Origin of the sequence: Paludisphaera soli (assembly GCF_011064595.1) — a bacterium.
Classification (GTDB): domain Bacteria; phylum Planctomycetota; class Planctomycetia; order Isosphaerales; family Isosphaeraceae; genus Paludisphaera; species Paludisphaera soli.
The window spans coordinates 1-105,619 of sequence record NZ_JAALJI010000028.1 but is presented as its reverse complement, the minus strand read 5'-3'; the positions used below and the strand labels follow the sequence as shown (position 1 = coordinate 105,619).

The 105,619-nt window shown below is 70.0% G+C and carries 75 protein-coding genes and 1 pseudogene; 27 read left to right on the top strand and 49 right to left on the bottom strand.

Annotation, left to right across the window (positions count from 1 at the left end):
• Nucleotides 1-420: 420 nt before the first annotated feature.
• Complete coding sequence (gene recN, locus G6O68_RS26145; protein WP_240911515.1) at nucleotides 421-2,193, bottom strand: DNA repair protein RecN; 1,773 nt, start codon at nucleotides 2,191-2,193, stop codon at nucleotides 421-423.
• 346 nt (nucleotides 2,194-2,539) lie between these two features.
• Between recN and G6O68_RS26140 the strand changes: the two genes are divergently transcribed.
• Nucleotides 2,540-3,724 carry a carboxylate-amine ligase gene (locus G6O68_RS26140; RefSeq protein WP_165251687.1) on the top strand — a complete coding sequence of 395 codons (1,185 nt, stop codon included), beginning with the start codon at nucleotides 2,540-2,542 and terminating at the stop codon, nucleotides 3,722-3,724.
• Here G6O68_RS26140 and G6O68_RS26135 read toward each other — a convergent pair.
• From G6O68_RS26135 to metG, 3 genes are read right to left on the bottom strand one after another with little or no spacing between them, the layout of a single operon-like run.
• Nucleotides 3,705-4,463 carry an alpha/beta hydrolase gene (locus tag G6O68_RS26135; protein ID WP_165251685.1) on the bottom strand — a complete coding sequence of 253 codons (759 nt, stop codon included), beginning with the start codon at nucleotides 4,461-4,463 and terminating at the stop codon, nucleotides 3,705-3,707. The genes G6O68_RS26140 and G6O68_RS26135 overlap by 20 nt on opposite strands.
• Nucleotides 4,463-6,079, bottom strand: coding sequence for a class I SAM-dependent methyltransferase (locus G6O68_RS26130; protein WP_165251682.1), 1,617 nt, complete (start codon nucleotides 6,077-6,079; stop codon nucleotides 4,463-4,465). The genes G6O68_RS26135 and G6O68_RS26130 overlap by 1 nt, the downstream gene beginning before the upstream one ends.
• A gap of 40 nt (nucleotides 6,080-6,119) precedes the next feature.
• The gene (gene metG, locus G6O68_RS26125) at nucleotides 6,120-6,452 is read right to left on the bottom strand and encodes a methionine--tRNA ligase subunit beta (protein ID WP_165251680.1); all 333 of its coding nucleotides are present in this window, start codon (nucleotides 6,450-6,452) and stop codon (nucleotides 6,120-6,122) included.
• Between the two features lie 207 nt (nucleotides 6,453-6,659).
• On the opposite strand from metG, the gene G6O68_RS26120 reads away from it, so the two are divergent.
• On the top strand, nucleotides 6,660-8,375 hold the full coding sequence (locus G6O68_RS26120) for a hypothetical protein (protein ID WP_165251678.1): 1,716 nt from the start codon (nucleotides 6,660-6,662) through the stop codon (nucleotides 8,373-8,375).
• Between the two features lie 22 nt (nucleotides 8,376-8,397).
• Here G6O68_RS26120 and dnaB read toward each other — a convergent pair whose 3' ends face one another.
• The 7 genes from dnaB to G6O68_RS26085 all read right to left on the bottom strand — a co-directional run bounded on the left by dnaB (nucleotide 8,398) and on the right by G6O68_RS26085 (nucleotide 14,227).
• Nucleotides 8,398-9,837 carry a replicative DNA helicase gene (gene dnaB / locus G6O68_RS26115; protein WP_165251676.1) on the bottom strand — a complete coding sequence of 480 codons (1,440 nt, stop codon included), beginning with the start codon at nucleotides 9,835-9,837 and terminating at the stop codon, nucleotides 8,398-8,400.
• A 299-nt stretch (nucleotides 9,838-10,136) separates the two neighbouring features.
• A complete protein-coding gene (gene rplI / locus G6O68_RS26110) occupies nucleotides 10,137-10,751 on the bottom strand; it encodes a 50S ribosomal protein L9 (RefSeq protein ID WP_165251674.1) in 615 nt (204 codons plus the stop codon).
• Nucleotides 10,752-11,029: 278 nt separating this feature from the next.
• On the bottom strand, nucleotides 11,030-11,581 hold the full coding sequence (locus G6O68_RS26105; RefSeq protein WP_165251672.1) for a single-stranded DNA-binding protein: 552 nt from the start codon (nucleotides 11,579-11,581) through the stop codon (nucleotides 11,030-11,032).
• A 154-nt stretch (nucleotides 11,582-11,735) separates the two neighbouring features.
• Nucleotides 11,736-12,143, bottom strand: a complete 408-nt coding sequence (gene rpsF, locus G6O68_RS26100; protein ID WP_165251670.1) for a 30S ribosomal protein S6 — start codon at nucleotides 12,141-12,143, stop codon at nucleotides 11,736-11,738.
• Nucleotides 12,144-12,188: 45 nt separating this feature from the next.
• Nucleotides 12,189-12,767: an aminoacyl-tRNA hydrolase gene (gene pth / locus G6O68_RS26095; protein ID WP_240911514.1), complete on the bottom strand. Its 579-nt coding sequence runs from the start codon at nucleotides 12,765-12,767 to the stop codon at nucleotides 12,189-12,191.
• Between the two features lie 106 nt (nucleotides 12,768-12,873).
• Nucleotides 12,874-13,518, bottom strand: a complete 645-nt coding sequence (locus tag G6O68_RS26090; protein WP_165251668.1) for a 50S ribosomal protein L25 — start codon at nucleotides 13,516-13,518, stop codon at nucleotides 12,874-12,876.
• 196 nt (nucleotides 13,519-13,714) lie between these two features.
• On the bottom strand, nucleotides 13,715-14,227 hold the full coding sequence (locus G6O68_RS26085; RefSeq protein WP_165251666.1) for a tRNA (cytidine(34)-2'-O)-methyltransferase: 513 nt from the start codon (nucleotides 14,225-14,227) through the stop codon (nucleotides 13,715-13,717).
• Nucleotides 14,228-14,539: 312 nt separating this feature from the next.
• Between G6O68_RS26085 and G6O68_RS26080 the strand changes: the two genes are divergently transcribed.
• Nucleotides 14,540-15,769, top strand: a complete 1,230-nt coding sequence (locus tag G6O68_RS26080) for a glycosyltransferase family 4 protein (RefSeq protein WP_165251664.1) — start codon at nucleotides 14,540-14,542, stop codon at nucleotides 15,767-15,769.
• A 147-nt stretch (nucleotides 15,770-15,916) separates the two neighbouring features.
• On the opposite strand, the gene G6O68_RS26075 is transcribed toward G6O68_RS26080, so the two are convergent.
• From G6O68_RS26075 to G6O68_RS26030, 10 genes are all read right to left on the bottom strand, one after another.
• Entirely contained in the window at nucleotides 15,917-16,960 is a 1,044-nt protein-coding gene (locus tag G6O68_RS26075) for a DUF1559 domain-containing protein (RefSeq protein ID WP_165251662.1), read from the bottom strand.
• A gap of 92 nt (nucleotides 16,961-17,052) precedes the next feature.
• A complete protein-coding gene (locus tag G6O68_RS26070; RefSeq protein ID WP_165251660.1) occupies nucleotides 17,053-17,271 on the bottom strand; it encodes a hypothetical protein in 219 nt (72 codons plus the stop codon).
• Nucleotides 17,272-17,585: 314 nt separating this feature from the next.
• Complete coding sequence (locus G6O68_RS26065; protein WP_165251658.1) at nucleotides 17,586-18,635, bottom strand: DUF1559 domain-containing protein; 1,050 nt, start codon at nucleotides 18,633-18,635, stop codon at nucleotides 17,586-17,588.
• 83 nt (nucleotides 18,636-18,718) lie between these two features.
• The gene (locus G6O68_RS26060; protein WP_165251656.1) at nucleotides 18,719-18,943 is read right to left on the bottom strand and encodes a hypothetical protein; all 225 of its coding nucleotides are present in this window, start codon (nucleotides 18,941-18,943) and stop codon (nucleotides 18,719-18,721) included.
• 416 nt (nucleotides 18,944-19,359) lie between these two features.
• The gene (locus tag G6O68_RS26055) at nucleotides 19,360-20,391 is read right to left on the bottom strand and encodes a DUF1559 domain-containing protein (protein WP_165251654.1); all 1,032 of its coding nucleotides are present in this window, start codon (nucleotides 20,389-20,391) and stop codon (nucleotides 19,360-19,362) included.
• Nucleotides 20,392-20,461: 70 nt separating this feature from the next.
• On the bottom strand, nucleotides 20,462-20,659 hold the full coding sequence (locus tag G6O68_RS26050; RefSeq protein WP_165251652.1) for a hypothetical protein: 198 nt from the start codon (nucleotides 20,657-20,659) through the stop codon (nucleotides 20,462-20,464).
• Between the two features lie 314 nt (nucleotides 20,660-20,973).
• Nucleotides 20,974-24,405, bottom strand: coding sequence for an efflux RND transporter permease subunit (locus G6O68_RS26045; protein WP_165251650.1), 3,432 nt, complete (start codon nucleotides 24,403-24,405; stop codon nucleotides 20,974-20,976).
• Nucleotides 24,406-24,412: 7 nt separating this feature from the next.
• Entirely contained in the window at nucleotides 24,413-28,087 is a 3,675-nt protein-coding gene (locus G6O68_RS26040) for an efflux RND transporter permease subunit (RefSeq protein WP_165251648.1), read from the bottom strand.
• Nucleotides 28,088-28,138: 51 nt separating this feature from the next.
• A complete protein-coding gene (locus G6O68_RS26035) occupies nucleotides 28,139-29,464 on the bottom strand; it encodes an efflux RND transporter periplasmic adaptor subunit (protein WP_165251646.1) in 1,326 nt (441 codons plus the stop codon).
• Between the two features lie 26 nt (nucleotides 29,465-29,490).
• On the bottom strand, nucleotides 29,491-30,138 hold the full coding sequence (locus G6O68_RS26030) for a TetR/AcrR family transcriptional regulator (RefSeq protein ID WP_240911513.1): 648 nt from the start codon (nucleotides 30,136-30,138) through the stop codon (nucleotides 29,491-29,493).
• Nucleotides 30,139-30,472: 334 nt separating this feature from the next.
• Here G6O68_RS26030 and G6O68_RS26025 point away from each other — a divergent pair, with 334 nt between their 5' ends.
• The 9 genes from G6O68_RS26025 to G6O68_RS25985 all read left to right on the top strand — a co-directional run bounded on the left by G6O68_RS26025 (nucleotide 30,473) and on the right by G6O68_RS25985 (nucleotide 44,930).
• Nucleotides 30,473-33,322, top strand: a complete 2,850-nt coding sequence (locus tag G6O68_RS26025) for a PSD1 and planctomycete cytochrome C domain-containing protein (protein ID WP_165251642.1) — start codon at nucleotides 30,473-30,475, stop codon at nucleotides 33,320-33,322.
• Between the two features lie 30 nt (nucleotides 33,323-33,352).
• The gene (locus G6O68_RS26020; RefSeq protein WP_165251640.1) at nucleotides 33,353-34,822 is read left to right on the top strand and encodes a DUF1501 domain-containing protein; all 1,470 of its coding nucleotides are present in this window, start codon (nucleotides 33,353-33,355) and stop codon (nucleotides 34,820-34,822) included.
• Nucleotides 34,819-35,016: a hypothetical protein gene (locus tag G6O68_RS26015; RefSeq protein ID WP_165251638.1), complete on the top strand. Its 198-nt coding sequence runs from the start codon at nucleotides 34,819-34,821 to the stop codon at nucleotides 35,014-35,016. The genes G6O68_RS26020 and G6O68_RS26015 overlap by 4 nt, the downstream gene beginning before the upstream one ends.
• A 190-nt stretch (nucleotides 35,017-35,206) precedes the next feature.
• Nucleotides 35,207-37,804: a hypothetical protein gene (locus tag G6O68_RS26010; protein ID WP_165251636.1), complete on the top strand. Its 2,598-nt coding sequence runs from the start codon at nucleotides 35,207-35,209 to the stop codon at nucleotides 37,802-37,804.
• A 151-nt stretch (nucleotides 37,805-37,955) separates the two neighbouring features.
• The gene (locus G6O68_RS26005) at nucleotides 37,956-38,399 is read left to right on the top strand and encodes an ACT domain-containing protein (protein ID WP_165251634.1); all 444 of its coding nucleotides are present in this window, start codon (nucleotides 37,956-37,958) and stop codon (nucleotides 38,397-38,399) included.
• A 91-nt stretch (nucleotides 38,400-38,490) separates the two neighbouring features.
• The gene (gene rsgA, locus G6O68_RS26000) at nucleotides 38,491-39,663 is read left to right on the top strand and encodes a ribosome small subunit-dependent GTPase A (RefSeq protein ID WP_240911512.1); all 1,173 of its coding nucleotides are present in this window, start codon (nucleotides 38,491-38,493) and stop codon (nucleotides 39,661-39,663) included.
• A 422-nt stretch (nucleotides 39,664-40,085) separates the two neighbouring features.
• Complete coding sequence (locus G6O68_RS25995) at nucleotides 40,086-41,225, top strand: WD40 repeat domain-containing protein (RefSeq protein WP_165251629.1); 1,140 nt, start codon at nucleotides 40,086-40,088, stop codon at nucleotides 41,223-41,225.
• A 119-nt stretch (nucleotides 41,226-41,344) separates the two neighbouring features.
• Nucleotides 41,345-41,974: a sigma-70 family RNA polymerase sigma factor gene (locus G6O68_RS25990; protein ID WP_206108215.1), complete on the top strand. Its 630-nt coding sequence runs from the start codon at nucleotides 41,345-41,347 to the stop codon at nucleotides 41,972-41,974.
• On the top strand, nucleotides 41,964-44,930 hold the full coding sequence (locus G6O68_RS25985; protein ID WP_165251627.1) for a serine/threonine-protein kinase: 2,967 nt from the start codon (nucleotides 41,964-41,966) through the stop codon (nucleotides 44,928-44,930). Before G6O68_RS25990 ends, G6O68_RS25985 begins: the two co-directional genes overlap by 11 nt.
• Before the next feature lie 85 nt (nucleotides 44,931-45,015).
• Here G6O68_RS25985 and G6O68_RS25980 read toward each other — a convergent pair whose 3' ends face one another.
• Nucleotides 45,016-45,438 carry an Hsp20/alpha crystallin family protein gene (locus G6O68_RS25980; protein WP_165251624.1) on the bottom strand — a complete coding sequence of 141 codons (423 nt, stop codon included), beginning with the start codon at nucleotides 45,436-45,438 and terminating at the stop codon, nucleotides 45,016-45,018.
• 702 nt (nucleotides 45,439-46,140) lie between these two features.
• Here G6O68_RS25980 and G6O68_RS25975 point away from each other — a divergent pair.
• Nucleotides 46,141-47,307 carry a WD40 repeat domain-containing protein gene (locus G6O68_RS25975; RefSeq protein ID WP_165251622.1) on the top strand — a complete coding sequence of 389 codons (1,167 nt, stop codon included), beginning with the start codon at nucleotides 46,141-46,143 and terminating at the stop codon, nucleotides 47,305-47,307.
• A 70-nt stretch (nucleotides 47,308-47,377) separates the two neighbouring features.
• On the opposite strand, the gene G6O68_RS25970 is transcribed toward G6O68_RS25975, so the two are convergent.
• Nucleotides 47,378-48,847: a hypothetical protein gene (locus G6O68_RS25970; protein WP_165251620.1), complete on the bottom strand. Its 1,470-nt coding sequence runs from the start codon at nucleotides 48,845-48,847 to the stop codon at nucleotides 47,378-47,380.
• Nucleotides 48,848-49,218: 371 nt separating this feature from the next.
• Between G6O68_RS25970 and modA the strand changes: the two genes are divergently transcribed.
• The 3 genes from modA to G6O68_RS25955 are packed head-to-tail and all read left to right on the top strand — an operon-like array spanning nucleotide 49,219 to nucleotide 51,831.
• A complete protein-coding gene (gene modA / locus G6O68_RS25965; RefSeq protein WP_165251618.1) occupies nucleotides 49,219-50,010 on the top strand; it encodes a molybdate ABC transporter substrate-binding protein in 792 nt (263 codons plus the stop codon).
• 37 nt (nucleotides 50,011-50,047) lie between these two features.
• Nucleotides 50,048-50,722, top strand: a complete 675-nt coding sequence (gene modB / locus G6O68_RS25960; protein WP_165251697.1) for a molybdate ABC transporter permease subunit — start codon at nucleotides 50,048-50,050, stop codon at nucleotides 50,720-50,722.
• Entirely contained in the window at nucleotides 50,719-51,831 is a 1,113-nt protein-coding gene (locus G6O68_RS25955) for a molybdenum ABC transporter ATP-binding protein (RefSeq protein WP_165251616.1), read from the top strand. The genes modB and G6O68_RS25955 overlap by 4 nt, the downstream gene beginning before the upstream one ends.
• Nucleotides 51,832-51,859: 28 nt before the next feature.
• Here G6O68_RS25955 and G6O68_RS25950 read toward each other — a convergent pair whose 3' ends face one another.
• Entirely contained in the window at nucleotides 51,860-53,266 is a 1,407-nt protein-coding gene (locus tag G6O68_RS25950; protein ID WP_165251614.1) for a spinster family MFS transporter, read from the bottom strand.
• A 789-nt stretch (nucleotides 53,267-54,055) separates the two neighbouring features.
• Between G6O68_RS25950 and G6O68_RS25945 the strand changes: the two genes are divergently transcribed.
• The gene (locus G6O68_RS25945) at nucleotides 54,056-54,994 is read left to right on the top strand and encodes a site-specific tyrosine recombinase (RefSeq protein ID WP_240911510.1); all 939 of its coding nucleotides are present in this window, start codon (nucleotides 54,056-54,058) and stop codon (nucleotides 54,992-54,994) included.
• A 6-nt stretch (nucleotides 54,995-55,000) separates the two neighbouring features.
• On the opposite strand, the gene G6O68_RS25940 is transcribed toward G6O68_RS25945, so the two are convergent.
• From G6O68_RS25940 to G6O68_RS25925, 4 genes are all read right to left on the bottom strand, one after another.
• The gene (locus G6O68_RS25940) at nucleotides 55,001-57,580 is read right to left on the bottom strand and encodes a serine/threonine-protein kinase (RefSeq protein ID WP_165251612.1); all 2,580 of its coding nucleotides are present in this window, start codon (nucleotides 57,578-57,580) and stop codon (nucleotides 55,001-55,003) included.
• Between the two features lies 1 nt (nucleotide 57,581).
• Nucleotides 57,582-58,175, bottom strand: a complete 594-nt coding sequence (locus tag G6O68_RS25935) for an RNA polymerase sigma factor (protein ID WP_165251610.1) — start codon at nucleotides 58,173-58,175, stop codon at nucleotides 57,582-57,584.
• Between the two features lie 369 nt (nucleotides 58,176-58,544).
• A complete protein-coding gene (locus tag G6O68_RS25930; protein WP_165251608.1) occupies nucleotides 58,545-58,781 on the bottom strand; it encodes a hypothetical protein in 237 nt (78 codons plus the stop codon).
• Nucleotides 58,782-59,029: 248 nt separating this feature from the next.
• Nucleotides 59,030-59,638 (bottom strand): hypothetical protein, encoded by a 609-nt coding sequence (locus G6O68_RS25925; protein WP_165251606.1) that lies wholly within the window; start codon nucleotides 59,636-59,638, stop codon nucleotides 59,030-59,032.
• A gap of 390 nt (nucleotides 59,639-60,028) precedes the next feature.
• Between G6O68_RS25925 and G6O68_RS25920 the strand changes: the two genes are divergently transcribed.
• On the top strand, nucleotides 60,029-60,298 hold the full coding sequence (locus tag G6O68_RS25920) for a hypothetical protein (protein ID WP_165251604.1): 270 nt from the start codon (nucleotides 60,029-60,031) through the stop codon (nucleotides 60,296-60,298).
• Here the strand turns inward: G6O68_RS25920 and G6O68_RS25915 are convergent.
• The 4 genes from G6O68_RS25915 to G6O68_RS25900 all read right to left on the bottom strand — a co-directional run bounded on the left by G6O68_RS25915 (nucleotide 60,252) and on the right by G6O68_RS25900 (nucleotide 70,694).
• Entirely contained in the window at nucleotides 60,252-61,949 is a 1,698-nt protein-coding gene (locus G6O68_RS25915; protein ID WP_240911509.1) for a CRTAC1 family protein, read from the bottom strand. The two genes, G6O68_RS25920 and G6O68_RS25915, sit on opposite strands and share 47 nt — an antisense overlap.
• Nucleotides 61,950-61,969: 20 nt before the next feature.
• The gene (locus G6O68_RS25910; protein WP_165251602.1) at nucleotides 61,970-65,533 is read right to left on the bottom strand and encodes a WD40 repeat domain-containing serine/threonine protein kinase; all 3,564 of its coding nucleotides are present in this window, start codon (nucleotides 65,531-65,533) and stop codon (nucleotides 61,970-61,972) included.
• 199 nt (nucleotides 65,534-65,732) lie between these two features.
• On the bottom strand, nucleotides 65,733-68,930 hold the full coding sequence (locus G6O68_RS25905) for an efflux RND transporter permease subunit (protein WP_165251600.1): 3,198 nt from the start codon (nucleotides 68,928-68,930) through the stop codon (nucleotides 65,733-65,735).
• 93 nt (nucleotides 68,931-69,023) lie between these two features.
• Nucleotides 69,024-70,694 carry an efflux RND transporter periplasmic adaptor subunit gene (locus G6O68_RS25900; RefSeq protein WP_165251598.1) on the bottom strand — a complete coding sequence of 557 codons (1,671 nt, stop codon included), beginning with the start codon at nucleotides 70,692-70,694 and terminating at the stop codon, nucleotides 69,024-69,026.
• 469 nt (nucleotides 70,695-71,163) lie between these two features.
• Between G6O68_RS25900 and G6O68_RS25895 the strand changes: the two genes are divergently transcribed.
• The gene (locus G6O68_RS25895) at nucleotides 71,164-72,582 is read left to right on the top strand and encodes an MFS transporter (RefSeq protein ID WP_165251596.1); all 1,419 of its coding nucleotides are present in this window, start codon (nucleotides 71,164-71,166) and stop codon (nucleotides 72,580-72,582) included.
• Here the strand turns inward: G6O68_RS25895 and G6O68_RS25890 are convergent.
• The 4 genes from G6O68_RS25890 to G6O68_RS25875 form a co-directional block, all read right to left on the bottom strand.
• Complete coding sequence (locus tag G6O68_RS25890; protein WP_206108214.1) at nucleotides 72,521-73,336, bottom strand: CDP-alcohol phosphatidyltransferase family protein; 816 nt, start codon at nucleotides 73,334-73,336, stop codon at nucleotides 72,521-72,523. The two genes, G6O68_RS25895 and G6O68_RS25890, sit on opposite strands and share 62 nt — an antisense overlap.
• Before the next feature lie 20 nt (nucleotides 73,337-73,356).
• On the bottom strand, nucleotides 73,357-74,982 hold the full coding sequence (locus G6O68_RS25885; protein ID WP_165251594.1) for an amino acid permease: 1,626 nt from the start codon (nucleotides 74,980-74,982) through the stop codon (nucleotides 73,357-73,359).
• A gap of 98 nt (nucleotides 74,983-75,080) precedes the next feature.
• On the bottom strand, nucleotides 75,081-75,893 hold the full coding sequence (locus G6O68_RS25880; protein ID WP_165251592.1) for a methyltransferase domain-containing protein: 813 nt from the start codon (nucleotides 75,891-75,893) through the stop codon (nucleotides 75,081-75,083).
• 220 nt (nucleotides 75,894-76,113) lie between these two features.
• On the bottom strand, nucleotides 76,114-76,380 hold the full coding sequence (locus G6O68_RS25875; RefSeq protein WP_165251590.1) for a hypothetical protein: 267 nt from the start codon (nucleotides 76,378-76,380) through the stop codon (nucleotides 76,114-76,116).
• Nucleotides 76,381-76,752: 372 nt separating this feature from the next.
• Between G6O68_RS25875 and G6O68_RS33645 the strand changes: the two are divergent.
• Nucleotides 76,753-77,052: pseudogene (locus G6O68_RS33645) on the top strand (DUF417 family protein); the annotation flags it as partial.
• A gap of 10 nt (nucleotides 77,053-77,062) precedes the next feature.
• Here G6O68_RS33645 and G6O68_RS25865 read toward each other — a convergent pair.
• Nucleotides 77,063-78,022: an alpha/beta hydrolase gene (locus G6O68_RS25865; protein WP_165251588.1), complete on the bottom strand. Its 960-nt coding sequence runs from the start codon at nucleotides 78,020-78,022 to the stop codon at nucleotides 77,063-77,065.
• A gap of 95 nt (nucleotides 78,023-78,117) precedes the next feature.
• On the opposite strand from G6O68_RS25865, the gene G6O68_RS25860 reads away from it, so the two are divergent.
• Nucleotides 78,118-79,083 (top strand): AAA family ATPase, encoded by a 966-nt coding sequence (locus tag G6O68_RS25860; RefSeq protein WP_165251586.1) that lies wholly within the window; start codon nucleotides 78,118-78,120, stop codon nucleotides 79,081-79,083.
• Nucleotides 79,084-79,101: 18 nt separating this feature from the next.
• On the opposite strand, the gene G6O68_RS25855 is transcribed toward G6O68_RS25860, so the two are convergent.
• Nucleotides 79,102-80,670 (bottom strand): FHA domain-containing protein, encoded by a 1,569-nt coding sequence (locus tag G6O68_RS25855; RefSeq protein ID WP_165251584.1) that lies wholly within the window; start codon nucleotides 80,668-80,670, stop codon nucleotides 79,102-79,104.
• A gap of 456 nt (nucleotides 80,671-81,126) precedes the next feature.
• On the opposite strand from G6O68_RS25855, the gene G6O68_RS25850 reads away from it, so the two are divergent.
• On the top strand, nucleotides 81,127-82,977 hold the full coding sequence (locus G6O68_RS25850; protein WP_165251582.1) for a hypothetical protein: 1,851 nt from the start codon (nucleotides 81,127-81,129) through the stop codon (nucleotides 82,975-82,977).
• Here the strand turns inward: G6O68_RS25850 and G6O68_RS25845 are convergent.
• Entirely contained in the window at nucleotides 82,959-84,080 is a 1,122-nt protein-coding gene (locus tag G6O68_RS25845; RefSeq protein ID WP_165251580.1) for a hypothetical protein, read from the bottom strand. The two genes, G6O68_RS25850 and G6O68_RS25845, sit on opposite strands and share 19 nt — an antisense overlap.
• Before the next feature lie 145 nt (nucleotides 84,081-84,225).
• On the opposite strand from G6O68_RS25845, the gene ribF reads away from it, so the two are divergent.
• Nucleotides 84,226-85,176 carry a riboflavin biosynthesis protein RibF gene (gene ribF, locus G6O68_RS25840; protein ID WP_165251578.1) on the top strand — a complete coding sequence of 317 codons (951 nt, stop codon included), beginning with the start codon at nucleotides 84,226-84,228 and terminating at the stop codon, nucleotides 85,174-85,176.
• 15 nt (nucleotides 85,177-85,191) lie between these two features.
• On the opposite strand, the gene G6O68_RS25835 is transcribed toward ribF, so the two are convergent.
• The 3 genes from G6O68_RS25835 to G6O68_RS25825 all read right to left on the bottom strand — a co-directional run bounded on the left by G6O68_RS25835 (nucleotide 85,192) and on the right by G6O68_RS25825 (nucleotide 88,380).
• On the bottom strand, nucleotides 85,192-87,030 hold the full coding sequence (locus G6O68_RS25835; RefSeq protein ID WP_165251576.1) for a serine/threonine-protein kinase: 1,839 nt from the start codon (nucleotides 87,028-87,030) through the stop codon (nucleotides 85,192-85,194).
• On the bottom strand, nucleotides 87,024-87,635 hold the full coding sequence (locus G6O68_RS25830; protein WP_165251574.1) for an ECF-type sigma factor: 612 nt from the start codon (nucleotides 87,633-87,635) through the stop codon (nucleotides 87,024-87,026). Before G6O68_RS25830 ends, G6O68_RS25835 begins: the two co-directional genes overlap by 7 nt.
• 61 nt (nucleotides 87,636-87,696) lie before the next feature.
• Entirely contained in the window at nucleotides 87,697-88,380 is a 684-nt protein-coding gene (locus G6O68_RS25825; protein ID WP_165251572.1) for a 3-keto-disaccharide hydrolase, read from the bottom strand.
• A gap of 235 nt (nucleotides 88,381-88,615) precedes the next feature.
• Here G6O68_RS25825 and G6O68_RS25820 point away from each other — a divergent pair, with 235 nt between their 5' ends.
• The gene (locus G6O68_RS25820; protein WP_165251570.1) at nucleotides 88,616-89,614 is read left to right on the top strand and encodes a DUF1570 domain-containing protein; all 999 of its coding nucleotides are present in this window, start codon (nucleotides 88,616-88,618) and stop codon (nucleotides 89,612-89,614) included.
• A gap of 97 nt (nucleotides 89,615-89,711) precedes the next feature.
• Here G6O68_RS25820 and G6O68_RS25815 read toward each other — a convergent pair whose 3' ends face one another.
• Complete coding sequence (locus tag G6O68_RS25815; RefSeq protein ID WP_165251568.1) at nucleotides 89,712-90,911, bottom strand: HEAT repeat domain-containing protein; 1,200 nt, start codon at nucleotides 90,909-90,911, stop codon at nucleotides 89,712-89,714.
• Nucleotides 90,912-91,390: 479 nt separating this feature from the next.
• Here G6O68_RS25815 and G6O68_RS25810 point away from each other — a divergent pair, with 479 nt between their 5' ends.
• Complete coding sequence (locus G6O68_RS25810) at nucleotides 91,391-92,248, top strand: hypothetical protein (RefSeq protein ID WP_165251566.1); 858 nt, start codon at nucleotides 91,391-91,393, stop codon at nucleotides 92,246-92,248.
• 55 nt (nucleotides 92,249-92,303) lie between these two features.
• On the opposite strand, the gene G6O68_RS25805 is transcribed toward G6O68_RS25810, so the two are convergent.
• Nucleotides 92,304-92,507: a hypothetical protein gene (locus G6O68_RS25805; RefSeq protein ID WP_165251564.1), complete on the bottom strand. Its 204-nt coding sequence runs from the start codon at nucleotides 92,505-92,507 to the stop codon at nucleotides 92,304-92,306.
• An 82-nt stretch (nucleotides 92,508-92,589) separates the two neighbouring features.
• Nucleotides 92,590-95,121 (bottom strand): WD40 repeat domain-containing serine/threonine protein kinase, encoded by a 2,532-nt coding sequence (locus G6O68_RS25800; RefSeq protein ID WP_165251562.1) that lies wholly within the window; start codon nucleotides 95,119-95,121, stop codon nucleotides 92,590-92,592.
• A 208-nt stretch (nucleotides 95,122-95,329) separates the two neighbouring features.
• Here G6O68_RS25800 and clpX point away from each other — a divergent pair, with 208 nt between their 5' ends.
• A complete protein-coding gene (clpX, locus tag G6O68_RS25795; RefSeq protein ID WP_315852141.1) occupies nucleotides 95,330-96,613 on the top strand; it encodes an ATP-dependent Clp protease ATP-binding subunit ClpX in 1,284 nt (427 codons plus the stop codon).
• Nucleotides 96,614-96,623: 10 nt separating this feature from the next.
• The gene (locus G6O68_RS25790) at nucleotides 96,624-98,360 is read left to right on the top strand and encodes an amidase (protein ID WP_165251560.1); all 1,737 of its coding nucleotides are present in this window, start codon (nucleotides 96,624-96,626) and stop codon (nucleotides 98,358-98,360) included.
• A 56-nt stretch (nucleotides 98,361-98,416) separates the two neighbouring features.
• Here G6O68_RS25790 and G6O68_RS25785 read toward each other — a convergent pair whose 3' ends face one another.
• From G6O68_RS25785 to G6O68_RS32490, 4 genes are all read right to left on the bottom strand, one after another.
• Entirely contained in the window at nucleotides 98,417-100,987 is a 2,571-nt protein-coding gene (locus tag G6O68_RS25785) for a bifunctional YncE family protein/alkaline phosphatase family protein (RefSeq protein ID WP_240911507.1), read from the bottom strand.
• A gap of 233 nt (nucleotides 100,988-101,220) precedes the next feature.
• Nucleotides 101,221-102,543, bottom strand: coding sequence for a DUF1552 domain-containing protein (locus tag G6O68_RS25780; RefSeq protein WP_165251558.1), 1,323 nt, complete (start codon nucleotides 102,541-102,543; stop codon nucleotides 101,221-101,223).
• An 80-nt stretch (nucleotides 102,544-102,623) separates the two neighbouring features.
• The gene (locus G6O68_RS25775) at nucleotides 102,624-104,987 is read right to left on the bottom strand and encodes a DUF1592 domain-containing protein (protein ID WP_165251556.1); all 2,364 of its coding nucleotides are present in this window, start codon (nucleotides 104,985-104,987) and stop codon (nucleotides 102,624-102,626) included.
• Nucleotides 104,988-105,416: 429 nt separating this feature from the next.
• On the bottom strand, nucleotides 105,417-105,619 hold a 203-nt coding region (locus G6O68_RS32490; RefSeq protein WP_206108213.1), incomplete at its 5' end, for a hypothetical protein.

The following is a 105,619-nucleotide window of genomic DNA, read 5'->3' as shown; positions in this document are numbered from 1 at the left end:
AGGTCGGTCGAGTAGGCATTCATCCCGGGGGTCCTCCAGAGCTACCCAGGAATAACCGCGTCAACCGACACAATCAGCGGGAAACGGCTCTAACCCTTTTTCATGCGCCTTTCAGCTCTCCGTCTGCTGTCCTCCCAGAGTTCTGCTCCGGCGAGCCTGTCGACTCAGGTTGGAAGGGCGGGGCCAGGAAAGCCGCGAGTGGGCGATGCCCTGACGGACTGGCAGTGGTTCGGGAGTGCGTCGGAGGATGGCCTCGGAGGAAAGCGAGCGGCGGGAGCACGAGGCGGTGGTCGACCAAGGTGCGACACTGCACGACGACGAGTCGTCGCCTCGCCGCCGAGCGGAGTGGGCGGTTCCGCGAGGTGTAGCGGTTCCGGGCCGGAATCGAAGCCTTACGAATTCTTCCCCGCCCACTTCGCGTCAGGCTACGCCGACGGCCTCGCGGGCCTCGCGGAGCATCTCGCGGGCTTCGAGGCGGGTGCTCTCGGCGGCGGAGTCGCCGCGGAGCATGGCGGCGAGTTCGGCAACGCGCTCGGTCTCGGCGAGCGGGGCGATGGTGGTCCGGGTCCGGCCGCGATCGACCTGCTTGCGGATCACCCATTGCTTCCGAGCATAGCTGGCCATCTGCGGCAGGTGGGTGACGCAGACCACCTGATGGTGCTTGGCCAGGTCGGCGAGCGTCTTGCCCAGGGCCGAGCCAAGCCGGCCGCCGACGCCGGTGTCGATCTCGTCGAAGACCAGGGTCGGCACCCGGTCGACGGCCGCCAGGACCGCCTTGGCGGCGAGCGTCACGCGCGAAAGCTCGCCGCCCGAGGCGATCTTGCGGAGCGGCTGGGGAACCTCGCCGGGATTCGCCAGGAAGATCATCTCGACCCGGTCGGCCCCGGACTCGGGGGGCGACGGAGCGGTCGGATCGTCCCCCAGCGGACGCGGCTCGACCTCGACGGAGAGCTTCGCCCGGTCCATCCCCAGGCACTTCAACCGCGCCTGGATGGCCTTGCCGAAATCCTTGGCCGTCTTGCGACGCCCGTCCGTGAGCGCGGCGGCGGCTTTCTTGACGGCTCCCCAGGCCTCGGCGAGGGGCCGGTCGAACTCCTTCAGGTCGCTCTCGTCGCGCTCGATCGCGGCGAGCTTGGCCTCGATCTCGGCCTTGAGCGCGGCCAGGTCGTCGGGCTGGCAGTGGAAGTGGTTGGAGAGCTTCCGGTACTGGGCTAAGCGGGTCTCGACGTCTTCGAGCCGCTCGGGGTCCTCGTCCCAGCCCTGGCCCAGGTCGCGCAAGGTGTAGGCGACCTCGCGGGTCTCGTCGGCCAGGCGCTCCAGGGTGGCGGCGGCCTCGGCCAGTTCGGGGACCTCCTTCGCGAGCGGTTCGAGCGACCGCGCGACGCGGCAGAGGATCTCCTGGGCCGAGCGGTCGGCCTCGTACAGGAGCCGATGGCCGTCGACGGCGGCGGTGCGCAGGGCCTCGGCGTTGGCGAGGATGTGCGACTCCTGCACCAGCTCCTCGTGCTCGCCGGCCTTGGGATCGGCGGCGGCCAACTCGTCGCGCTCGAACGCGAGCAGGGTCCGCTCGCGCTGACGGGCCTGGGACGAGTCGAGGAGCGCCTGGCGGGCGCGTCGGAGCTGGTCGTGCCGGGTCCGGGCCTCGGTGTAGGCCATGTGGAGTTCCTCCAGGCCGCCGAAGGCGTCGAGGAGGTCCCGCTGGCGGTCGGGGTCGACCAGCGCACGGTTCTCGAACTGGCCGTGGACGTCGATCAGCCGCTCGCCCAGCTTCTGGAGAGTCGCGATCGTCACCGGCATGCCGTTGACCTGCGCGGCGCTCCGCCCCTGAGCCGAAACGCGGCGATTGATGATCAGCGTCCCATCTTCCAGCGCGGACCCGAGGACCTCCTCCAGGTCGGCGCGCAGGGTGGGGTCCTCGATCTCGAAGACGGCCCCGGCGCGGGCCTCGGGCTTGCCCGAGCGCACCAGCTCGGCCGACGCCTTGCCTCCGAGCACCAGGCCGAGCGCGGAGAGCAAGAGGCTCTTGCCCGCCCCGGTCTCGCCGCTCCAGACGCAGAAGCCGTCTTCCAGCTCGATCTGGACGTCTTCGATCGTCGCCAGGTTCTGAACCGAGAGTTCGCGCAGCACGTTCCGGGCCTCCAAGCCCCCCGCCGAATCCAGGGTCGGGGTGAAACCCTCTCGCTCGGACTTCATTGTGCCAATCGTCGTCGAACTATCCAGATGTCCTCGATGAAATTTTGGCCACTCCTTTTCCGGTGGCCCGGGTTGCGGAAAGCCGGCCGACCCGGCGTGGAGCCCGACGGGGCGTCGGCAGGCCGAGGCCGTCCAGACATAATCGAAGCTGACGAAGCGGTTTGCAACCACCCCGAAGGTGATCGAGCCCGAGATCGCCGTGCTGTTTCCGATTCGCAACACGGGAGCGGCCGGACGGACCTCTTGATTACGGATGATCCGGCATGCTGTATGCAGTGTGGCCGCTAAGAGGGCCTGCCGGCCATCGGCTCGGCGTCCTCGACGACATCCATCCGAGGACGCCGTAATGCCCGTCCAACCGTTCAAGGGAAGCGATTGGCCCACCCTGGGCGTCGAGCTGGAGATGCAGATCCTCGACCGCGATTCGCTGGACCTATCTCCCGTCGGCGACGACATCCTGGAGACGGTGCCGGCCGAGTTCGAGGAGTCCGTGAAGCCCGAGCTTTACCAGTGCTGCGTCGAGGTGAACACGGCGATTTGCCGCGACGTGGACGAGGTCGGCCGCGACCTGGCCGCCAAGCTCGCGCTGGTCTCCGAGCGGGCCGGTCGGTTCAACGCCCGGATGGCCTGGGGCGGCTCGCACCCCTTCGCCTACTGGATGGACCAGGACGTCTCGATCAGCGACCGTTATCACCAGCTGCTCGAGGACAACCAGGACACGATCCGCCGCCAGTTGACGTTCGGCCTGCACGTCCACGTCGGCGTGGCCGACGGCGACACGGCGGCGCGGGCCTGCACCCGGGTCGCGCACTACCTCCCGACGCTCCTGGCGCTCTCGGCCAACAGCCCGTACTGGTGCGGTCGCGATACCGGGCTGAGTTCCTATCGGTTGGACGTCATGGGCGTCTCGCCGACCGGTGGGCAGCCGCCGTTCCTGCGGGACTGGGATTCGTTCGTCCGGCTGGCCGAGCGGCTTGCCGAGGTGGGCTCGATCAAGACGACCAAGGAACTCTGGTGGGACGTCCGCCCCAGCGACCGCCACGGGACCGTCGAGGTGCGCATCTGCGACATGCCGACCGACCTGGCCTCGGTCCAGGGGCTCACGGCCCTGATCCAGTGCCTGATCCACAACATCGCAGAGGACACCGGGAAGCAGCCGGCCGAGCTGAACGAATTCGGGCGGCTGATGATCCGTCAAAACCGTTGGCGCGCCGCGAGGCACGGCATCGAGGCGATGCTCGTCGACCCGGAGACGGGCCGCAACGAGGTCGCCCGCGACGCCGTCCGACGCATGACCGACGTCCTGGCGCCGACGGCCGAGAGGCTCGGCTGCTCGCACTGGCTCGCACACGCCCGGGCGATGGCCGAACGCCCCGACGGCGCGACCCGTCAGCGCGAGGTCTTCGCCAGCACGGGCCGGCTGACGGACGTCGCCCGCTTCCTCGCCGGCGACGACGTCTCGGGCCCGGACCAGTCGGCTCGGGAACCAACCGCCGGGTCGGACGTCGAAGTCACGGCTTCGCAATCTTGAGATTCCGGGCGTGGAACCTGATCGCCTCCTGCACATGCTGATCCCAGTACGGCCAGTTGTGGGAACCGGGGAATTCCTCGTACTCGTGCGGCACGCGACGGTCTTCCAGGAACTTGTGGAAGTCGCGGTTGTGCTCGATGAGGAAGTCCTCGGTCCCGCAGTCGATCCGCATCGCCGGGATGCGGCCGTGGTCGATCCCTTCGAGGATCGCGAACGGGTCTTCCGGGCCTCCCTTCGGCTCCTTGCCGAAGATCCGCTCGAACTCGGGGCTCAGCTTCTTGTTCTCGGCCGGGTCGGTGCGGAGGAACGCCAGGGCGCCGGAGTGGGAGTTGACGCTGCAGAACGTCTCGTGATGCTTGAGACCGAGCTTCACGGCGCCGTAGCCCCCCATCGAGAGCCCGCCGACGGCCCGGCCCTCGCGCTCGGCCCTCACGGGGAAGGTGCGGTCGACGAGGCCGACGACGTCCTTCATCAGGTCGTCCTCGTAGGCGTAGCCCTCGACGGCGTTGGTGTACCAGCCCCGGCCGCCGTCCGGCATGACCACGACGATCGGCAGGTCCTGGACGTAGCGCTCGATGCTGGTGCGGCGGGCCCAGATCGTGTGGTCGTCGGAGAGGCCGTGGAGCAGATAGAAGGTCGACCAGGGGCGGGGGACCTCCGGGCCGTCCGGGAAGATGACGTTGAAGGCCGAGGCCTTCGCGAGCGAGCGGCTGAAGTACTGGATCGTGGCGAAGGCCATCACGAGTCCTCGGCGGCTGGGGGGCCTGGGTCGCGGTCGGTCGACTCGGGGATTCGATCCAGTGTCGGGCCGCGTCCGGGGGAAAGCAACGGGGCGAGACGCTCGATCTCGGTTTCAACGGCGTCGGCCGCCGTCGCGAGCGCGGCCCCGGCCCAGCCGAGGTCGTCTCGGAGCGCCTCCACGGCACGCGCCCGGAGAGCCGGGCGGTCCCCGCGCTCGAGGACGGCGCCCAGGTCGATCGCTCGGAGCAGGGCCTTGGTCACCGGCCGCTTCGCCTGCGCGGGGGTGAAAGCTGCGAGCAGACCTCGCGTGATCGGGTCGTCCCCCAGCGCGGCGAGCACGGCGGCCTCGACGGCCGAGCCGCAGGGGAGCAGGTAGCAGGTGTCGTCCAGGACCGTCGGCCGGCCGTCGATCGGGCCGAGCGCGCGGAACCGCGTCGGCCGGTGGAGCCCGGCGACCGCCGCCTTGTACGGGGCGAACGTGTACGGGCCGACGCCGAACATCGCGAACGGCGGCCGCCCCTCGTAGATCGACGACCGCCGCCGGGCGAGACGATCGGCGTGGTCGCTGAGGTAAGTCCAAAGCTTCGGAGCGGTCTCGGCGAGCCGGCGGGTGTCCTCGCCCAGACGATCCTGCGTGACGATCAGCGCGCGGCGGGGCCGCTCGGCCGCCGGCCGTTTCAGGTCGGCCCCCTTCACGAGCGGGTAGACGCGGTCGGCTTCGACGTCCACGACCTCGCCCAGGCCGTTGCGGAGCGGGCCGTGACCGTCGGCGGTCAGCTCCATGACCTCGGCGGCGTCGTGCTTCACTCCCTGTCGCCAGTCCGCGGCGCTCTCGCCAAGGGCGAACTCGTGGGCCGTCGCCGCATCGAGGTCGGTCGCATAGAGTCCCTGGATCGTCCCCATCGTCCGCGCCGGCAAGGCGGCCTCCGGGCCGGCGAACACCCGGACTCGGCCCGAGGCGTCGGGCGGCCCGCCCAGGGTGATCGTGAGGAATCCCGCGCCGACGGACGCCCCGAACCAGCGCTGGGCGTCGATCTCGACGAGTTCGGCCGTCACGGGCGGGCCGGCTCGATGCAGTTGCTGGAGGACGGCTCGCGCGACGCTCGTCTTGCACAGGAGCGCGATCGACGACGGCGGATCGGCCGACTCGGCGATCAGCTTGAGCCAGACGGCCTCGGCCAGGTCGTAGTTGGCGGCGCCCGTGCGGGCGTCGAGCCCGGCGAGCTTCTTGGGATTGCGCCGGGGCGGGAGGTTCGCGCTCTCCAGCTTCCCGAGCGCCGCGTTCGTGACCCAGGGCGGGTTGCCGATCACAAGGAGGGGACCGCCGCCCGACCAGGGGAGTCGGCCGAGGTCCAGCCGAAAGACGTCGGCCTGGAGGATGGTCGCGCGACCCTGGAGGGCGGCGCGGGCCTCGTCGCAGTACGCCTCCTGCAGCTCGACGCCGATCGCCTCGCGCGGGGGGCAGGGGGAGTCGAGCACCGCCTGCAGGAAGGCCCCGCGGCCGCACGTCGGCTCCAGGACCCGAGGCCAGCGCTCGCCGATCGGGCCGAGCCGCCGGACGAGCGCGGCGGCCAGGTCCGGGGGCGTCTGGAAGTCGCCGAGGTCTCGACGCAAGGGGGGGCGTGCCTCGACTCGGCGCCTCTCGAGGGATGGCTTACTTGATCTTGGCCCCGGGGATGCACTCGGCGTCGTCGACGGTCAGCAGGACGACCTTCTCGCCCGAGGTGGCCGCCAGCAGCATGCCGTTGGACGTCTCGCCGCGGAGCATCGCCGGCGCGAGATTGTTGACGATCACGATGTTCTTGCCGACGAGGCTCTCCGGCGTGTAATGCGCCCGGACGCCCGCCACGATCTGCTTCTGCTCGTCCCCCACGTCGACCTGCAGCAGCAGCAGCTTGTCGGCGTTGGGATGGGGACGGGCTTCCAGCACCTTGGCCACCCGGAGTTCGATCTTGGCGAAGTCGTCGTACGTGATGGGGTCGGCCACGGTCCTCGGTCTCTCGCAAAAAGGGTCGGTCGTCGCTGGAATCGGCCCCTGATTCTGACCCGGACCGCTCGGAAAGCCAAGATGAAAGGCGGAGGAAACCCCGAGCGGCGTCGATCGAGCCGGGATCGCCGTCGCCCCACCCTCGGACCGACGCCCGGTGGCCGGTAAGATGGCACGCGGACATTTCGGGCACGGAGCGTCAACACGATGTCGAGAACGTCCGGCAGATTGCGGCGGGTCGACTCCTGGATGCGGCGGCCGCTCGGCCGGTGGGGGCGGCTCACGCTCCTGGTCGCGATGCTGAGCGCGCCGTGGGTCCTGTTCTTCGACCCGATCGCGCCGTTCGCCGGGGCGCACATCCCGCGCGACCCGTTGGCGATCTCTCGGGTCTACAGCGACGACTTCGCCTTCGTGGCGGCCTCGCGCGACCTCTCGCGGACGATCGGGAACCTGTTCGTCCCGCACATCACTCACATCGTCCCGGCGTGGCGGGCGCTGACGTGGTTCCTGGTGACGTGCGCCGGGAGCCTGGAGCGTGTGCCCGAGGTGCTGGCGGTGGCGTCGTATGGGATCCTCGTCGCGACGATGGGGCTGGTCGGCCGATTCGTGGCGAGGGAGACGGCGAACGAAGTCGCCGGCGCGGCGGCGGCCGTGGCGACGGGGACCACGTCCCTGATGCTGGCGTCGGCGACCTGGTACTCGGCCGGCCAGCCGCTCTGGGCCTCGTTCGCGGCGGTCGCGGCGCTCTGGTACGCGCAGGACTGGCGGCGGTCGCGATCGCGGGCGGCGCTCGGGCTCTGCATGGCGTCGACGGCCTGCGCGGGCTGGTTCTGGACGATCGGGCACCTGGCCGGGCCGGTGTCGGCGCTTTACCTGTGGGTCGACGGCCGGCGGTGGTGCCGTTGGGCCGCGGCGGCGCCGATCGCGGCGACGACGCTGGCGGTGGGGCTCTCGCTGGGCCTGGGCGCGGGCCGGATGGACAGCCGGGTCGGCTTCCACGGCCGCACCGCCGCCGAGGCCGCCCGGCCCGTCGCCGGGCTTTTGCACACGATGCAGGCCATCCCGGAGAGCCTGGTGCTGGGCAACCTGGGGCTGGCGGCCGAGACCACGCCGGGGCAGGGGGCCTTGCTCACGACGGGCCTGGTCGCTCTGTGGGCGTCGCGACGCCTCCGCCGGGGGGGGCCGGCCGCTTGCAACCCGCTGGAGATCGCCGGCGGAGCGCTGATGGTCGGGAGCTACCTCGTCGAATGGACCATGCGCGGCTACCTGGATTACCAGTACCTGCGCACGATCAACGCTCACATGCTCGTGCCCTGGTATCACGTCGCGCCCCAGGTCGGGTGGGTGCTGTTCGTGGCGGGCTGGTGGTCGGGGCCGAGGACGGTCGATTCGACGCGGCGGCCGTCGAGGCCGCCGGTCCGCCTGAGCCGCGGCGCGGCGATGGGCGTGCTGGGGTTCTCGGCGGTTCTGGTCACGCTCAATCGGCCTCGCGTGGAAGGCCTCTGGATCGCGAGCACGCCGCCCATGACGGCCTCGGAGGCGGCGCGTTTCCCGATCCCCGAGCTGCAACGAATGCGGGCCAACGCGCTGATGCTCGATCGCGCCGGGCACCAGCGCCGGCACCTCCGGCGGCTCGACCTGGCGGAGAAGGCGGCACGGTCGATGGGGATCGGCCTCGACGCCGTCCACGTCGCGTTCGGCCGCGTCGATGCGCCGGAGCTGCCGGACGACTACGACGCGGCCGACCTGCTCGATCTCCCCGAGCGGGGGAAGGTCGTGGACCCGGCCCGCGTCCGCCAGGCGCTGGGTCGCTACCTGTTCCTGGAGCCGCCCCCCCGGCCCGCCTGGCTTGAACCGGGCGAGGCCTGGCCTCCCGCCTCGCCCCGGGATGGGGCCGAGGCGAGGGACGCCGGCGGGCGCTGATCCGACCGCAATCATCGATCGCTCAGAACGGCCGGCCCGCGTCGATTGGGGCCTCGATTTCCGCCAAGGGCTCGAACAAGGTGAGATTCTTGGTGAACCGCATCTTGGCGGTGTCGGTCCGCCCGGCCCGGTTCTTGGCGACGATGACCTCGGCGATGTTCGGCTGATCGTTCGGGTCGTAATAGTCGGGGCGATGGAGGAGCAGCACGAGGTCGGCGTCCTGTTCGATGGCACCCGACTCGCGGAGGTCGGCCATGCGCGGGCGACGGTCTTCCCGGTTCTCGACGGCGCGATTGAGCTGGGAGAGGGCGACCACCGGGACGTGCAACTCTCGGGCGAGCATCTTCAGCCGGCGGCTGATCTTGGCGATCTGCTCCTGGCGGCTGTCCCTCGACTCGTCGGAGTCGATGAGTTGGATGTAGTCGATCATGATCAGGCCGAGGCCCTGACGCATCTTCAACCGGCGGGCCGAGGCCATGATCTGCAGCATGTTGCGCGAGGGCGTGTCGTCGATGTGGATGGGCGCGGTGGCGATCTCGCCGTACGCCTTCCCCAGCTTGCTCATCTCGCGGTAGTCCATACCACGCCCGGTCCGGAGCTTGTTCGAGTCGACCCTGGCGTGGGCGCTGAGGAGCCGCTCGCCGAGTTCGAGGCGGCCCATCTCAAGGCTGACGATCAGGGTGGGGATCCGATATTGTATCGCCGCCGTGGCGCAAATATTCAGGGCGAAGGCCGTCTTGCCCATCGCTGGCCGGGCCGCCAGGATGATGAGCTGCTCGGGCTGGAAGCCTGTGGTGATGTCGTCAACGTCCACGAATCCGGTGCTGACGCCCGTGACGACGTGGGTGTCCTCGGTCCGCTTGGTGATGCGGTCCATCGCCTCGGACAGGACCCCTTGCAGCTCGTGGACCTGCCCCTTGATCTGATCCTCAGCGATCGCGAAGACCTTCTTCTCCGCGGCCTCCAGAAGTTGCTGTGAGGTGTAAAGGTTGGAGTAGCCGTCGCGGATGATCTCGGTCGCGCTCTGGATGAGCTGGCGGCTCACCGACTTCTGGCGGACGATCTCGGCATGGTACCGCGCGTTGGCGGCGTGGGGGACGCTGTTGGCGATCTCCGACAGCGCGTCGTCACCGCCGACCTGCGCGAGCTGGCCCCGGCGGTCCAGCTCGTCGGCGAGCGTCACGACGTCGATGGCCTTGCCTTCGTCGTACATCTCGCGGACGGCACGATAGACGAGCTGATGCGCGTCGCGGTAAAAGTCGTCCGGGGTGAGGAACGAGACGATGTCGTGGAGGATGTCGTTGTCGAGGAGGATGCCGCCGAGGACGCTCCGCTCGGCGTCGAGGTTCTGGGGCGGCAGGCGGTCGACGGACACGGCGGATTCCCCCCTGGAATACGACCCAGCGCCCCCATTGCTCTCCCTGCCGATGCCGTTGCTGTAGCCCGGGACGACGGATGCCATGGCCAGATCCACTCCTTGGAAGCCGAACGGGCGACCCCTAAAAGCCGGCGCGCGGGGCGTCGCTCGGGAACCAATCGCCTGAACGATTGTATCGGCGGGCGCGGAGGTCGGCATCGCCGAAAACCCGATTCCCGAGATGCCCCAGTTCGGATCGCGAGGGGACGCGGGGATATGCGGGCCGCGGGAGGGAGGTCAGGCCCGGGGCCGGGGATCGGCGTCGACGCCGACCGGGAATGAAAAAGGGGCGTCGGACGCAAGAATCGCGTCACGACGCCCCGGGATGGCACGAGGGGGAGGGGTCAGGAGGTCCCTTCCTCGGTGTGGGTGGGGACGACCCAGAGCTTGACCTCGGTGAAGATGTCCTGGCCGAGGTGGACCTTGATCGTGTAGAGCCCCAGGTCCTTGAGCGGGCCGTCGATCCGGATGTTCTCGGTGGTGATCGGGAAGCCTTCGCTCTTGATCGAGTCGGCGATCTGGTCGGCGTTGACCGAGCCGTAGAGGTGGCCTTCCTCGTTGGCGTTGGCCTCGATTGTGAGCGACCGCTGGGCGATCTGGGCGGCGAGGTTCAGGAGGTCGGCGCGACGGGCCTCCTCCAGCTCGCGGAGCCGCTCGCGGTGCTTCTCGACGACCCGCAGGTTGTGCGGGGTCGCGAACGTGGCGAAGCCCTGGGGGAGGAGGTAGTTGCGGGCGAAGCCGGGGCGGACCTTCACCAGCTCGCCGGGACGGCCGAGGAACGGGACCTCGTGGGTCAGGAGGACGCTCATGTAGCCGTTCTTGGCGCGGAGCGGGTGGTTCTTGCGGCGTTCCACGCCGGGCTGCCTGGGCGGGCCCGCCGTCGCGGCCTTCTTGGCACCGTCCCCTTTGGCCTTGCCCGAGGACTTAGGCTTCGAGGTCTTGGATTGAGTCTTCGCCATTGTCGATTGTCGCTTTCGATCCTGAAGGCACGCGCTGGGCTTGAGGAGCGTCGGCCGTCCTCCCCCATCCTCTCATCCGCAGAGCCGCGCCGAGCCGTTAACGAACCTCTGGGAACTCCGGGCGGGCCGCCCGAAGGGTCGCGCGGCGGGAGGCCCGGGCCATCCCCTCAACCGCGACGCGCAAGCAGTCGATTGAAACCGATCGGGACGAAAACTCCAAGCGGGACGTTTGTGCGCCACCCCGATTCGGCCCCGACGGCCGCCCGTCGGGCGTCCGCTCAGAACGGGATGTCGTCGTCGCCCTGGTCGGGTGCGACGGCCGCGCGGCCGCCGGCGTTGTTCGGGGCGTAGCCGCCGCGCGACGGCCCATTGTCGTAGCCGCCGCGATCCGCGACCGGTTCGGGACGCCCGCGGCGGGGCGGGGCCGACTCGCGGGCCGGCGGGGCGCCGGAAAACTCCTCGTCGCCGCCGACGCCGCCGCCCCCGCCGCCTTCGCGGCGGCTGTCGAGGAACTGCACGCGGTCGGCCTGGACGCGGATCTTGGAGCGCTTCTCGCCGGTCGTCTTGTCGTCCCACTGGTCCATCTTGAGGGCGCCTTCGACGAAGATCAGGCTCCCCTTGCGGAGGATCTGGCAGCAGGTCTCCGCCTGGCGGTCCCAGACCGTGACGTCGATGTACAGCACCTCTTCCCGACGGTCGCCGTCCCGGCCTTGCCAGGAGCGGTTGATCGCCATCCGCAACTCGCTCACGGCGGTCCCGTTGGGGATGCGTCGCAGTTCGGGGTCGAACGTGAGACGACCCATCAACTGCACGCGGTTCAAGTCCGGCATGGCCCCGCTCCTTTCCTGTCCGATTCCCGAGGCGCGAAAAGACCCTGGGATTAGGGTAGACGGTTGTTCCCTATATTGCAAGTCGATTCGCGCGTCGATGGATGCGGTCGCGACGAGGGCGCGGGTCGAGGCGGGTTTGCGGGGGGCGTCGACGTCAGTCGTCGCGGCGGCGGCGGCGGGGACGGTCGTCCATGTCGTCGCCGTGGCCGCTCTCCTCGTCGACGTTGGGGTTCGAGGTCATCGCCTGGTTGACGAGCTGTTCCTCGAGCTTCGGGTGGACCTTGAGGATCAGCTCCCGGAGGATCACGTCGCTCAGGTGGCAGTCGGAGACGATCTCCTTCAGCTTCGAACCGTCGGTCCGGAAGTAGGTCAGGAGGTAGGTCCCCTTCTTGTGACCCTCGACCGGGTAGGCGAGCCGGCGCTCGTCCCACTGGCGGCTGGCGACGATCTCGGAGTCGTACTTCGCGAGGATGTCGTGGACCTGCTTGACGGTGTCGTCCCAGGCGGCCGCGGCCTTGGTGCTGTCCAGAAGGAACATGCCTTCGTAGGTGTTGACGGGCAAGGGTCGAGTCTCCGTTGATTCCGCGTTCGGTGAAGTCGGGTTATGTTATGGGGTCGTGGATCCGTTGTAGCGGTTCATGGCCTCGTGGACGCCCTGGGTCGCCCACACGGCCACGGCTTGCGAGGCGAGGATCAGGGCGTCGTCCATCCGGGCCCGCTCCGCGCCGCGGAAGCGTCCCAGGACGTAGTCGACGGCCTGGCCTTCTCCGGCCTCGCCGATGCCGATCCGGAGCCGGGGGAACTCGTGGGTGCCGAGGTGGGCGGCGACGTCGCGGAGCCCCTTCTGGCCGCCGTCGGAGCCCCCCTTCCGCATCCGCAGCTTGCCGACCGGCAGGTTCAGGTCGTCGCACACCACCAGGACGTCGGACAGGTCGAGCTTGTGGAAGCGGACGGCCTGGCCGACGGATCGGCCGCTGAGGTTCATGAACGTGTCGGGCTTGAGCAGCAGGACCCGGCGGTAGTCGATCTCGACCTCGGCGACCAGGCCCTCGAACTTGCGCGTGAAGGCGGCGGCCCCGGCGCCGGCCGCGAGGCGGTCGACCAGGTCGAATCCGATGTTGTGCCGGGTGCCGTGGTACTTGGGGCCGGGATTCCCCAGCCCCACCACGAGTTTCAAGGTCGCCAAGGGGGCGGCTCCGGGCGGCGTGCGGGGGGACCTTCGGCCGTCGACGCGTCACCCCGGCTCCGTGTCGGGGCCGGGGACGCGTCGGGGAGTGGGCCCCGCGTCGCGGTCAGTCGGCCCCTTTTTCCTTGCGCTCGGGCTTGATCACTTCGGGCTGGATGGCGTCGGCGCCGGGCTCGGCCTCGGTCTCCTGGGCCGGCGCGACCACGTGGACGAGCAGGACGTCGGGGTCGGCCTCGGCCACCACGCCCGTAGGGAGCGTCAGCTCGCGGACGTGGATCCCCTCGCCCAGCTTCAGGGCGGAGACGTCGACCTTGATCGAGTCGGGGATCGCGCCGGCGGGGCACTTGACGGTCAGCGAGCGGACGACCGGCGTGAGCAGGCCGCCGTCGTTGACGCCCGCGGCGTCGCCCTTGTAGTCCAGCTCGACTTCGGTCTCGATCAGCTCTTCCTTGTCGACCCGGGCGAAGTCGATGTGGAGGATCTCCCGGCCCAGGTGGTCCCACTGGACGTCGCGGATCAGGACCGTCTCGGTCTGACCCCCGAGGTCGAGTTCGGCCAGGTGGCTGGCCCCGGCGATCATCGTCCGGGCTTCGATCGCGCCCAGGGTGATCGGCACCACGGCCTGCTTGTGCCCGTAGATCACGGCCGGGATGCGTCCGGCCGCCCGCAGCTTGCGGGACGCCCGGGTGCCCGTCCCCTTGTTCTTGGCGGGGTCGCGCGTCTCGACCCGTAACTTGATTGCTTCGGACATCGTCGCTCGCCTTGACCGGACCCGCGCTGGCGAGGTCCCGTAAAACCTGAAGACAGTTGGGCTTGCCTCGACGCATCCTGCGCCGACGAACCCCTGGGGAGGGTCGCCGCGAGCGGTCGCTCGTCGCACTTCGCCCGTCAAAATGCGGCCCTTGCGACCGCGCATCCGACCATTATGCGAACTGGCGCCGGATCGTTCAAGACGGCAGGCCGCCTCCGTGCGACGAATTCCGGGCCTCGACCTGGCGGACGGCCTCGTACAACCCCACGGCGGCGGCGTTGGCGAGGTTCAGGCTGCGGGCCTCGGGCCGCATGGGGATCCGCAGGGCGCGGTCGCCGGCCTCGGCGACCAGGCGGGCCGGGAGGCCGCGGCTCTCGGGGCCGAAGACCAGGGCGTCGCCGGGGCGGAACGTCGCCTCGGTGTAGGGGCGGGACGCCTTGGTGCTGAACCACCAGAGTCGGTCGCGGCCCAGGGCCTCGGCGACCTCGTCGAGGCCGTCGACGACCCGGAGTTCCAGGTGCTCCCAGTAGTCCAGCCCGGCGCGGCGGACGTAGCGGTCGTCGAGGCGGAAGCCCAGGGGGCGGACCAGCCAGAGCGTCGCCCCCACCGCGACGCAGGTCCGGCCGATCGCGCCGGTGTTGGCGGCGATCTCGGGCTGGGCCAGGACGAGGTGGAGGTTCCCCGCCGGCGCGGTCGGTCTGTCGGACATGGGATCTCCCGTTGCTCCCGGCTCGAGAGCGTGGCCGTGGCCCGCTAGGCCGCCCACGGCCCCGGCGGGGGTCGGAGTCAGCTGGCTTTCGCGAGGTCGGCGGGATAGGATGACTCGCCCCAAGGGAGCCGAGCCCAGCAGCTCATCTCTTCACGCAACAAATTCGGCGTCGGCGTCTTGCATCGTCCGAGAGGGGCCCTGGCCCATTCGAGGATGCACCGGGGCCCGACGGCCTCCACTCCCGTGCGACCATCCCCAACCTCGTCTATCGGAGCGGTTTCGGGGCGGCCGGGTTCCGAGGATGAAGCATACATGAGGATCTTTTACTGCGCGGGCCCGGGGGATCTGATCGGGACGTACCGGCATTATCTCAAGGGTGAGCCCGACCCCGGACAGGTTGCGGTCACCTATTCGTCGCAGTTCTTCGACGTCTGCCGCGAGTTCGGGCTACGGGCGAAGGTCGTCACGGTCCATCCCAGGGCCGCCGATTCGTTCGCGGCTGAGCGCGTCGAGATCGTGAACTGGCCGTCGCCCTGGATGCGGCGGCGCAAGTTTGGCTATTACCTGGGGAGCCTCGGGTATCACCTCCGGCTGATCGCGGCGATTCTCGCCTTCCGGGCGAAGGTGGTGGTCCACTTCGACTTCATCCACTGGTTCCTGCTGGCCCCGGTCGCCTGGCTCGGGGTGAAGGTCATACCGACGATCCATTGCCGATTGTGGACGGGCGACGCCCCGGCGGGGCGGGTTCACGGGCTCGTCATGCGACTCAACGGCTGGTACTTCCGGCGATGCGTCGTGGGGGTGATGTGCGTCTCCGACGAGATCGCCCGGCAAGTCCGTGAGATCGCCGGGGAGGAGCTGCCGATCGTGGTCTTCTTTCCGAGCTACCCTCCCGGGACGTTCGACGTCGCGCCCGAGGCCGATCCCCCGGGGGGCACGGAGAGGCGTCGGATCCTCTTCGTGGGGCGGGTCGAGGCCTCGAAGGGGGCGTTCGACCTGGTCGACGTGGCGGCGATGCTTCGCGACCGGGGCTGCGACGACCTGGTCTTCGACGTCTGCGGAGACGGCGGGGCGCTGGCGGAGATGAAGGCGATGGCGCGGGCGCGGGGGGTCGAGGATCGCTTCGTGTTCCGGGGGTACGTCGACCGCGACCGCCTGCCGTCGATCTTCCGCTCGAGCTTCGCCGTGATCGTCCCCACCCGGAGTGAGTTCGCGGAGGGGTTCAACAAGGTCGTCGCCGAGGGGGTTTTGGCGGGCAAGCCGGTGATGACCTCCCCGACCTGCCCCGCGATCGAGAGCCTCGGCGACGCCGTGCTGGTCGTCCCGGCGGATGATCCCCGGGGCTACGCCGACGCGATCCAGAGGCTCCGGGACGACCGCGGATTCTACGACGCGATCGTCCGGGCGGGCGACGCGCGTCGCGGGCCGTTCCACGACCCGGACGCAGGCTGGGCCCACGCATTTCGCACGCTGCTCCTCCGCGCGGTCCCCGCCCTTCGCGGGCAGAACCGAGGCGAGGCGGCCGGCCCGTTCCGGCCCTGAGCCGGCCTCGTAGGGGCGATGGATCGGGCCTCTCCGATGACGGGGCGGATCGGCCTGGCTACGGCGTGAGAAAAGACGCCAGACCGGCGGGTTGAGCCCCCGCCGGTCTGGCGTCGCGGCTATCGCGTCGAGCCGCCGGAAAAGGCCTCAGAGCTGGTCGGCGCTGATGATCTCGCCGCCGTTGCGGGTGGAGAGGGCCTGGTAGACGCCGATCTTCGAGCCCGGGGCGATATTGTACACCCGGTTCGAGGAGTCGTAGGTGACGCCGATCGGGTCCGAGGAGGTCCCGTCGATGGTCCAGGAGTCGATCGTATCCTTGAGGAAACGGACCGAGCCGTCGCAGAGCGCGACGTTCGCGCCGCCCGGGTGGAAGCTCGAGACGGACATGGCGACGTCGTCGCCGGTGGGGGACGTCCCGATGTTCTTCCGGTGCGAGTTGATCGAGTAGAAGGCGTGCGAGAGCGTGTCGGTGTAGTACGCCGAGTTCCAGCCGTGATACGTGTTGCGGGTCGCCGGGGCGACCAGGCCGTGGCCCACCTCGGTGAAGAGGATGGTGTTGCTGGTGCCGTCGGTGATGGAGCTGATCGTGACGGCGCTCTGGCCGTAGATCGTCCCGTTCATGATCGCCATCCGCTGGGCGTGGGTGGCCGCGTTGGTCAGGAGCCGGAGGCCCCACAAGCCCTGGTTGCCGCGGTAGCTGGTGTACGACTGCCTCCAGCTCCCGGGGGGGAGCGAGGTGTAGCCCAGCGAGGCCCGGAGGGCGTCGTCGATCGCCACGGGCTGGGAGACCGTGGCGTCGCTCGGGCACCAGAGGCTGCTGACGCCGATCCCCGCGAGGGTGATGTTCTCCAGGTTCAGCGACCGGAACGAGAAGTTCGCCACGTTGAAGGCGTTCGCCTGCTCCATGTACGGCGCCATCCGCACGAAGACGCTGTAGTTCTCACGGGTGGCCCGGGAGTAGAAGTCGATCGTGTTGTACTGACCGCCGGGGAAGCTCCCGTTGCTGCTCTCGTAGTTCGCGGCGGCCAGCCCGAGCTGCTTCAGATTGTTGGTGCACTGGGCGCGGCGGGCGGCCTCGCGGGCCGACTGCACGGCCGGAAGCAGCAGCGCGATCAGGACGGCGATGATGGCGATGACCACCAGCAGTTCGATCAGCGTGAATCCACGCCGGCGAGAGATAGTCCGATGCATGCAAATCCCTTCGAGAATGAGGGGGACGAAGAAACAGGGCGAGAGGAGGGGACGGAGGGGACGTCGAGACGCTTCGGGCCGAGAGCGGAGGCTCACCGGCCTTCCGCCGCGTCCGCCTCGGTGGCTCGACGCTTCTTGGCGCTCGGCGAGGTCTTCTTGGCCGCCGCGTCGGCGTCGGCGACTTCGCCCTTGCGCGCCGGGAGGTCGATGGTCCCTTCCTCGGGGTGGCTGCCGCAGCCCATCGGGACGAGGAATAAGGCGAGGATCAGGCCGCACGGGAGGACGCGGCGAGGCGAGGCATGCCCCTTCATGAGATCGGCGGACTCCGGGAGATCGAAGGATGGAAGCCGGCGAGCCGACTCGGCAGGGGGAAGAGGCGCCGGAGGAGAGAGGGGCGGGGGAGGGGAGGATTCGCCGTGAAGGCACCGCCAGAGTGCATGGTAACAGGTCTTCACGATATTGGCAGCGCGCGATGAGGAATTCTGGATCTCAGGGGATCGCGGCTCGCTTCTGCAGGTTACGGGCCGTCGTCACGGCCCTGGCCGGGGCGCAAGGGACCGCCCAGGAACTGGCGGGCGCGAGGTCCTGGGCGGCGTGGTTCGGGATCGAATTCGGGCGGACCGGGTCAGAAAGAGTCGGCCGAGACCACTTCGCCGCCGGCACGGGTCGTCAGCGCCTGGAAGACGCCGATCTTCGCGCCGGTGCCGATGTTGTAGGTGGAGTTGGCCCAGGTGACGCCCGGCGGGTCGCCTGTCGTGGGGTTGGGCTGCCAGGTGTCGATCGTATCCTTGATGAACCGGACGGAGCCGTCGAGCATCGACGCGTTGACGCCGCCGGAGTGGAAGCTGGAGAGGAAGATCGGCAGGTATTCCTCGAAGGCGTCGTTCGTGAACAGGCCCTTGACGGTCGACTTCTGGGCGTTGATCGGCCAGAAGCTGTCGAAGGTGTTGTCGGTGTAGTAGCCCGACGACCACCAGTGGTAATAGTCGCGGATGTTGTTGGCGAGCATCGAGTGGGCGTGCTCGCTGAACGCCATGGTGTTGCTGGTGCCGTCGGTCACGCCGGCGATGGTCACGTTGGAGTGGCCGTACATCACGCCCGACATGCTGGCCAGGCGGCCGGCGAAGTTGGTGTTGTTGGTGCGGATCGAGAGCGACCACATCCCGGAGTTGCAGGCGTAGCTGCTGTACTGCATCCGCCAGGAGCCCGGCGGCAGCGAGGCGCCGAAGTTGGTGCCGACCGGCGACGATTGCGAGACGACCGGGTCGCTGGGGCACCAGAGCGACGAGATGCCCTGGTTGATGACGGTGAGGTTCTCGACGTCCGACTGGCACAGGAGCATGTTGGCGGCGTCGTACACCCCCTTCTGCTCGATGAACGGCGCCAGGCGGAACCAGATGCTCAGGCTGTCGCGGGTGGTGCCGTCGCGCCACCGCCGGGTCGTCAGGTTGCTCGGCGGATAGCAGCCGTTGCTCGACTCGTAGTTGGCCGCGCCGAGGGCGAGCTGCTTCAGGTTGTTGATGCACTGGGCGCGGCGGGCGGCCTCGCGGGCCGACTGCACGGCGGGGAGCAGCAGGGCGATCAGGACGGCGATGATGGCGATGACCACCAGCAGCTCGATCAGCGTGAAGCCACGCTCGGCCGGCCGGCGTGGCGAGAGGGCGGCGGAAGGCATCCAGGATCTCCTGAATAAGGACCGGGAAAGCGGGCGGATCGCGGCTTCGAAGCGGGACGGGTCGGGGGGCGGTCGACTCGACGTCAGCGGCCGATGCCGAGGGCCTCGCGCGCGCTGACCGACTTCCCTCGGACCTTGACCGGCGGCTGGACCTGCCCCCCCTTGACGACGGGGGCCGACGGGTCGGTCTCGGGCCCCTTCGATTCGGGGGAGCCGATCGTGCCGACTTCGGAGGGCTGGCAGCCGGCGATCAGGATCGTCGCGGCCAGCACGAGGGCCGATCGAAGGAACGGGGAGCGGGGCGACATGGCGGACAACCTCCCACCGCGGGGTGAGTCTCGCAGGCGATGGTGCAAGTCGGACGAATTCGGAACGAAGGATTCATCGACCACCGCCCGACGTCGGGGGTGTGGCCGGTCCTTCAGCGGGCGGACGGCGCTTGGTCCACGGATCGAGGGCTCGCCGGCCCTGGGAGAGGGGAAGGGGCCGGTTCATCCTCGATCGGCAAGGTTCTCTTTTGCAAGAGGCCACATCCTACCATGGTCGCGAGGCCGGTTGTCAAGGGACGTGGCGGGGCGTCCGCAGATCCGTGGCGGCGAAGCGACTCGCGCGGCAGCGATCGCGACGCCCTTCCCGCACGCGCGAAAGAAAGCCTCCGCGGGCCGGGCGGAGGCCGACTCGCGGAGGCTCGCGGGTTGCGTCGGGGTCGGCCGGGTCGGCCGCGTCAGTAGGCGTCGGCCGAGATGACCTCGCCGCCGGCGCGGGTCGTCAGCGCCTGTAAGACGCCGACCTTCGAGCCGGGCGCGAGGACGGGGGGGGTGAAGGAGTTCGTGTAGGTCACCCCCAGCGGGACCGCCGTGGTCGGGTCCAGCGCCCAGGTGTCGATCGACTCCTTCAGGAACCGCACCGAGCCGTCGAGCATGGAGACGTTCGCCCCCCCGGGATGCAGGCTGGAGAGGTAGATGGCGGTTCGTTCCGTGAACGTGCCACTGGTGAGGACGCTCTGCGGGAGCCGCTTGTGGGCGTTGATCGGCCAGTAGCTGTGGAAGCTGTTGTCGGTGTAATAGCCCGACGACCACCAGTGATACTCGTCGCGGATGGTCTGCCGGAGGATCGAGTGGGCGCGCTCGCCGAAAGCGATCGTGTTGCTGGTGCCGTCGGTGATGCCGGCGACGGTCACGTTGGAATGGCTGTACATTGGGCCGGTCATGCAGGCCATGAGCGCCGCGAAGTTGTTGTTGGTGCGGATCCGCAGGTTCCACAGACCGGCGTTGGCCGCATAGCTGCTGTATTGCATCCGCCAACTGCCCGCCGGCGCTCCGGTCCAGTTGAGGGCCACCGACTGCGAGACCAGGGGATCGCTCGGGCACCAGAGCGACGTGATGCCCTGGCCGATTACGGTCAAGTTCTCCCAGTCGGACTGGCAGAGGAGCATGTTTGCGGCGTCGTACACCCCCTTCTGCTCGATGAACGGCGCCAGGCGGAACCAGATGCTCAGGCTGTCGAGGGTCGTCTGGGACCGCCAGCGGAAAGTCGTCAGGTTGCTGGGCGGGAAGCAGCCGTTGCTCGACTCATAGTTGGCCGCGCCTAGGGCGAGCTGCTTGAGATTGTTGGTGCACTGGGCGCGGCGGGCGGCCTCGCGGGCCGACTGCACGGCCGGCAGGAGCAGGGCGATCAACACGGCGATGATGGCGATGACTACCAGCAATTCGATCAGCGTGAAGCCGGAGCGGCGGTCGGGCCGGGTCGGGGGCATGCGGAACTCCTGGTGAGGACGTCGAGGAAGGATCCGGGGACGATGATGAGAACGTGGCGTCGAGGCCGGCTCATTTGCGGGACTCGCGGGTCACGGGCACGACGGCCCCCTTGCCCTTCCCCTTGGCCGGCACGTCGGGATCGGCGACGGCCGCGTCGTCCGGCGGAGCCTCCGGCCCGACCGTGCCCACTTCCTCGGGCTGGCAGCCGATCAGGACGAGGGCTGTCAGGCCGATCGCGAACCAGCGACTCTTCGAAGGACGAGGCATGGATCCGGCTCCAAAATGAGGACGTCGCCCGCGCGCAAGGACGGCGTCGCGAGGCTCGACCCTCGCGGCGTGGGGAACCCCCGAAGCGCGCGGAGGCGCCCTGGGTCGAGGTCTGTCGGGACGAGCGGGCGCTCGAGCCATCCGCGCGCCGGAGAGGAGAGGGGGGGGCGCGGACGGGACCAAGGGCTTGCGGGATCGATCCAGGGGCGTCGATCCCGGCAGGCCGTTATAGGCGATAGCATGGATCCGCGTCAAGCCGGCGAACCGAACGGATCCCGCGATTTCGGGCGAACGGATTCGTGCGTGAAAGGCCGTTAATGAGAGCGGACGAGATCCTCGTCGGACTCGGCGTCGGCGTGTTCGGCGTCGCCGTTCGAGCCGGGCCGATGGGCGAGGGCTCGCGAGGCGTCGCGGCGCTCGTCGGGGGGGCGGCGCTCGTCGCGGCGGTCGGCCAGGCGCTGGATGACGTAGTAGAAGACGGGCGTCAAGAAGATGCCGAACAGGGTGACGCCCAGCATCCCGCTGAAGACGGCCACGCCCAGGGTCTGGCGCATCTCGGCGCCGGCCCCGGCGGCGAGGATCAGGGGGACGACGCCGAGGATGAAGGCCAGCGAGGTCATGATGATCGGCCGCAGCCGGAGTTCGCAGGCCTCCAGGGTCGCCTCATACGCGGAGGAGCCGGCCTCGCGCCGGGCCTTGGCGAACTCGACGATGAGGATCGCGTTCTTGCACGCCAGGCCGACGAGGACGATGAATCCGACCTGCGTGAAGATGTTCACGTCCATGCGCCAGAGGTTGACGCCGATGGTCGAGCAGAGCAGGCACATCGGCACGACCAGGATGACGGCGAGCGGCAAGGCCCAGCTCTCGTACTGGGCCGCGAGGACGAGGAAGACGAGGACCACCGCCAGGGCGAAGGCGAACATGGCCGTGTTGCCGGTCTGGCGCTGGAGCAGGGCCAACTCGGTCCAGTCCGAGCGCATGGCCTGGGGAAGCTCCTCGTCCATGATCCTCTGCATCTCGTCGAGCGCCTGGCCCGAGCTGACGCCCGGAGCGGGGTAAAGGTTGATCGCGGCCGAGGGGTAGAGGTTGTAGCGCAGGTTCATGACCGGCCCGCTCACGTCTCGGGTGCGGACGAGCGACCCCAGCGGGACCATGCCGCCCTGCTCGTTGCGGACGCGGAGCCCGGCGAGGTCGCGCATCTCCTGGCGGAAGTCGGCGCGGCCCTGGACGTTGACCTGCCAGGTGCGGCCGAACCGGTTGAAATCGTTGACGTAGAGCGAGCCGAGGTAGACCTGCAGGGTGTTGAACAGCTCCGAGATGGAGACGCCCAGCAGCTTGGCCTTGTCGCGGTCCACGTCCAGGAAGAGCCAGGGAGTGTCGGCCCGGAAGCTGGTGAACAGCCCCTGCAGCATCGGCGAGGCGTCGCCCGCCGCGACCAGCCGCCGGGCGGTCGCCTCCAGCTCGGCGGGGCCGAGGTCGCCGCGGTCCTCGACGACGATCTTGAAGCCGCCGGCGGTCCCCAGGCCGTCGACCGGCGGCGCGTCGAAGACGTTGACCGTCCCCTCGTGCACCTGCTCCTGGAGCGCCTCCTGGAGGCGGGCCGCGATGACCGGGCCGGACAGCCCTTCGTGCGCCCGGTGGTGGAAGTCGTCGAGCATGACGTACATCGCGCCGAAGTTCGGGGCGTTGGCGTTCATCAGGATCGACTGGCCGGCGATGGCCAGGGTGTGCGTGACGCCGGGGAGCTTGAGCGCCAGGGCCTCGGCCTGCATCATGACCGCCCGGGTCCGCTCCAGCGAGGAGGAGTCCGGCAGCTGGACGTTCACCAGCAGGTAGCCCTTGTCCTGCGACGGGATGAACCCGGTCGGCGTCCGCGAGAACCCCCAGTAGGTGACGTAGAGCAGGCCGCCGTAGAGAAGCAGGACCAGGGCGCTGACCCTCAGGAGGCCCCCCACGATCCGCGTGTAGGAGCCGGTGGCGGCGTCGAAGAAGCGGTTGAACGCCGCGAAGGCCCAGCCCAGCAGGCGATTCAGCGGGAAGCCCAGCAGCAGCCCCGCCGCCGCGCCGGCGGCCCCTCCCAGGATCATGCCGAGGCGGTCGTGGGTCAGGATGGTCGAATCCCGGAGGGCGGCCGGCTGCGGGAACATCCCGGCCGCCGCCGGTCCCAGCCAGACGGCGCCGGCCCAGGCCCCGACCGCCAGGAACGTCCAGATCGGCAGCGCCTCGAACGCCCCCTTGCGGCGGGGCTTGAGCAGCAGGGCCGCCAGCGCGGGGCTCAGGGTCAGCGAGTTGAACGCCGAGATCAGCGTGGAGGTCGCGATGGTGAGGGCGAACTGGCGGAAGAACTGGCCGGTGATCCCCGAGATGAACGCGCAGGGGACGAACACCGCCGTCAGCACCAGCCCCACCGCCACCACCGGCGAGGAGACCTGCTCCATCGCCCGGATCGTGGCCTCCCGAGGCGCGAGGCCGTGCTCGATGTGGTGCTCGACGGCCTCGACGACGACGATGGCGTCGTCGACCACGATGCCGATCGCCAGCACCAGCCCGAACAGCGTCAGGTTGTTCAGGCTGAACCCCATCGCCGACATCACGGCGAACGTCCCCACCACGGCGACCGGCACGGCGATCAGGGGGATGAGGGCCGACCGCCAGTTCTGGAGGAACAGCAGGACGACGATCGCCACCAGGATCACGGCGTCGCGCAGGGTCTTGAAGACCTCGTTCACCGACTCGGTGATGAACGGGGTGGTGTCGTAGGCGATGGCGTAGTCGACGCCCTCGGGGAAGCGGTCCTTCAGCTCCTCCATCTTGGCGCGGACGGAGCGGGCGGTCTCCAGGGCGTTCGAGCCCGGGCGCTGGTAGACCGAGAGGGCGACGGTGGCCCGGCCGTCGAGCGTGCAGGCCTGGTCGTAGCCCTGCGCGCCCAGCTCGACCTCGGCCACGTCGGAGAGCCGGACCACGCCGCCGGCGGGGTCGGCCTTGAGGACCATGTCGGCGAACTGCTCGGTGTCGGTCAGCCGGCCGAGGGTGGTGATGGTGAACTGGAAGGCCTGGCCGGTGTCGACCGGGGGCTGGCCGAGCTGGCCGGCGGCGACCTGGATGTTCTGCTGCTCGATCGCCCGGACCACGTCGGACGCGCTCAGGTTGCGGAACGCCATCTTCTGGGGGTCGAGCCAGACCCGCATGCTGTAGTTGCGCTGGCCGAGGTAGGTGATGTCGCCGATGCCGTCGAGCCGGGCCAGCTCGTCGCGGAGCTGGATGGTGGCGTAGTTGCTCAGGTAGAGGTTGTCGCGGGAATCGTCGGGCGAGTAGACGTTGATGATCATCAGGATGCTCGGCGACTTCTTGGTCACCGAGACCCCGCGGCGCTTGACCAACTCGGGCAGGATCGGCTCGGCGAGGGCCTCGCGGTTCTGCACGAGGACCTGGGCCATGTTCAGGTCGACGCCCGGCTTGAACGTGACGGTCAGCGTGTAGTTGCCGTCGTTGGTGCACTGCGACGACATGTAGAGCATGTTCTCGACGCCGTTGACCTGCTGCTCGATCGGCGCGGCGACGGTGTCGGCGACGACCTGCGCGTTGGCCCCCGGGTAGTACGCCGAGACCTCGACCGTGGGGGGCGTGATGTCGGGATACTGCGCGACGGGGAGCGTCCAGAGCGTGACGCCGCCGGCGAGCGTGATCACGATCGAGAGCACCGAGGCGAAGATCGGTCGGTCGATGAAGAATCGGGAGAACACGGCGGCCTCACCTCTCGTCGGGGTGTTCGTTGCGGGCGGGCTTGGTGCGGGTCGCGACGGCGGCGCCGCGCTTCGCCAGCGTCCAGGCGGGACGCCAGAGGAAGCGGAGGGTCAGCAGGTCCAGCGTCGTCCGGCCGAGGAAGCGGACCCAGGGCGAGCGGAAGAAGCGCGATTCGCTCGCGGAGTCGATCACGTAGAAGAAGACCGGGGTCAGGACGACGCCGAACAAAGTGACGCCGAGCATGCCGCTGAACACGGCCACCCCCAGCGACTTCCGCATCTCGGCGCCCGCCCCGTGGGCGTAGAGCAGGGGGACGACGCCGAGGATGAACGCCAGCGACGTCATGATGATCGGCCGCAGCCGGAGCCGGCAGGCTTCCAGGGTGGCCTCGCGGATCGACCGGCCCCCCTCGGTGTGGATCAGCTTGGCGAACTGGACGATGAGGATCGCATTCTTGCTCGCCAGGCCCACCAGCACCACCAGGCCGACCTGGGTGAAGATGTTGATGTCGGCCGCGGCATTGTGCACGCCCAGCGAGGCGCTGTTGCGCACCCCGACCACCGCGCTGAGCATGCAGAGCGGGACCGACAGGATGACGGCCAGCGGCATCGACCAGCTCTCGAACTGGGCCGCGAGCACCAGGAAGACCATCGCGATCGAGAACCCGAACACGTAGAGCGCCGTGTTGCCCGCCTGTTGCTCCAGGAAGGCCAACTCGGTCCACTCGTAGCTCATGGCCTGGGGGAGTTCGCGGGCGGCGAGCTTCTCCATCGCGGCGATCGCCGTGCCCGAGCTGACGCCCGGCGCGGCGGCCCCGTTGATCGAGGCCGCGGGGTACATGTTGTATCGCGTGAGGATCAAGGGACCGTTGATCTCCTCGACCCGCGCCACGGCCCCGATCGGCACCATCGTCCCCCGGTCGTTGCGAACCTGGAGCCGGCTGATGTCTTCCTTCTGGTCGCGATACTTCGGCATGGCCTGGACGACCACCTGCCAGGTCCGGCCGAACAGGTTGAAGTCGTTGACGTAGAGCGAGCCGAGGTAGGCCTGGAGGGCCTGGAAGACGTCGCGGAGCGCCAGCCCTTTGACCAGGCAGGCGTCGCGGTCGACGTCGAGGAAGATCTGGGGGACGTTGGCCCGGAAGACCGAGGTGAGGCCGTCGATCGCCGGCGTTCGCGCCGCGGGCTCGCCGTCGAGCCAGGCGCGGAGCCTCGCGGCGAGGCCCTCCCTGGACGGCACTTCGGCCTCGGGCTTCTTCGCGGCCTCGGGGGGGATCGGCTCGCCGTTCACGTCGATCCCGGGGTTGGTCGGGCTGACGTTCGCGGCGGCCGCCAGGCGCTCGATCTCGCGCTGGAGCCGGATCGGGCCGAGGTCGCCCCGGTCCTCGACCATCAGCATCCAGCCCCCGGCGCGGCCGGCGCCCCGGATCGGCGGCGGGCCGAGGATCGCCACGTTGGCCTCCGGCACGGCCGTCGCCAGCCGCCCCCGGAGCTTGTTCATGATGACCTCGTAGTACAGCTCGTCGCTCGAACGCTTGCTGAACGGATCCAGGGTGATGAACATCGTCCCGAAATTCGACCCGAAGGCGCTGAGCAGGAGCGACTGGCCCGAGATCGCCACCGTCGCCGCCACCCCCGGCTCCTCGCGGACGATCGAGGCGATTTTGCGGAGGGTGGTGCGGGTCCGCTCCAGTGAGGCCGAGTCGGGGAGCTGGATGTTCGCCAGCATGTAGCCCATGTCCTGCGACGGGACGAAGCCGCGGGGCGTCTTCACGAACGTGTCGTACGTCAGGAACAGCAGCCCGGCGTAGACGGCGAAGACCAAGAGGAAGACCCGGAGCAGCCCGCCGACCAGCCGGGAATACAGGCAGGCCGTCGCCAGGAAGCCCCGATTGAACAGCGTGAAGAACCCGCCCAACACCCAGTTCAGCGGCCCGGCCAGCGTCCAGAGGGCCAGCCCGCCGAGGACGGCGCCGAGGCCGTGGGCCATCTGCTCGGGCGTCGCCCCGAGCCCGGCCAGGAGGTCGCGCGCCGAGTCGAAGACCGCGGCCCGGTTGACGGCCTCGGTCCCGGCCCGTTCGAGGTAGGGCTGGAGCCGGGGGCCGAGCGAGGTGTATCCGACCCAGGCCCCGATCCCGGCCAGGACGATCCGCGGGAGGGCCTGGTATTCCCCCTTCGCCCGGGGCTTGAGCAGCAGGGCCGCGAGCGCGGGGCTCAGGGTCAGCGAGTTGATCGTCGACAGGACCGTGGCCGAGGCGATGGTGAGGGCGAACTGACGGAAGAACTGGCCGGTGATCCCCGAGATGAACGCGCAGGGGACGAACACCGCCGTCAGCACCAGCCCCACCGCCACCACCGGCGAGGAGACTTCGGACATCGCCCGCAAGGTCGCCGCCCGAGGCGCGAGGCCGTGCTCGATGTGGTGCTCGACGGCCTCGACGACGACGATGGCGTCGTCGACCACGATGCCGATCGCCAGCACCAGCCCGAACAGCGTCAGGTTATTCAGGCTGAACCCCATCCCCAGCATGACCGCGAACGTGCCGACGATCCCCACCGGCACCGCCACCAGCGGGATCAGGGCCGACCGCCAGTTCTGGAGGAACAGCAGGACCACCAGGGCCACCAGGATCACCGAGTCCCTCAGGGTCTTGAAGACCTCCTGGATCGACTCGCGGATGTACGGGGTCGTGTCGTACCGGATCATGTAATCGAGGCCTTCGGGGAAGTCCTTCTTCAGCTCCTCGATCTTGGCGCGGACGACGTCGGCGGTCTCCAGCGCGTTGGAGTCGGGGAGCATGAAGATGGCCATGTTGGCCACTGGCTTGCCGTTGATCTCGCTGTCGATGTCGAGGCTGCGGGCGCCCAGCTCGATCTCGCCGAGGTCGCGGATGCGGACGATCCGGCCGTCGGCGGTCCGCTTGACGATCACGTCGGCGAACTGGTCGACGTCGTCGAGCCTCCCCAGCGTGTCGATCGTGAACTGGGTCCGCGAGCCGCCGGCGCCGGGCGACTGGCCGACCGAGCCGGCGGCCACCTGCGCGTTCTGCTCGCGGAGGGCGGCCGTTACGTCGCCCGGGTTCAGCTCACGGGCGGCCAGCTTGTCCGGGTCGAGCCAGATCCTCATGCTGTAGTTGCGCGTCCCCAGCACGCCGACGTCGCTGATCCCCGGCACCCGGGCTAGCTCCTCGCGGACGTGCATCAGCGCGTAGTTGCTCAGGTAGAGCTGGTCGTACCGGCCGTCGGGCGAGAAGAGGCCGATCGACAGCAGGATGTCGGGCGATCGCTTGCGGGTGGTCACGCCCGTGGCCTTGATGACGTCCGGCAGCATGGGGACCGCCAGGGCCACCCGGTTCTGCACCAGGACCTGCGCCAGGTTGAGGTCCACACCCTGCTTGAACGTGACCGTCAGCGTGTAGTTGCCGTCGTTGGTCGACTGCGACGACATGTACATCATGTCGTCGACGCCGTTGACCTTCTGCTCGATCGGCGAGGCGACCGTGTCGGAAACCACCTGTGCGTTGGCGCCCGGGTACTGGCAGGTCACCATCACGGTCGGGGGCGCGATCTGGGGGAACATCGCGACCGGCAGGCTGTACAGCGACAGAGCGCCGGCCAGCGTGATCACGATCGAGATGACCGAGGCGAAGATCGGCCGGTCGATGAAGAAGCGCGTGAACAAGGGGTTGCGTCTCGCCGGGGTCGGGGGGCTTCTCGCGTGACGGTCGGACGATCAGGGTGCCTTCGCGGGGGCGGCGGCTTGCGCCGGCGCCGCGGCCGGCGCGGGGGGCGAGGCCGCGGCGGGGGCCGCTTCCGGCTTCGAGGTCGAGGCCGCGTCGGAGTCGGGCTCGAAGGGGCCCGCCGCGACGGGCGCGTCCTTGCGGAGCTTCTGGAGGCCGCTGACGACCACCAGGTCATCGGGCCCGATCCCCTCCTCGACCTCGCGGTAGCCGTCGACGAGGACGCCGATCCGTCCCAGGGAGACGAGCGAGTGGGTGTACTTGGGGATGGGCGATCCGTCGCGGCCGACGAGGGGCTTGCCCGACTTGTCGGTGAAGAACTCGGGCTGGCCGTCCTTCATCGCCCGCTTCACGACGTAGACCTTCTTGGCGCCCTGGTCCGAGGTCAGCGATTCCTCGCGGACCAAGAGCGCGGGGTGGGGCTCGCCGATCGGCAGCTTGACGCGGACGAACAGGCCCGGCGTGAACAGTCCGTCCGGGTTGTCGAGCCGGGCGCGGAAGCGGAGCGTGCCGGTGTTCAGGTCGACGCGGTTGTCGGTGAAGTCGACGACCCCCTTGTGGCGGAAGTCGGGCTCGTCGGACAGGGCGATCTCGACGGGGACCTCGCGTTCGCTCTGGGCCTTGATCCCCCCCTCCTGAAGCAGGCGGCGGATCCGCAGCATGGCCGCCTCGTTGACGTCGAAGTAGACGTAGATCGGATCCTGGCTGACGATGGTGGTGAGCGCCGTCGTGTCGGACTCGACGAGGTTGCCCGGGTCGACCAGCCGACGGCCGAGCCGGCCGGAGATGGGGGACGACACCCGGGTGAACTGCAGGTCGAGCTGCGCGAGGTCGTGGGCGGCCTTGGCGGTGCCGATCGCCGCGACGGCCTCGGCGTGGTCGTAGGCGTAGCGGTCGTATTCCTCGCGGCTGATCGACATGCCCCGGTCGTACAGGACCTTGGCCCGCTGGAACTCGCTGTTCAGCCGCTTGGCCCGGGTCTCGGCCTGCTCCAGGGAGGCCTGGGCCCGGTCGAAGGCCGCCTGGAAGGGCCGATCGTCGATCTGGAAGAGGACCGCATCCTTCTCGACGTGCTGGCCGTCCTGGAAGTACACCTGGTTGAGGTAGCCGGAGACGCGCGACCGGATCTCGACCGACATCACGGCCTCGGTCCGGCCCGGGAAGGTCTCGAAGTCCCTCACCTCGCGCGAGATCGGCTTTTCGTAGAGGACGAGGTCCGGCGGACGCGCCGCCGGGGACGTCGAGGACGCGGCGTTCCCGCATCCCGAGACCACCCCGCACGCCAACACCGCCAGCCCGACCCAGATCCGACGATCCATACCGCTCGCTCCTGCTGTTGACTCATTCATCGCCCCGCCGCCTCCCCGCCCGCGGGCCCCTCGGCCGCGACTCCGACCGCCGCCGAGCCCGGGCCGGCCAGGAGGTCCGCGTCGCGGAGCCGGGCCCGTTCCCGCTCCGAGAGGATCCCCCGGAAGACGACGTCGAGGATGTCGCGCGCCTGCTCGGCGACGGGCTTCGCCGGGCCCGCGAAATAGTTGGTGAACATGGTGCCGTAGATCAGGTTGCCCACGACGTCGCTGATCTGCTGGGGGCTGATGTCCCTCAGCCTCCCCTCGGCGGTCAGCTCTCCGTAAAGCCGCCGCCACTGCTGGCCGTGGACCTGACGATGCTCGATGTAGGTGGGGCGGGTGCGGTCCTTGAACTGCGCCCGTTCCTGGATGAGAAGCTCGACGTACTCGGGATGCTCGGCGAAGAAGGTCAGGAACGCCAGGATGCCCCGGGCGATCCGCTCCAGGCCGTCCTCTATACCAGCGATATTCGCCTCGACCTGGGCCGAAAGCGTTCGCATCACCCGGTCGGCGGCGGCCAGGAACAGCTCCCGCTTGCTCGGGAAATAGCGGTAGATCGTCCCCTTGCCGACCCCCAGGCGGTCGGCGAGATCCTGGGTCATGGCGTCGGAAAAGCCTTGCTCCGCGAAGAGTTCCGTCGCCATGCGCAGGATCTCCTCGCGCCGGGCTTCGGGGCCTTTCGCCGACGTCCGACTTTTCACCTTGTCATCGGAAGCGGGGGGCATGGCGGGCTCGCCTCGTGAGTGGACTGACCGGTCAGTCCGTGAATTATCGGGAGCTGGAATGTAAAATCAACCTTTAACATTCGGGGTTGATTTCGAGGGGGGGCCGGTCCATGATGAGGTCGTAAGGCCCTGGGCGATGCGCGCATCCTGCCCGGCCCCACGCCCCCCCCGCCGCGAGCGGACGCCGCCCCCGCCGTCGACGACCGGTCGACTGGACCATCCACGCCTCCAGCCGAAGAAGCGGAACCGAGCCATGTGCAGACCCGACGACATCCGGGGACGGCTTCGACGACCCTTCGGATCGGCCGCCGTCGCCGCGGCGATCCTCGCGATCGCACCTCCCTCGGCCCTGGCCCAGGAACCGTCGGCGGAAAAGCCCTCGCCCGAGGCGGTCGCCTTCTTCGAGACCTCGGTCCGGCCGGTCCTGGTCGAGTCGTGCCAGAAGTGCCACGGGCCCGAGAAGCAGAAGGCCGACCTGCGGGTCGACAGCCGCGAGGCGCTCCTGAAGGGGGGCTCGCTCGGCCCGGCCGTCGTCCCCGGCGACCCCGGCGAGTCGACCCTCGTCCAGGCCCTGGCCCATGCCGAGGATCAGGATCTCAAGATGCCGCCCGACGGCAAGCTCGGCGACCCGGCGATCCAGGCCCTCACCCGATGGGTCGAGATGGGCGCCCCCTGGGGCGAGGCGCCGTCGGACCGGGCGTCGGCGGGCGACAAGGCCGAGGACCACTGGGCCTTCCGCCCCCTGCAGGCGACCCCCGTGCCCGAGGTCCGCGACGCCGCCTGGGTCAAGTCGACGATCGACGCCCGGATCCTCGCCAGGCTGGAAAAGGAAGGGATGACCCCTTCGCCGCCCGTCGACCGCCGGACGCTCCTCCGACGCGCCTCGCTCGACCTGCTGGGCGTGCCGCCGACGTTCGAGGAGATCGAGGATTTCGAGTCCGATCCCTCGCCCGACGCCTTCGCGACGGTCGTCGACCGGCTGCTGGCCTCGCCGATGTACGGCGAGCGTTGGGGACGGCACTGGCTGGACGTCGCCCGATACGCGGACACCAAGGGCTACGTCTTCCAGGAAGAACGCAAGTATCCGTACGCGTTCACCTATCGCGACTACGTGATCGACGCCTTCAACGCCGACAAGCCGTTCGATCGGTTCATCGTCGAGCAGCTCGCCGCCGACCAACTCCCGGCCGACGGCGACCCGAGCAAGCTGGCGGCGATGGGCTTCCTGACCGTCGGCCGCCGGTTCCTCCAGGACAAGAACGAGATCATCGACGACCGGATCGACCTGGTCGGCCGCGGCCTGATGGGGCTGACCATCGCCTGCGCCCGCTGCCACGACCACAAGTTCGACCCGATCCCGACCGACGACTACTACTCGCTGTACGGGGTCTTCGCCAGCTCGATCGAGCCCGCTGAGCTGCCCCGGCTGGACGGCGGCGACGCCGCCGACGCCGCCGAGTCGGCCGAGGTGCAGGAGCTGGAACGACGGCTGGCCGAGGCGCGCAAGGTCCGCGACGACTTCAAGGCCGCGCGACGCGCCGAGGTCGTCGGCGACCTGACCGCCCGGGGCTCGCTGTATCTGAAGGCCGCTTACGACATCGGCTTCGACCCTCGCGCCGGCGGCGCCGACGAGCGGGCCGCGAAGGACGGCCTGAAGTCGCTCCCGCTCCGGCTGGCCGCCCGGCTCTGGAAGCAGAAGCTCGACACGCCCGCGACCGACGCCGACCCCGTCCTCGCCCCCTGGCGACTCTTCCGGGCCCTCCCCAAGGACGAGTTCTCCGCCAGGGCTCCCGAGGTCCTCGCGAAGCTGGACGAGCGTGCGACGGCCGCCCCGGGGTCGATCCACCCCCTGGTCCTGGCCGCCCTCCGCGAGGCGAAGCCGACCGACATGGAGCAGCTCGTCGCCTGCTACGCGAAGCTGCTGGCCGGCCTGGAGGAGAAGCTCCACGCCGCGGGCGAGAAGAAGGCCGAGCCGCTCGCCGAGGCCGACTGGGAATCGCTCCGCCAGGCCTTCCACGCGACGGGCGGTCCTTTCGTCCCGGGCTCCGGCGACGAGCGGGGCCTGATCGACCGGGCGCAGCGGGCCGAGCTGCAGAAGCTGGAGGCGAAGGTCGCCGAGGTCGACAAGCAGTCCGCCGGCAAGATCCGGCGGGCCATGGTGATGAACGACGCGCCGAAGCCCACCGACCCGAACGTCTTCATCCGGGGCAATCCCGGACGGCCGGGCAAGCCGGTCCCTCGCCAGTTCCTCAAGGTCCTCAGCGGCCCCGACCGCAAGCCGTTCGAGCAGGGGAGCGGCCGCCTGGAGCTGGCCCGCGCGATCGTCGGCCAGGCCGCCCCGCTGACCGCCCGCGTGATCGTCAACCGCGTCTGGCGATGGCACTTCGGCGAGGGCCTGGTCGACAGCCCCAGCGACTTCGGCGTCAAGGCGGACGCCCCGTCGCACCCCGACCTGCTCGACGAGCTGGCCGCGGGCTTCCTCGCCGACGGCTGGTCGATCAAGGCCTTGCACCGCCGGATCATGCTCTCGAACACCTACCAGCAGGGGAGCTTCCTGCGGCCCGACTGCCTGGACAAGGACGCCCGCAATCGCCTGGTCTGGCGGTTCAACCGCCAGAGGCTCGACTTCGAATCGCTTCGCGACTCCATCCTGGCCGTCTCCGGCTCGCTCGATCCGTCGCGCGGGGGGCCTTCGGTGGCCTTCGACGGTTCGTCGAACCCGCCCCGACGCACGGTCTACGGTTTCATCGACCGCCAGAACATGGACGGCGTCTACCGCGCGTTCGACTTCGCCATCCCCGACGCCACCAACCCCCGACGGTTCGTCACGACGGTCCCCCAGCAGGCCTTGTTCCTGATGAACAGCCCGTTCGTGCAGGAGCAGGCGAAGCGGCTGGCCGCGAGCGTGGACTCGGCCGACCGCGCCGGGGCCGTCTCGGCGGTCTATGAGCGGGTGCTCGGCCGTCGCCCGGACGAGCGCGAGGCGGCGCTGGGGCTGGCCTTCGTCGACCGGCCGACGGTCGACGGGGAGCCGACGTCGCCCCCCCTCGCGCAACTCGCCCAGGTGCTCATGCTCACGAACGAATTCCTCTACATCGACTGATCCGGCCGACCGGGTCCGAGGGCTCCTCTCATGTCGCACGTCCCCAACCGGATCGAGGACAGGGTCTCCACCCGCCGCGAGATGCTCTGCCGCTCGGGCGTCGGCTTCGGGTCGCTGGCCCTCGGCGCGCTGCTCTCGGAGTCCGGCGGCCTGGGCCGGGCCGCCCGCGCCGCCGAGCCGATCAAGGGCGGGGTCGGCGTCAACCCGCTCCTCCCCCGGTCGGCCCCCGCGCCGGCGAAGGCCAAGCGAGTCGTCCACCTGTTCATGAACGGCGGGATGTCGCACGTCGACACGTTCGACCCCAAGCCGGCCCTCGCCAGGCACCACGGTAAGGAAGTCCCGAGCAACCTCCCGACCGAGCGCAAGACCGGCGCGGCCCTGGCCTCCCCCTACAAGTTCCGCAAGTACGGCGAGAGCGGCCTGGAGGTCAGCGAGATCTTCGAGCGCACCGCCCAGATGGCCGACGAGATGTGCGTGATCCGGTCGATGCACGCCGACGTCCCCAACCATGAGCCCTCGCTGATGCTCATGAACTGCGGCGAGGCGCGGCAGGCGCGGCCCAGCCTGGGGTCGTGGGTCCTCTACGGGCTGGGGACCGAGAACCAGAACCTCCCCGGGTTCCTCGTCATGTGCCCCGGGGGATTCCCGATCGCCGAGTCGCAGAACTGGCAATCCGCTTTCCTGCCCGGCGTCTACCAGGGGACCTACCTGGACAGCAACAACACCGACATCGAGAAGCTGATCGCCCACATCCGCAACCACGGCGTCGGCCCCCGGACCCAGCGAGCCCAACTCGACCTGCTCGCCGAGCTGAACCGCGAGCACCTGGACCGCCGCAAGCACGAGGCCGATCTGGAGGCGCGGATCCAGTCGTTCGAGCTGGCCTATCGGATGCAGTCGGAGGCGGCCGACGCGTTCGACGTCGACCGCGAGCCGCAGCACGTCCGGGATCTCTACGGCCCCGGCGTCCACGCCCGGCAACTGCTGGCGACCCGCCGGCTGCTGGAGCGCGGGGTCCGGTTCGTCCAGCTCTGGCACGGGGCGGGGCAGCCCTGGGACAACCACGACGACCTGGAGACCGGCCACCGAGAGCTGGCCAAGCAGTGCGACCAGGGCATCGCCGCCTTCCTGTTCGACCTCAAGCAGCGCGGGATGCTCGACGACACCCTGGTCGTTTGCAGCGGCGAATTCGGCCGCACGCCGACCGTCGAACTCCCCACGCCCGGCGCCAACGCCGGGAAGATGAACGGCCGCGACCACAACCATTACGGCTTCACCGCCTGGATGGCCGGCGGCGGCGTCAAGAAGGGCCACGTGTACGGAGCGACCGACGAATTCGGCTTCCAGGCGGTCGAGAACAAGGTCCACGTCCACGATCTGCACGCGACGATCCTCCACCTCCTCGGCTTCGACCACGAGAAGTTCACGTTCCACTACGCCGGCCGCGACTTCCGCCTGACCGACGTCCACGGCCGGGTGGTCCACGAAGTGATCGCATGAGCGGGAGACTCCTCAGCCCCGCCCGGCTCCAGGCGCTCGGCATGGTCGTGATCGGCGTCCTGGCAGGCTACGCCGTCGCCTCGGCCTGGAACCGCCTCGGGTCCGAGCCCGCACGGCCTGCGCCCCCGCCTGCCGACGCCCGCGACGCCGGCCCGGAAGCGACGTCGCGTCCGGGCCTCGCACCCTCCCGGTGATCGCCGGGGCGGTCTGTTGGCGCGGGGGCCGGGCGGCCATACCATGAGGGTTGATCCGGCCCCCGAGCGCGTTCGTCGGCGGAGGGTCGTGGGGCGTCCGTGGCCGCCACGCCCGTCCCTGGCCCGGGCCCCGGGCGCCCGGAACGCGGCGACGCGGCATCCATCCCGGCCACTTCACGAGGACCGCCCCGTGCGACGACCCCTGTTCGCTCCGCCCGCTCCCGCCGTCCGCCTGACCGCCGGCCTGCTGGCCTCGGCGCTCGTCGGATGCATCCTCCCCGCCGAGGCGCAGGCCCAGACGGCTCCGGCGTCGGCCCCGCCGACGACGTCGGCCTCGGCGTCGGCCCCGTCGAGCGAACCGGCGGCCGCGCGGCCCGCGACGGCCTACGCGGCCCGCGAGAAGCTGCTGATGTACGTCGAGTTCGACGGCCTGGACGCCCACGAGGAGTCCTGGCGCAAGACCGCCGCCTACCGCATGCTCAACGACACCCCGCTCGGCGGGATGCTCGAAGAGGTCGGCGTCGTGCTCTTCGAACGCGCCTCCACCTGGCTGCCGAACCGCAAGATCAACGGCGCCGACGCGGTCGCGATCGTCAAGCACCTCGCCCGCCACGGGGCCGCGCTGGCGTACCACGTGGATCCGTCCGCCCCGAAAGGCGTGCGCGGCGTGCTGGTGCTCCGGGGGATCACCTCCAAGGAGACGAAGTCGCAGTTCAGCCGGCTGGTGATCTCATTCATGGACCCGGCCTCGAAGCACAAGCTGGTGACGAAGGGGGGCGCGCAGGTCGTCGTCGTCCCTCCCCCCCAGTCCGACGACAAGAACCCCGACCAGGGCTGGGCCTGGTGGGCGGCCGGCGGCGACCTCGGCGTGGCCCTCTTCCAGCCCTCCGACGCCGACGCCGTGCTGGCGGTCCTGGAGGGGAAGACGCCGAGCCTGGTGGGATTCGAGCCGGTCGAGGCGCTCAAGAAGCCGGAGGGGGGGCTCGACCCGGTCCTCACCGCGTACATCGACCCCTCCATGAAGCCGGCCGGCGCGGAAGGGGGGCCGGGGATGATCCCGTTCGACGCGAGCGTCCAGCGGGTCGAATATCGTTGGGGATTCCAGGACGACGCCCTCGCGAGCGTCACCCGGATCGTGGCCCCGAAGCCTCGCAGCGGCGCGCTGTCGTTCCTGGACGAGCCCGCGTTCGAGGCCAAGAAGCTGCTGCCGATCCCGGACGGCGTGGAGTACTTCGCGTCGGCCTCGCTCAAGCCGGAGCAATGGGCGACGATGATCGCCGGCGCGATCGGCGAGGGGGAGGGCAAGGCGCGATACGACTCCATCGTCGAGAGCGTCCGGACCCGCAGCCGCATGGACTTCGAAAAGGACCTGCTCGGCAACATCGGCCCCCGGGTCGTCGCCTACCTGGCCCCCGGGGGCTCGGCCGCGACCGTCGACGACGCCCCGGCGCCGGGCCTCGGCGACCCGCTCGCCATGCTCAGCTCGATGGGGCCGCGGATGCCCAGGCCGGTCCTGGTCGCCGAGGTCGTCGACGAGGCCCGGTTCAGCCGGGCGCTCGACGCGGTGATGCTGGAAGTCAACAAGCAGATCAAGACGGTCGCCGCCGAGCAGATCGCCGAAGCCGTCAAGGCCGAGGCCGCGAACCCGGCCCCGGGGCCCGGCGGCCGGGGCGAGGAAGGGGGACCGGGAGCCGACCGCAAGGATCGCCGCCGCGACGAGCCCACCACGCCCGAGTTTCGACTGATCCCCGCTTCGGGGGGCGAGAGCGCTCGCACCTACATGTTCAACGTCCCCACGTCGTCGCCGATCAAGGGGCTGCCGGCGGGCTTCAAGCCGACCGTCCGGCTGGAAGGGGGCTTCCTGGCGATCTCGACCTCCCCCGAGGCCGCCCGCCTGGCCGTGGAGTCGCTTCGACGTAAGCCCTGGACGCCCGCCGAGGACCTCGCCCGGGCCGTGTCCAGGACTCCGGACGACGCGGTGCTGATGCTCTACGGCGACTTCCGCGAGTCGACCTCCGCCGTGCTCGCCAGCCTGCCGGGCACCCTGCAGACCGGAATCAACACCGCCATCGCGGCCAGCGAACGGCTGATGACGCCCGCCGATCCCGCCGCCACCCAGGCCCAGCGCGGGCCGGGCTCCATGCCGGGCGTACTCAGCGGTACGGGCGGGCCGGGCGGTCCGGGCGGGCCGGCGGGCTCGTCCTCGGCGGGGATGTCCTCCTCCCGCGGTGCCTCCTACGGCTCCATGAGGGGCTCGGGCGCGATGGCCGGCATCGCCCCCGGCGCGGGCGCGATGGCCGGCATGCAGCCGGGTGGCCCCGGTGGCCCGGGGGGGCCCGGCACGCCGGGCGCGCCTCGCACGGGCGGCGACGCCTCGATGATCCAGATCCGGGTCGATCCCGCGAAACTCCCCAAGTCGGACGAGCTGCGGGCTCTGATGTTCCCCTCGACCACGACGGTGGCCGTCGACGACCAGGCGATCCGGATCGAGACGCGCGGAGCCTTCCCGGACGCGACGGCCCTCCTGGGCGCCAAGGGGGTCCTTCCGGCCCTGCTGGCCCCGGGCATCGCCGCGGCCCGCCTGGCCGCCAAGAACGCCGCGGCCGCGCCCGACGCGGGCGGCCAGCCCCAGCCCGGCGGCCCTCCGGGGATGATGCAGCCGGGCTTCGGCCCCGGCGGGCCGGGTTCGCCGGGGGCCCCGGGGTCGCCGGGAGCCCCGGGCGGCCCTGGCGCGAGGGCTCCGGGCGCGGACCCGGAGAAGGGCGGCCGAGCCGGCCGCGATCGATGATCCCGAACTTCCCGTTCGCCTCGGTCGTCTAGGCGTCGAGATCAATCGGCCCGCCCCCGCCGCGCCGACCGGGGGCGGGCCTCCGCCCGGTCGGTCGGCGCCCCGATCCCGCCGTCGTCCCGAATCCTCTCCCGAATCGGAGGACGTCCCCATGGAACTCGTCAACGAAGTCACCGCCCATCTCGAGAACAAGCCCGGCCGGCTCGCCAAGATCTGCTCCGCGCTGGCGGAGGAGAAGGTCGACCTGCTGGCCGTGAGCGTCATGGAGACGGCCGGGCCCAGCGTCCTGCGATTCGTCGCCTCGGACCTCGAGGCCACCAAGCGCGTGCTGACCTCGCTGGGGACCGAGTACACGGTCGCCGAGGTCCTGGCCCTCCAGGTCGAGAACCGCACCGGCGCGCTCTCCGGCGTGCTGGAGAAGCTCGCCCAGGAGCACATCAACATCGACTACGCTTACGTCTCGAGCGCGTCGAGCCAGGGCAAGGCGATGGGGATCCTGCACACGACCAACCCCAAGAAGGCCCAGCAGATCCTGCGCGACCAGGCCGCCGCCTCCGAGAAGTCCGGCGGCCGCCGGCCGCTGCACACGCGCTGAGCCCGGGGCCCGCGCCGCGACGCCCCCGATGAATCGAATTGCGGGCGTCCCGGCGCGTCGCCCTCCTCAACTTTCCTTGCGAAGGCCCGACGTGGCGAACAAGAAGAAGAAGATCCGGATCGCGCTGAACAAGAACCGGCAGAAGCGGACGAGGTCGAACGACTTCACCCGGGCGTTCGGCGACCAGACGCCCGCCGCGGCCGAATCGGTCTCCGGCGAGCGGGTCCGGCCCAAGGGCGAGATGTCGCGGCATCGGACCATCATGGCCGACGCCGCCGAGGCCACGGCTTCCGACGCGTCGAGCGGGCCGCCGGACGAATCGTCCAGCCGCCGGGCCGTGGACCAGGCGGCCTGGACCGCGGGCCGCGTCCTCCGCGTCCACGGCCTGGTCAGCGTGGTGGAGACCGAGGACGGCCGAACGTTCCCCTGCCACGTCCGCCGGCTCCTCAAGAGCATGGCGATCGACGGCCGCAACGTCGTGGCCGTGGGGGACCGCGTCTGGTTCCGGCCCCCCGAGAAGGGGGGCGACGAGGGCTTCATCGAGCGCGTCGAGGCCCGGCAAGGCGTGATGACGCGAGGCTACCGAGGTCGTCGCCACGTCCTGGCCGCCAACGTCGACGCCGTGTTCATCGTCTCGGCGCTCGCCGAGCCCGGCGTCAAGATCAGCCTGATCGACCGCTACCTCGCCGCCGCCGAACTGGGCGGGGTCCGCCCGGTGATCGTGCTCAACAAGGCGGACCTGGTGGACGTCTCGCTGTACCAGTGGGTCGTCGGCCTGTACACCCAGCTCGGCTACGAGACGATCGTGACCTCGGCGGCGGACGGCCGGGGGATCGACCGGCTGCGGGGCCTGCTGCGCCAGGGGGTGACGGCGATCTCGGGCCAGAGCGGCGTCGGCAAGAGTTCGCTGCTCAACACCATCCAGCCGGGCCTCAACCTCCGCGTGAACGAGGTCTCCGACTGGACCTCCAAGGGGAAGCACACGACGACCACGGCGGAGCTGATCCGGCTGGAAGGCGGCGGCTACGTCGTCGACACCCCCGGCCTCCGCCAGTTCGAGCTCTGGGGCGTCCTCCCCGGCGAGCTGGAAGGCTGCTTCATCGAGTTCCGCCCGTTCATCCCCCTCTGCCGGTTCCCCGACTGCTCCCACACCCATGAGCACCGCTGCGCCGTCAAGGACGCGGTCTACTGGGGCTGGATCCACTCCGGCCGCTACGAGAGCTACCTCAAGCTCTATCATCAGAAGCCCGACGACGGCTCCTGACCCCGGCGCGATCCCCGGGCCTCGGCCGCCCTTGCCGGCTCCCGGCCCCTCCGATACCATGCGACTCCTTTTCGGCGGCCGGAGGCCCCCGAAGAATTTCGCGGCGCTGACGGGGCCGATCCTGCGACTACAGACGTGGAAGGCGGATCGCGCCCACGGCGGCGAGGGCCCGACGTGCGAGGTCGGGCCGTCGACGCGAGGGCGCCCCGGCGCGATTCGAGGCGTGCCCGAGCGGTCTCCTTCGCGGGAGATTCACGCGAACGGGCCCAAGAAAATCGAACCGCCGTCGAATCCCCCAACGTTGGATCCGCGGCCCGCGACCCCGGACGGTCGCGGGCGGGAATCGGCGGACGGCCACGGCCCCGGAGGCCCTGCCGGCGGAACGATTCCGCACCAGGCGATCGAGAGGAGATGGGAGACCCATGGACCACGATCAAGGGCTCGACCAGATGCGGGACGACGGGAACGACGGCTCGCGCCGCGTCCGCGGCGGTCGGGTGCGGCTGGCGTGGCTGAGCTGGGAGGCGGCGATCGTCCTCGTCGTCTCGGCGATCGTCGCGATCATCCTCTCGGCCCGGCTCGAGGTGGAGGAGCCCGACGGCCGCAAGGGGGGGGCGACGGTCGGGGGGCACGACCTCCTGCTGGAGGCGATGGCCCTCGGGGCCGACCGGGACGTCTTGATCTCGTCCGGGATGGACGGCTCCGTCCGGTTCTGGGACCTCGACCCGGCCAAGGCGAGCTGGTGCGAGGAGGTGTTCAGCCTCCCCCACGGCTCGCAGCCCTACGCCCTCGCGCCGAGCGCGGACGGCCGCTACCTGGCGGTCGGCGGAGCGAGCCACCTCACGGTCTGGGAATCCGGCCCCGACGGCTGGCGGGCCGTGGTGACGAAGGAAGGGGCCGAGTTCCGATACCTGGCCTTCGCCCCGGATTCGCGGACCCTGGCGGCCGGCGGCGAATCGGGCGGGATCCGGCTGCTGCGGGTCCCGGACCTGCGGGAAGAGGCCACGCTCGACGGCCTGGGCGACATGGTGCACTCGGTGGGGTTCTCGGCCGACGGCAGCCGGGTGGCGGCCTCGTCCTTCGCCGGCGACTTCCTGATCTGGGATCGGGCGACCGGCCGCGAGGATCGGCTCTCCCGCAACTTCGGCCGCGTCCACTGCTTCGCCTTCACCGCCGACGGCCGGTCGCTGGCGACGGCGCCGTGGCGGGCGGGGCAGGGGGGCGCCAAGATTTGGGACCTCCGCACCGGCGAGCTGAAACACCGGCTCGGCGGCGACGTCGGCTATAACGCGCTGGCCTTCTCGCCCGACGGCGGCTCGCTGGCGGCGGCCGGGGTGGACCAGGCGATCCAGGTCTGGGACGCCCGCAGCGGCGTGCTTCGCGGCCGCCTGAGCGAGGGCGTCGGCTGGGTCAAGGCCGTCCTGTTCACCCAGGGGGGCTCCCGCGTCGCCTACGGCGGCCGCGACGGCGGCATCCGGTTCTGGGACGTGCCCGGGGCCAAGCCCGAGGTCGAGGAGAGCGTCGGCGCGACGACCGAGCCCGCCGACGCACCCGCGGGCTGAACGAATCCGCGGGACTGGAAACGACCGATCCCGTACAATCGGGAAGATCCCGTTTCGCCCCGCCCGGCCCTCGGCGGGGCCGTCGAGAGGCGGCGACTCACCCCTCGGAGCCCGGCCCGATGAGCCGCGTCGGCGAGACCTGTCCCCCCATGGAACGGCTGCTGGACCGGGCTCGCCAGGGCGACGGTGCGGCGCTCGGCCTGTTGCTGGAGCGCTACCGGAACTACCTCGCGCTCCTGGCCCGGGTGCAGATCGGCCGGCGGATCCAGGCCAAGATCGACGTCGCGGACGTGTTGCAGGACGTCTCGCTGGAGGTCCATCGCCGGATCGGCGGATTCCGAGGGGGCTCCGAGGGGGAGTTCCTGGCCTGGCTCCGCCAGATCCTCGGCGGCGTCCTGGCGAACCAACTTCGGCGCTACTTCGGCGCCAAGCGGCGAGACGTCCGCCTGGAGCGCGACCTGGGGGAGGACCTGGACCGCTCCTCGCGCGCCATGGCCGGGCCCCTGGCCGCCGCGGGAAGCTCGCCGAGCGCGCAGGCGTCGCGACGGGAGCAGGCGGTCCTGCTCGCCGACGCCATCGACGGCCTCTCGCCCGACTATCGCGAGGTCATCATCCTCCGCCAGCTCGAAGGCCTCAGCTTCCCCGAGGTCGCCGATCGGATGGGGCGGACCCAGGACAGCGTCAAGAACCTCTGGGCGCGCGCCCTCGCCAAGCTCCGACGCGGATTGGAGGCCCTCGATGGGGCTTGATCGCCCGGACGACGCGACCGAGCTCCTGTCGCGCGACGACGGCGACGCCGAGGACCCCCGGCTCGCCCGGGCGCTCGACGCGTACGAGGCGGCCTGCGCCCGCGGCGAGCGCCCGCTCCGCTCGGCCTTCCTGCGCGAGCACCACGAGATCGCGGGCGAGCTGGAAGAGTGCCTGGAGGGGCTCGAACGCCTGCGGGGGGCCGGCGTCTGGTTCCAGGGGGACGTGCCGATGCCCCCGGAGCGGCTCGGCGACTACCGGATCATCCGCGAGCTGGGCCGGGGCGGGATGGGCATCGTCTACGAGGCGGAGCAGGCGTCGCTCGGCCGCCGCGTCGCCCTGAAGCTGCTGCCGTCCACCGCCGCGATGGACCCGCGCCACGTCCAGCGGTTCCAGCTCGAGGTCCAGGCGGCCGCCCACCTTCGGCACCCGAACATCGTGCCGATCTACGCCGTGGGCTGCGACGCGGGCGTCCACTACTACAGCATGCAGTACGTCGCCGGCCGGCCCCTCTCCGCCCTGATCGACGACCTGCGTCGCGAGCGCGAGGCGAGGCCGGGCTCGCTCCCCGCCTGGGAACCTTCGTCCCGAGACTCGGGCTCGCCGGAATCGCGCGAGAACCGCTCGTCGCGTCCCGGAACCGGGTTCTTCCGAGGGGTGGCGAGGCTCGGGCTCCAGGCCGCCGACGCCCTGGAGCACGCGCACTCGCTGGGCGTGATCCATCGCGACGTCAAGCCGGGCAACCTCCTGATCGACGAGCAGGGGGACCTGTGGGTCGCCGACTTCGGCCTGGCCCGCCTGCATGGGGCCTCCGGGCTGACGGCGACCGGCGACCTCGTGGGCACCCTGCGCTACATGAGCCCCGAGCAGGTCATCGCCGATCGCGGCGTCGTCGACCATCGCACCGACCTGTACTCCCTCGGCGTGACGCTCTATGAACTGGTGGCCCTTGAGGCGGCCTTCCCGGGGGGCGACATGGCCGCTCTCGTCCAGCGGATCAGCGACGAGGAGCCCGCCCCCCCCTCGCGGCACACGCCCCAGCTTCCGCGCGACCTGGAGACGATCATCCTGAAGGCGATGGCCAAGGACGCTGGGGGCCGTTACGCCTCGGCCCGCGAGATGGCCGAGGACCTCCGCCGCTTCCTCGACGACCAGGCGATCCTCGCCCGCCGGCCGACCCTGGGCGAGCGGGCGGTCCGCTGGACGCGCCGGCATCGGCCGATCGCGGCGGCGCTGGGGGCGGTCCTCGTCCTCGCGACGGTCTGCCTGGCGATCAGCACCCTGGTCATCTGGAACGCCAAGTCGCGCATCCAGAGCGAGTCCGACGCCCGCCGCATCCAGCTCGAACGGGCCGAGGTGAACCTGGAGGTGGCCCACCGCGCGCTCGAACTCTACCTGGACTCGGCCGAATCGTGGTTTCCCCGGGGGCCGGGCGACAGCCGCCGCGACGTGGACCTCCTCCGCACCGCGTTGGAGTTCTACGAGCGGATCGCCGCGCGGAACGATGCCGACGCCCGGGTCGTGCAACGCACCTTCAGCGCCTACGGCCGGATCGGCGACATCCGGCTGACCCTGGGGCAGATCTATGAGGCGGAGGACGCCTACCGTCGGGCCCTGCAGGTGATGCTCTCGCTCCAGGAGCGAGGCGGCGACGATCAGGGGGCGTTCCAGCTCGCCGCCGTTCTCCGGAAGTACGCCGACCTCCTGCGGCGGCAGGCGGTGTACGGCCCGGGCGAATGGGCCGTCGACCAGTCGATCCAGCTCTTCCGCAAGATCCCGCCGTCGCCCGACGACCGCAACCGTCGCTTCGCCCTCGCGCAGGCCCTGAACCTGAAGGCGCACATCGAGGGCGAGACCGGGCGCGTCGAGAAGGCCCTGGCCGATTCGAACGAGGCGCTCGGCCTCCTCGTCGGGCTCCAGTCCTCCGCGGGATCGGCCTTCCCGCCCGCGATCGACCTCAAGAACGAGCTGGCCGCCATTTACACCGGGATGGGGACCTGGCTCCAGCTCGCCCGCCGCCGGGGCGAGGCCGAGGAGGCCTATCGGAAAGGGCTGGAGCAGGTGGAGGAGTTCCGATCCGCGACCCTCTCCCAGCCGGCCGGCCGCGAGTCCCTGGCCCGCTGCCAGGCCCGGCTGGGCGACCTGCTGCTGGAGTCCCGACGCCATCCGGAGGCGCTCGAGTCGCTGGAGGCGAGCGTCGCCGTGCTGGAAAGCCTGATCGCGGACTACCCTCGCGTGCCCCGCTACAAGCGCGACCTGGCCCGGCTCTACGAATCCTTGAGTCGAGCGTACTGGGAGACCGACCGGCCGGAGGATTCCGAGGCCGTTCTCAAGAAAGCCTACGCGCTGGACCCCAAGCGCGAGGCGTTCGAGCAGATCCGGCTCAACAACATCGCCTGGTATCTCGTGACAACGCCCGACCTCTCCTCGCGAAATCCCGCCAGGGCCGTCGAGATGGCCGAACTGGTCGTGGCGAACGCCCCGGAAGCCTGGGCCTGCTGGAACACGCTGGGGGTCGCCCGGTATCGGAACGGCGACTGGGACGGCGCCCGCGCCGCGTTCGAACGCTCGCTCGAACTCAACGCCGACGACAAGGCGTTCGACGGCTTCGGCCTGGCGATGGCCCTCTGGCGGCTCGGCCGCAAGGACGAAGCCCAGGACTGGTATCGGCGGTCGGAGGAATATCGGCTCCGGGAGCGTCCCAACGACCTGGAACTGCTCCGCTTCCTCGCCGAGGCCCGCGCCCTGATGGGCGAGGCGCCCCGCGGTGCGTCCGACCCCGCGCCGCCTTCCCCTTCCCCTTCCACGATCGCAGAGGTCCTCGCCAGCCCCTGGTTCGGGCTCCCCTCGCGCCGGGTGGAGATCCCCAGGACCTCCCGACCTCCCCTGCCGGTCGAGCGCGATCCCGGCGAAGGGACGACAAAGGCCCAGCCCGCGGCCGGGTCGAGCGGGGCCTGAAAGGTGCCTGGGAACGAAAAGGCCGGCCCGTCGGGCGACGGGCCGGCCTCGATCCCAGCCGGCAAGGCTGGGGGCTTTGCTCCGTTCAGTCCTGGCGGACCTCGATCTTCTTGATCTGCGCCTCGGCCCGCTTCCGGAGCGTCAGATGCAGGACGCCGCTCGCGAGTCGGGCGTCGACCGAGTCGGCCTCGACGGACTCGGGGAGACGCAGCGAACGCTCGAACTGGCCGAACGTCCGGCCGTTGTAGGCGTACTGGCGACCTTCCTCGACCTGACGCCGAGCCTTGATCGTCAGCACGTCCTCGTGGATCGTCACCTCCAGGTCCGGGAGGGCGACGCCCGGCAGGTCCACCTCGATGTGGAAGTGGCCCTCATCGGCCCAGAGGGAGAGCGGCAACGGCTCGACGGCAGGGCGTACGGCTCGCTTCGTCTCCGCCCCTTCGCCGAACAGCTGGCCGAACAGAGCGTCCAGCGGCGTATCGAATCGCCCGAGACCGTTGACTGCCAAACCCGACCGATTCCTCATCGACGTTGACATGGATCAACTCTCCCCGTGCTAAGAATCGTCGCGATCCCGCCCTGGGATGACGCGATAGTATCGTCGCTGCCGGCGTCGTTCACCGGTCGACGCCTTCGTGTTATCCTATAGGCACTCGGGGTGCCAAAGTCGATTAGAAACCGCAAGTCGTACGAGGAAATAGGTTTGCGGGGATGTTTTGTCTAAATGGTCACACAAGGCTTGATGGAAATTGGCAGTCTCTGTTGCCCGGTTGTGTCAAAATGGCATGGGTTCGAGTGGAGTCAATGCGACTGCCGATTTAGGTCGGGGCGTCCGCATCCGAAGATCCCCGGCGTAGGCTTTGCATCAGAAGGTTGGATGATTTTCACCGAACTTGACGATTGTCGCCAACCTCCGATAATTTGGAAACTCCGTAGAAATTAAGAGTCTGGTGAGCCGCAGGCTCGTCAGGGTTTCGGCCACCCGGCCGGAAGTCGTGCAAGGTTGAGTGGGCGAGGGGACGCCGGAGTCGGCCCTTGCCCGGCGAGGGAGACCGCCCGCTGGGGCTTTCCCGATAGCAGATCGGGATCGATGACCGAACGGCCCGAGGCAGGTCGGTCAGCAGGGCACCCGACGGGTGTCGCCGCCCCGTCGCGCGCCGTCGGTTTCGAGGAGGCTCCCGGCGACCCGTCGGGCCAGAGGAGGTGGTCAGTGCAACGCGGATGGGCGGTGGACGTCGATGAGTCGGAACTCTTCGAGGAATCCTCGGAGGATCGGTTCCGGGGCCGAGGGGTGCGGCTCGGTTTCTTCACCTGGCAAAGCCTGGCGGTGGTGGTTGGGACGCTGGCAATCGCGGCGGCGCTGGTGGAGGAGGAGCCGGTGCCCCCGGTCGGGAGCGAGGAGGCTCTCGCCCTGGCGGGGCACCTCGGGCTCGTCGAGTCGATCCGGTTCTCCCCCGACGGCAAGACCCTGCTGAGCCTGGGATGGGATAAGACGGTGCGGATCTGGGACGTCGAGCATGGTCCGGCCGAGGAGTTCGGCCAGGAGCTGGCTCGTCTGCGGGTGGACACCGAAATCTACGCGGCCGGGCTATCGCCGGACGGCTCGACGGTCGCGATCGCGGGGATCGACGGCGTGACCTTCTGGGATTGGCGGGACGCCTCTGTGCCGGTCAGGAGCCTGGAGGGCGTCGGGCCAAGCCGCGCCTTGACGTTCTCTCCGGACGGCCGCACCCTGGCGCTGGGCGGTTTCGACCACCTGATTCGGCTCATCGACGTGGGAGCGGGGAAGGTGACGACCTCGCTGAAGGGGCATCGGGACGTCGTCCGGAAGCTCGCCTTCACGCCGGATTCGCGGAGCCTGATCTCGCTCAGCTTCGACGGCTCGCTCAAGTCCTGGTCGATCCCCGAGGGCCGCGAATCCTCGCGCTTCCGTGGGCTGGAGGACGCCAGGCATCCGATCCTGACGTTCGCCCTGGCCCCGGAAGGGGACGTCCTGGCCCTCAGCCGGTTCCACGTCCCGTCGCAGCGGATCGAGATCTGGGACGTCCCGAAGGGCGTGCTCAAGCGGTACTGCGGGGATGGGGATGCGGCGGCCCACGCCCTGGAGTTCTCGCGGAGCGGGGGGATGCTCGCGTCGTCGGGCTCCGACTTCCGCATCCGCTTCTGGAACGCGGAGACGGGCCGGGCGGCCGGATCGTTCGAGGAGAATCTGGGCTGGGTCCGGACGCTGGATTTCTCGGTCGACGGCCGCTGGATGGCCCTGTCGAGCAACCCGGACCAGGTGCTCCTCAAGCCGATCATGATGCCCAGCCTGGCCTCGCATCCCGCCGCCGAGACGCCCCGGCCCGAGCCGCTCCGGACCCCGGGCGAGGCCTGAGGTGAGGCCGACAGCGGGCCGCCCGCGCCGGGGACGAGGCGGCCCGTCGTGATCCGAGGATCGCCGTGCGTCAACCGTGGCCGTAGCCCCGGTCGAAGGCGTCGAGATCGCGCATGTAGGACGCCAGCGTGGTGCGGAAGGTGTCGTAGTCGATGGTCCAGCGGGGCTGGTCCTCGGTGTGCCGGTGGCAGTGCTCCTCGATCAGCCTGTGCAGGAATTTGAACAGGTGCCGGGGCGTGCGGAGGTTGCCGAGCGACTCCTTGAGGTAGTCGTCGCTGACCGTCTCGTCGATGAAGGCCCGGAGCCGGACCCCGTCGCCGTTGGCGGAAGGGACCTGGCAGGCCCGGAGCCGGTCGCTGGCGAGGTCGTAGAGCGACGGGCCCGTCCAGCGCAGAGGCTTGATCATGTTGAGCTTGTCGGGCCGGGCGCGGTCGTAAAACTCCTTGTCTTCCTTCTCCAGGTAGTACGCCAGCTCGATCGGCAGCAGCAGCTTCATGCCGATCCCCGGGTGCCGCAGAAACTTGTGGTCGAGCAAGGGCCACATCAGGGCGCGCATCTTGCGCGGATCGCCCTCGATCTGCTGGGGTTCGTCGACCCGGTCGATGAGGACCACGACGCCCCCGTAACCCAGCGTCTTGAGGACGCCCTGGAACTTGCGGAGCAGCTCGTAGCGCTCCTCGGCGCGGCCGCGGCTGGCGGTGGGCATCGGCTGGCCCCCCAGCTCGCTGGGGCGGAACCAGAGCAGCTCCCACCGCAGGGCGGAGGGGTCGCGGTCGAGGACCTTCAGGCCCTTGCGGATGTCTCGCGAGTACCACTCGGCGCGGGCGATCCGCCAGGCCCAGTAGACCCAGCCGGCCACCAGCGGCACGAGCAGCCAGGGGAGCAGCGACCAGGACCGCAGGCCCGGGAACAGGAAGACGAGCGCGACGACCGCGAGGGTCGTGCCGAAGCCGATCTGCAGGTCGCGACGGCTCCAGAGCGGGCGGAAGCCCGAGCGGCGGCGGAGCCGGCTCCACCGACGCTCGATCGGCTCGCCCGTCGAGGCGTCGTAGAGCGCCGCCAGGAGCAAGAGGTCGCGGCGCTGATCCAGGCTGAGGACCGAGAGGTCCACCTTCTCCGACGTCAGCAGGTCGACGAGCTGCGTGACGCCCAGCGAGAGGACGGCGTCCATGTGGTCCGAGAGCTGCCAGCGCTTCAGGACCTGGTTCGTGTCCGTGGCCCGGATCGCGGACCGGAAGTTGTCGAGGTACGGGTTGAAGTCATCGTACGAGATGACGAAGACCCGATCCGACGGGTTCGCCTGGTTGTAGTCCTCGATCTCCGAAGTGATCTGGAGGCGCAGGGCCGTCTTGCCGCTCCCTTTCTCGCCGAACACCAGGGCGGTGGAGGGGTTCTCGGGCTGGCCGAAGACCTTGCTCCAGGCAGGGTGGTGGATCGTGGAGAGGCACCGCCGCTTGAAGACGGTGTCGGTCTGGGCGTCCTCCTCGCTGAACGGATTGCCCTTGATGCCGTGGTGGTCGAGAAACTGTTCCGTCTTCATCCTTGGCGGGGCCTTTCCTCAAAGAAAAGACGGCCTGCGCGTCGTCCCTCCGCCTCGGGAGGAGAACGACGGCCGCGTCCGTCGCGACGCCGGGCAACGCTCGTTCGCCGTCGCATGGACGATTCTCTTCCAGCCCCCGGCGCGGGATCAAGTCGAGGCGGAGGGAGGGCCGCAAGGCGCCCCGGGGGACGCTCGCGGGCCCGGCCGGGCGGAAGGACGGCGCATCGCTCGGTCTTACCCGATTCGCCCGCGCATCGCAATCTCAGCGGGAGGCTCCGGGGCTCCGGGCTCGAGATTGACGGGGCGACGCGGCCCCCCGTAGGATGCGCCGTCGCGAACGATCGAGCCCCCTCCGAGGATCTCGTTGGATCATGAGCCGCGGAACCAGTCCGGCGTCGCCCCGGGGGCTGCTCGCCCTGGCGATCCTCGCCTTCTCCCTTGGTTGCGATGCGTCCAAAGAGTACGTCGGGGGCGTCGAGCCCTTGCGGATCGCGGCGGCGGCGGACCTCCAGCGGGTACTTCCCAAGCTCCTCGAAGCTTATGAAGGCCGCGACGGCCCGGTGGTCCCGCCGACCTTCGGGGCCTCGGGAAACCTGGCCGAGCAGATCCGAGGCGGGGCCCCGTTCGACGTTTTCCTGTCGGCCGACCTCGAGTTGCCCAGGGAACTGGAAGGCGAGGGGCACGTCGTCGCCGGGTCGGTCGCCCCCTACGCCCAGGGCTCGATCGTCCTCCTGGTGCACCCCGAGGCCGCCGGCACGGTCGCCAGCCTCGGCGACCTGACCAGGCCCGAGGTCCGCACGATCGCCATCGCCAACCCCGACGCCGCCCCCTACGGGAAGGCGGCCAGGGAGGCGTTGGAGAACGCGGGACTTTGGGCCGACCTCGGCCCGAAGATCGTCCCGACGGCCTCGGTCTCGCAGGCCCTGCTGCACGTCGAGCGAGGGGACGCCGACGCCGCCCTGGTGAGCCGGTCGCTCGTCGCCGGGGCGGGCTCGCGCGTCGTCGAGATCGACCCGGCGCTCTATCCGCCCCGGATCCAGGCGTTGGGGATCCTGACGCGATCCCCTCGGAAGGATCGGGCCTCACGATTCGCGGCCTTCCTCCTGGGGCCCGAGGGGCGGCGGATCCTGGGCGAGCACGGCTTCGGCTTTCCGGGCCCTTGACCGAACCATCGTCCTCCGAGCGAAGGTCCCCCGCGTGATCGAGATCCCCGACGTCGGCCCGCTTTGGCTGTCCCTGAAGGTGGCGACGGCCGCGACCTGCGTCGTGGCGCTCGCGGGCCTGCCGGCCTCGCTCCTTCTGGCGCGACGGAGCTTCCCCGGGAAAGGCCTGGCGGCGGGAGTGCTGGTCTCCCCCCTGGTCCTGCCCCCCACCGTGCTGGGGTACCTGCTGCTCCGGGCGTTCGGCCGGCGGGCCTGGCTCGGGGCCTGGCTCGAGTCTCAGCTCGGGCTCGTGGTGGTCTTCCACTGGTCGGGGGCGGTCCTGGCGTCGGCGGTGGCGGCCTTCCCGCTCTTTTTGCTGCCGGCGCGGGGCGCCTTCGAGGCCGTCGACCCCCGCCTGGAGGACGCGGCGCGGCTCCTGGGCAGGGGCGAGGCCTCGGTCTTCCTGACCGTGACGCTCCCCCTGGCCTGGCGGGGCCTGGCGGCCGGTCTGGCGCTGGCCTTCGCCCGGGCCCTCGGCGACTTCGGGGCGACGATGATGGTGGCCGGCGACATCCCCGGCCTGACCCAGACCGCCTCGCTGGCGATCTACGACGCCGTGCAGGCGGGCGACTCCTCGCGGGCCGCCTGGCTCTCGCTGGGCATCGCCTCAATCGCCGTCGCGGCCCTGACCTTCGTCCAGCGCACGCTCCCCACGCGGGCGGGGCGGCCGTGAACGACACCGTACCCCCTTCGATCCTGGACGCCCATGTCGTGCACCGCGTCCATCCGGGGCTGACGATCGACGCGACGATCCGGCTGGGAGACGAGATCGGCGTCCTGTTCGGGGCGTCCGGGGCCGGCAAGTCGACCCTGCTCCGGCTCCTCGCCGGCCTCGCCCGGCCCGACGCCGGCCGCGTCATCCTGGCCGGCGCGTCGCTGTTCGACGCCGATCTCGGGGTCGACGTCCCGCTGCGTCGGCGACGCGTCGGCATGATCTTCCAGGACGACCTGCTGTTCCCCCACCTGGATGTGGCGGGGAACGTGGCGTTCGGCCTGCGCGGGGCCTCCCGAGCGGAGCGGGACGGACGGCTGGAGGAGGTCGCCGCATCCTGCGGGATCACCGGGCTGATGGACCGGCGCATCGAGACGCTATCCGGAGGGGAGCGTCAGCGGGTCGGCCTGGCGCGGGCCCTCGCCCCCCGTCCAATGCTCCTGCTCTGCGACGAGCCGGTCTCGGCCCTGGACCTCCCCGGGCGGCGGACGCTCCTGGATCGCCTGCGGGGCGTCCAGCGCGCCGAGAGGGTGCCGATCCTCTATGTGACCCACAGCCCGGCCGAGGCCGTCACGCTGGGGACCCGCCTGTTCCTGCTCGAAACGGGCCGGGTCGTCGCCGAAGGGGCCCCGGCCGAGATCCTCGCCGACGAACGACGCGCCGAGTTCCGGCATCTGGAAGGGGTCCGCAACGTCTTCTCGGCGCGGGTCGCCGGGCATGGCGAGGGCCGCGAGTGGACCCGGCTGGACCTCGACGGCGGCCCCGCGCTGACGGTCGCCTACGTCGATGAGCCGCCCGGGGCCCGGGTCGGCGTCGAGGTCGACGGCGACGACGTGCTCCTGGCCGCCGGGCCGGTGCAGGGCCTGAGCGCCCGCAACCAGATCGAGGGGCGGGCGGAGGCGATCGCCGTCCACGGCCGGGAAGCCGAGGTCGTCGTCCGCACGGGCGAGCTGCGGTGGCTGGTCGGCACGCTCGCGTCGACCCCCGACGTCCTCGCCCTCGCGCCCGGACGGCCGGTCTGGATGATCATCAAGGCCCGGAGCGTCCGCGTCGAACGGACGCCCGGGTGATCCGGCTCCCCGCCGGTTTGGCCGTCGGTCAGTGGAAGGAGCCCGCCACGGTCTCCGCGCCGACCGCCTGGCCTTCCGAGACTCGCCGCTGATCCTCGGGAAGATACCGCGACCCCAGCAGGAAGAAGAACGCGCCGACGGCCAGCACCGGGGCCACCAGCAGCATGGCGACGGTCAGGTTCTCCTCGCCGACGGGGGAGGCTCCGATCGAGCTGAAGAACTGGCCAATCCAGGAGTTCGCCACGCCCGGCCGGCCGAAGAACGTCGAGATCCAGCCCAGGATGATCGGCGAGCTGATGTCGCCGAAGACGTGGATCAGGAAGATGTAGAGGGCGTATCCCGACGCCCGCTTGTTCGCCGGCACGACGTTGGCGATCACCGTGTTGCACGGCCCCAGCACCATCGACAGCAGGATCATCGCGCCGAACAGCATCGCCATCGAAAAGGCGACCTTCGGCTCCAGGATCGCGAACAGCCCCAACGGGACCGCCGCCGCCGTCACCAGGGCCGCCAGCAACAGGTAGGCCCGCTTCGTGAACCGGTAGGTGTAATCCGCCAGGCCCGAGCCCAGCGCGATCCCCAGCAGCCCGGCGATGGCCGTCAGGATGCCGATCCAGAACGTCGCGTTGGTCATCGACATCCCGCGAACGGTCTGGAAGAAGTTGGCGCCGTAGACCGCGTAGGCCCCGGTGGCGAACGTCACGGCCGCCATCCCGATCGTGTTCAGGACGTAGGTCGGGATCGTGAAGAGCCTGAGGTAGTCGCCCATCTTCGGCCGATCCGCCTTGCCCGCGTACTGCTTCCCCTCGGACGCCCCGCGACCGGGGTCGTGGATCAGCAGCCCGGCGGCCGCGAACAGGAGCCCCGGGAGCCCGACCACCAGGAAGGCGTTCGACCATCCCCAGTGATCCCCGATCCAGCCCCCCAGGCCGTATCCCAGCGCGCCGCCGAGCGGCAGCGCGAGGTAGTACAGGCCCATCGCCCGGCCTCGCTTCGCGACCGGGAACAGGTCCGCGATCAGGGTCGGGGCGATGACGCCGTAGCTCGCCTCGCCGACCCCCAGCAGGGCCCGCCAGAAGAACATGTGGCGGTAGTCCAGCGAGAACGCCGAGCCGACCGTCGCGAAGCTCCAGAGGGCCACGCCCCCCGCCAGCAGCATCCGGCGGTCGTAGCGGTCGCCCAGCCAGCCCATCAGCGGCGAGACCACGGTGTAGACCACCATGAAGGCCACGCCCAGGATGCCGTACCAGAAGTCGTCGATCTCGAACGACTTCTTGATGTCCACACCCACCGCGAAGAACGAGTAGCGGTCGATGTAGTTGAGCAGGTTCATCCCGAAGAGCACGGCCAGCGCGAAGAGGGGGCCGCCGATCGTGGGGAGGGTGCGCTGGCGCGTGGACGCGGAGCCCGCCGGCTCGGATGCTGGGGACGACATCTTTAAAAAATAGCCTCGTCGGTGATAATCGCGCGGAGATCGATCCTGAGTTATACCCGGCCGGGCCCTCGCCTGACGAGACCTGACGCTCCGCGGCTTCGACTCCCGAGTTGGACCCTGGGGATCGCGGGCGACCGGCCGCATTAGATACGTCGAGGCCACCCGCTTCACCCGTGCCATCGCTGGCCAAAAGGGCCGGGTCGACCTCGAAATCTCGTCGTTCCCGGGCGGTCCCCGGGATCGGCTTCGTTCGACGCTCTCCGGAAACGAACCCATCGGACGCAAGATCTTAGGGGTAAACGGCTTGTTGAGGTAAATCGGCTTCGGAGATTGGGTTCGTTCGGCGCGAAACGACCAGGATTTTCGCGGAATCGCGACGAATCGAGACCTCGACGAGGTCCTGGGACGAGGCCGACGATCGATCTCCAGGTTGGGAGAATTCCGGTCATTCGACCCTCGCCCTTCGACGGCCCCTGTCCCCTGGCATCCCGCGAGGAGCGACGAGGCGACCGAGCCATTTCCTCACCGGCACGAACCGACGGCCGGTGACCCGCGGAATCCCTCAAGGATCACCATGGGCCGGGTTCGTCGAATACCGACGCCGAAATCGGAGGAATTCCGACGACCTCGCTCCATCCGTCTCGACCCGATCCGGACGCCGGGAGGGGCCCCTCTGAAGTCGCCGAGTCGGACGGCCGATCCTGGAGTGAGGAGGGTCACCCGGTCCCTCCGGACGCGGGCGATCTGACACGTCCCCCGGATCGACCTCCCACCGAAGCGGAGCGCCTCGTGAAATCCGCCTATCGTCCCGGCCGCCAGCAGGATCCGGTGGGTCCGTTCCTGCACTATCTGATGTCGGAATGCGGGGTCTCGTCGCACACTCTTGCGGCGTATCGGTCGGACCTGATGCGGTTCCTGGGCTGGCGGAAGGTGCATGCTCCCGGGCCGATCGGCGAGCTGGACGTGGCGGTCCTGCGCGGGTACGTCGACGTCCTGGTGGAGTCCGGCCTGGCGCCGAGCAGCGTGGCGCGGCATCTGGCGAGCCTGTCGACGTTCTTCCGCTACCTGGTGCTGGAAGGCAAGCTGACGGACAACGTCGCCAAGCTTCTCACGGCGCCGGCGGTCTGGGATCGGCTGCCGGTCGTCCTGGGCCCGGCCGCGGTGGAGAAGCTGCTGGCCGCTCCCACCACGACCACCCGGCTGGGCCGTCGCGACCGGGCGGCGCTGGAGACCCTCTACGCCACCGGCTGCCGCGCCTCGGAAGTCGTCGGCCTTCGGCCAGGCGACCTGGACCTGGAGGCCGGCCTGGCGCGCTGCATCGGCAAGGGGGACAAGGAGCGCTGGGTCCCCATCGGCTCGCGGGCCCGCGACGCGCTGGCCGCCTACCTAAGGGACGATCGGCCCGCCCTGATCGCCCGCTATCCGGACACGCCGACGGTGTTCGTGACCCGGGCGGGGAAGGCTCTCTCGCGCGTCGGGCTGTGGCGGATCGTGAAGCAGCACGCGATGGCGGCCGGCCTCCACGCCGACGTCAGCCCGCACACCCTGCGGCACAGCTTCGCCACCCACCTGCTCGCCGGCGGGGCCGACCTCCGCGCCGTGCAGGAGATGCTGGGCCATTCCTCGATCGCGACGACGCAGGTCTACACGCGCGTGGAACTCAGCCGACTCCGCCAGGTCCACGCCCGGTTCCATCCCCGGTCGGCCCCAGACTCCTCGTCGACATGAATCGATTCAATCCCCGTCGGCGTCGGACGCGGCCTGGCTGACGCCGATGCGTTCCTGGAGTTTGCGGAATCGAGTCCTGTACTTGGACTCGAAATCCTCGGGCACGAACTCGCCGGCGGCCCTGGTCAGATCGAACCACATCTCCATCGGCGCCTTGGCGTCGCGGCAGTCGGCCTGGGCGAGTTGGATCGATCCGGCCTGGCAGTGCAACTCGCCGCGCGTCAGCAGCACTTCCGCTTTGACGGAGTAGTAGTGGGGTAGCTGAAACTTGGAGATGGACCGTCGCGAGCAGATTTCCAGGTCCTTGAGAGCATCGTTGACGAGGTCCATCGCTCGGTGAGGATCGGCGGGCCTGACCGGGCCCGGCTCCGCGACCTGTCTGCCGAGACCGGTGACGACCCGCGCCCGTTGGATCCGCCAGGAGACCAGGAGAGGGCCCCGGACCTCGATCTCGCCGTTCTCAGCCCGCTGGATGAGCCGGCAGAGGAAGTCTCGCGCCAGCTCGAACTCCTTGCGATGCTCGGCCGTCGTCGCCAGGCCGTGCAGGGCCGCGATAGACGAGTCGTCGGATTCCAGGACGTAAGTCAGGGCGTGGTTCGCGACCTGGTAGATGCGGTCAAACATCGCGGCCTTGTCGTCCCGGACCGTTTCGTCGCGGGCGTTCTCCGTCAGTGGGGCTTTCGCCCGGTCGAGGCGATTGGTCCCCAGCATGGCAAGCTGCTTTAGGAATCGGGGGTGGCTCCTGGCCCACTCGCGCAACTCGCCGTCCGCACCCGGCTTATGCATCGCCGCGAGATAATGACGCTGCGCGTCGTCCTCCGGCTGGGTGTTGATCCCGACGTGTGCGATGCTCAGATAAGCGGAGGGCAGGGGCGAGTCGGGATAATCCTTCTCGAGTTTCGTGAAGAGGCCGATTGCGGCGGCATATCGGCCGTCGTCCACCGCCGCGACCCCCAGTCGGTATTCTTCGCGCTCTTTCAGGGGCGGCAGGAGCAGCAGCCCGATGCGTTCGATCAGCATCGGCGAGATCAGCGCGAGCACCGTCAGGTAGAAGACGTTAACCGCCACGAGGCGGCGGTGGCGCGTCGCCCAGTTCCGGGCCCGCTCGGTCTTCGAGGGATTCTCGGCGTAGGCCATGGGCCGATGCTGGAGGAGGCGCTCCAGGTCCTCCGCGAGATCGGCCCCGCTCGCGTAACGCTCGGCGGGGTCGTGGCGCAAGCACTTCTGGACGATCGCCTCCAGGGCATAGGGCACCTCGCGGTTGTACAGCCGCACGTCCGCCGAGAGGCACAGCCGGCGATCCAGTAGCTCGCAGAGGGCCCGGGGAGGCGGCAGCTTGGAGTCGGGCATGTCGAGGGCCTGGCCGGTCAGCAACTCGCGGAGGACCAGGCCGAGCGAGTAGATGTCGGCCGCGGCGGCGACGTCGTCCCAGCGGTCGGGGTTGAGGAAGGCCTCGATCTGCTCGGGGGCCATGTAAGGCAAGGTCCCCCCCTGGAAGGCCGATCCCGCCTCGGAGGGGGCGTGCGGGGACTGGGCGAGGTTGAAGTCCAGGAGTTGGGGCCCGTGCTGGATGGTGAGCAGGACGTTGCCGGGCTTCACGTCGCGATGATACGTCTTGCGATCGTGGGCGTACGCGAGGGCCCGGGCGATGACCAGTCCGATCCAGGCCACGCCCTGCGCGAACGAGCCCTGGAGCGGGAAGCCGCGCCAACCGTCGCTGACCGGACCGGCCTTCAGGGCGGCCGCCAGGTCGTCGTCGAGGGGGGCGGTTGCCGAGCCTTCGCGGACGCCCTCGACGAGGGCCTCCCAGAGCGATCGAGCCGAGGGAGGATGCGCGCCCGGTCGCCGAACGCGCTGGATCACCTCGTCGAGCGGCAGGCCGGGCCGGTAGGGCATCGAGAGGCCGCGGAGCTTCTGAGCGGGCTGATACACGACCGCGTTGACCGGGACGATGTGCGGATGGTCAAGAGCGCCCTGGGTCTCGGCCTCCTGGCCGCGGTCGATCGAGACCTTCAGGACCACGCGCTTGCCGCCGAGCGAGCGGTCGGCCGCGAGGAAGACCCGGGAGTATCCCCCCTTGCCGATCTGCGCAAGCAGGGAGAATTCCTCGAATTCGTCGCCCACATCCGGAAAATTGGGCTTTGGCGGGGCCAGCCCGGCGGCCAGGCTGAGAATCCGGTGATAGCCGAGCTGAGAGACGAGGGAATCCTTCCAGTCGGGATACCGGTCGCAGAAGGAGTCGACGTCGAGGACCTCGCCGCGCTCTTCGCGGAGGCAGAACTCCTCGTAGACCAGGCTGACCACCCGGCTGTCGGCGGCGCGGAGCTGGGGGAACTGGTCGAGGTAGGCGGACACGGCGACGGGCTCGCCGAGTTCGAAGCGGCGTCTCAGGTCGGCCTTGATGAGGCCGCTGAGGCAGACCAGCCGCTCCAGCGGGCTCAGGGAGGCGTGCGGCTCGCGTTCGCTCCAGTAGGGGCGGAGCGCGAGATCGCGACGCCCCTCGGCGAGGCGCTCGAAACGGTGGATTTCGCGGCCGACGCGCGCCAACGCGTCCTGGTCTAAACCGTCCGGGTCGGCGAATTCCATGTCATCGCCTCTCGCCGCCGAACGAGTCCTGGAGATTCTTGAGGAACCGCTGCACCTTGCGGATGTTCCAGCCGATGTGGCCGGCGATGTCGCTGTTGTCGTGGCCGTCCTGGCGCATCTGGACGATCAGTTCCTCGGTCGCGTCCCGGCGGTCGAGCAGCCGGTCGGCCGCCTCCTTGGCCTGGGCGAGCTGGCTCGCGGTCGGGTCGGGCGAGGCGAGCTGAAAGGGGGTCGACCCCGCCGTCCCTTCCAGGGGACGCTCCCGTGTCACATCCCGCTTCAAAGTCCGCTGACGGCGGTGCTCGTCGATCACCTTCTGCTCGGCGACCTTCGCCAGGAACGCGACCAGATGCTCGGAAGAGGCGAAGTCCAGCTGGCTCAAGTTGGCCGCCAGGCTCTTCATCACGTCGCTCGCGAAGTCGGTCGAGTCGTAAAGCGAGCGCATGGATGTGCCGAGCTTGCGGCGCACGACGCGGCGCACCTTGGGATAATACTCTCGGAAGAGCCTCTCCCAGGCTAGTTGATCGCCTTCTTGAGCGTTCTTGAGGATTCTCGTCAGCTCGTCGTCGATCCCGCGATTCGACAACGCAGTCATTAGTCGCCTCCCATTCTCAATTGGGAAGCCTCGTCGGAAGACCTCGGCGATCCAATCGTGTCCGATCCGGCGATCGTTGGGCCTCCCGCGCCTCCCCTCGTCGAATTCTCCATCCTGGCATCAGGTCCAACAAGGGAAGTGTACCCACAAGATCCCGAAGGATGCGAGGCTCCTTATTACAGGAAGTCGGCCTGGAGCGGAAAAACCACGAAATGAAATCTTATAAATGGCCGGATTGGCAAAGATGTTCGCAAGATGCCAAAAAAAAAGGAGGGAATGTTGATTTGCATCAACATCGCCCTCGGCGAACGGTAACGGAAGAGAGGTGAGATTCGGTGGCCGGCTGGGGCGGTGTCGCCAGACAACGCATCAGCACGGGAGCGTTGCGGTCGGGTCGGTCGTATCGGGGGCGTCCGGGCCGGCGTAGGGATCTTCCTGCGGGAAGGGGTTGGTGATGTGATAAGGATCGGTGGGGAGGAGGTAATTGGGCCGCGGTTGGGTCGGAACCATGATCGGCGCCAGCGGATCGGTGACCACGATCGAGCTCGGGACGTCGCGACGGGGCATAGTTTCCAGGCTGGGGCGGAAGGCGCGGCGCGTACGCATGGGACGACTCCTTGAATGGATGATTTAGGAGTTAGTTGAATCGAGTTATGGCGTGGAGAGTGGAGCTGTGAGCGACTGGCGGGGGGGCGACGCTCCTGGACGCGGGGTCGACTGGTGGCCGGACGGGGGCCGGGTCGTCGCCGACGCTTGCGGGGCGTTTGTGAAATCGATCGAATCAATCCGTGTCGAAAATCAAGTTTTCTGGGGCCGAATTGTCCCGACGGGCACCGACGCGGTTCATCAGGCGGTTAATTCCGGGACGTCGACAGGAGAGTCGGCGGGGAGACCAGCTTGGGCGACCCGTCGAGTTTCCTTCCCGAGGGATATTCCTCGTTCGACAGATACTCAAGGCTGGCGTGGCGGTAGAGCGGACAGCATTCATGCTGGACGAAGGCGTCGTGATGCCAACGCTCAGCCAGGTCGGGCCGGGCGGCGCGACGGGCGACGATGTAGCGGCCCATCGGCGAGAGCCGGGAGTTCCGGTCGCACAGCACGGTGCCGAGCGAGCGTCCCTGGAGGACCAGTCGCTCGGCGAGTCGGATCTCGCGGCCGAGCTCGGAGCGGAGCTGACGGACGATTCGGCGGACCCGGACGCGGTAGGCCTCGGCGGCCCGAGCGGAGGCGAGGTCGGTCCAGGGGTCGGCCTCGGCCGGCCGGAAGCGCTGCGAGGCCACGAACAGTTCGGGATCGATCGGGACCGCGGGGTCGTCGACGTGGCACTGCCAGAGGGTCATCGCGGCCGCCGTCCAGACGCGCGACGTCGAACGGCCGTCGTTCCAGCGCACGCCCCGGCGGTCGTAGGCGACCCGAATCCGCCCGGCCAGACGATCGAGCTCTTCCTGACTGGCTAGTGACACGGCCCGGCCCCTGATTTCCACGGTCTCGGTGACGGATATGGTTGATTTCGAAGGCGGAGGAGGGGGTGCGGGTTTCCCCTCCTTCATCCCTCGTCACTAGGCACCGTAATCCAGGCCGGCCCGCGTCATGCTTTTTCCGAAATTTGCAAAGAGCGCCCGTCGCCGCGGGGAGTCGGTGTTTCGACGACGCCGGCCGCGGGATTGGCTGTCGGATTTCCCCGACCGGCCTTGATCGTCGGGGGCGCGACCCTGGTAGACTTGGGTGGCGTCGCGACTGTGGTCCCCGCTGCCTCCGAGAGGGCGGTGCGACCGAAATGGGCCTCGGAGACCTCAGGCTTGCCGGGGGTCGGATCCCTCGTGGCGGCCGGCCAAGTCGTCGGGACGATCGAGATGCACGATCCAGAATCCGATTGGCAGGCGATCAAGGAGGGGCTCTCCCAACGATTGCGGGAGATCCGCCTCGAGCTTTACGGGGAGAACGGCGGGCCGATCCTGGCCGCCGAGCTCAAGATCCCCTTCCGCCGATGGGCGTTCTATGAAGCCGGGGCCTCGATGCCCGCCCAGGATCTCCTCCGATTCCTCGAGCTGACCGGGGCCAATTCGAACTGGCTGCTCACGGGAGAGGGGACGAAGTATAACGAGGCTCGCCGGCGGGAGTGACCGGGATCGGGCCTCCGACTTCGGGAGCGGGGGGCATCGAAGCCCCCTCGCGGAGGAGGATCGGCCCCCCCGGCGGCAGCGGCAGGTTGCGCCAGGTCTCGACTCCTCCCCACGGCCAGGACACCTCCAGCGAGTCGATCTGGGGGGCGTCTCCGAGCCCGAAGGCCAGCCGGGGGGGGGAACTCGACAGGTAGCTGCCGCCGCCGGCGAGGTCCTGGACGATCACTCGGCCGGCGATCGTCGCGCGGGCCCGCGCCCCGAAGGCGGGGAGGCCGTGACGATCGATCAACTCCAGGCTCGCTAGGGGGGCCCCCCCGGAGCGGTTCAGGAGCAGGGCGAAGGGGACGTCCAGGGCGGCCGCCGCGACGTCGAGCCGGCCGTCGCCGTCGACGTCGCCCACGGCCAGGCCCCTCCCCAGGGCGGGCCGGTCGAACCACGGCCCGGCGCGGTCGGACGCGTCCTCGAAGCCTCCCCGGCGTCCCTTCAGCAGGAGCGGACGCATGGCGAACGGAACCCCGAGCCGTGCTCGCTCCAGGACGTGACCGTCGGCCTGGAGGAGATCGACGCGGCCGTCGCCGTCGAAGTCGGCGGCGACGATCCCGAATCCCAGGACGCGGCGGGTGGCCTGGGCCAGTCCCAGGCGCTCGGAATCGTCGACGAAGCCGCCGCGCGCGACGAGGGCGCGGAAGCCGACGGTCGACCGGCCGAGGAAGTTCGTGACCGCAAGGTCGGGGAGCCCGTCGCCGTCCAGGTCCGCCCGGGCGACCCCCATCCCGGCGAGCGGCCTCCCCAGGCGGTCGCGGGCGACGCCGGCCTCCTCGGCGACGTCTTCGAAACGGAGGCCGCCGCGGTTGGCCAGGAGTCGGCAACGGCCGCCGTCGTTGGCGACGAAGACGTCGGGCCGGCGGTCGCCGTCGAAGTCGGCGATCAGCACGCCCAGCCCTCGCTCGCGCCGGAGCGGCGGCCCGGTCGTGGGGGAGACCTCGTGGAATCGGCCGCCGTCGTTGCGATAGAGCCGATCGGCCTGGGCCTCGAAGTCCTCCGGCGCGCAGTAGTCGCGCGCGCCGTCGGGCGCGGCGCAGTAGGGCGCGGCGTCGGGGTCGTAGTCGAGGTAGCAGGCGACGTAGAGGTCGAGGTCGCCGTCGCCGTCGAGGTCGGCCCAGGCGGCGCCCGTGGACCAGTCGTCGGAGGCGAGCCCCGAATCCTCGGTGACGTCCCCGAACCGGGCGTCGCCCAGGTTGCGGTAGAGGCGGAGGCCCCGCCATCCGGTGACGAGCAGGTCGACGCGGCCGTCGCCGTCGAAGTCGCCGGCCGCCGCGCCCATCGCGTAGCTCGGGCCGGGCGCGCCGGCGGCCTCGGTGCGGTCCTCGAACCGCCCGCCGCCCCGGTTGACGAAGAGTCGGCAGGGGGGATCGGGCCCCGGGGCGTCGGCCGCGATCGGGCCGCCGTTGCACAAGAACAGGTCGAGGCGGCCGTCGCCGTCGGCGTCGAAAAGGGCGACGCCGCCCCCCATGATCTCGGGGAGGTCGCGGCGGCCCCGCGACCCGTCGGTGAACCGGAAGTCGACGCCCGACGCGGCGGCGACGTCCTCGAAACGGATCGCCTGCGCGGCCGCCTCGGGGCCGAAGGCGAGGGCCGCGAGCAGCGTCAACGCAGCCGCCCGGGGCCGGCTCACCGCGAGGCGGGGCCGGCCCGCCAGAGGAAGACCTCCCCGCTGTGGCTGCAAGAGGCGAGCGTCTGGTCGTCGGGCGAGAAGGCGACGGCGTTGATCCGCCCGTGGTGGCCCTCCAGGACCAGGACGACCTGGCGCGTCTCGGCGTCGCAGATCCGCACGGCGCCGTCGTCGCAGCCGGTGGCCAGGCTCACGCCGTCGTGCGTGAAGGCGAGCGAGCGGATCGCGGCCGGGTGGCCGCGCACGGGTTTGAGCGCGTTTCGCATCCCCACGTCCCAGACCGAGACCAGCCGCTGGTCGCCGCTGGCCGCGAGCAGCGCGTTGTCGGAACGGCTGACCGGGGAGTACGCCAGGGTCATCAGCGGGCCGTTCACGGGGAGGTCGCTGATCCGATCGCCGACCTGGGGGTCCCAGAGCCGGAGGCGACGGTCGCAGCCGGCGCTGGCGAGCATGCTGGGCCGGGAGTAGGAGAAGGCCAGGGCCGTGATCATCTCGGAGTGGGCCCCGGCGATCACCTTCGGGGCGGCGTAGGACGTCGTGTCGTAGATCAGGATGTCCGGCGTCAGGCCGGAGGCCGCGATCAGGCCGCCGTCGAGCGAATGGGCGACGCAGCGGAGCTGGCTGCGGCCGGGCTCGCGGAGCGTGCGGGCGTGTTCCAGTCGGACGTGCGGGGGCTCCGGGGCGTCGCGGACGAGCCGCCAGATCTTCCAGGAGCCGTCGAGGCTGACGCTCGCGAGCTCCTCGCCGTCGGGCGAGAAGGACAGCCCCGTGACGGTCTGCGAGTGGGCCTCGATCGCCCCCAGGTCGGAACCGTCGGCGACGTTCCAGAGCCGGATCTGATGGTCGTCGGCCCCCGAGGCCAGGATCGAGCCGTCGGGGGAGAAGGCGAGCGACCAGGCCTCCTTCTGGTGCCCCCCCAGGCTGGTCCGCGGGTGGGGGGCCGCGGGCAGCGTCCACAGGAGGATCGACTCGTGGTTGAAGTTCATGAAGAGCGTCCGGTCGGCGGGCGAGAACCTCAGGCGGCTCGGGGACCCCAGCTCGAGGAGTTCGGCCGGGGTGGCTGAGCGGTCGGCCAGGTCCCAGATCCGGACCGGCCGCGACTCGTACGCCGCGACGAGCGAATCGCCGTCGGGCGACACGCCCAGGCTGGTCGGGATCGCGTCCGGGCCTTCGAGGACCCGCCGCGACCCGTCGCCCCGGAGGTCGTGCAGGGCCAGCGTTTGCGGGCCCTCGCGGATCACCAGGCCGCGGCCGCCGAGGCAGAACGCCAGCTCGGTCGGCGGTCCGTCGACGCAGTCCAGCATGCTCGCCGGGTCGCCCGTCCGGACATCCCACACGATCACCCGGCCGTCCTCCCAGCCGCAGGCGAGCCACGCGCCGTCCGAAGAGAAGGCCAGCGAGACGGGCCGCGAGGGCTCCCGGGGGAGGAGGGCGAGGTCCTCGCCGTCGGCCCGGCCCCGGACCAGGATCGAGCCGTCGCCCCGGCCGAGCGCCATGGCGCCGGCGTCCGGCGCGAACGCGGCGCAGGAGACGTCGGCCAGTTCCGCCGCCTCGCGGGACCAGGACCCCTCGGCCTCGGCGAAGAAGATCGTCCGCCAGGCGGCGCCCGGGCCCTCGCGGCAGCGGACCGCGAGCAGGGAGCCGCCGCGGGCGAAGCCGACCTCGGCCACCTCGCGCGTCGACTCCTGGAAGCTCCAGGGGCCCTCGGCGTCCCGGAGGTCCCAGAGATTGACGAACGCCCGGTCCTCCTCGACCTGGACGGCCGCGACCACGGCGGTCCGGCCCGTCGCGTCGCCGGCCGTCGCGAGCCCGCGAACCGGGATCTCGCCGCTGATCGGGGCGAGCGCCTTGGGCGACCGGGACGCGAGGTCCCATTCGAGGACCTTCCCCCCCTCGTCCCCCGAGACGAGGGTCCGGCCGTCTCGCGAGGGGCAGAGGAACCCGACCGGGGCCATGTGGCCCGCCTCGCCCCCCAGGATCCGCGCCGAACGGTGGATCAGGCGGTCGACGTAGGCCCACTCGAAGCCGAGCTTCCGCGGGGCCGTGCGACGGAGGATGTCGAACGCCTCGACGGCCAGCTCGGTCTGATTTCGGAGGGCGTGGTCGTGGATCCGGCCCAGCTCGTAGCCGTAGCGCTCGCGCCTCGCGTCCTCGACGCTCCGCTCCGTCAGGACCTTGGTGATCTGGCTCGAGTAGTCCACCTCGGCGAGCTGCTTGTAGCGCGACTCGAGCTCGTACTGGGCCGTGGTGAGCCAGATGCTGTAGACCGAGGCGACGGAGAGCAGCGAGAGGAGGAGCAGGAAGCTGAGGATCAGCAGCCCCGAGGCCACGGGCTCGCGGCTGGCCCACTGCAGGGCGCGTCGCAATCGGGGGGTGCGGCGCGCGTGGATGGGCTCGCGGTCCTGGAACCGCCGCAGGTCGTCGGCCAGCTCGCGGGCGTCGACGTAACGAGCCGAGGGGTTCCGATCCAGGCACTTCAGGCAGATGGTCTCCAAATCCTGGGGCAGGCCGTGGCGGAGCCGGGACGGGGGCACGACGTCCCCCTCGGCCACCTGGCAGAGGGTCTCCATCGGGGTCAGGCCGCGGAACGGCGGCGAGCCGGTGAGCATCTCGTAGAGGATGGCCCCGAGGCCGTAGACGTCGGTCCGCCGGCTCACCCCCCGGCCGCCGTCGCCGAGCTGTTCCGGGGCCATGTACGACGGCGTCCCCAGGAGCCGGCCGGATTGCGAGGTCCCCTCGTCGGTCATGAGGAACTTGGCCAGGCCGAAGTCGCCGATCTTGGGGACCCCGTCCTGGGTCATCAGGATGTTGGAGGGGTTGAGGTCGCGGTGGACGATGTCCGACTCGTGGGCCTCGTGGATCGCCCGGGCCAGGGTCTCGATCATCCGGGCCGACCAGCGGATCGGCTGGGGCATCGCCCGGAGCATCCGCGCCAGGTTGCCGCCGTCGACGAACTCCATCGCCAGGAAGGGGAGCCCCTCGTGGTAGTCGGCCTCGATGATCTGGACGATGTTGGGGTGCGTGAGCTTGGCGGCGGCCTCGGCCTCGGTGCGGAGCCGGGCGCGCTCGCGGGCGTTGGCATGGTCGCCGGCCAGGATCATCTTGATCGCGACGATCCGCCGGGGGCTCAGCTGGCGGGCCTTGTAGACGACCCCCATGCCCCCCCGGCCCACCTCTTCAAGGATGTGATACCGGCCGACCCGGCCGCGGGGGGCGACCGGGATCGCGGCCCGCGCCTCCTTCGTCAGGGTCGACTCCGAGAGGGTCACCATCTCGGTCGACAGGAGGGCCTGGATCGACCGTCGACGGTGCGGGTCGGGGATCATCCCGCGGATCCGCTCTTCCCACTCGGCGACCGTTGCCGTCTCGCCCAGCTCGCGGCGGGTGTCCGTCTCCGCCAGGATCAACTCGAGCAGCGCGTCGTCGTCGCGGGCGAGTTCGGGGTCCTCGGCCAGCAGGTGCTCGACGCGCGTAGAGCGTTCGGACCGGATCCGCTCCTTGAGCCGCTCGCAGGCGGCGCGACGTCGTCGGTGGGACTCGTTCTGGGGCGCGCTGGTCGACATGGCGGCGTGGGGATCCCAGGGCGAGGGGTCCGGGCCTTTCGGTCGCGCGAGGCGACGCCGGACCGTAGTTTAGCACCCGCGCGCGATCGTCCACAAGCGAGGCCCGGGTGGCGCGGCCCGTCGCCGTCGGTCGGGTCGAGACGCCCCCACCCCCCGTCGCGGCCGCGTCGGGGGGCAGGGGCCCGGGTCGGGCGATGGGTCAGCTTTCGAGATCGTCGTCGGGCTCGAGGAGCGAGTCGACGTCGGAGGCCCGCTGGCCGCGGCCCGGATCGAACCAGGCGTAGGTGGCGGGGATCACCAGGAGCTTCAGGCCGGTGCTGGTGATCAGGCCGCCGATCACGACCGTGGCGAGGGGGCGCTGGACGTCGGCGCCCGAGCCGGTGGAGAAGGCCATCGGGATGAAGCCGAGGCTGGCCACGAGGGCGGTCATCAGCACCGGACGGAGCCGGCTCATCGAGGCCCCCGCAACCGCCTGCCGCATCGGCTCGCCGCTCTCGACCCGCTGGCGGATCGCCGAGACGATGACCAGGCCGTCGAGCACGGCGACCCCCGAGAGGGCGATGAAGCCGACCCCCGCCGAGATGCTCAGGTTCATGTCCCGCAGCCAGAGCGCCAGGATGCCCCCCATCGCCCCGAGCGGGACCGAGAGGAAGATCAGGGTGCCGAGCTTGACCGACTGGAACGTGCCGTAGAGCAGCAGGAAGATCAGCACGAGGGCCACCGGCACGACGATCGTCAGCCGCTGGGTGGCCGACTGCATGTTCTGGAACGTCCCGCCCCATTCCAGGAAGTAGCCGCGGGGGATGTCGACCTCGGCGAGGACCCGCTGCTGGGCCTCGGCGACGAACGTCGCCAGGTCCCGGTTGCGGACGTTGGCCTGCACCATGGCCCGGCGCTGGCGGTCCTTCCGCCAGATCTCATAGGCACCGTCTTCCTGGTGGAAATCGGCCAGCTCCGAGAGGGGGATCATCCGTCCGTTGACGTCGGCGATCTTGAGCCGCTTGATCGAATCGATGTCGTCGCGTGCGGTGGGGTCGAAGCGTACCTGGAGGTCGAAGGTGCGCTGGCCCTCGATGACCTGGCCGACGACCCTGCCCCCCAGCGCCGAGACGACGTCGAGGATCGACGAGGCGTTGATGCCGTAGCGGGCGATGTCGTCGCGGTTGATCTGGACCCGGAGGAACGGCAGGCCGCCGAGCACCTGGGCCCGGACGTCGGCCGCGCCGGGGATGTCCTCGACGGCGGCGGCGATCGCGTTGACCTTCTCCTGGAGGACGTCCAGGTCGTCGCCGTAGAGGCCGATGCCCAGGTCGGCGCGGACGCCGGCGAGCATCTCGTTGAAGCGGACCTCGATCGGCTGGCCGAAGTTGAAGAACGCGCCGGGCAGCTCGCGGCGGCAGATCTTCTCCATCTCCACGATCAGGTCCGCCTTGGACGGCCCGTGATCCCCGCCGTCGAACAGGGCGATGAGCGGGTGGATCGGCTTGAGGGCCAGGTCGACGTAGGTCTCCTTCGGCTTCTTCAGGTAAACGAAGACGTCGGTCTGGTTGACGCCGGCCGGGTCGATGCCGATCTCCGGGCGGCCGGTCCGGCAGACGATCGAGTCGATGTGCTCGGGGAGGGCGGCGAGGAGGGCCTTCTCGATCCGCGTCGAGTCCTCGAGGCTCTCGGAGAGCGAGGCGCTGGGGGGGCGGGTGACGACGATGAGGACGTCCCCCTCGTCGAGACGGGGGATGAACTCGCCGCCCAAACTCATCGCCACCGGCATGGTCGCGAGGAAGGCCGCGAGCGAGACGGCGACGACGGTCACCGGGTGGTCGAGCGAGAACTTCAGGAACGGCCGGTAGATCCGCTTGCCGATCCGGACCGGCAGGGTCTCGACTTCCGAGGTGCCGGGCTTGAGGATCAGCGAGGCGAGGACGGGGGTGGCCGTCAGGCTGAGGATCAGCGAGCCGATCAGGGCGAAGACGACCGTCAGGGCCATCGGCCGGAACATCTTCCCCTCGACCCCTTCCAGGGCCAGTAGCGGCAGGTGGACGATGGTGATGATGGCCACGCCGAACACGACCGGCTTGCGGACCTCGAAGGCCGCCTCCCGCACCACGTCGACGGCCGACCGCCGCTTGTCGGCGTGGGCCAGGTGGCTCACGCAGTTCTCCATCATGATGACCGAGCTGTCGACGATGAGGCCGAAGTCGATCGCCCCCAGGCTCATGAGGCTGCCGGCGATGCCGTAGTAGACCATCATGTTGATGGCGAAGAGCATCGACAGCGGGATGGCCAGGGCGACGACCAGGCCCGCCTTCAGGTTGCCGAGCATCGCCAGCAGGACCGCGACCACGAGGATGCCGCCTTCGGCCAGGTTCGAGGCGACCGTGGTGATGGTCCGGCTGATGAGCACGGCGCGGTCGTAGAAGGGCTCGACCACGACCCCTTCGGGGAGCCGGGGCCGGATCTCGTCCAGCTTGGCCTTGATCCGGTCGACGACGGCCCGGGAATTCTCGCCCGCCAGCATCATGGCGGTCGCGGTCACGATCTCCCCCTCGCCGTCTCGGGTCACCGCCCCGTTCCGAATGAGGGGGGCGAAGCGGACGTCGGCGACGTCTCGGATGTACACCGGCGTGCCGGTCGGCGTGGTGGCGAGGACGATGTCGGCGAGGTCGTCGAGGGTGCTCACCAGGCCGACGGCGCGGATGACGCGCTGCTCGCCCAGACGTTCGAGGTAGCCGCCGCCGGCGTTGCTGTTGTTCTCGCGGATGGCCTCGAAGACCCGGTTGACCGAGATGTTGCGGGCCATCAGCCGCTCCGGGTCGAGCCGGACTTCATAGGTCTTCAGCTCGCCGCCGAAGGCGTTGACCTCGACGACGCCGGGGACGCTCTTCAGCGGCCGGGCGACCTCCCAATCCAGGATCGTCCGCAGCTCCATCAGCGACCGCGGACGCGACGCGTCCGGCGCATTCTTCACCTCGAACTGGAAGATCTCGCCGAGGCCGGTCGAGATCGGCCCCATTTCGGGCTGGCCGAACTCCGGAGGGATCGACGATCGGACCTCCGCCAGGCGCTCGCCCACCTGCTGTCGGGCCCAGTAGATGTCGGACCCCTCCTCGAACACGATCGTCACGCCCGAGAGGCCGAACTGCGAGAACGAGCGGACCTCCTGGATCTTGGGGATCCCGTTCATCGCGTTCTCGACCGGGATCGTGATGAACTGTTCGACCTCGACGGGCCCCAGCCCCGGCGAGCTGGTGAGGGCCAGCACCTGGACGTTGGTGATGTCGGGCTGGGCGTCGATCGGCAGCTTGACGAGCGACCGCACCCCCCACAGCACCAGGCCGACGAGGAGCAGCAGGACCATGGGGCGGCTGCGCAACGCCCAATCGATGAGGCGGTCGAACATGGGTCGGTTCGGCGGGGGTTGGGGGGAGGCGTGGACCTCGGTGGGCACGCGCCCCGCCGAGGTCCGCTCGCTCGGACGCCTTGAGACGACGGGTCAGGAGTCGGAGGAGGCCAGGCGGATCCACTCCGACTTGAGCTTGAAGGCTCCGCGGGTGACGACCTCCTCGCCCGGCCGCAGGCCGGAGAAGACGGCCGTCCGGTCCTCGCCGGGGCCCCGGGTCTTGACCTCGCGCATCTCGAACTCCTCGGGCCCGGTCCGCACGAAGGCCACCCAGCGCTCGTCGTCGGACAGCAGCGCGGAGCTGGGCACCGACGGCATCTGTTCGGTCGACTTGACCGCCAGGGCGACGTCGATGTACATCCCCGGCTTGAGGAACCGGTCCGCGTTCTCGGCCCGGGCCAGCAGGGTGAGGGTCTGTGTCTTCTCGACGACCAGGTCGCCGGTGTAGAGCAGCCGCGCCTGGAACTGCTTCTCGGGGTAGGCGTCGGAGCTGAACGTGATCGACACGTTCGCGTCGTCGTGGATGTAGGGGAGATTGCTGGGGTTGATGTTGGCCTCAACCCAGACGTTCTCCAGGTTCGCCAGCGTGAAGATCCGGTGGGTGACGTCGACGGCCACGCCCGGCACGACCAGCTCGCGGTCGAGGATCGTGCCGGCGAACGGGGCCTTGAGCTTGTAGAGGCTGGCCGGCTCCTCGGGGAGCGGCTTGGGCTCGGCGCCGGTGGCCGGGCGGGTCCCCAGCGACATCGCCTCGGCGACCCCCAGGATCGACGACTTGTCGCCGGCCGGGTCGGCGGGGCCGGGGGTCTTCACGGCCGGCACGTCGGCCGTCAGGGCGTTCTGCTGGCGGAGCGTCTTGGGGATGTATTCGTCGTCGTCGGGGTCGACGCCCAGGACCTGGAGCTTCTCGCGGGCGACGAGGACGGAGGTCTCCGCCTGGCGGAGCGCCTGCTGGGCGCGGGTGTTCGCCAGGTTCGTCTCGTAGCCCATCTGGTCCAGCAGGGTCTGGTAGGCGGCGAGGTCGGCGTCGAACCGGGCCTTGCTCTCCTCCATCAGCTGGCCCCGGATGATCTCCTCGTCGTACAGGGCGTTCTTGCGGCTGAGGTTGGCCTTGGCGAGGCGGTGGGCCGTGTAGGCCGTCATCAGGCGCTCGCGGTTGGTCCCCACCGGCTTGTCGAGGAACCTGGCGTTGATCTGCTCGGGCGTGTCCTCGGCCTTGAGCCGCTCGATCAACTCCAGGGTGTTCTTGAGGATCGTCTCCTGCCAGCGGGCCTGCGTCAGCGCGATGTCGAGCGACTGCAGGTTCATCAGGAGGTCGAGCCGGGCCTGGCCGACGGCCGCGCTCTCGATGGTCGCCAGCACGTCGCCGGCCTTCACGTCCTGGCCGATCCGCACCGCGACGCTCCGCACGATGCCCGGCGCCCTCGGCGTGATGAACGCGAAGCGGTTCTCGTCCGGCGCGATCCGCCCCGGCACCCGGACCAGGATGGTCTCGGGCTCGAGCTTCACGGTTTCGACCTCCACGCCGATCAGCTTCTGCTGATCGGCGCTGATCCGGACGATCCGATCGCGGCCGACTTCCGCGTCGGGCTGCGTCGCGGCGGCCGGCTTCGTCGCGGCCTCGGCGTGGTCGAGGTTCGCCTCGGAGGTCGGTGCGGCGCCCATGTACTTCCACGCGGCCAGGCCGACGGCGACCGCGAGGATCACCCCGCCCAGGGACAAGGTCTTGCGCGACGTCAAACCGAGGGGGATACGTCGTGTCATGGTTCCTCGATGCGGTTCGTGGGGCCTCGGCGGCCTGCGATCGGCGCGTCGCGGCGATGCGACGACGCCTCATCCGGAACGCGAAGTCCGACACGCTGGGAGCGCGCGGCCGACGCACGGTCGGAAGTCTTCAGGGAGGGGCGCGGTGGGAGGCTCGCAACCCCTGGATTCGACGCGGACCGTCTTACGGTGCGTTCGATCCGAGACCCTGCATCGGCCGCCAGCATAAGTCGGACGACCCAGTATTCGACTCCTCAATACTATCCGCGCCGCACACCGGCGTTGTCCACCGCCATTTCGGATTGTTAACCGCTTTTAACGCCCTGGCCGTCTCGAGCCGCAGGGTCGAAGCCTTCCGGGAAGATGGCCTGGTCAAGCCGGGGGATCTGCCTTAGAACCAGGGGGGCGAGCCTCGCTCGCTCGACGGGCCGTCCGGCCTGGAAGGCTTCTTAGGGGAGGGGCGGGGAAGATGGCCGAGGAACATCGTGCGGCCCGCGCGGGGGGCGGCGTCGGCCTGCTGCGCCGGCTCGGCCTGGACCGACCCGAGTTGCGGGCCTGGGCGTTGTACGACTGGGCCAACTCGGCCATGGTCTGCACCATCATCACGGCCGTCTTCCCGATCTACTATTCCGAGGTCGCCTGCGCCGGGCTCGACCCCAAGGTCGCCTCGGGTCGCTATGCGATGGCGACGACGTTCGGCATGGTGATCGTCGCCTTGATGTCGCCGATCCTGGGTGCGTACGCCGACCACACCGCGAGCAAGAAGCGGTTGCTGGGGTGGTTCCTGTCGCTGGGCCTGGCCTCGACCGCCTCCATGTTCTTCATCCACACCGGCGACTGGATCCTGGCCTCGGCCCTCTTCATCCTGGCGAACATCGGGGCCAACGCCAGCTTCGTCTTCTACGACGCGCTGCTGCCCCACATCGCCTCCGACGACGAGATCGACCGGGTCTCGACGGCGGGCTACGCCCTGGGCTACGTCGGCGGCGGCCTGCTGCTGGCTCTCAACCTGGCCTGGATCCAGTTCCCGGCCTGGTTCGGGCTCCCCTCGGGGCCGGGGCTGAGCGAGTCGCAGGCGACGCTCCCGGCGCGGCTCGCCTTCGTGTCGGTGGCCGTCTGGTGGCTGGTCTTCTCGATCCCGCTGTTCCGCCGCGTCCCCGAGCCGCCCGTCTCCGGCGGCGAACGCTGGGCCGGGATGAGCCCGGTGCGGGCCGCCTTCGGCCGGCTCGGCGAGACCGGCCGGGAGCTGAGGCGATGCCGACAGGGCTTCCTGATGCTCCTGGCCTTCCTCATCTACAACGACGGCATCGGCACGATCATCCGGATGGCGACGATCTACGGCACCGAGCTGAGGATCGACTCGACGGTGATGATCGCGTCGATCCTGCTGGTGCAGTTCGTGGGGATCCCGTGCTCGTTCCTGTTCGGGTCGCTGGCCGGGGTGCTCGGCGTCAAGCGGTCGATCCTGCTGGGGCTGGGGGTCTACACCCTGATCTGCCTGGTCGGCTACTCCATGAAGACCAATCGCGACTTCCTGATCCTGGCGGTGCTGGTCGGCGTGGTGCAGGGGGGGACGCAGGCGCTCTCGCGGTCGCTGTTCGCCAGCCTGATCCCCAGGTCCAAGTCGGGCGAGTTCTTCGGCTTCTTCGCCGTCGTGGAGAAGTTCGCGGGGATCTTCGGCCCGGCCATGTTCGCGATCATCAACGTCGCGACGGGATCGAGCCGGGGCGCGATCCTGGGCGTGATCGGCTTCTTCCTCGTCGGCGGCCTGCTGCTGATGCTGGTCGACGTCGAGGAGGGCCAGCGTCAGGCCAGGGAGTGGGACCTCAGCGAGGGGTCGCCGGCGTCGCCGACTCCGGCCGCGGTCCCAGCCACCCCCGGAGAGTGAGATACCACGACGTCCCCATGTAGAACGCCGGGTAGATCAGCGTGACGTAGGCCAGGGTCCGGGTTGAGTCCGTGAACTCCGGGTTCGACGACGTGGGCAGGACCCAGACGAGCCAGACGACCAGGATGCCCCAGAAGACCCCGGTGATCGTCGCGAAGCGATTCAGCCGTCCCGGCTGCGACGGATACAGGTGCTTCACCGGGACGAACGTCAGGAACGCCAGCACCAGCAGGATGGAGAGCGCCGGCCAGGGAGGTATGGGCAGGACGTAGAGGTAGAGCGCGACGATGTTCCAGAGCGACGGGAAGCCCAGGAAGTAGCCGTCGTGGGTTTTGATGTCGACCTGGCAGAAGCCGTAGGCGCTGGCCAGCAGCGGCGCGATCAGCCAGGCCTCGTATCCCGCCGGGACGAGCCCCGCGCGCCAGACGAGCATGAGCGGCAGGCAGGTGTAGGTCAGGAAGTCGGTGATGTCGTCCAGCCGCCGGCCGTCGAAGCTGGGGACGGCCTCCTTGATCCGCACCGCGCGGGCGAAGGTCCCGTCGACCGCGTCGACCAGGGTGGCGACGAGCATCAGCAGGAACGACCAGCGGAAGGCGTCCGGACCCCCCCGGACCAGGAGCGCCAGGATCACCGCGGCGATCGCGATCCCCGAGGCCGTGAAGGCGTGGACGCACCAGCCGAGGAAGCGACGGAGCGGGCTCGGCGCGCCGGCGTGGGCGGCGGGGGGGGCGGGAGAGGCCAGGGTTTCCACCATCGCGGGCGTTCCTCGGTTCTTCAGGACGACTCGCCGGGCGCGAGCAGGTCGATCATCGACGGGTCGTCGAAGCCGAGCCCGACCGACGGGGCCTCGACGTGGGCCGCGTGCTCGGGGAGGACCCCGGCGCGGAGCCGGCCGACCGCCAGGTAATAGGTCGCGCCCACGGCCGTCAGCGCGAGGGTCGCCAGCAGGGCGGTGTAGCGGCCGACGGGGTCGTCCCCGTAGATCTCGGGCCGGGGCCAGCCCATGTTGACGATCACGAACAGGCCCCAGGCCGACGCCGCGGCGTTCACGGGCAGGCCCCAACGCCCCAGGCTGAACCGCTCGCGAGTCGGGATCGGCCCGGCCTCGTCCGCCTCATCCTCCAGTCCCGCGTCGTCCTCGACGCGACGGCGGCGATCGCGGAGGCGGCCCAGGAGCATCGGCAGGGTGACCATCAGGTAGGCGAGGTTCGCCCAGACCAGGGCCACCGAGCAGAGCCGCTCGATGATCCTCGGCGCGTTGACGTTGACCAGGAGGATCGCCGAGGCCAGCAGCCCGGTCACGATCGCCGGCGCGATCGGCGTGCGGGTCTCGCCGGTCACCCGGGCCAGCGACTCGGCGAACGGCAGGCTGTTGTCGCGGGCCATGGCGAAGATCAGGCGCACCGTCCCGGCGTGCACCGCCAGGGCGCAGACGGCCACCGCGAAGACCACCTCGATCAGGAAGACCGTCCCGACCTTCGGCCCCAGGACCGACTTCACCACCATCGGCAGGCCGCCCGAGACCTGGCCCATCGCCGGGTCGGCGGGGTTCGGCATCGCCAGCAGGCCGACGAGGATCAGCAGGCCCCCCGCGATCCCGGCCGCGGCGAGCGCCCGGAGGATGGCCCGGGGGGCGCGTCGGCGGGGGTCGGAGGTCTCCTCGGCCAGGGTCCCGGCCGTGTCGAAGCCGTAGAGGACGTACGACGCCATCACCGCCGCCGCCAGGAAGGCCGCGAAGTAGCCGCCGGGCTGGCCCTCGCCCCGGCCCTGGGTCTCCAGGAGGATCGCCGGCCCTCGGGTCGCGTTCAGGCCCAGCAGGACGATCAGCAGGATCACCCCGGCCAGTTCGGCGCACACCCCCACGTTGTTGACGACCGCCATCAGGCGGACGCCCACGGCGTTGATGATCGTTGTCAGGGCGATCAGCGTGCAGCCCAGCAGCACGGCGTTCTTGGCCTGGTCCACGGGATTCGAGCCGTCCCCGACCACCTGGAACCACGCCGAAATCTGCGGCATCGTGTTCTGGAGCGCCAGCGCCACGGCCGCCAGCGAGAGGATCGAGCAGGCGAGGTAGATCCAGCCGGTCAGCCAGCCGCCCAGCGGCGTGCCGACCTTCTTGGACCACTGGTACACCCCCCCCGAGAGCGGGTAGGCGGAGGCCACTTCGGCGAAGCAGAGGGCCACCAGGAACTGGCCCAGGAAGACCATCGGCCACGTCCAGAAGAACGCCGGGCCGCCGGAGGCGTATCCCAGATAGAACATCTGGAAGACGCCGGTCAGGATCGAGATGTACGAGAAGCCGGCCGCGAACGAGGAGAAGCTCCCCAGCGAGCGGTCCAGCTCCTGCTTGTACCCGAAACCGGCCAGGTCACGGACGTCGTCGCTCGCGCTACCCGGCATGCGGCCTTCGCCTCCCCATAACGATGACTTGCGCGTGCATGAATCCCCCGGCTCGTCTCATCTCTCGGGACGGGCCGGGGCCGCTTCGGGATGTCGGGTCAGGCGGGGCGGGTGCCGACGTAGATGCCCCACTTCATGTCGCCGGCCTGGCAGAAGCCGATCTTCATATTCCAGCGGTCGACGAGGTAGTTGAGGTCTTCCTCGGAGAAGTGGGCCAGGAAGTGCTGGCGCTCGTTCACGAGCCGGCCTTCCTCGCGCTGGAGGATGTCGATGAAGGTGGCCGTGGCGTCGTCGACCACGACGTCGGTGAAGCCGGCCGCTTCCAGGACCTTGCCGTACTGCTCCGGCTCGATGACGCTGTAGCCGGTCTTCTTGATGTATTCCTCGAACTCAGGGGAGCCGGGGGTCTTGCCGCGGGCGTAGTCGGTGATGATGATCTTGCCGCCGGGGGCGAGCAGGCTGTACAGCTTGGCGAACAGCCGGGCCTTGTCCGGGATGTGCATGAAGGCGTCGCGGCTCCAGACCAGGTCGAACTTCTCGGGGAAGTCGGTCTCGAGCACGTCGCCGAGGATGAACTCGACCTTGTCGGACATCCCGGCCGCCTTGGCGCGGTCGTGGCCGATGGCGACCATCTCCTCGGCCAGGTCGATGCCGACCACCTGCGCCCCGTACTTCTCGACCAGGTGGAACGCCGCGCCGCCGATGCCGCTGCCGACGTCGATGACCCGGACGCCCGGCTTGAGGAAGCCGACGAGCCGCGAGGTCAGGTTGTCGGTCGTCTCCGCGCCGCCGGTGCTGATGTAGTTGTCGCCGAAGATCTTCTCGTAACGGAGGATCGAGGTCCGGCTGTACTGGCCGTTGTTGTCGAACTTCTGCTTGGAGGCGTCCGACGCGGCTTGCGTGCCACTCATTGGTGATTCCGACCCGGGTTGCAAAGGGGGGAGACTTCGGGCGCCTCGGGGTTCGGCGGGGGCCGCCGGGTCCGGCCGGGCGCACGGCAAGACCGTATTGTGGGGCAGGGGGGAGAGCCTTGTAAAGGGATCATCGAGCCGCCCGACGGGCCCCCGCGAGGATTTCGACGGTCGTCCGTCCGTGGCGGTCGGGAGCGGTCGCGGAGAGTTCTCCGTCCGGTCAGTCGGGGATTTCGTTCGCCGCCGGCGCGTCTCGGGGATCCGACGTTTCGACGCCGTCCAGCAGGCGGTCGACCTTCGGCCAGTCGATGACGTCGAGCATCAACGGGAGCACTCGACGGCTCTGGATGACCATCGCGACGTGGCGGGTGACGCCCCCCGCGGCGAAGCCTCCGAAAAAGCAGGCGAGCCACGCCGGGGAGCTTAGCGCCAGCACCGTCACCAGCGCGATAAGGATCAAAAGCCAAGGGAGAGCAGGCCTGAGCATCGAGCCGACGGACCTCGGCCGGCTTCTCGCCTCGCGGAGCCGGGTCAAGTACCTGCGTTGAGATGGGGAGAGTGCCAAGAACGCCTCCGGCTGCGTGGTCGATCTGGTCGCAAGGGCCGCATTCTCGCCCGCGGGGGCGGCTCGCTCAAGCGGGAGGATGGTTCCAGGGACCGACGTGAGGAGTCCTCCGTGGCGATGACGAGATCGGAAGCCGGGATGTACGATTCGCGACGCGGCGAAGAGTCCTCCTCGACCGGCCGTTTCACCTGGACGGCGAGTCTAGCGAGCCGGCCCGGACGAATCGGTTCGCCGTCTATCGGCCCGGATCGGGGTCGGGGAGCGTCGCGGTCGACGCCGCCCGTCAAGAGTTCGGGCCGAGGTCGATTGATCGTGCTCGACGGCCTCCTGCTGTGCCTGCACCCCAGGCTCCCCCAGGCGGCGGCCGCGGGGAGCTTCCTCATCTTCGTGATGTCGTTCGTGACGCTCTCGTTCGTGATCACGACGCCCGACTGCTGGGTGCCGGATCTGGGCGACCCCCGCCACGGCTTCCCCTACCCGAGCGGCGCGGGGACGCTGGTCCTGAAGGACGCGATCAGGATGGGGTCGGCGCTCGTCACCATGGCGGACTCGGCGAAGGCCTACCTGCGGAAGCGTGGCGAGGCCGTCGCCTGACCGAGACGGTTCACCGGGGCGCCGTGACGCCCGCGATGAAGTCCAGGATGATCCGCCGGTAGCGGTCGGGTTCAACCGAGGCGAGGTCGTTGTGCCTCGCCTTGGGGAAGACTTCCAGCGTCCCGTGAGTGCGGACCCGATCGAAGATGGCCCGCGCCTCGGCCGCCGTCGCGAGGTCGTCTGAGCCCCCCGCGAGGATCAGGACGGGCACGTCCTCGGGGACGCCCCCGATCGCGCGGACGGGGGAGATCACGTCCAGTTGCGGCAGCAGGACGAGCGCGGAGAGGCGGAGGCCCAGGTAGGCGACCCGGTCGAGGGGGGTCGGCAGCGCGGCCTTCGTGCGGTTCCAGACGGCGGTCTTCAGGTCGCCGTAGGGGCTCTCCAGGACGTAGCCCGCGACCTTTCCGCCCAGCTCCTCGGCCGCGAACGCGGCGGCCGCCGAGCCGAGCGAGACGCCGAAGACGATCACGGGCCGGTTAGGGCGTCGCCCTCTCAGGAAATCGACGGCCGCCGCGACGTCGCGCCGGGCGCTGTAGCCGATGTCGTTGAAGTCGCCGTCGGAGTCCCCGTGCGCCCGGAGCGTGATGAACATCGCGGCGCATCCCAGCTCGGAGGCCAGGATCTCGGCCCGTTCCAAACAGTGGTGGCGATCGCCGCCGTTGCCGTGGAGGAAGAGGACCGACGGGGCCTCGGCCCGGCCCTCGGCGAACCAGGCTCCGATCCCCAGGCCGTCGACCGAGACGAGGCGAAGCCCTTCCATCGTCCCCCAAGACACCCGGGGCGGGGGCTCCGGATACGGCGCATGGTGACGGCTCGTGAGCCGGTAGGCCACGGCGAACGAGATCGCCATCCAGGCCGCGACGAGCAGGCCGGCGGCGGCCGCCCCGCGGCGGAGCCGACGTCCGGGGCGTCGTCGTGTGTGTGGAGGGGCGGGCTCCACGGGTGTCGGGCTTGGCTCGGGTTCGTCCATGCGAGTATCTTATCCGGGGCGTACGTCCGCGGGGCAAGGGCCGACGGGAAGTCGATACCCGGCCCGCGGGCGGCGTGTTTCGGAGAGGCATCACGATGGGCGAAGTCGGCAAGACCCGGATGATCGGCGGCGTGACGCTCCACCTGAGCGAGCCCGTCGCGGCCGACCAGGGGTGGATCGGCCAGGACGAGGTGCTCAAGCAGCTCTCGGCCTGCTGGCTGACGGTCGACCCTCGGGACCGGCCCCTCTCGCCCCGGCTGATCGGCCCGCCGGGCATCGGCAAGACGACGCTGGCGACGGCCGCCGCCAAGCTCCGGCGGAGGCCGCTGTTCATCGCCCAGTGCACGGCCGACACCCGCCCAGAGGACCTCATCGTCACCCCGGTCCTGGCCGAGAACGGCAAGATCGCCTACCACGCCTCGCCGCTGGTGACGGCCATGCTCGTCGGCGGCGTCTGCGTGCTCGACGAGGGGAACCGGATGAACGAGAAGTCGTGGGCGAGCCTCGCCCCCTTGCTCGACCATCGCCGGTACGTCGAGAGCCTCGTCGCCGGCATTTCGATCCCCGCCGACCCGGAATTCCGCGTCTGCGTGACGATGAACGAGGACGAATCGACCTACGAGGTCCCGGATTACATCCTCTCGCGGCTCCAGCCCACGCTGGAGCTGGGCTTCCCCGACCGCGACGACGAGATGGCGATCCTCCAGTACCACCTGCCGTTCGCCGAGCCCGAGCTGCTGACCCTGACCGTCGAGTTCCTCCAGCAGGCGCACTCGCTCAAGCTGGACTTCTCGCCGCGCGACGGCATCAACATCGTCCGCTACGCCCTGAAGCGCATGGCGCAGGACCCGGAACACCCACTCGGCCGCGACGCCGCCTGGCGGGAGTCGCTCGCCAAGGTGCTCGGCGACGAGGCGACCGACCTGGACTCACTCGCCCGCAGCAAGCGGCGGTCGATGGGGGGCCAGCACGCCCCCTTCGGCCTCGGCGACCTGTTCTTCGACCCGGAGGACCCGCTCCACCCCGACGCCCTGGAAGACGAGGAAGACGACGACGAGTGATCCCGACGAGTCTCGGGCTCAGGTCGCGGCCCGCGTCGGGGCGTCCCACGAGGCGAGGACGGCCTCGTCGAGGCAGGGGTAGCAGTCGACGAGCATGGTGAGCCGCACCTGGTCCAGCAGGGCCATGATGCGGGGGTGGATCTCGCACAGGCGGACGCCGCCGCCGGCCTGTTCGAGCCGCAGGTGATGCGCCAGCACCACGCCGATCGTCCGCCGCGAGAGCCGGCCGACGAACTCCAGGTCCAGCACCACTTGACGCGGCAGCGGCTGCTCGGCCAGATCGATCAGCCGGAGTCGGAGCGCCTCGTTGGCCTCGTCGCATTCCAGATCGGTCAGGACCGGGGTGACCACCAGGACCCCCTGGACCACCTCGTGCTTGATCCTCGCGGCGGGGCTCTCCTCATCCGGGTCGTAGGTCGCGAGTTCGGCCGTGGCGGGGGCCTCGACCTCGGGGCCTCGGGGCTCGTCGACCGGGATATCGGGCGCGTCCCAGGACGAGGGCTCGATCGCTCCGAGGCGCTCCATCTCGTCGCGGTCGACGTCGACCCAGATGCGGCAGTGGGCCGGGCCGACGACCACGCGGTCCTGGGTGTGCAGCTCGGCCTCGGCGTCCCGGAGGGTCTCGCCGTTGAGCTGGGTCCCGTTCGTGCTCCCCAGGTCGCGGAGGAACACGCGGCCGCCGCGGATCTCGATCGTCGCGTGCCGCTTGCTGACCTTCGCCGACCCCAGCCGCAGGTGGCTGCCGTGATCCCGGCCGATGACGAACCGGCGCCTGGCGATGGGGATCATCCGGCCTTCGGACCCCGCGTACTCGACGCGGAGCCAGACCTTGCCCCGGAGGTCGTCGGCCGATCGCGGCGGGCGGGAGACGTCCCGCGAGGGCCCCCGTTCGGGGGAGCCCCCGCAGAGCGGAGGCAGGGACGAGGCGTCGACGAGCGCCGCCAGGATGTCGACCGGGAGCAGCCGAGGCGGGGCCGAGCCGGGCCAGGGGCCGTCGACGGCCTGGGCCTCGTCGGCGCAGGCGACGATCCGGCGTCCCACGTCGATCAGGCGGAAGATCGCGGCGAGCTGGGGCTCCAGGCCGCAGAGCTTGAGCCGGCCCCCTTCGGCCGACTCGCAGCGGCGGTGGGCCTCGACGGCCGCCGCGACGATCCAGCTCCCCAGCCGCTCGACCTTGGCGAAGTTCAGGACGATCCGGTGGTTGCCGGCGTCGATCAGGTCGCGCAGGTCGTCCGCCAGCTCGTTGATGTCCGCCTGCTGCACGAGCGAGCGGTCGGTGAGCCGGACGATCGTCACCCCGCGCTTGTAGACGACGCTGAAGCGCTCCCAGCAGCCTCGGGACTTGTGCCCCTTGTCGGCGCGATCGCCCGGTCGGGACGGCCTTCGGGCCGCGGGGAGTGCCCCGACGAGCTGCGTCCAGAGGTTGGTCGCCGGCCGCTCGACCTCGGGGTCGAGGTTCACCGCGATCCAGTCTTCCAGCCGACGGTCGTTCTTCGGGCCGTCGACCGGGGCGGTCAGGCTCACGCTTCGCGGCTTCCGCGTCGCGGTCGCGTCGCCGGTCGCCAGGGTCAATTCACCTTGAGCCATCGCCAGGCACTCCCGCTGGGGTCGCTATGCGGCGTTCGAAGCCCGGAGGACGATCGAGGACGCCCGGCGCGCAGGGCGACGACGGGCCGCCGGGCGTCCGGGCGTCCGGGGCGGACACGGTGGAACGGATCGGGGGCGCACGGGCTCGCTCGCCGGGATGTTGCGTCGTTCTTCGACACGAGAGCCCGCGCCGGCCGATCGCCGGGCGGCCCCCCGGAGGGGCGGGACGTTTGCAGTGGCCCCAGCGGCGTCGCTCGCGGCGCCACGTCCGGCTCACACACTTCCTAGGCGACATCCCCCGGCCGGTCGTCCCGGCCGGTTCGCAATTTCTTGGGAGGCGTGGGGAGGACGCCCGAGCCGCTTCGCCGCCGACCCCCGGCTCTGGTAGACTGGGGTCGCGCCTGGATCGCCGAGAGCGGAGGCGGGGATCCACCCGGATGAACCACGAGGGGCCGCATGCCGAACGTCGCGGACGACTTCCTGACCATCGCCCCGGGGATCCGCGTCCTGCCGATCGTGCACGGCTCCGGCGACTTCGCGCTCCAGGCCCGCGAGGAGCTGCTGTCGCGGCCCTACGACTGCCTGGCCGTGCCGCTGCCGCCGTCGTTCCAGGAGGACGTCGAGGCGGCCGTCGAGCGGCTGCCGGCGATCTCGGCGGTCGTCCGCCGCGACGTCGACGACGGCGAGGGGTTCAGCTACGTCCCCATCGACCCCTGCCAGGGGGTCGTCGCGGCCCTGCGGACGGCAATAGGCGACCGCATCCCTCGCGAGTTCATCGACCTGGACGTCCCTCGGTTTCATGCGGTCCACGGCGTCTTCCCCGACCCCTACGCGCTCAAGCGGGTGTCGGTCGAGCGCTTCTCGGCGACCTTGCTCTCCGCCATCCCGCGACCGGCGGCGGGATTCCACGCCGACCGGATCGCCTGGATGGCGGCGAGGCTACGCGAGTTGGCGAAGCGTCGCAAGCTGACGCTCCTGGTCTGCTCGATCCTCGACTGGCCCTGGATCCGCGAGGCTTACCACCGCCGGGTCGAGCCCCCCGAGCCCGAGCCGGTCTATGAGCCCACCTCGACCTTCCGCGTCGACCCCGAGACGCTGGCGTTCTTCCTGGGCGAACTGCCGTTCGTCACCGCGCTTTACGAGCGCGGCCGCCGCGAGCTGACGCCGGACGACAACCTGTCGGTCGACGGCGTGAAGGAACTGGTCCTGCAGGCTCGCGAGGCGCTCCGGGCCGATCGCCCCCGGATCGCGCAGCGGATCACGCCTTCGCTCCTGTCGACCCTCTTCCGGTACGTCCGCAACCTCGCCCTGATCGACCGCCGGCTGACCCCCGACCTGTTCACGCTGGTGACCGCCGCGAAGCAGACGGCCGGCGACGACTTCGCGCTGGCGGTCGCCGAGACGGCCCGCTCGTACACCTACGCCCGGGAGCCCGAGGGCGAGGACGAGCCCAGCAATCTCAGGATGGGCCTGGGCCGCGGCGACGTCCCCGGCTGGGGACACGCGCGGATGGTCAGCCGGCTGCCGGGCCAGGCGATGTCCTGGCGGACGTTCAAACTCCGCCCCCGCCCCAAGGAGCCGGAGCGCAAGCGCTGGCTCCAGCGCTGGGATCCCTACGGGATGTGCTCGTGGCCCCCCGAGGACGACCGGATCGAGAGCTTCCACCGCCACGTCAAGGAGCAGGCGCGGGCCATCCTGGGCGCGGACCTCGCCCGCTCCGAGAAGTTCACCACGAGCGTCCGCGACGGCCTGGACATCCGCGAGACCCTGCGCAACTGGCACACCGGCGACGTCTACGTGAAGGTGCTCCCCCCCGGGCGCGGCTCCATCGAGGTCGTCGTCTTCCTGTTCGAGGTTCCGGCCGACCCCAAGCTCTTCACGAACCGCGCCACCTGGTACGCCGAGCACTCCGAGGAATCGACCCTGGCCTTCTACGCCACCGACCCGTTCCGCAACATGGTAGGGCCCGGGATCGCCCAGGCGCAGTACGGCGGGGCCCTGTTCCTCTACCCGCCCCGGCCGATCCCCGAGATCTGGAGCGACCCTCGCTTCGACCGCCACGATACGCTGGAGGAGCGGCTGCTCGCCGCCGCGTTCGCCCACAGCCGCGATCGCCACGTCGCCGTCGTCAGCCCCGGCCCCCCCTCGGCCGCCTGGCGGAGGCTGGCCCGAGCCTACGGCCGCAAGATCGTCCACCTGCCGCTGAAACGCTTCAGCGGCGCGATGATCGAGCGTCTGCGAACCTTCCACGTTCTCAACGGCAAGCACGTCCGCACCTACGCCGCCGACTACATCCGGGATCTCTGACCCGCTCGCCCGGGAAGAGCCTCTCCGAGCGAGCCTTCCTCGGGACGCCCGGCCGGCCGAACGAGCTGCACCGCCAGGAAGCCGGCCAGGAGCGGCGGGATCAGGTAGGCGAGATAAGCCGCCGGTTCGAAGCCCATCGCCCGGCCGACCGCCGCCAGGATGTATAGCGCCAGGGCCCCGACCAGGGTGAGGCAGCCGGTCGCGATCATCGAGGACTTGAATCGGGCCTCCACTCCCCTCGGCTCGGCGTGAAGGTCGATCGTCCGGCCTCTTCTAAGGCTTCGCACGACGGCTTCGGCCAGTTCCATCGCCCGGATTCCGTCCAGGAGCGACGGCCCGTGCGGCCGCCGGGGCGCATCGAGGATGGCTTCGCGCGGGTCGAATGGGCCCGCGACCTCTTCGACGACGGGCGTCGAGACGCCGCGACGAATCACGAGGCGGGCGCCTCGTTCATGCCCCGGGTCGTACTCCAGGGCGACTGATCCCTCGGTCCCGATCACGATGAGGCGGGCGAGGTCGTCGGCCGCGGACGCGACGCGAAGCTCGGCCAGGCGGCCCCCCCGGGCGCGGAGGCGGACGAGGAGGTCGTGGACGGGCTCCGCCCCTTCGGAGTCGCCGGATGCGGTCAGGCCTTCGAACTCGCCGAGCAGGTCGCGGAGCACGTCGACGGCGCGAGCGAAAGTCACGCGGGCAAGGTCCTCGCCCGCGACGAGCGGGACCTCATGGCGGACGGAAAGGTAAGCGCCCGGCGGGCCGTCGGCGATCGCGGACCGCAGTCGCGCGACGCCCGGGTGGAGGCGCAAGGGGAGGTCGGGGACGATCACGGCGCCGGCGGTCTCGGCGATCGCGGCGGCCTGGTCGTAGGCGAAGGCGTCCGGGCCCGGCGGGTGGAGGGCGACGAGGACCAGCCTCTCGGCCGAGGCGCGACGCAACGCCTCGCCCCGGTCGGACATGCGGCCGCCGACGATCGCCGCGTCGAGGCCGGGGGCGGCCAGGCTCTCCTCAAGGTCGCCCGTCGCGGCCAGGACGTGATCGGGACCGCCGCGGATCCAGCTCGCCCACGCCCTTTCGGCCTCGCCGTCGCCGATGACTGCAATCCGCATCGCCCGCCCCAGCCCCCTCGCCGTGATCGGGCCGCATTGACCGCGCCCGGTCGTGCCGGCGATAATCCATCCAGCATGGCCCGGCGTATCGGGGGATTCAAGGCTGCGTCCGGCGCCGGGCCCGAGGTTGCGAGGACACGCGTCGGTGATCACGATCGAGAACGTCCGAGACTTGCCGGCCCGGGCTCGCGGCGCGTACGTCACGATCGGCAACTTCGACGGCGTCCATCGCGGGCACGCGCGCCTGATGGCCGAGCTGGTCCGTCGGGCCGAGCATGCCGGCGTCCCGGCCCTCGCGGTGACGTTCCACCCCCGACCCGCGGCGCTCCTCCGTCCCGAGCAGGCCCCGGAGCCCCTCGTCCGGCTGGAGCGCGAGATCGAGCTGCTGACGGCCACCGGCGTGACCGACGTCGCCGTCTTCCACACCGGCCCGTGGCTGCTGGAGCTTTCCGCCCGCGAGTTCTTCGAGCAGGTCGTCCTCGGCCAGTTCGCCGCGAAGGGGATGGTGGAAGGGCCGAACTTCTTCTTCGGCCGGGACCGCCGGGGCAACGTCGAGATCCTCGGCCGATGGTGCGACGAGGCGGGCGTGGTCCTGCACGTCGCCGAGCCCCTGATGACCGACGACGGCCGGATGATCTCGTCCTCGCGGATTCGCCGCTGCCTCGTCGAGGGGGACGTCGCTGAGGCGCGGGAGCTTCTCGGGCGGCCGCATCGGATCCGAGGGATCGTCACCCACGGCGCGGGGCGTGGGGCGGGGATCGGCGTCCCCACGGCCAACCTCGACGCGATCGACGTCCTGGTCCCGGCCCCCGGCGTCTACGCCGCCCGCGTGATCGTCCCCGGCGCGGAGCCCGGGTCGCCGTCCGCGTCCTGGCCGGCCGCGTGCAACATCGGCCCGAACCCCACGTTCGGCGAGCAGCAGTACAAGGTCGAGGCCCACCTGATCGGCTTCCGAGGCGACCTGTACGGCCGGTCGATCGAGATCGACTTCCTCGAACGCCTGCGCCCCACCCGGGCGTTCGCCGGCCTGGACGACCTGCTGGAGCAGATCGCCCGCGACGTCGAGGACGCGAGCCGGATCGCCGCGTCGGGATGAAGCCGGCGGGGCGGGTCAGCCCAGGCGGCGGACCTCGTAATACCGGCTGATGACCCGGATCCGCTTGACCAGCCGCGCCACCACGAAGCCGGTGAGCAGCAGGCAGACGACGAAGATGTTGCCATAGGGGAGGATCCCCGGTTTCATCCAGCCGGCGTGCGTCCGGCTCCAGTCGACGGCCGCGTATCCGAAGAGCGCCAGGTAGCCGACGACCGCCAGGCCGGTCGTGAACCAGACGACGCCCTCGCGGAACCACAGGCCCGACGCGGCGATCATCAGCGGGTAGCCGATCAGCAGCGGCGTATCGAGCTCCTCCATGATCCAGAGCAGGAGCGTCAAGCAGGCCATGTCGCCGAAGATCCAGAATCCCCGGAGCGGGTCGGACCCCCAGCCTCGTTTTTGCAATTGCTGGAAGAGGAGCGTCAGAGCGGCCCAGAGGCCCAGCACCATCTGGACCGAGCGGTGGGCCAGCGCGTCGGGAGCGGGGGAGAGGACGCGGTAATTTAGCTCCGTCAGCAAGCTGACGAGGGCCAGGCCCGAGAGCCTGGCGACGATCTCCGGCTCGCGACGGCTCCATCGCTTCAGCTTCTGCAGCGGGCCGGTGGCTCCGATCGCGTCGCCTTGCAGGAAGCGGGAGAGTTCCTCGGAGAGCTGGTCGGCGGTCGCGTAGCGGTCCTTCGGGGCCTTCTCCAGGCACTTCAGGCAGATATGCTCCAGCTCGCGCGGGACCTGCGGGCGAAGCTCGCGCGGGGGGATCGGGTCGCAGTAGATGGCCTGCATGACGGTTTCCATCGTCGTCGCCATGCGGAACGGCGGCCGGCCGGCCAGCAGTTCGTAGAGGATCGCCCCCAGGCCGTGGACGTCGGTGGCCGGGCCGATGGCGTCGCGCTCGCCCGAGGCCTGCTCGGGCGCCATGTAGCTCGGCGTGCCCAGGACGGCCCCGGACGCGTTGATCGAGTCGTCGCGCGAGGCCTGGCGGGCCAGCCCGAAGTCGGTGATCTGCGGGACGCCGTCGCGGTCGATGAGGATGTTCGACGGCTTCAGGTCGCAGTGGATGAAGCCCTGCTCGTTGGCGTACTGGACGGCCCGCGCGAGGACCTCGATCAGCCCGGCGGCGGCCATGGCGTCGTCGCGATAGCGGTCCATGCGGCTCGCCAGGCTCCCCCCCTCGACGAGCCTCATGGTGAAGTAGAGGAACCCGTCCAGCTCGCCGACCTCGTAGATCGGCACGACGTTGGGGTGGTCGAGCTTCGCCGCCAGCGCGGCCTCGCGGCGGAACCGCTCGCGCTCGGACTCGGTGGCCATCGCGCCGCTGAGGATCATCTTGATCGCCACGACCCGATTCAGGGCCGTGTCGCGCGCCTTGTAGACGACCCCCATCCCGCCGCGCGCCAGCTCGGCGATCAGCTCATACTTGCCGAGCCGCTGGCCCTGGGCGGGGGGGGCGGAGGAAGACAGGGACGAGGGCCGACGCTCCTCGGCGGTCCCGCCCTCCCGGGTCGGCGGCGGCCAGACTTCGGTCGCCGCGAGGCCCCCGGCGGCGTGGAGGGCCTCGAACAGCCGGACGATGACTTCCGGATGGCTCGGGAACCGTGAGTGGTACTCGTCGGCGGTCGGCCGCTCGCCGGCGGCGGTCCTCAGTTCGATCTCCAGCCCGGCCAGTTCTTCCAGGAGTCGGGGGCGGGCCGGGTCGTCGGCGTGGCCGAGATAGTCCTCGACGCGGGGCTGCTTGCGCGCCCGCCAATCGGCCTCGAATCGCTCGCACGCATGATGGATCCGCCGCGCGACCGCCAGCGACTCGGGGCCGGGGCCCGGGCCTTCGGTCTTCGACAGGGCCTCCGGTCCGTTCAGCATGGAGGGGCCTCGTCGCCGTGCGTCCAGGTCTTGCGGATCAGGTCGAGCCGGCGGGCGACGGTTCGGCGGGCGCAGCCGAGGCGCTCGGCGATCTCGTCGCAGGTGTAGCCTTCCATCCGGCTGACGGCCACCTCGCGGAGCCCGTCGTCTCCCAGCGCGTCGAGCAGGCGCTGGAACTCCTCGGCGACCATCGCGGCGAACTCGGGGCTGGGGTCCGGCCCGGCGAGCAGGTCCAGCCCCTTCGGGTTGCGATCGGGCTCGGACGCGCGGCGCCCGCCGCCCCGCTTGAGCCGGCGTTCCCGCCCCGCCTGGGCGAAGGCCTTCCGGGCCGTGATGACGACCAGGAGCTTCCAGAGGTCCTCGCGGTCGTCGAGCTTGGGGAATTTGCCTTTGGCCGCGCCGGTGCAGAAGCTGTTGAAGGCGGAGATCGCCGCGTCTTCCTCGTCCTCGTCGGCGCCGGCCTTGTTCAGGCCTCGTAGCTTGGCGCGGGCCAGCACCACGAGCTTGCTGAAGTAGCGCTCCCAGAGGGGTTGCGCGGCGGCCAGGTCCCCGACCTTGAGGTCGTCCAGCCAGTGCGTCACCGACCCTTGATCGTCCACGGTCATGGCTCGACTCGGCCTCTCCGACGAAGAAGTGCTGCACGACCGCGCCCGGATCGCCGGGAGGTCACGGGGCCTCGACGGCGTTCTCGGCGACCTCGGCCGGGGTCAGAGGCCGGATCGCCACCTTGCGGACGAGACCGGCGGACTCCCAGGTGGCGAAGCCGAGCGGCTGGCTCGCGCGGACCTGGATCCGGGTCCCGAGCCGGCGGCCCCGGACGTCGACCTTCACGACCTCCTTGTCGTCGATCCAGCAGCGCACGGCCGCCTCGGTCACGCGGACGCGGAAGCGATACCAGGTCCGGTCGCGATACTTAAAACCGACGGTCGTCTCGTTCTCGGAGGCGTCGGCGCCGTCCAGGCTGGAGAGCCCGGTGATGTTGCCCCCCCAGCCGCCGTTGACCAGCGTGAGGAAGCCGTCGTTGGCCGGGAACGTGGCCGCGGCGAAGAAATCCGACCCCTCGGTCCGCATCGCTTCGTAGGACAGCTCGTAGTCCGACTTCGGGAGGTCCTCGATCGTCGTGGTCACGCCCGACATCGACTTGCCCACCGGCAGCACGATCGCGCCGTCGTCGACCCGCACGTCGATCGCGTCGGCGCCGTAGAACGGCGTCTTCTTCCAGCCGTCGAGGGTCGCGCCGTCGAACAGGGGCCGGGGCTTCGGGGCGGGGGGCGGCTCGTCCGCGAGGCTCGCGGCGACGAGGCCCAGGCAGGCCGCGAGTCCGAGGGTCCGGGCGAGCGACGTCGACATGGCCGTCTCCTGCTTCGATCCGCGTGGTTCTCTGCGCACAATCTAACATATCCCCGAACGCGGTCGGGGTCGACCGCCGCGCGACGACCCGAAGTCGGCCGACGGGCCCGGAATGCGACGAGATACGGGGGGACGATCGCCGGTGTGTCGCGCCTCGGCCCGGTCGGCGTCCTACAATCGTTCAAGATCGGCCGCGCGGCGGCCGGACAAGCTGGGCCGTCGTGAGGGACCGACCATGAAGGGCCGAACGGCCGAAGGCGGCTTCCGCCGTCGCGATCTGCTCGGCGCGACCGCCGCCGGGCTCCTGGGGGCCTCGACCTGGTCCGGGGCTCTTGCCGAGTTCCAGGCTCCGGCGAGCCTCGGCGCGACCCCGACCCCTGCGCGCGACGCCGACGAGGCCGAGGTCGGGCGAAAGCTCCGCGAATGCGGCCTGGGCGAACCCGGACGGCTGCGGTCCAACCACTACCTCGCGCTCGGCGATGCGTCGGAGTCGTTCATGCGGTCGACCCTGACCGACTGCGAGCTGCTCTCCATCGCCTACTTCCGGCATTTCGAGGAACGGGGTTTCGAGGTCCGCCGACCCGAGCGTCCGCTCCTCGTAGTCGCCTTCCGCGACGAGCGATCGTTCGGCCGATACCACGGCATCCCGCCGACGGGCGGCGCGCAGCCGGTTGGGATCTACGACAAGGTCGCGAACACGCTCAGTGTATTCGACTGGCGGAACGTCCCGATGGCGAGCCGGGCGTCGAACAAGAACGTCCAGACGGTCTCGCACGAGGGCACCCACCAGCTGACCTTCAACTCCGGGCTGCTGGACCGGCAGGCCGACGTCTCGCTGGCCATCGTCGAGGGCCTGGGGACGTATGGCGAGCCTCGCAAAGTCCTCGGGGAGAGCGACCTGGGCCGGCTGAACGTCCAGCGCGTCGACGACCTGGCGAAGCTCCGCCGGACGGTCGCCTGGATCCCGGCCCGCGACCTGCTGATGGACGACGCGATCCTGCGGCAGGGACTCTTCGGCCGGGTCCTGCTCGCCTACGCCGAGTCGTGGGCCCTGGTCCACTACCTGCTCAACGACAAGGAGCGTCGCCCCGGCTTTCGCGACTATCTGAAGCTCGCGCGGACGCGGACCACGCCCGAGCATCGCCGGGCCGACCTGGAACGGCACCTGGGCGACCTCGACGACCTGGATCGGGAGCTGCAGGCCTACGCCGTCCGGCTGGTCCGCTCGCTCTGATCGCGTCGATGTTTCGAAACGACGACGCGGGCGGAACGGGTTCGACCCGTCGCGCCCGCGACTCGGTTCGTTCGGAGGTCGCTTCGGCCGGTCGGCCTCAGTTCGCCTTCGGGTTCAGGAGGGACGATCCGGGGAGCGGCGGCAGCGAGGCCGTGGTCTCCTCGGCGGAGGGCATGAGCTTGACGGCGGCCTCGCGGACCTCCGGCGATGCGTCGGACTGGGCCATCTCGACGATCCGTCGCTTGACGGAGACGTCCTCGGTCTTCTGGGCACCGAGGGCCTCGACGGCGTGGATGCGGACGGTCTCGTCGGCGTCGTGGGAGAGCTGGAGGAGCCAGACGACCGGGTCGATGTCGGTGCGACCCTTGATCAGCGAGATCACCGAGGCCCGCTGATCCGCGCGGGGGCTGGTCATCAGGCCGCCGAGGCCGATCAACTCCTGATTGAGGCCTCGGAGCTTGAGGGTCGCCACGGCCGCGTCGTGGATGGCGGCGTCGGAGTCGTGCAGCCGCTTGAGCAGGAGGTCCTCGGTCAGCAGGCCCGGGCGGCCGGCGAACGAGACGACGGCCTGGCGGCGAACCTCCACGGCGGGGTCGTCGAGGTAGGCGATCGCCGGAGCGGCGGCCGAGTCGATGAGCAGGTAGCCCAGCGAGTAGATCGCGGCGGCGCGGGTGCGGACGTCGGTGCTGGCCAGGCAGCGGACGACGGGGCGGTGGACCGCCTCCTTCCAGTCGGCGATCGTCCGCTCCTCGTCGGCCGACGGCGTCCGGCCGGGGATCCAGGCCCAGAACCGGTGCGACTCGCCCAGGGCGACGAAGCGGACCTCGGCGTCGGGATCGGCGAGGGCGACCGAATAGATGTCGTGGATCGGCTTGAGGGCCTCGATGTACCGGGGCGGGGCCGGGTCGACGCCGAACTTTTCGAGGACCGCCGCGGCGACGACGGCCGAGGCGGCGCGGCCGGGGGCCTGGAACTGCAGGAAGCCGGCGCGGACGGCCGTCAGGATCTCCAGCAGTTCGGCGGCCTCCGACTCGGTCGCGGCGACCTTCGGCGCGTCCTCGGGCTTGGCGGTCAGACGCTTGTGGACGACCTCCAGGGCCCGTGCGTCGCCGGCTCGCAGCCCCCGGACCAGCTCGGCCGTCGTGCTGGATTCGCCGTAGGCCGCAGCCGTCTCGACGGTCGCCTTGGCTCCGGCCCCCGGCCGCCGGGCGGACGTCGCCCAGTACAAGCCCGCGCCGGCCGCGACGACGGCCAGGCCGCCCGTGATCCAAAGTCCCGCCCGACCTCGCTCTGGCATGGTGGCCTCCCTGCGTTGTTCGGAACCCATTCCCTTGATTCCCGCGCCCACGGCGCGGCCGCTTGCCGTCTCAACCGCCGACCTCGGGAGGATTCGCCGAGCGGCGAAGGGCGATCGAAAGGACGAGCGTCCGCGACTTGACGCCCGCCTTCCGGGGCGGACGGCGCGTCCTCGTGATTTGGGGTGGATCTTAGTGAGTCTCGGCGACCCGGCAAGAGCGATCTCGAATTCGACTGCAGTTTTCGACGCCCCCTGCCGACAGGTCTCGCGTGGGGCCGGAAAGGCCCGATCTCAGGGTTTTCCCAGATCGCCCGTCTTTTCTCCGGGATCGGAAATTGCCCGTTTTACGCGGGAGAGGGTCAGGAATCGCGGGCGAGAGTCCGATTCCTAATCCAGTCAAGGGGAGTCGGGCGTGGTCTCGGGAAGGAGTCCCGGGGAGGCGTCGCGCCCGATGCGTCCGAGTTTGAGGAGCGCGGCACATGAGCGGACCTGGGATGCACCGATCACGCTCGGAAATCGGCAAGGCGCTGGGGCGTGGGCTGCTGCTGGCGCTCTGCGTCGGCCTCACGCACGCCCCGGCGGGGGCGGGGATCGGCTGGTCGAAGATCGACCCGGCTCAGGTGGTCCCGCTCGAACAGATCCCGGCCGAATATCGCGAGCAGGTCAGCGAGGTCATCCGCGACCACACGTTTCACCGCAGGGGGGAGGCCGAGGCCTTCCCGTGCGACCCCTCGCTCTACCTGGCCCTCGTGAACGAGCCCGCCATCACCCTGGCGCTCTGGAAAGATCTGGCCGAGTCGCCGGTGCGGATCAAGCGGACCGGCCCGGACAGCTACCAGGGCGATGACGGCTCGGGGTCCTCGGCCGCATGGCAGTTCCTCGTCCGCTCGGCCAAGGTCCACGTCCTGCTGGCCGACCTGAACTTCGTGAGCCCACGCGGCAACACCCGGATCGACGCCCGGGTCGTCCTGGTCGTGCGCGCCGGGTACTACCGCGAGGTGAACAAGGAGCCTTACGTCCAGCACGACCTGGAAGCCTTCGTGAAGGTCGATTCCAAGGGCTGGAAGACCCTGGCACGCACCCTCCGGCCGGTGGTCGAGCGATTGCTGGAAGACCAGGTGAAAGAGGCCGGCCAGTTCGTCTCGCTGATGAGCAAGCTGGTGGTGAGCTACCCCAACTGGGCCACCGAGGTCGCCAGCCGGGAGCCCGAGGCCACCCCGGAGACCCGCGCCCAGTTCCGCCAACTCGTGGCGATGAACCGCCGCCCCGACGCCTCCGAAGGCCGGCCCGTCGTCATGGCCGACGCCTCTCAGGCGGCCGATTCGCGACGGCGTTGAGTCGGTTAAGGCAGCCCGGCCCGATCGACGCAAGTCGCGGGCCGGGCCGGGGTCGTCAGGCGTCCACGTCGTCAAAGACCGGCTTGCGATGCGGCGCGTCCGGGTCGATGCCGGTCCGGATCATCGCCATCCGCTCGCGATGCATGATGAGCATCTTCACGACCCCGCTGAAGGTGCCGCAGGCGATGGCCGCCAGCGCGATCCAGGCGAACCAGGGTATGCTGTAAGCCATGTGCGTGCCGACCTCGACGATCTGCATGGGGGCGTTCCTGTAAACGTCGCGACTTCGGGCCGTCCCGGGACACGTTCGTCCGCCGGTTCGGAATATCCGCCCGCCCCGCCTACTTGACCGGCGGCCCGCCCATTTCGTGGAGGCGTCGCCGCATCTCCCATCCGGCCAGCGAGTCCAGGGGGCGTACCACGTCGCTCGGGTCCACGTCCAGATCGACCGCGACTCGCACCCAGCAGCCGATGCGCTCGACGTCGCCGACCGCCGGCGCGGGGGTCATCCAGGCCCGGACCGAGCCGTCGGCGCAACCGGCGGCGAGGCGGCGGCCGTCCGGCGAGAACGCCAGGGCCTGGACGCGCCCCCCCTGGTCCAACGGCGGGCCGACGGCCAGGCCGGAGCCGGCGTCCCAGAGCCGGGCGAGGCCGTCGCGCCCCTGCGTGGCGATCAGCGAGCCGTCGGGATGGAAGACGGGGGCGGCGTCTCGGCCGTCGTGCTGGAACGGCTCGCCCAGCGTCGAAGCGTCGCGGGCCGACCGCATCCGGACCTCGCCGAACTTCGAGACCAGGGCGGCCGCCTCGCCGTTCGGGCTGAATCCCGCCCAGACGATCTCGTCGTGATACGGCCGCTCGGCGACCGGCGAGGCTTCGCGCGCGTCCCAGAGACGAATCATCCCGTCGCGGCAGCACGTCAGGATGCGATCGCCCGCCGGGTGGACCGCCATCGCGGTCAAGGGGGCCGGATGGCGGCGAGGAGGCTCGTTCCAACGCGGGCCGTCGGACTCCCAGCAGTGGACCTCGCCCGCGTCGGTCGCGAACGCGACGAGCCCGCCGCCACTGGCGAGCGCCGTCCTGGTTTCGAATCCCGTCGGCGTCGGTCCCGACGAGAGCGGCTCGCCCGTCTCGGCGTCGTGGAGCCAAGTCCGGGCGCCGCGATCGAGGATCGCCCGGAACGAGCCGTCGGAAGCCGGGTGCAGCATCGCGACCGCCGCGCCGAGGGCCTTCGACTCGCCCAGCAACTCGCCCGTGAGGGCGTCCCATCGCCTGAGGACGCCCCCCTCGCAGCCCGTGAGGAGTCGTCGGCCGTCGGCCGTGAACCCCATCGCGCGGACGGGGCGGGGGTGGGGCATCGTCGGCCCGAGAGGCGTCCCCTGCGATACGTCCCAGATCCGCACCGCGCCGTCGGCGGCGGCCGTCGCCAGGCGTCGGCCGTCGGGACTGAACCGGATCGTCCGGACCTCGCCGGCGTGGGCGAACGTCCGCTCCAGCGTCCGGTCGCGGCGGTGCCAGGCCGCCAGGCTCGCGCGGATGCCTCGCTCGCGATCCGACGCCCCTTGCTCCAGCGCCCGGGCCAGCCAGAGCATCCCCTCGCCTTCGCGGCCCCGGTTGAAGCACGTCGACGCCCGCTCCAGCGCCAGCCTCGCCTGCGACTCGCGGACCTGATCGAGGGCGGCCTGCTGTTCGTCCCGGTAGCGGATGGCCGCCAGCCAGGCTTCCAGGGCCGCGGCCAGCTCCAGGGGGGAGGCGTGGCGATCTTGCGGGCGGGCCGACATGGCCTTGAGGCAGATCGCCTCCAGATCGGCGTCGACGGTCTTGCGGACGCGTCGCGGGGACGGGAAGACGCCGCGCCGGACCTGCACCAGCATCGCCTCGACGTCCGTGCCGACGAACGGCGGCCGGCCGGCGAGCAGGTAGTACAGCGTCGCTCCCAGGCCGTACACGTCGCTCGCCGGGCCGATCCGGTCGGCGTCCCCTTCGGCCTGTTCCGGGCTCATGTACTGCGGGGTGCCGATCGCGGAGCCGGGACGGGTCATGTAGGGGACCTCGCGCGCCGGCCCGTCGAAGAGGGGCAGGGGGGAGGGGTCCGGGAAGTCGAGCGACTTGGCTATCCCCCAGTCGACCAGCAGGGTCTCGCCGAAGCGCCCGAGCATGATGTTCTCGGGCTTCACGTCGCGATGGACCACCCCCCGGCTGTGTGCGTAGCCGAGCGCGAAGCCGACCTCGACGACGGATCGCAGCAACCGCCGGAAGTTCAGCTCACGTTCCTCGGGACGGGCGGCCTTTTCGCCGCGGTGGAACCGATCGACGGCCGCCTGGAACGTCTCCCCCTCGATGAATCGCATGGCGTAATAAGGCCGGCCGTCGGGGTGTCGGCCCAGGCCGTAGACCGGCACGACCCCCGGGTGTTCGAGGCGGCCGGTGATCTCGGCCTCCTGGAGGAAGCGGAGCTGGCTCATCTCGTCGTGGGCGTGGCGGGGCTGAAGCTCCTTGAGGGCGACCCGGCGGTCGAGTTCGGTGTCGAGCGCCGTGTAGATCTCGCCGAGGCCTCCCCGGGCGTGCAGCCCGAGGACCCGGTAGCGGTCCATCGGCGGGACCGTCGAACCGCCTCCACCGTCGCCCGGGGGGGGCCCCGCGTAGCCCACCGTCGCCGAGGGCAGGCCGATCGTCAGGTCGGCGGGGGGCTCGTCGCTCAGTCGGGCCGCGTCGTCGGGGGCGAGGCTTCCCTGACGGCGGAGCACGTCGACCAGCGTGGATTCGGGCTCTCGCTCCCAGGTCTCGAACGCCGCGAGCAGGGCCCCCTGGTCGACGAGGCCTTCGCGGAGCGCCCGGAGGCCCACGGCCAGGTCGGTGTCGTCGCGTCGAGGCACGGGGATGCTCCCTCTTGGCGGTCGGGGCGGGGGCCGCTCGGGTTCACGATCCCCGAGCCGGCTCGCCGATAAGGCGGAAGTCGAAGGTCGGACGGAACCTCGGGGACGCCGGCCCGGATCGTTCCTCTAGGAGGAAGCGGGCCCGTTATGAGACAATCACCGCCCGGAAAAAGCTCGACCACCACGCGAAGGGATGAGTTCGAAGATCATGAGTGAAGGCAGTACGCCCGCCGGGCCGATCCCGATGGCCTGCGATTTCTGCGGACGGCCCGGTTCCGAGGCCGGCCCGATGATCGAGGGCAAGGCGCTCCAGGCCGTCGCGCAGGGCCATGAGATCGCCCACATCTGCAGCCAGTGCGTCGACGTGTGCGAGGGGATCTTTCAGCAGCATCAGCGCGCCAAGGCCCAGATCGAGAAGCTCCCCACCCCGCGCGAGCTGGTCGCGCACCTCGACGATTACATCATCGGCCAGGAGAACGTCAAGAAGACGCTGGCCGTCGCCGTCGTCAACCATTACAAGCGCGTGCTCGGCGGCGAGATCACCGACCCCGACCTCCAGGACGTCGAGGTCGCCAAGAGCAACGTCCTGCTGATCGGCCCCACAGGCTGCGGCAAGACGGCCCTGGCACAGACCCTCGCCCGACGGCTGCACGTCCCCTTCGCCATCGGCGACGCGACCACGTTGACCGAGGCCGGTTACGTCGGCGAGGACGTCGAGAACCTGATCCTCAAGCTCGTCATGGCGGCCGACTACGACATCGCCGCGGCCGAGAAGGGCATCATCTACATCGACGAGATCGACAAGATCGGCAAGACCAGCCAGAACGTCTCGATCACCCGCGACGTGTCGGGCGAGGGCGTCCAGCAGGCCATGCTCAAGCTCCTGGAAGGGACCGTCGCCAACGTCCCGCCCCAGGGGGGCCGCAAGCACCCGGAGCAGCAGTACCTCCAGGTCGACACCTCGAACATCCTCTTCATCTGCGGCGGCACGTTCGTCGGCCTGGAAGAGATCATCGGCAAGCGGCTGGGCCGCAAGATGATCGGCTTCGGCCGGGGGAGCGAGGCCCAGCAGGACCGCGAGCTGGAGCGCAACGAGCTGGTCGCCCAGGTCACGCCTGAGGACCTGGAACGCTACGGCATGATCCCCGAGCTGATCGGCCGGCTGCCGATCATCGCGACCCTCGACCAGCTCTCCATCGCCGACCTCGCCCGCATCCTACGCGAGCCGAAGGACGCCCTGACGAAGCAGTATCAGGTGCTGTTCCACCTGGACGGGGCGAAGCTGGAATTCACCGAAGGCGCCATCCACGCCATCGCCGAGCTGGCCAAGGCCCGAGGCACCGGCGCGCGGGCGCTGCGGTCGATCATGGAAAACCTGATGCTCGAAGTGATGTACGAACTGCCCGAGCGCGAGCCCGGCCAGATCTACGCCATCACCGACAAGATCGTCCGCAAGGAAGAGAAGCTCTTCGAACCGGCCGCGAGGCCCTGAGGTCGCCGCCATGAGCGAGGGATGCGTCGAGCCCGGATCGGGGCCGCGAGACGCGGCGGGGATCCGCCGTCGCGCGGTGCTCGGGGGGCTCGCCGCCCTCGGCTTCGGCGGCCCCGTCTTCCGACGCGCCCTCGCCGCCCAGGCGGCCGAGAAGGGCGCCGTCACCGCCGAGATGGTCCGCCAGGCCGAGTGGATCGCCGGAGTCGCGTTCACCGACGACGAGCGAGCCCAGGTGGCCGAATCGGCCGCCTCCAGCCTCCGCCGCTTCGAGGCCCTTCGCAAGGTCGAGATCGCTTACGACGTCCTCCCCGCCCTCCAGTTCAACCCCGCGCCAGGCCTGGCGCCCGCCGGGCCGGCGGAACGCAACCGGGCCGCGCCGATCGCGACGGGCCCGATCGGCCGTCCCGCTTCCGAAGAGGATCTGGCCTTCCTGCCGGTCGCTCGCCTGGCCGAACTGGTCCGCACGCGGCAGGTCACGTCGGTCGAGCTGACGAATCTGTACCTCGGCCGGCTCAAGCGGTTCGACCCGATCCTGAAATGCGTGGTGAATCTCACGGAAGAGCTGGCCCGGAAACAGGCGGCCGGGGCCGACGCCGAGATCGCCGCCGGGCGTTATCGCGGACCCTTGCACGGGATCCCCTGGGGGGCGAAGGACCTCATCGCCCACCCCGGCTATCCGACGACCTGGGGCGCGCCGCAGTTCCAGGACCGCGTGATCGACGTCAAGGCGACGGTCTCGGCCCGGCTCGAAGAGGCCGGGGCCGTGATGGTCGCCAAGCTCAGCATGGGCGCCCTGGCGATGGGGGACCGCTGGCACGGCGGCATGACCCGAAGCCCCTGGGACCCTCGCCGGGGATCGAGCGGCTCGTCGGCCGGATCGGCCTCGGCGGCGGCGGCGGGGCTGGTCGGCTTCGCGATCGGCAGCGAGACCCTGGGGAGCATCATCTCCCCGTGCCGGGCCTGCGGCGCGACGGGGCTCCGCCCGACCTTCGGCCGGATCAGCCGCCACGGCTGCATGTCGCTCTCGTGGACGATGGACAAGATCGGCCCCATCACCCGATCGGTCGAAGATTGCGCACTCGTCCTGGACGCGATCCACGGCCGCGACGGCCTCGACCCCACGGCGGTCGACCGGCCCTTCGCCTGGCCGCCGACGATCGACGTCGGCCGGATCAAGGTCGGCGTCCCGAGCCTCGACGGCAAGCCCGCCGAAGACCGACCCGAGGCCCGGACGCTCCGCGCGCTGGGCTTCGAACTGGTCCCCATCGAGCTGCCGACGAAGTATCCCCCCTGGGCCGTCTCGCTCATGCTGGGCACCGAGGCCGCCGCCGTGTTCGACGACCTGACGCGCCGACACGTCACCGAGGGCCTGAATGAGTGGCCCGAGACGTTCCGTGTCGGCCAGCTCACCCCGGCCGTCGAATACCTCCGCGCAGCGCGGGTGCGGACGCTCCTCATGGAGGAGATGGCCCGCGTCTTCGAGCAGGTCGACGTATTCCTCGGCTGGGGCGGACCCGACCTGACGATCACGAACCTGACCGGCCATCCTTCGGTCATCTTCCCCGCCACGCTCCGCGACCGCGACGGGCACCCTTCGCCCTCCACGATCACGCTGACCGGCCGCCTCTATGACGAGTCGACGCTGCTCGCCGTGGCCCTCGCCTGCGAGGCCGCCGTCGCCGACGCGGGCCGACGCCCGCCGCTGGAAACCTACCTGGCCGCGGGACTTCCCCCGGCGTCCGACTGAACCGACGAGCCGCCGCGCCGGGGAGATCCCGACGCGCCGGCCGTTCCTGGCCTCGTTCAGTCGTCGTCGTCGTCGCGCTTGGGCTTGGGCAGGACGAAGGCGGCGCGGACGGGGGGCGGCATCACGGAGTCGGCCCCTCGGACGGCCTTCCAGATGATCTCGTTGAACACGAGGTCGTCGGCCTTATCTTCTTCGTCCAGGTCCAGCTTGAGCGACGCCTCGGCGCCGGGGGCGTCCGCGGCGTTCCGCTGATTGATGTCGATCCGCGCGGGGACGTGCCGATACGGGGCGAGGTCGGGCTGCTCGGTGAAAGAGGCCCACATCGGCCGGGCGGCGGCGTCGAACTGGCTCATCGGGTCGAGGCCCAGGATCAGCTCCATGGTGCGGAGCATCGACGAGGTGGAGTACATCGTGGAGTCCACGGACTTCCGCTTGATGTACGGGCTGATCGCCAGCGCGACCGTGCGGTGGGCGTCGACGTGGTCCGACCCGTTCTGGGCGTCGTCCTCGACCACGAACACCGCCATCTCATTCCAGAACTTCGAATGACTGAGCCCTTCGACCACCCGGCCGAGGGCCAGGTCGTTGTCGGCGACCATCGCCTGCACGGTCGGGACGCCGGGTCGGGTGCCCGACGTGTGGTCGTTCGGCAGGCGCATCACGATCAGTCGCGGCAGTTCGCCCTTCTCCTCGAACGCCTTCAGCTCGACGAGGAAGCGGTCGGCTCGTTCCTGATCGGGGACCGTCAGGTCATACACAGGGTAGTCCGGGTCGAAATTCCCCCTCAGCGACTCGATCTTCGTCGTCGCGACGGCGCCCGGCCCGGAGCCCTTGGAGACGAACTCGCCGTAAGAGCGATAGGAGACGCCTTTCTCCTTGGCCTTGTCCCAGAGATATCCGCCGGAGGGGAAGGCGATGTCGAGCTTGCCCTCGGCGGGGTAGGGGACGCGGCGGTCGCCGCGGTAGCTGAGCGGCCAGGTCCGCTCGACGAAGTCGGTCGCGTAGGCCCCCATCGTCCATTCATGGCCGTCGGCGCTCACCTCGCCGTCGACGTAGAAATTGTCGAGCAGGACGAACTCGCGGGCCAGGGCGTGGTGGTTCGGCGTGATCTCCTCGGGGAAGAGGCAGAGCTGGGGATCGCCGTTCCCCTCGGGCATGTCGCCGAAGACCTGGTCGTAGGTGCGGTTCTCCTTGATGATGTAGATGCAGTACTTGATCGGCGAGGGGTCGCCGACCTTGCCGGGGATGGGGTTGCCGGCCGGCGCCTTCGGCCCCGACGCCGTCGCCGCCCCCTCGGCGGCCAGCGGGCAGGACTCGTAGACGGTTTTGGTGTACCCCGCCATCTGCTGGGGAGTGGGCGTCGGGAGGGTGGAGAGCGTCCCCTTGAAGAGCCCGCCGATGTACTCGCGGATCGAAGGGGTGGCGACGCCCGGGGCGGGGCCTTCGCGATTGGCCCGGGACGTGGTCCCCTTGCCGTTGGCGATCCAGAGCGACTTCCCGTCGCGCGACGACCGCACCGAGGTCGGATACCACCCGGCGGGGATGAAACCCAGCGGGGCGCTGTGGGCGGGGTCGGCGATGTTGACCACCGCCACGTCGTTGGTGTCGGCATTGGCCACGAACAGGATCGACTCCTCGGGCGTGGTCGCCAGCGAGTTCGGCGTGCTCCCCGAAGGGGCCTTGGGGTGGATCGCCGTGCCGATCGTCGCCAGCGGTCGTCCGGCCTCGGCGTCGAAGACGCTCACCGTGTTGCGGTTGGCGTTCGCCACGAACAGGAACCGGCCCCCCTTGGTCAGGAGCATCTCGTTCGGGTGCTCCTCCGTCTTCCACGACCCGACGACCATCCGTCCGGCCGTCTCGAGGACGGTGACCTCGGCGCGTCCCCAGAGGCTGACGTAGAGTCTGCCACGCGACTCGTCGAGCGTCAGGCCGTAAGGGTAACTGTCTTTCGGCAGGGCGATCTCCGCGACGGCCTTTCCGGCGTTCAGATCGAGTTGGACGACCTGATGGGCGAAGGCGTCGGCCACCCAGAGCGTCGAGCCGTCCTTCGACGGCGCGAGTCCGGCCACCGCGCCCTTCGCCTCGTCGGCGCCGCGTCGCGAGCGGGGCAGGGGGGTGGTGGCGTCTTCCACGGTCGGCGCGCCCCCCACATGCAGCGAGAGCGTGCGCCGGTTCGTGAGGAGGCCGTCGGCGTGGTCGAACGCGTAGACGACGTCGTCGAACCCGCCCCCCACGAACAGCTTCGCGCCGTCGGCCGACCAGGCCATCCCGCCATAGGTTTCCGGGATCGTCGCACGCCCGATCACGCGGCTCGTGCGGGCGTCGAGGGTGACGGCTTCGTGCTCGCCGTAGCCGGCGTGGAGGATGGCGAGGATCGGCCGGGAGGGGTGTTCGGCGAGCAGGATCGGGAAGTCGCCGAGCGGCGTCTGGCGGCCCACCGGCTTCAGCGACCAGCCGTTCGGCAGGAGCACGGACCCCGAGGGCTTCAGGCCCGGCCAGACGATTTCCACGGCCCGCGCCGGTTTCTCAGGGACGACCTGCCCCACGACCGTCGCCGCCCGCCCCACGAGCCCGAGACAGACCGCCAGCCTTATCATCCGTCGCATCATGTTGCTCCGCTTCGCCATCGGCCGAACGACTCGCCGGCCGCTCCGGTCGCATCGTAGCAGGCGGCGACACTCCCGGCGCGTGCCGGACGCCGGCTTGACGGGCTTTTCATAATTCCCTCGCCGTCCGATCAATCTCGACGCGGGCGACGAGCCGACCCACCGCCACGGGCGCGCGGAAACGGCCAGGGAGGGGGCTTTGGGAGCCCCTCCCTGGCCGTTTCCGACGATCGATCGGAGGGAGTCGGCAAGGATCAGGTCAGGTCGTTCAGCGGGCCGTCGCCGCAATGGTCGGGGTTGCCGAACTTCGTAAGCTCGGTGTGGCCCATGCCGTGGGCGATCGAGAGCAGCAGGCGGTTGTGGGCGACCTTCTTGTACTTGAGCGACCGCCCCATCTTGAAGTCGAGGCCGTTGCCCACGAGGACGAACGGGATGTCGTTGAGCGTGTGGGAGTTCCCCTTGCCCAGCTCGTTCGTCCAGATGATCGTGGTGTTGTCCAGGAGCGACCCGGGCCCGCCGGGCTCGGGCGTCTCGGCGAGCCGCTTCGCCATGTAGGCCAACTGCTCGCAGAACCACTTGTTGATCTTGATCAGCTTCTCGACTGACGCCGCGTCGCTGTCCGGGTTGTGGGACAGCTCGTGGTGGCCTTCCGACACGCCGAGCCAGTTCATCTTCGCCATGCCGACCGAGTTCGTGTACTGGAGCGTCGCGATCCGCGAGAAGTCGGCCGCGAAGCTCTGGACCATCAGGTCGATCTGGGTCTTGCTGATCTTGGGGATCTCGTCGTTGACCGTCTTGATGCCCGGCTCCAGCTCCGGCACGGGATGATCAAGCCCGGCGCCGTCGTCGTGCTTCAGCTCCTGCTCCATCTCGCGGACGAAGGTCGCGTGCTCTTCCAGGATGCGGCGGTCCTCGACGCTCACGGCGGACTCGATCTTCTTGAGGTCCCCCTTCACGTCGTCGAGGATGCTCTTCAGGCTCTCCTGGTCCTTCATCCGGCCGTAGAGCTTCGAGAACATCTGGTACGGGTCGTCGATCGGGGCGATCGGCTTGTTCGGCCCGTCGTACACCATGCGGGTCCAGGTGTCGGCCCGCTCGGGGACCATCACGCCGAACTCCAGCGAGCCGAACCGCGTCCGCGTGGCCTCGTCGGCCTGATACTTCTTCTTGATCTCCTGGTCGATCGACAGGCCGCTCGCCCAGCCGGCCGGCGTATCCGACCCCCCCTGGATGTTGCCCGGGAACAGCTCGATGCCCGTCAGAAGGCAGCCCATCCCGCGCATGTGATTGTCGCCGTCCCCCCGGACCTTGTCGCAGACCCCGTTGAGGATCAGCGTCTTGTCCTTGAACGGCTCCAGCGGGGTGAGGATCTCCTTCAGTTTGAAGTCGGCCCCTTCCTCGTCCGGCCAGAAGGCGTCCGGGATGACGCCGTTGGGGCTGAACATGACCACCAGCCGCTTCTTCCGCGCGGTCGTCCCGGCGAAGCCCAGGCTCGGCAGGTTCAGGACGAACGGCAGGGCCGCGGCGCTGAGGCCGAGGTCTCGTAGGAACGTCCTTCGTGTTCGGGTCCGGGCCATGTTTCGTCTCCGTGGGGAACGTGGCGACGCATCGCCGGGGGATGATCGGATCGATTCGTGTCACGCGAGGCGGGGGCGAATCAGGGGGTCGTCGCGACGGCCGGGGCCGACCCTTGATTGTTGTCCGACGGTCGCCGCGGGGTCAACGCCGAGGCCGCCATCGCGTCCACCATCAGGCGTCGCATGTTGAATCCCTGCTCCTCGAACGCCTTGGTCAGCTTCTTCAACTCTTCGGGTCCGAACGCGTTGATCGGCTGCTTCACCAGATAATGGAACAACTGCTGGGTGAAAGCGGTGTGAGACTCCTCGGTCTCGGCCAGATACCTGGCCAGGTCCTGGGGCCCGTTGAAGACGACCGACTCGCCCGATCGCGAGTGGTACTCGCCCGTCGGGTCGATCGGCTTGCCGTTCTCTTCCTTGCGGAATCGGCCCACGGCGTCGTAATTCTCCAGCGCGAAGCCGACCGAGTTGATCATGGTGTGGCACATCTGGCACGCCTTGGGACTCGTCTGGAGGGTCACCCGCTCCCGCGTGGTGAGCCCCGCGTGCAGGTCGGGGGCCAGCGGCGCGACCGCCTCGGGGGGCGGCATCAGCGAACGACCCAGGACCCCCCGCGTCAGGAACACCCCGCGATGGATCGGCGAACTGGTCGCGGTGTAGGCGTTGCTCGCCATCAGATAAGGATGGGTGACCAGCCCCGCCCGAGGCTCCTCGCCGAGCTTGACCTTCTGGAAAGGCGCGTCCGCCGGCAGCGAGGCCCCGTAGAACTGGGCCAGCCGACCGTTCAGATGGATCTCGTCGACCGAGAGGAAGCGCCGGAAGTCCGACCCCTCCGACCACGAGACCTCCTCCAGGAACATTTCCAACGACGTGCGCAGATCGCTCGCGATCTGCTCGTCGAAGCCCGGGAAGACCTTCGGGTCCTTCGACAGGTCGGTCACGCGGTCGACCTTGAGCCACTGGAGCAGGAACTCCCGGAACTTGGCCTTCGTCCGCAGGTCCTCCACCATCCGCCCGGCCTGCTCTGCGACCTTCTCGCGGGACTTCAAGTCGTCGCGCGACGCCGCTTCCAGCAAGGTCGAGTCGGGCAGCGAATCCCAGAGCCCGAACGACAGCCTCGCGGCGACATCGTAGGCGTCGAGCGTCCCGCTCGGCTCGTGGTAGAGGAAGTTCGGCGACTTCAGGGCCGCCAGCACCACCTTCTTGACCGAGGTCTCCAGATCCACGCCCTCGCCGAACCGGCGATCGACGTACGCCGCCTTCTGCTCGTCGGTCAGCGGGCGACGGAAGGCCCGCTCGACGAACTTCGCGCAGAACTCCCGGACCTTCGCCTCCCGATCGGGGGCGTCCGGCTTCATCTGCGCGAGCTTGTCGAGCCGGCTCGACACATAGGCCGCCGCCTCCAGAGCCGCGTCGGTCGTCGCGTCGTCCCATGCCCTGGAGACCGACGTCCCTCGCTCATAGCCCATGCTGCGATCATCGGGGGGGAAGGGCGTCTGGAGCACGAACAGCTCCGGCGTCCGCTTCGGCGAGAGATGGCGCTCCGTGATCGGCTCGACGACCGCCTTGGGCCGCTTCCAGAGCAGGGCGATGCTCGCCTTGGTCGGCTCCGGCGTCACCTTCTTGCTGTCGTCGACCCCCTGCTTCCCCTTCGAGAGCTCCAGCCGGATCGGGTACACCCGCCCGCCGATCAGTCGAATCGTCTCGCGGAACTCCGTGTCGTTCCCCGACTTCACCCAGCGGTCGATCAGCGGCTTCTCCAGGTCGTTGATCCAGAGCCGCGTCGAGTGCTCGGTCCTGACCACGAACTCGTAATCCCCCGTGTCGGGAGCGAGGACCCCCCCCTCCCACCGGATGAAGAAGCGATGACCCACCTCCTGCGAGTCGGGGAGATTCACCCCGAAGTCGAACTGGATCCTCGGATCCACCCGATCGATGATCCGATCTTCCTTCTTCCAGTGCTGATGCGACTTGGAATAAACGCCCTGCAAGCCCTTCGGACCGTCCCACTCCATCGGCCCTCGAAAGCCGCCGATCAGGTCGGTGAGGGCGTTCTGATACTGGCGAACCGTCAGCCGTGAAAGCTCGATCCGCGCCGGCTTGTTCCGCGCCTGGGCGATGCTGGAATAGAAGGCCTCGTGGATATAGCTCGCCACCGCTTCGGCGTCCTCTCCGACGCAGGTTCCCGGGTCGTCCTCCGGCATCGTCTTGGTGATGTAGCTGGACAACTCCTTGACGGACTTGTCCCCCACCAGGGCGTAGGGGTAGTCCTCGCTCCCCTCGCCGGCTGCGCCGTGGCAGGACAGGCACTGCTTCGCGTAGAGAGCCTGGCCCCGCGAGGGTTCGTCGGCGAAGGCCCGATCAAGGCATGTAACGAGGACCCCCAATAAGGCCAGGAACCTCATCGAGGGAGGCGAGATCAAGATCCCGATGGAGAGCTTCATGGCGTCCCGACCCTGCGAAGGCGAGTGAGCGACGACCGAAAGCGACGGCGAACAGGGCGTCACGTATCGTCGCGGCGAACGAGGCGTGGACCAGGAGGGGGCGATGGCGGGGTGACGGAGTCGGTTGCGGGCGAAAACCGAGATTAAGCCGAGGATCAGCTGGAAAGATGTCGCAGCCTCAAAGGCGTTCAACATCTGTCCGACACACTCCTTTGTACGATACCACTGGAACCAAGACAAGGTCCTGAACCGTATGTGAAAGAAGCTCCATGGAAGGACGAAAACGCAAAGGCCCGCCGAATGGATGACCCGTCGCTCGATCAGGCGCTCCCTAATCAAGAAAAGAGCGTTCCACCGCACGCGGGTCCTTAGTCTGCTTCCGTATGGAAGGGGCTGTAGGTTGAAACAGGGGAAACGGGGGATCGGATCTCAGGAAACGCGGCGAGTACCATGAAAAAGACAAACCGAGTCGGAGGGACGCTGCACCGAGGCCCAGTCACCAGGTGGCACGAGGAATTCCTTCGGATTGAAAAACGAGGTGTCGCAGAAGTTTGGAGCGAAGCGGGCACCAAAAATCAAAAACACGCGCGGTGGGTTGTTGACGGTCGGCGATGGTCTGGTAGTATTTCCCT

Excerpts from the sequence above, each read along its gene's own strand:
- recN (WP_240911515.1), bottom strand. The coding sequence starts at position 2,193 with ATGAAGTCCGAGCGAGAGGGTTTCACCCCGACCCTGGATTCGGCGGGG.
- G6O68_RS26140 (WP_165251687.1), top strand. The coding sequence starts at position 2,540 with ATGCCCGTCCAACCGTTCAAGGGAAGCGATTGGCCCACCCTGGGCGTC.
- G6O68_RS26135 (WP_165251685.1), bottom strand. The coding sequence starts at position 4,463 with ATGGCCTTCGCCACGATCCAGTACTTCAGCCGCTCGCTCGCGAAGGCC.
- G6O68_RS26120 (WP_165251678.1), top strand. The coding sequence starts at position 6,660 with ATGTCGAGAACGTCCGGCAGATTGCGGCGGGTCGACTCCTGGATGCGG.
- dnaB (WP_165251676.1), bottom strand. The coding sequence starts at position 9,837 with ATGGCATCCGTCGTCCCGGGCTACAGCAACGGCATCGGCAGGGAGAGC.
- rplI (WP_165251674.1), bottom strand. The coding sequence starts at position 10,751 with ATGGCGAAGACTCAATCCAAGACCTCGAAGCCTAAGTCCTCGGGCAAG.
- G6O68_RS26105 (WP_165251672.1), bottom strand. The coding sequence starts at position 11,581 with ATGCCGGACTTGAACCGCGTGCAGTTGATGGGTCGTCTCACGTTCGAC.
- G6O68_RS26090 (WP_165251668.1), bottom strand. The coding sequence starts at position 13,518 with ATGTCCGAAGCAATCAAGTTACGGGTCGAGACGCGCGACCCCGCCAAG.
- G6O68_RS26085 (WP_165251666.1), bottom strand. The coding sequence starts at position 14,227 with ATGTCCGACAGACCGACCGCGCCGGCGGGGAACCTCCACCTCGTCCTG.
- G6O68_RS26080 (WP_165251664.1), top strand. The coding sequence starts at position 14,540 with ATGAGGATCTTTTACTGCGCGGGCCCGGGGGATCTGATCGGGACGTAC.
- G6O68_RS26075 (WP_165251662.1), bottom strand. The coding sequence starts at position 16,960 with ATGCATCGGACTATCTCTCGCCGGCGTGGATTCACGCTGATCGAACTG.
- G6O68_RS26070 (WP_165251660.1), bottom strand. The coding sequence starts at position 17,271 with ATGAAGGGGCATGCCTCGCCTCGCCGCGTCCTCCCGTGCGGCCTGATC.
- G6O68_RS26065 (WP_165251658.1), bottom strand. The coding sequence starts at position 18,635 with ATGCCTTCCGCCGCCCTCTCGCCACGCCGGCCGGCCGAGCGTGGCTTC.
- G6O68_RS26060 (WP_165251656.1), bottom strand. The coding sequence starts at position 18,943 with ATGTCGCCCCGCTCCCCGTTCCTTCGATCGGCCCTCGTGCTGGCCGCG.
- G6O68_RS26055 (WP_165251654.1), bottom strand. The coding sequence starts at position 20,391 with ATGCCCCCGACCCGGCCCGACCGCCGCTCCGGCTTCACGCTGATCGAA.
- G6O68_RS26050 (WP_165251652.1), bottom strand. The coding sequence starts at position 20,659 with ATGCCTCGTCCTTCGAAGAGTCGCTGGTTCGCGATCGGCCTGACAGCC.
- G6O68_RS26035 (WP_165251646.1), bottom strand. The coding sequence starts at position 29,464 with ATGGATCGTCGGATCTGGGTCGGGCTGGCGGTGTTGGCGTGCGGGGTG.
- G6O68_RS26030 (WP_240911513.1), bottom strand. The coding sequence starts at position 30,138 with ATGGCGACGGAACTCTTCGCGGAGCAAGGCTTTTCCGACGCCATGACC.
- G6O68_RS26025 (WP_165251642.1), top strand. The coding sequence starts at position 30,473 with ATGTGCAGACCCGACGACATCCGGGGACGGCTTCGACGACCCTTCGGA.
- G6O68_RS26020 (WP_165251640.1), top strand. The coding sequence starts at position 33,353 with ATGTCGCACGTCCCCAACCGGATCGAGGACAGGGTCTCCACCCGCCGC.
- G6O68_RS26015 (WP_165251638.1), top strand. The coding sequence starts at position 34,819 with ATGAGCGGGAGACTCCTCAGCCCCGCCCGGCTCCAGGCGCTCGGCATG.
- G6O68_RS26005 (WP_165251634.1), top strand. The coding sequence starts at position 37,956 with ATGGAACTCGTCAACGAAGTCACCGCCCATCTCGAGAACAAGCCCGGC.
- G6O68_RS25995 (WP_165251629.1), top strand. The coding sequence starts at position 40,086 with ATGGACCACGATCAAGGGCTCGACCAGATGCGGGACGACGGGAACGAC.
- G6O68_RS25990 (WP_206108215.1), top strand. The coding sequence starts at position 41,345 with ATGAGCCGCGTCGGCGAGACCTGTCCCCCCATGGAACGGCTGCTGGAC.
- G6O68_RS25985 (WP_165251627.1), top strand. The coding sequence starts at position 41,964 with ATGGGGCTTGATCGCCCGGACGACGCGACCGAGCTCCTGTCGCGCGAC.
- G6O68_RS25970 (WP_165251620.1), bottom strand. The coding sequence starts at position 48,847 with ATGAAGACGGAACAGTTTCTCGACCACCACGGCATCAAGGGCAATCCG.
- modA (WP_165251618.1), top strand. The coding sequence starts at position 49,219 with ATGAGCCGCGGAACCAGTCCGGCGTCGCCCCGGGGGCTGCTCGCCCTG.
- G6O68_RS25950 (WP_165251614.1), bottom strand. The coding sequence starts at position 53,266 with ATGTCGTCCCCAGCATCCGAGCCGGCGGGCTCCGCGTCCACGCGCCAG.
- G6O68_RS25940 (WP_165251612.1), bottom strand. The coding sequence starts at position 57,580 with ATGGAATTCGCCGACCCGGACGGTTTAGACCAGGACGCGTTGGCGCGC.
- G6O68_RS25935 (WP_165251610.1), bottom strand. The coding sequence starts at position 58,175 with ATGACTGCGTTGTCGAATCGCGGGATCGACGACGAGCTGACGAGAATC.
- G6O68_RS25930 (WP_165251608.1), bottom strand. The coding sequence starts at position 58,781 with ATGCGTACGCGCCGCGCCTTCCGCCCCAGCCTGGAAACTATGCCCCGT.
- G6O68_RS25920 (WP_165251604.1), top strand. The coding sequence starts at position 60,029 with ATGCACGATCCAGAATCCGATTGGCAGGCGATCAAGGAGGGGCTCTCC.
- G6O68_RS25910 (WP_165251602.1), bottom strand. The coding sequence starts at position 65,533 with ATGTCGACCAGCGCGCCCCAGAACGAGTCCCACCGACGACGTCGCGCC.
- G6O68_RS25905 (WP_165251600.1), bottom strand. The coding sequence starts at position 68,930 with ATGTTCGACCGCCTCATCGATTGGGCGTTGCGCAGCCGCCCCATGGTC.
- G6O68_RS25900 (WP_165251598.1), bottom strand. The coding sequence starts at position 70,694 with ATGACACGACGTATCCCCCTCGGTTTGACGTCGCGCAAGACCTTGTCC.
- G6O68_RS25895 (WP_165251596.1), top strand. The coding sequence starts at position 71,164 with ATGGCCGAGGAACATCGTGCGGCCCGCGCGGGGGGCGGCGTCGGCCTG.
- G6O68_RS25890 (WP_206108214.1), bottom strand. The coding sequence starts at position 73,336 with ATGGTGGAAACCCTGGCCTCTCCCGCCCCCCCCGCCGCCCACGCCGGC.
- G6O68_RS25885 (WP_165251594.1), bottom strand. The coding sequence starts at position 74,982 with ATGCCGGGTAGCGCGAGCGACGACGTCCGTGACCTGGCCGGTTTCGGG.
- G6O68_RS25880 (WP_165251592.1), bottom strand. The coding sequence starts at position 75,893 with ATGAGTGGCACGCAAGCCGCGTCGGACGCCTCCAAGCAGAAGTTCGAC.
- G6O68_RS25875 (WP_165251590.1), bottom strand. The coding sequence starts at position 76,380 with ATGCTCAGGCCTGCTCTCCCTTGGCTTTTGATCCTTATCGCGCTGGTG.
- G6O68_RS25865 (WP_165251588.1), bottom strand. The coding sequence starts at position 78,022 with ATGGACGAACCCGAGCCAAGCCCGACACCCGTGGAGCCCGCCCCTCCA.
- G6O68_RS25860 (WP_165251586.1), top strand. The coding sequence starts at position 78,118 with ATGGGCGAAGTCGGCAAGACCCGGATGATCGGCGGCGTGACGCTCCAC.
- G6O68_RS25855 (WP_165251584.1), bottom strand. The coding sequence starts at position 80,670 with ATGGCTCAAGGTGAATTGACCCTGGCGACCGGCGACGCGACCGCGACG.
- G6O68_RS25850 (WP_165251582.1), top strand. The coding sequence starts at position 81,127 with ATGCCGAACGTCGCGGACGACTTCCTGACCATCGCCCCGGGGATCCGC.
- G6O68_RS25845 (WP_165251580.1), bottom strand. The coding sequence starts at position 84,080 with ATGCGGATTGCAGTCATCGGCGACGGCGAGGCCGAAAGGGCGTGGGCG.
- G6O68_RS25835 (WP_165251576.1), bottom strand. The coding sequence starts at position 87,030 with ATGCTGAACGGACCGGAGGCCCTGTCGAAGACCGAAGGCCCGGGCCCC.
- G6O68_RS25830 (WP_165251574.1), bottom strand. The coding sequence starts at position 87,635 with ATGACCGTGGACGATCAAGGGTCGGTGACGCACTGGCTGGACGACCTC.
- G6O68_RS25825 (WP_165251572.1), bottom strand. The coding sequence starts at position 88,380 with ATGTCGACGTCGCTCGCCCGGACCCTCGGACTCGCGGCCTGCCTGGGC.
- G6O68_RS25820 (WP_165251570.1), top strand. The coding sequence starts at position 88,616 with ATGAAGGGCCGAACGGCCGAAGGCGGCTTCCGCCGTCGCGATCTGCTC.
- G6O68_RS25815 (WP_165251568.1), bottom strand. The coding sequence starts at position 90,911 with ATGCCAGAGCGAGGTCGGGCGGGACTTTGGATCACGGGCGGCCTGGCC.
- G6O68_RS25810 (WP_165251566.1), top strand. The coding sequence starts at position 91,391 with ATGAGCGGACCTGGGATGCACCGATCACGCTCGGAAATCGGCAAGGCG.
- G6O68_RS25805 (WP_165251564.1), bottom strand. The coding sequence starts at position 92,507 with ATGCAGATCGTCGAGGTCGGCACGCACATGGCTTACAGCATACCCTGG.
- clpX (WP_315852141.1), top strand. The coding sequence starts at position 95,330 with ATGAGTGAAGGCAGTACGCCCGCCGGGCCGATCCCGATGGCCTGCGAT.
- G6O68_RS25790 (WP_165251560.1), top strand. The coding sequence starts at position 96,624 with ATGAGCGAGGGATGCGTCGAGCCCGGATCGGGGCCGCGAGACGCGGCG.
- G6O68_RS25785 (WP_240911507.1), bottom strand. The coding sequence starts at position 100,987 with ATGGCGAAGCGGAGCAACATGATGCGACGGATGATAAGGCTGGCGGTC.
- G6O68_RS25780 (WP_165251558.1), bottom strand. The coding sequence starts at position 102,543 with ATGGCCCGGACCCGAACACGAAGGACGTTCCTACGAGACCTCGGCCTC.
- G6O68_RS25775 (WP_165251556.1), bottom strand. The coding sequence starts at position 104,987 with ATGAAGCTCTCCATCGGGATCTTGATCTCGCCTCCCTCGATGAGGTTC.